The 111,801-nt window shown below is 66.4% G+C and carries 107 protein-coding genes and 2 tRNA genes (2 of these 109 running past the window's edge); 62 read left to right on the top strand and 47 right to left on the bottom strand.

Going from position 1 to position 111,801, the window contains the following annotated elements:
- Positions 1-380, top strand: partial view of a class I SAM-dependent DNA methyltransferase gene (locus J2S73_RS01045; protein ID WP_306883566.1) — the 3' portion only. It extends 250 nt beyond the left edge of the window; only the last 380 of its 630 coding nucleotides appear in the window; its start codon lies beyond the left edge, outside the window; it ends in the stop codon at positions 378-380.
- A 22-nt stretch (positions 381-402) separates the two neighbouring features.
- Here J2S73_RS01045 and J2S73_RS01040 read toward each other — a convergent pair whose 3' ends face one another.
- Positions 403-1,134, bottom strand: a complete 732-nt coding sequence (locus J2S73_RS01040; RefSeq protein ID WP_370874371.1) for an HAD family hydrolase — start codon at positions 1,132-1,134, stop codon at positions 403-405.
- Positions 1,135-1,421: 287 nt separating this feature from the next.
- Between J2S73_RS01040 and J2S73_RS01035 the strand changes: the two genes are divergently transcribed.
- From J2S73_RS01035 to J2S73_RS00950, 18 genes are all read left to right on the top strand, one after another.
- Positions 1,422-2,528 (top strand): linear amide C-N hydrolase, encoded by a 1,107-nt coding sequence (locus J2S73_RS01035; protein WP_306883565.1) that lies wholly within the window; start codon positions 1,422-1,424, stop codon positions 2,526-2,528.
- Between the two features lie 384 nt (positions 2,529-2,912).
- Entirely contained in the window at positions 2,913-3,686 is a 774-nt protein-coding gene (locus tag J2S73_RS01030; RefSeq protein ID WP_306883564.1) for a FadR/GntR family transcriptional regulator, read from the top strand.
- 138 nt (positions 3,687-3,824) lie between these two features.
- Complete coding sequence (gene chvE, locus J2S73_RS01025) at positions 3,825-4,898, top strand: multiple monosaccharide ABC transporter substrate-binding protein (protein ID WP_306883563.1); 1,074 nt, start codon at positions 3,825-3,827, stop codon at positions 4,896-4,898.
- Positions 4,899-5,009: 111 nt separating this feature from the next.
- Complete coding sequence (gene mmsA, locus J2S73_RS01020) at positions 5,010-6,542, top strand: multiple monosaccharide ABC transporter ATP-binding protein (RefSeq protein WP_306883562.1); 1,533 nt, start codon at positions 5,010-5,012, stop codon at positions 6,540-6,542.
- A 4-nt stretch (positions 6,543-6,546) separates the two neighbouring features.
- Positions 6,547-7,764, top strand: a complete 1,218-nt coding sequence (gene mmsB, locus J2S73_RS01015) for a multiple monosaccharide ABC transporter permease (protein ID WP_306883561.1) — start codon at positions 6,547-6,549, stop codon at positions 7,762-7,764.
- Positions 7,765-7,784: 20 nt separating this feature from the next.
- Positions 7,785-8,780 (top strand): AraD1 family protein, encoded by a 996-nt coding sequence (araD1, locus tag J2S73_RS01010; protein WP_306883560.1) that lies wholly within the window; start codon positions 7,785-7,787, stop codon positions 8,778-8,780.
- Positions 8,777-9,739, top strand: coding sequence for a Gfo/Idh/MocA family protein (locus J2S73_RS01005; protein ID WP_306883559.1), 963 nt, complete (start codon positions 8,777-8,779; stop codon positions 9,737-9,739). Before araD1 ends, J2S73_RS01005 begins: the two co-directional genes overlap by 4 nt.
- Entirely contained in the window at positions 9,736-10,839 is a 1,104-nt protein-coding gene (locus J2S73_RS01000; protein ID WP_306883558.1) for an aldose epimerase family protein, read from the top strand. Before J2S73_RS01005 ends, J2S73_RS01000 begins: the two co-directional genes overlap by 4 nt.
- Positions 10,839-12,644, top strand: coding sequence for an IlvD/Edd family dehydratase (locus tag J2S73_RS00995; protein ID WP_306884920.1), 1,806 nt, complete (start codon positions 10,839-10,841; stop codon positions 12,642-12,644). Before J2S73_RS01000 ends, J2S73_RS00995 begins: the two co-directional genes overlap by 1 nt.
- 161 nt (positions 12,645-12,805) lie before the next feature.
- Entirely contained in the window at positions 12,806-13,699 is an 894-nt protein-coding gene (locus J2S73_RS00990; RefSeq protein ID WP_306883557.1) for an SMP-30/gluconolactonase/LRE family protein, read from the top strand.
- Between the two features lie 157 nt (positions 13,700-13,856).
- Positions 13,857-14,819 carry a galactofuranose ABC transporter, galactofuranose-binding protein YtfQ gene (gene ytfQ / locus J2S73_RS00985; protein ID WP_306883556.1) on the top strand — a complete coding sequence of 321 codons (963 nt, stop codon included), beginning with the start codon at positions 13,857-13,859 and terminating at the stop codon, positions 14,817-14,819.
- A gap of 374 nt (positions 14,820-15,193) precedes the next feature.
- Positions 15,194-16,708: a galactofuranose ABC transporter, ATP-binding protein YtfR gene (gene ytfR, locus J2S73_RS00980; RefSeq protein WP_306883555.1), complete on the top strand. Its 1,515-nt coding sequence runs from the start codon at positions 15,194-15,196 to the stop codon at positions 16,706-16,708.
- Positions 16,705-17,739: an ABC transporter permease gene (locus tag J2S73_RS00975; protein ID WP_306883554.1), complete on the top strand. Its 1,035-nt coding sequence runs from the start codon at positions 16,705-16,707 to the stop codon at positions 17,737-17,739. The genes ytfR and J2S73_RS00975 overlap by 4 nt, the downstream gene beginning before the upstream one ends.
- Positions 17,736-18,722, top strand: coding sequence for a galactofuranose ABC transporter, permease protein YjfF (gene yjfF / locus J2S73_RS00970; RefSeq protein WP_306883553.1), 987 nt, complete (start codon positions 17,736-17,738; stop codon positions 18,720-18,722). The genes J2S73_RS00975 and yjfF overlap by 4 nt, the downstream gene beginning before the upstream one ends.
- Positions 18,719-19,492, top strand: coding sequence for a FadR/GntR family transcriptional regulator (locus J2S73_RS00965; protein WP_306883552.1), 774 nt, complete (start codon positions 18,719-18,721; stop codon positions 19,490-19,492). The genes yjfF and J2S73_RS00965 overlap by 4 nt, the downstream gene beginning before the upstream one ends.
- Positions 19,493-19,860: 368 nt before the next feature.
- On the top strand, positions 19,861-20,199 hold the full coding sequence (locus tag J2S73_RS00960; RefSeq protein WP_306883551.1) for an ArsR/SmtB family transcription factor: 339 nt from the start codon (positions 19,861-19,863) through the stop codon (positions 20,197-20,199).
- Complete coding sequence (locus J2S73_RS00955) at positions 20,196-20,642, top strand: SRPBCC family protein (RefSeq protein WP_306883550.1); 447 nt, start codon at positions 20,196-20,198, stop codon at positions 20,640-20,642. Before J2S73_RS00960 ends, J2S73_RS00955 begins: the two co-directional genes overlap by 4 nt.
- A gap of 32 nt (positions 20,643-20,674) precedes the next feature.
- Positions 20,675-21,091 carry a GFA family protein gene (locus J2S73_RS00950; protein WP_306883549.1) on the top strand — a complete coding sequence of 139 codons (417 nt, stop codon included), beginning with the start codon at positions 20,675-20,677 and terminating at the stop codon, positions 21,089-21,091.
- 227 nt (positions 21,092-21,318) lie between these two features.
- Here the strand turns inward: J2S73_RS00950 and J2S73_RS00945 are convergent, their stop codons facing one another.
- Entirely contained in the window at positions 21,319-22,005 is a 687-nt protein-coding gene (locus J2S73_RS00945; protein WP_306883548.1) for a GntR family transcriptional regulator, read from the bottom strand.
- 220 nt (positions 22,006-22,225) lie between these two features.
- On the opposite strand from J2S73_RS00945, the gene J2S73_RS00940 reads away from it, so the two are divergent.
- Genes J2S73_RS00940 through J2S73_RS00920 form a run of 5 tightly spaced genes read left to right on the top strand, consistent with a single transcriptional unit; the run spans position 22,226 to position 26,593 of the window.
- Positions 22,226-22,402, top strand: a complete 177-nt coding sequence (locus J2S73_RS00940; protein ID WP_306883547.1) for a hypothetical protein — start codon at positions 22,226-22,228, stop codon at positions 22,400-22,402.
- Positions 22,399-23,715 carry a phenylacetate--CoA ligase family protein gene (locus J2S73_RS00935; protein ID WP_306883546.1) on the top strand — a complete coding sequence of 439 codons (1,317 nt, stop codon included), beginning with the start codon at positions 22,399-22,401 and terminating at the stop codon, positions 23,713-23,715. Before J2S73_RS00940 ends, J2S73_RS00935 begins: the two co-directional genes overlap by 4 nt.
- 40 nt (positions 23,716-23,755) lie before the next feature.
- Positions 23,756-24,760 carry a TRAP transporter substrate-binding protein gene (locus J2S73_RS00930; RefSeq protein WP_306883545.1) on the top strand — a complete coding sequence of 335 codons (1,005 nt, stop codon included), beginning with the start codon at positions 23,756-23,758 and terminating at the stop codon, positions 24,758-24,760.
- Positions 24,761-24,819: 59 nt separating this feature from the next.
- The gene (locus J2S73_RS00925; protein WP_306883544.1) at positions 24,820-25,287 is read left to right on the top strand and encodes a TRAP transporter small permease; all 468 of its coding nucleotides are present in this window, start codon (positions 24,820-24,822) and stop codon (positions 25,285-25,287) included.
- Between the two features lie 4 nt (positions 25,288-25,291).
- Positions 25,292-26,593: a TRAP transporter large permease gene (locus J2S73_RS00920; RefSeq protein WP_306883543.1), complete on the top strand. Its 1,302-nt coding sequence runs from the start codon at positions 25,292-25,294 to the stop codon at positions 26,591-26,593.
- A 101-nt stretch (positions 26,594-26,694) separates the two neighbouring features.
- On the opposite strand, the gene J2S73_RS00915 is transcribed toward J2S73_RS00920, so the two are convergent.
- A complete protein-coding gene (locus tag J2S73_RS00915) occupies positions 26,695-27,444 on the bottom strand; it encodes a hypothetical protein (protein ID WP_306883542.1) in 750 nt (249 codons plus the stop codon).
- A 130-nt stretch (positions 27,445-27,574) separates the two neighbouring features.
- On the opposite strand from J2S73_RS00915, the gene J2S73_RS00910 reads away from it, so the two are divergent.
- On the top strand, positions 27,575-28,078 hold the full coding sequence (locus J2S73_RS00910; RefSeq protein ID WP_306883541.1) for a MarR family winged helix-turn-helix transcriptional regulator: 504 nt from the start codon (positions 27,575-27,577) through the stop codon (positions 28,076-28,078).
- A complete protein-coding gene (locus tag J2S73_RS00905) occupies positions 28,075-28,758 on the top strand; it encodes an MOSC domain-containing protein (protein WP_306883540.1) in 684 nt (227 codons plus the stop codon). Before J2S73_RS00910 ends, J2S73_RS00905 begins: the two co-directional genes overlap by 4 nt.
- A gap of 190 nt (positions 28,759-28,948) precedes the next feature.
- Here J2S73_RS00905 and J2S73_RS00900 read toward each other — a convergent pair.
- A tRNA-Met gene (locus J2S73_RS00900) sits at positions 28,949-29,025 on the bottom strand.
- Between the two features lie 150 nt (positions 29,026-29,175).
- Positions 29,176-29,262, bottom strand: a tRNA-Leu gene (locus tag J2S73_RS00895).
- 299 nt (positions 29,263-29,561) lie between these two features.
- On the opposite strand from J2S73_RS00895, the gene J2S73_RS00890 reads away from it, so the two are divergent.
- Positions 29,562-30,461, top strand: coding sequence for a hypothetical protein (locus J2S73_RS00890; protein ID WP_306883539.1), 900 nt, complete (start codon positions 29,562-29,564; stop codon positions 30,459-30,461).
- Positions 30,462-30,470: 9 nt separating this feature from the next.
- On the opposite strand, the gene J2S73_RS00885 is transcribed toward J2S73_RS00890, so the two are convergent.
- Complete coding sequence (locus tag J2S73_RS00885) at positions 30,471-31,151, bottom strand: YggS family pyridoxal phosphate-dependent enzyme (RefSeq protein WP_306883538.1); 681 nt, start codon at positions 31,149-31,151, stop codon at positions 30,471-30,473.
- Positions 31,152-31,367: 216 nt separating this feature from the next.
- On the opposite strand from J2S73_RS00885, the gene leuS reads away from it, so the two are divergent.
- The 3 genes from leuS to holA are packed head-to-tail and all read left to right on the top strand — an operon-like array spanning position 31,368 to position 35,565.
- Positions 31,368-33,968, top strand: a complete 2,601-nt coding sequence (gene leuS, locus J2S73_RS00880) for a leucine--tRNA ligase (protein WP_306883537.1) — start codon at positions 31,368-31,370, stop codon at positions 33,966-33,968.
- Complete coding sequence (locus J2S73_RS00875; RefSeq protein ID WP_306883536.1) at positions 33,955-34,524, top strand: hypothetical protein; 570 nt, start codon at positions 33,955-33,957, stop codon at positions 34,522-34,524. Before leuS ends, J2S73_RS00875 begins: the two co-directional genes overlap by 14 nt.
- Positions 34,525-34,536: 12 nt before the next feature.
- Positions 34,537-35,565 (top strand): DNA polymerase III subunit delta, encoded by a 1,029-nt coding sequence (holA, locus tag J2S73_RS00870; protein WP_306883535.1) that lies wholly within the window; start codon positions 34,537-34,539, stop codon positions 35,563-35,565.
- 148 nt (positions 35,566-35,713) lie between these two features.
- Here holA and J2S73_RS00865 read toward each other — a convergent pair whose 3' ends face one another.
- The 5 genes from J2S73_RS00865 to mnmE all read right to left on the bottom strand — a co-directional run bounded on the left by J2S73_RS00865 (position 35,714) and on the right by mnmE (position 41,423).
- The gene (locus tag J2S73_RS00865) at positions 35,714-36,592 is read right to left on the bottom strand and encodes a ParB/RepB/Spo0J family partition protein (RefSeq protein ID WP_306883534.1); all 879 of its coding nucleotides are present in this window, start codon (positions 36,590-36,592) and stop codon (positions 35,714-35,716) included.
- A gap of 32 nt (positions 36,593-36,624) precedes the next feature.
- Positions 36,625-37,461, bottom strand: a complete 837-nt coding sequence (locus J2S73_RS00860; protein ID WP_306883533.1) for a ParA family protein — start codon at positions 37,459-37,461, stop codon at positions 36,625-36,627.
- Entirely contained in the window at positions 37,458-38,120 is a 663-nt protein-coding gene (rsmG, locus tag J2S73_RS00855; protein ID WP_306883532.1) for a 16S rRNA (guanine(527)-N(7))-methyltransferase RsmG, read from the bottom strand. Before rsmG ends, J2S73_RS00860 begins: the two co-directional genes overlap by 4 nt.
- A complete protein-coding gene (gene mnmG, locus J2S73_RS00850; RefSeq protein ID WP_306883531.1) occupies positions 38,117-39,985 on the bottom strand; it encodes a tRNA uridine-5-carboxymethylaminomethyl(34) synthesis enzyme MnmG in 1,869 nt (622 codons plus the stop codon). The genes rsmG and mnmG overlap by 4 nt, the downstream gene beginning before the upstream one ends.
- Before the next feature lie 112 nt (positions 39,986-40,097).
- Positions 40,098-41,423, bottom strand: a complete 1,326-nt coding sequence (mnmE, locus tag J2S73_RS00845; protein WP_306883530.1) for a tRNA uridine-5-carboxymethylaminomethyl(34) synthesis GTPase MnmE — start codon at positions 41,421-41,423, stop codon at positions 40,098-40,100.
- A gap of 62 nt (positions 41,424-41,485) precedes the next feature.
- Between mnmE and J2S73_RS00840 the strand changes: the two genes are divergently transcribed.
- Complete coding sequence (locus tag J2S73_RS00840; protein WP_306883529.1) at positions 41,486-43,540, top strand: thioredoxin domain-containing protein; 2,055 nt, start codon at positions 41,486-41,488, stop codon at positions 43,538-43,540.
- Positions 43,541-43,670: 130 nt separating this feature from the next.
- Here J2S73_RS00840 and rho read toward each other — a convergent pair whose 3' ends face one another.
- From rho to hemE, 3 genes are all read right to left on the bottom strand, one after another.
- Positions 43,671-44,936 carry a transcription termination factor Rho gene (gene rho, locus J2S73_RS00835; protein ID WP_306883528.1) on the bottom strand — a complete coding sequence of 422 codons (1,266 nt, stop codon included), beginning with the start codon at positions 44,934-44,936 and terminating at the stop codon, positions 43,671-43,673.
- 201 nt (positions 44,937-45,137) lie between these two features.
- Positions 45,138-45,569 carry a protoporphyrinogen oxidase HemJ gene (gene hemJ, locus J2S73_RS00830; protein WP_306883527.1) on the bottom strand — a complete coding sequence of 144 codons (432 nt, stop codon included), beginning with the start codon at positions 45,567-45,569 and terminating at the stop codon, positions 45,138-45,140.
- A gap of 29 nt (positions 45,570-45,598) precedes the next feature.
- The gene (gene hemE, locus J2S73_RS00825; protein WP_306883526.1) at positions 45,599-46,645 is read right to left on the bottom strand and encodes a uroporphyrinogen decarboxylase; all 1,047 of its coding nucleotides are present in this window, start codon (positions 46,643-46,645) and stop codon (positions 45,599-45,601) included.
- A 422-nt stretch (positions 46,646-47,067) separates the two neighbouring features.
- On the opposite strand from hemE, the gene J2S73_RS00820 reads away from it, so the two are divergent.
- The 5 genes from J2S73_RS00820 to dnaQ are packed head-to-tail and all read left to right on the top strand — an operon-like array spanning position 47,068 to position 50,755.
- A complete protein-coding gene (locus tag J2S73_RS00820) occupies positions 47,068-47,925 on the top strand; it encodes a pyruvate, water dikinase regulatory protein (RefSeq protein WP_306883525.1) in 858 nt (285 codons plus the stop codon).
- A complete protein-coding gene (locus tag J2S73_RS00815) occupies positions 47,891-48,523 on the top strand; it encodes a Maf family protein (protein WP_306883524.1) in 633 nt (210 codons plus the stop codon). Before J2S73_RS00820 ends, J2S73_RS00815 begins: the two co-directional genes overlap by 35 nt.
- Positions 48,520-49,359, top strand: coding sequence for a shikimate dehydrogenase (locus J2S73_RS00810; RefSeq protein WP_306883523.1), 840 nt, complete (start codon positions 48,520-48,522; stop codon positions 49,357-49,359). Before J2S73_RS00815 ends, J2S73_RS00810 begins: the two co-directional genes overlap by 4 nt.
- A complete protein-coding gene (gene coaE, locus J2S73_RS00805) occupies positions 49,356-49,961 on the top strand; it encodes a dephospho-CoA kinase (protein WP_306883522.1) in 606 nt (201 codons plus the stop codon). Before J2S73_RS00810 ends, coaE begins: the two co-directional genes overlap by 4 nt.
- Positions 49,962-50,017: 56 nt before the next feature.
- Positions 50,018-50,755 (top strand): DNA polymerase III subunit epsilon, encoded by a 738-nt coding sequence (gene dnaQ, locus J2S73_RS00800; RefSeq protein WP_306883521.1) that lies wholly within the window; start codon positions 50,018-50,020, stop codon positions 50,753-50,755.
- 73 nt (positions 50,756-50,828) lie between these two features.
- Here the strand turns inward: dnaQ and secB are convergent, their stop codons facing one another.
- Positions 50,829-51,332, bottom strand: a complete 504-nt coding sequence (secB, locus tag J2S73_RS00795; RefSeq protein WP_306883520.1) for a protein-export chaperone SecB — start codon at positions 51,330-51,332, stop codon at positions 50,829-50,831.
- Positions 51,333-51,415: 83 nt separating this feature from the next.
- A complete protein-coding gene (locus J2S73_RS00790; protein ID WP_306883519.1) occupies positions 51,416-51,940 on the bottom strand; it encodes an FxsA family protein in 525 nt (174 codons plus the stop codon).
- 319 nt (positions 51,941-52,259) lie between these two features.
- Between J2S73_RS00790 and J2S73_RS00785 the strand changes: the two genes are divergently transcribed.
- The 3 genes from J2S73_RS00785 (at position 52,260) to J2S73_RS00775 (ending at position 54,707) form a co-directional block, all read left to right on the top strand.
- Positions 52,260-52,973, top strand: coding sequence for a Tim44/TimA family putative adaptor protein (locus J2S73_RS00785; protein ID WP_306883518.1), 714 nt, complete (start codon positions 52,260-52,262; stop codon positions 52,971-52,973).
- A gap of 74 nt (positions 52,974-53,047) precedes the next feature.
- A complete protein-coding gene (gene mltA, locus J2S73_RS00780) occupies positions 53,048-54,133 on the top strand; it encodes a murein transglycosylase A (RefSeq protein WP_306883517.1) in 1,086 nt (361 codons plus the stop codon).
- Complete coding sequence (locus tag J2S73_RS00775) at positions 54,123-54,707, top strand: Smr/MutS family protein (RefSeq protein ID WP_306883516.1); 585 nt, start codon at positions 54,123-54,125, stop codon at positions 54,705-54,707. The genes mltA and J2S73_RS00775 overlap by 11 nt, the downstream gene beginning before the upstream one ends.
- Positions 54,708-54,731: 24 nt before the next feature.
- Here the strand turns inward: J2S73_RS00775 and trpS are convergent, their stop codons facing one another.
- The 6 genes from trpS to rph all read right to left on the bottom strand — a co-directional run bounded on the left by trpS (position 54,732) and on the right by rph (position 63,094).
- Positions 54,732-55,802 (bottom strand): tryptophan--tRNA ligase, encoded by a 1,071-nt coding sequence (gene trpS, locus J2S73_RS00770; RefSeq protein WP_306883515.1) that lies wholly within the window; start codon positions 55,800-55,802, stop codon positions 54,732-54,734.
- A 113-nt stretch (positions 55,803-55,915) separates the two neighbouring features.
- Positions 55,916-57,496: a murein biosynthesis integral membrane protein MurJ gene (murJ, locus tag J2S73_RS00765; RefSeq protein WP_306883514.1), complete on the bottom strand. Its 1,581-nt coding sequence runs from the start codon at positions 57,494-57,496 to the stop codon at positions 55,916-55,918.
- Between the two features lie 171 nt (positions 57,497-57,667).
- On the bottom strand, positions 57,668-60,475 hold the full coding sequence (locus J2S73_RS00760) for a [protein-PII] uridylyltransferase (protein WP_306883513.1): 2,808 nt from the start codon (positions 60,473-60,475) through the stop codon (positions 57,668-57,670).
- Positions 60,469-61,737: a radical SAM family heme chaperone HemW gene (hemW, locus tag J2S73_RS00755; RefSeq protein ID WP_306883512.1), complete on the bottom strand. Its 1,269-nt coding sequence runs from the start codon at positions 61,735-61,737 to the stop codon at positions 60,469-60,471. The genes J2S73_RS00760 and hemW overlap by 7 nt, the downstream gene beginning before the upstream one ends.
- Positions 61,734-62,375, bottom strand: a complete 642-nt coding sequence (gene rdgB, locus J2S73_RS00750; protein WP_306883511.1) for an RdgB/HAM1 family non-canonical purine NTP pyrophosphatase — start codon at positions 62,373-62,375, stop codon at positions 61,734-61,736. The genes hemW and rdgB overlap by 4 nt, the downstream gene beginning before the upstream one ends.
- A 5-nt stretch (positions 62,376-62,380) precedes the next feature.
- Positions 62,381-63,094, bottom strand: a complete 714-nt coding sequence (gene rph, locus J2S73_RS00745) for a ribonuclease PH (protein WP_306883510.1) — start codon at positions 63,092-63,094, stop codon at positions 62,381-62,383.
- Between the two features lie 282 nt (positions 63,095-63,376).
- On the opposite strand from rph, the gene hrcA reads away from it, so the two are divergent.
- The 5 genes from hrcA to J2S73_RS00720 all read left to right on the top strand — a co-directional run bounded on the left by hrcA (position 63,377) and on the right by J2S73_RS00720 (position 70,779).
- Positions 63,377-64,459: a heat-inducible transcriptional repressor HrcA gene (hrcA, locus tag J2S73_RS00740; protein WP_306883509.1), complete on the top strand. Its 1,083-nt coding sequence runs from the start codon at positions 63,377-63,379 to the stop codon at positions 64,457-64,459.
- 171 nt (positions 64,460-64,630) lie between these two features.
- On the top strand, positions 64,631-64,942 hold the full coding sequence (locus J2S73_RS00735) for a hypothetical protein (protein ID WP_306883508.1): 312 nt from the start codon (positions 64,631-64,633) through the stop codon (positions 64,940-64,942).
- A 156-nt stretch (positions 64,943-65,098) separates the two neighbouring features.
- Positions 65,099-66,301 (top strand): pyridoxal phosphate-dependent aminotransferase, encoded by a 1,203-nt coding sequence (locus J2S73_RS00730; RefSeq protein WP_306883507.1) that lies wholly within the window; start codon positions 65,099-65,101, stop codon positions 66,299-66,301.
- 117 nt (positions 66,302-66,418) lie between these two features.
- Positions 66,419-66,895: a DUF992 domain-containing protein gene (locus tag J2S73_RS00725; RefSeq protein WP_306883506.1), complete on the top strand. Its 477-nt coding sequence runs from the start codon at positions 66,419-66,421 to the stop codon at positions 66,893-66,895.
- Positions 66,896-67,152: 257 nt separating this feature from the next.
- A complete protein-coding gene (locus J2S73_RS00720) occupies positions 67,153-70,779 on the top strand; it encodes a hydantoinase B/oxoprolinase family protein (protein ID WP_306883505.1) in 3,627 nt (1,208 codons plus the stop codon).
- A 26-nt stretch (positions 70,780-70,805) separates the two neighbouring features.
- Here J2S73_RS00720 and J2S73_RS00715 read toward each other — a convergent pair whose 3' ends face one another.
- Positions 70,806-71,150: a YrhK family protein gene (locus tag J2S73_RS00715; RefSeq protein ID WP_306883504.1), complete on the bottom strand. Its 345-nt coding sequence runs from the start codon at positions 71,148-71,150 to the stop codon at positions 70,806-70,808.
- A gap of 257 nt (positions 71,151-71,407) precedes the next feature.
- Between J2S73_RS00715 and J2S73_RS00710 the strand changes: the two genes are divergently transcribed.
- Positions 71,408-72,523 carry an AI-2E family transporter gene (locus J2S73_RS00710; protein ID WP_306883503.1) on the top strand — a complete coding sequence of 372 codons (1,116 nt, stop codon included), beginning with the start codon at positions 71,408-71,410 and terminating at the stop codon, positions 72,521-72,523.
- A 50-nt stretch (positions 72,524-72,573) separates the two neighbouring features.
- Here the strand turns inward: J2S73_RS00710 and J2S73_RS00705 are convergent, their stop codons facing one another.
- The 3 genes from J2S73_RS00705 to J2S73_RS00695 all read right to left on the bottom strand — a co-directional run bounded on the left by J2S73_RS00705 (position 72,574) and on the right by J2S73_RS00695 (position 74,140).
- Entirely contained in the window at positions 72,574-73,599 is a 1,026-nt protein-coding gene (locus J2S73_RS00705; protein WP_306883502.1) for a sodium:calcium antiporter, read from the bottom strand.
- A 138-nt stretch (positions 73,600-73,737) separates the two neighbouring features.
- Complete coding sequence (locus tag J2S73_RS00700; protein ID WP_306883501.1) at positions 73,738-73,932, bottom strand: PLDc N-terminal domain-containing protein; 195 nt, start codon at positions 73,930-73,932, stop codon at positions 73,738-73,740.
- A complete protein-coding gene (locus J2S73_RS00695) occupies positions 73,922-74,140 on the bottom strand; it encodes a hypothetical protein (protein WP_306883500.1) in 219 nt (72 codons plus the stop codon). Before J2S73_RS00695 ends, J2S73_RS00700 begins: the two co-directional genes overlap by 11 nt.
- Before the next feature lie 308 nt (positions 74,141-74,448).
- Between J2S73_RS00695 and J2S73_RS00690 the strand changes: the two genes are divergently transcribed.
- A complete protein-coding gene (locus tag J2S73_RS00690) occupies positions 74,449-74,937 on the top strand; it encodes an MgtC/SapB family protein (RefSeq protein WP_306883499.1) in 489 nt (162 codons plus the stop codon).
- 148 nt (positions 74,938-75,085) lie between these two features.
- Here J2S73_RS00690 and J2S73_RS00685 read toward each other — a convergent pair whose 3' ends face one another.
- Positions 75,086-76,192 (bottom strand): 5-methyltetrahydropteroyltriglutamate--homocysteine S-methyltransferase, encoded by a 1,107-nt coding sequence (locus tag J2S73_RS00685; RefSeq protein ID WP_306883498.1) that lies wholly within the window; start codon positions 76,190-76,192, stop codon positions 75,086-75,088.
- A gap of 180 nt (positions 76,193-76,372) precedes the next feature.
- On the opposite strand from J2S73_RS00685, the gene J2S73_RS00680 reads away from it, so the two are divergent.
- The 3 genes from J2S73_RS00680 to J2S73_RS00670 all read left to right on the top strand — a co-directional run bounded on the left by J2S73_RS00680 (position 76,373) and on the right by J2S73_RS00670 (position 79,215).
- Positions 76,373-77,419 carry an aromatic ring-hydroxylating dioxygenase subunit alpha gene (locus J2S73_RS00680; protein WP_306883497.1) on the top strand — a complete coding sequence of 349 codons (1,047 nt, stop codon included), beginning with the start codon at positions 76,373-76,375 and terminating at the stop codon, positions 77,417-77,419.
- Positions 77,420-77,422: 3 nt separating this feature from the next.
- Positions 77,423-78,166: a GntR family transcriptional regulator gene (locus J2S73_RS00675; RefSeq protein WP_306883496.1), complete on the top strand. Its 744-nt coding sequence runs from the start codon at positions 77,423-77,425 to the stop codon at positions 78,164-78,166.
- A gap of 80 nt (positions 78,167-78,246) precedes the next feature.
- Positions 78,247-79,215 carry a PDR/VanB family oxidoreductase gene (locus tag J2S73_RS00670; RefSeq protein WP_306883495.1) on the top strand — a complete coding sequence of 323 codons (969 nt, stop codon included), beginning with the start codon at positions 78,247-78,249 and terminating at the stop codon, positions 79,213-79,215.
- 21 nt (positions 79,216-79,236) lie between these two features.
- Here J2S73_RS00670 and J2S73_RS00665 read toward each other — a convergent pair whose 3' ends face one another.
- The 5 genes from J2S73_RS00665 to J2S73_RS00645 form a co-directional block, all read right to left on the bottom strand.
- A complete protein-coding gene (locus J2S73_RS00665; RefSeq protein WP_306883494.1) occupies positions 79,237-79,962 on the bottom strand; it encodes an ABC transporter ATP-binding protein in 726 nt (241 codons plus the stop codon).
- Positions 79,955-80,707, bottom strand: coding sequence for an ABC transporter ATP-binding protein (locus J2S73_RS00660; protein ID WP_306883493.1), 753 nt, complete (start codon positions 80,705-80,707; stop codon positions 79,955-79,957). Before J2S73_RS00660 ends, J2S73_RS00665 begins: the two co-directional genes overlap by 8 nt.
- A complete protein-coding gene (locus J2S73_RS00655) occupies positions 80,704-81,741 on the bottom strand; it encodes a branched-chain amino acid ABC transporter permease (RefSeq protein WP_370874370.1) in 1,038 nt (345 codons plus the stop codon). The genes J2S73_RS00660 and J2S73_RS00655 overlap by 4 nt, the downstream gene beginning before the upstream one ends.
- Positions 81,738-82,598 (bottom strand): branched-chain amino acid ABC transporter permease, encoded by an 861-nt coding sequence (locus J2S73_RS00650; RefSeq protein WP_306883492.1) that lies wholly within the window; start codon positions 82,596-82,598, stop codon positions 81,738-81,740. Before J2S73_RS00650 ends, J2S73_RS00655 begins: the two co-directional genes overlap by 4 nt.
- Before the next feature lie 133 nt (positions 82,599-82,731).
- Positions 82,732-83,904, bottom strand: coding sequence for an ABC transporter substrate-binding protein (locus J2S73_RS00645; RefSeq protein ID WP_306883491.1), 1,173 nt, complete (start codon positions 83,902-83,904; stop codon positions 82,732-82,734).
- Positions 83,905-84,408: 504 nt separating this feature from the next.
- Between J2S73_RS00645 and J2S73_RS00640 the strand changes: the two genes are divergently transcribed.
- The 5 genes from J2S73_RS00640 (at position 84,409) to J2S73_RS00620 (ending at position 90,282) form a co-directional block, all read left to right on the top strand.
- The gene (locus J2S73_RS00640; protein WP_306883490.1) at positions 84,409-84,909 is read left to right on the top strand and encodes a hypothetical protein; all 501 of its coding nucleotides are present in this window, start codon (positions 84,409-84,411) and stop codon (positions 84,907-84,909) included.
- A 39-nt stretch (positions 84,910-84,948) separates the two neighbouring features.
- Entirely contained in the window at positions 84,949-86,214 is a 1,266-nt protein-coding gene (locus J2S73_RS00635; RefSeq protein ID WP_306883489.1) for an imelysin family protein, read from the top strand.
- A 224-nt stretch (positions 86,215-86,438) separates the two neighbouring features.
- Positions 86,439-88,049, top strand: a complete 1,611-nt coding sequence (locus J2S73_RS00630; RefSeq protein ID WP_370874369.1) for a di-heme oxidoreductase family protein — start codon at positions 86,439-86,441, stop codon at positions 88,047-88,049.
- Positions 88,049-89,152, top strand: a complete 1,104-nt coding sequence (locus tag J2S73_RS00625) for an imelysin family protein (RefSeq protein ID WP_306883488.1) — start codon at positions 88,049-88,051, stop codon at positions 89,150-89,152. Before J2S73_RS00630 ends, J2S73_RS00625 begins: the two co-directional genes overlap by 1 nt.
- Before the next feature lie 41 nt (positions 89,153-89,193).
- A complete protein-coding gene (locus tag J2S73_RS00620) occupies positions 89,194-90,282 on the top strand; it encodes a DUF1513 domain-containing protein (protein WP_306883487.1) in 1,089 nt (362 codons plus the stop codon).
- On the opposite strand, the gene J2S73_RS00615 is transcribed toward J2S73_RS00620, so the two are convergent.
- From J2S73_RS00615 to J2S73_RS00600, 4 genes are all read right to left on the bottom strand, one after another.
- On the bottom strand, positions 90,279-91,130 hold the full coding sequence (locus tag J2S73_RS00615) for a metal ABC transporter permease (protein WP_306883486.1): 852 nt from the start codon (positions 91,128-91,130) through the stop codon (positions 90,279-90,281). The genes J2S73_RS00620 and J2S73_RS00615 overlap by 4 nt on opposite strands.
- The gene (locus J2S73_RS00610) at positions 91,127-92,029 is read right to left on the bottom strand and encodes a metal ABC transporter permease (RefSeq protein WP_306883485.1); all 903 of its coding nucleotides are present in this window, start codon (positions 92,027-92,029) and stop codon (positions 91,127-91,129) included. Before J2S73_RS00610 ends, J2S73_RS00615 begins: the two co-directional genes overlap by 4 nt.
- Positions 92,010-92,933, bottom strand: a complete 924-nt coding sequence (locus J2S73_RS00605; RefSeq protein ID WP_306883484.1) for a manganese/iron ABC transporter ATP-binding protein — start codon at positions 92,931-92,933, stop codon at positions 92,010-92,012. The genes J2S73_RS00610 and J2S73_RS00605 overlap by 20 nt, the downstream gene beginning before the upstream one ends.
- An 89-nt stretch (positions 92,934-93,022) precedes the next feature.
- Complete coding sequence (locus J2S73_RS00600) at positions 93,023-93,937, bottom strand: metal ABC transporter substrate-binding protein (RefSeq protein ID WP_370874368.1); 915 nt, start codon at positions 93,935-93,937, stop codon at positions 93,023-93,025.
- Between the two features lie 183 nt (positions 93,938-94,120).
- Here J2S73_RS00600 and modA point away from each other — a divergent pair, with 183 nt between their 5' ends.
- The 3 genes from modA to modC are packed head-to-tail and all read left to right on the top strand — an operon-like array spanning position 94,121 to position 96,672.
- A complete protein-coding gene (gene modA, locus J2S73_RS00595; RefSeq protein ID WP_306883483.1) occupies positions 94,121-94,882 on the top strand; it encodes a molybdate ABC transporter substrate-binding protein in 762 nt (253 codons plus the stop codon).
- Positions 94,883-94,909: 27 nt separating this feature from the next.
- Positions 94,910-95,590 carry a molybdate ABC transporter permease subunit gene (gene modB, locus J2S73_RS00590; protein ID WP_306883482.1) on the top strand — a complete coding sequence of 227 codons (681 nt, stop codon included), beginning with the start codon at positions 94,910-94,912 and terminating at the stop codon, positions 95,588-95,590.
- Positions 95,587-96,672, top strand: coding sequence for a molybdenum ABC transporter ATP-binding protein (gene modC, locus J2S73_RS00585; RefSeq protein WP_306883481.1), 1,086 nt, complete (start codon positions 95,587-95,589; stop codon positions 96,670-96,672). Before modB ends, modC begins: the two co-directional genes overlap by 4 nt.
- A gap of 27 nt (positions 96,673-96,699) precedes the next feature.
- Here modC and J2S73_RS00580 read toward each other — a convergent pair whose 3' ends face one another.
- The 5 genes from J2S73_RS00580 to J2S73_RS00560 all read right to left on the bottom strand — a co-directional run bounded on the left by J2S73_RS00580 (position 96,700) and on the right by J2S73_RS00560 (position 99,238).
- On the bottom strand, positions 96,700-97,122 hold the full coding sequence (locus J2S73_RS00580) for a metallopeptidase family protein (protein WP_306883480.1): 423 nt from the start codon (positions 97,120-97,122) through the stop codon (positions 96,700-96,702).
- 227 nt (positions 97,123-97,349) lie between these two features.
- Positions 97,350-97,478, bottom strand: a complete 129-nt coding sequence (locus J2S73_RS00575; protein ID WP_306883479.1) for a hypothetical protein — start codon at positions 97,476-97,478, stop codon at positions 97,350-97,352.
- Positions 97,479-97,484: 6 nt separating this feature from the next.
- The gene (locus J2S73_RS00570; RefSeq protein WP_306883478.1) at positions 97,485-97,994 is read right to left on the bottom strand and encodes a disulfide bond formation protein B; all 510 of its coding nucleotides are present in this window, start codon (positions 97,992-97,994) and stop codon (positions 97,485-97,487) included.
- 122 nt (positions 97,995-98,116) lie between these two features.
- Entirely contained in the window at positions 98,117-98,698 is a 582-nt protein-coding gene (locus J2S73_RS00565; RefSeq protein WP_306883477.1) for a YqaA family protein, read from the bottom strand.
- A 132-nt stretch (positions 98,699-98,830) separates the two neighbouring features.
- A complete protein-coding gene (locus J2S73_RS00560) occupies positions 98,831-99,238 on the bottom strand; it encodes a RidA family protein (RefSeq protein WP_306883476.1) in 408 nt (135 codons plus the stop codon).
- Between the two features lie 103 nt (positions 99,239-99,341).
- Between J2S73_RS00560 and J2S73_RS00555 the strand changes: the two genes are divergently transcribed.
- The 4 genes from J2S73_RS00555 to J2S73_RS00540 all read left to right on the top strand — a co-directional run bounded on the left by J2S73_RS00555 (position 99,342) and on the right by J2S73_RS00540 (position 104,308).
- Positions 99,342-100,400, top strand: coding sequence for a MaoC family dehydratase (locus J2S73_RS00555; RefSeq protein ID WP_306883475.1), 1,059 nt, complete (start codon positions 99,342-99,344; stop codon positions 100,398-100,400).
- A 91-nt stretch (positions 100,401-100,491) separates the two neighbouring features.
- Positions 100,492-101,250 carry a helix-turn-helix transcriptional regulator gene (locus J2S73_RS00550; protein ID WP_306883474.1) on the top strand — a complete coding sequence of 253 codons (759 nt, stop codon included), beginning with the start codon at positions 100,492-100,494 and terminating at the stop codon, positions 101,248-101,250.
- A 611-nt stretch (positions 101,251-101,861) separates the two neighbouring features.
- Complete coding sequence (iaaH, locus tag J2S73_RS00545) at positions 101,862-103,391, top strand: indoleacetamide hydrolase (RefSeq protein ID WP_306883473.1); 1,530 nt, start codon at positions 101,862-101,864, stop codon at positions 103,389-103,391.
- Between the two features lie 191 nt (positions 103,392-103,582).
- Positions 103,583-104,308: a LuxR family transcriptional regulator gene (locus J2S73_RS00540; RefSeq protein ID WP_306883472.1), complete on the top strand. Its 726-nt coding sequence runs from the start codon at positions 103,583-103,585 to the stop codon at positions 104,306-104,308.
- Positions 104,309-104,318: 10 nt separating this feature from the next.
- Here J2S73_RS00540 and J2S73_RS00535 read toward each other — a convergent pair whose 3' ends face one another.
- The 3 genes from J2S73_RS00535 to J2S73_RS00525 form a co-directional block, all read right to left on the bottom strand.
- Complete coding sequence (locus J2S73_RS00535; RefSeq protein ID WP_306883471.1) at positions 104,319-105,311, bottom strand: glutathione S-transferase family protein; 993 nt, start codon at positions 105,309-105,311, stop codon at positions 104,319-104,321.
- Between the two features lie 70 nt (positions 105,312-105,381).
- On the bottom strand, positions 105,382-105,927 hold the full coding sequence (locus tag J2S73_RS00530; protein ID WP_306883470.1) for an O-acetyl-ADP-ribose deacetylase: 546 nt from the start codon (positions 105,925-105,927) through the stop codon (positions 105,382-105,384).
- Positions 105,928-106,005: 78 nt separating this feature from the next.
- The gene (locus tag J2S73_RS00525) at positions 106,006-107,418 is read right to left on the bottom strand and encodes an adenylate/guanylate cyclase domain-containing protein (protein WP_306883469.1); all 1,413 of its coding nucleotides are present in this window, start codon (positions 107,416-107,418) and stop codon (positions 106,006-106,008) included.
- A 214-nt stretch (positions 107,419-107,632) separates the two neighbouring features.
- On the opposite strand from J2S73_RS00525, the gene J2S73_RS00520 reads away from it, so the two are divergent.
- Entirely contained in the window at positions 107,633-108,133 is a 501-nt protein-coding gene (locus tag J2S73_RS00520; protein WP_306883468.1) for a DUF2937 family protein, read from the top strand.
- 1,221 nt (positions 108,134-109,354) lie between these two features.
- On the opposite strand, the gene J2S73_RS00515 is transcribed toward J2S73_RS00520, so the two are convergent.
- The 3 genes from J2S73_RS00515 to J2S73_RS00505 all read right to left on the bottom strand — a co-directional run.
- Positions 109,355-110,791 (bottom strand): homospermidine synthase, encoded by a 1,437-nt coding sequence (locus J2S73_RS00515; RefSeq protein WP_306883467.1) that lies wholly within the window; start codon positions 110,789-110,791, stop codon positions 109,355-109,357.
- Positions 110,792-110,965: 174 nt separating this feature from the next.
- Entirely contained in the window at positions 110,966-111,520 is a 555-nt protein-coding gene (locus J2S73_RS00510) for a GNAT family N-acetyltransferase (RefSeq protein ID WP_306883466.1), read from the bottom strand.
- A 179-nt stretch (positions 111,521-111,699) separates the two neighbouring features.
- Positions 111,700-111,801, bottom strand: the end of a protein-coding gene (locus tag J2S73_RS00505; RefSeq protein WP_306883465.1) for a type III PLP-dependent enzyme. It continues 1,032 nt past the right edge of the window; the window shows 102 of its 1,134 coding nt (coding positions 1,033-1,134); its start codon lies beyond the right edge, outside the window; its stop codon occupies positions 111,700-111,702.

Here is a 111,801-nt window from a genome sequence, read left to right as displayed (position 1 = left end):
CCGAGGCGCTGGATATTTCCGAAGGCATGCTGGAAGTCGCGCGCGGCAAGAACGTCTATTCCGCGTTCCACGTGGCCGCCCTCGGCGAAACGCTGCCGATGGCCGACAACACCTACGCGGCGATCGTCGCGGCCGGCGTGTTCACGGTCGGCCATGTCGGCAAGGAAGGCTTCGACGAGCTGATCCGCATCACCCGACCCGGCGGCTTCCTGGTCGTGACGATCAAGGATTCGCTCTACAACGAGGGCCTCGGCGACCATCTGAAGGCGCTCGAAGCCAAGGGCGTGTGGACGATCGTGGAAGAGACGCCGTCCTACGTTTCCATGCCGGGCCGGCCCGACACGGTGCCGAGCCGTGCCGTGGTGCTGAAGGTCCTTTAGATCCGATCAGGGGGCCGGCGGCTCAGGCCGCCGCCCCTTCCGGCCAAGCATCCAGCCGGTCGAACAGCGCTTCCAGTTCATCGATGCCGCCGATCACGTGATCGGCTTCCGCCTCCAGTTCCTCGCGGCTGGCGGTTCCGGTCAGAACGCCAACACAGAGCGCGCAGCCGGCCGCACGACCCATCCGGATGTCGTGCAGATTGTCGCCGACCACGGCGACCTCTCCGGGCTCAAGCCCATTGTCCCGACAGAACGCCAGCACCATGCCCGGCTGCGGCTTGCCGCCGTGGCCGCTGTCGTAGCCGGCGACGAAGAATGTGTGCCCGTCCAGGCCGATCGATTTCAGTGTCGCCCGCGCTCCGGCCGCGCTGTCGCTCGTGGCCACCCCGACGGCGACCCCCCGCGCAAGCAGCCGTTCGAACAGCGCGGCGAGATCGGTGACCGCGACGGAGCCTTCGGCCCCCTCCGTGAAGATGGCGTCCAGCGCTTCCACCAAAGTCGCGTGATCGTGCGAGGCGCCCGCCCCAACCCATGCCTCGGCGATCTCGCCGGTATGGCCGGCGGCCAGAAGACTGCCGCCTGCGACGACGTGGGTCTGCGGATCGTGCCCACCGAGCGCGAGAAGCCGCGCCTTGAGATCCGGATCGCCACTTGCTGCGTGTTCGGCGGCACGGACGTTGATCGGCACCCATGTGCGGGCATAGTCGACGAGGGTTCCGTCCTTGTCGAACACGATGCCTTTGATTTTCGACATTGGAATTCCGCTTTCCGAGTGACGGGTTCGCCGGCCTTCGCGCAACCGCCCGAAGGCGCGCGCCGGAAGCCGGAGGGGAGGTTTCGGAGAGGCCATACACGAGCCGGCCAAGGCGGCAAAGGGCGCCCGGCCTGCAACCGGATCCCAAACTCCCGTTGCATTCGGCGAATTGGCCACGTTGCCACCGCCGGAACCGTCTGAGAAAGAGGATGCGGGTACCGTCGCACGTTTCCGCACCAGTCGCGGGACGGAAGGCCCGGTCGCCAGAAAAGAAAAAGGATCACGTCATGAAAACTGTCAGGAAATCCCTGGCCCGGCTCGCCGCCACAACGATCGCTGCGGCCATTGCCTTCGTTCCCGCCGCTCAGGCCTGTACGGGAATCACGCTGACGGCGCAGGACGGGACCGTCGTCCGCGCCCGGACGATGGAATTCAACGTCAACCTGAAGTCGGAGGTCATCCTGGTTCCGCGCGGCTACGAGCGCACCGGGACGACGCCGGACGGCAAGCCCGGCCTCAAGTGGAAAGCCAAGTACGCCAATGTCGGGACCAACCCCGAGGGCCTTCCCTATGTCGTCGACGGTTTGAACGAGAAGGGCCTGTCGATGGGGCTGTTCTATTTCGATCAGTCGGCCAAGTATCAGCCCTATTCGCCCGACGATGCCGCGAAGACGATGGCGTCCTGGCAGCTCGGGTCGTACATCCTCGACAACTTTGCGACCGTCGATGAAGTGAAGGCGGCGTTGCCGGACATCGTCGTCGCGCCGGTGGTCTTCGAGGCGTTCGGCATCATTCTGCCGGTGCACTTCATCGTCACCGATCCGACCGGCGCCTCGATCGTCATCGAGTATGTCGGCGGCGAATTGACCATCCACGACAACGGAATCGGGATCATCACCAACAACCCGCCGTTCGACTGGCACATGACCAATCTGCAGAATTACGTGAACCTGGGCGTGACCAACGTCCCGCCGCAGAAGCTCGGCGACGTCACCATCCAGGGTCTGGGTCAGGGAACGGGTCTGCTCGGCATGCCGGGCGACTTCACCTCCCCGTCCCGTTTCGTGCGGGCCGCGATCTTCGCGCACGGCATCGGTCCGGTCGACGACAGCGCCGACGCCGTCTTTCAGGCCTTCCACATCCTGAACAACTTCGACATCCCGAAGGGCGTCGCACGCGCGGACGAGAAGAGCTCGGACGGCAAGATCTCGGCCGACTACACCCAGTGGACCAGCGCCAACGATCTGGCCAGCAAGCGGTTCTATTTCCGCACTTACGAGAACAGCGACATCCGCTTCGTCGACCTGACCAAGCAGAAGCTGGACGGCGCCGACATCCAGACCTGGTCGATGGGCGGCTATGAGACCGCCCAAGAGGTGGGCGCACCGAACTAGGGCAGCCCGCCCTCCCGTCCGCACCGACGCATCCCGTCCGGACCGCACCGGTCCGGACGGCCCATTCCCGGGAACTTGACGCGCAGGCCTGCCGATGCCGTCGCACACGGTCGCCCCGTCGATCTGTGCTGGAGCCATTCCTTTTCGTTCAGATTCGGTCAATCTGACCGGGAAATGGCCTAAAGCCGCACGCCACCAATCAGCACCGCCACGGCGTCCCGAACGCCCGGCTACGTGAAGCCGAGACGCATTCCGGGACGGCTGGCCCGCGGGCCTCCTTTCCTATTCATCGTACAAGAATGCTGATTCTGCCCACTTCGAGGTTGATGGGCCGATTATTCACGCCTAATAGTATGACAAATAACAACGGGAGGTTAGTTCAGGGTGCTTGCGGCGCGTTCCGATACGTCCCTTGCCGGCAACGGATCCAGCCTGACGACGGCACTCGCTGCCGAGCTCGGCCGCCGGATCGCTTCCGGCCGTCTGGGAGCCGGCGACCTGCTGCCGACCGAATCCGAGATTCAGCTCGAATTCGGGGTATCGCGTACCGTCGTGCGCGAGGCCATCCGTCATCTCTCCAGCAAGGGTCTGGTCTCGGTGCGCCCCAAGGTGGGCACGAAGGTCCGCCCGGAGACCGACTGGAACATGCTCGACGGTGAGGTGATGCGCTGGCATCTGCTCGCCGAGACGCCGCGTCCCTTCATCGAGGCGCTTTACGAGATGCGCCTCATCAACGAGCCGGCGGCCGCCCGGATGGCAGCCACCCGCATCGGCGACGAGGACCGGCGCGCCCTCTCGGCGGCACTGGAGGGGATGGCCCGGCATCCGCGCGGCTCCCAGGAGCTGATCGACGCCGATCTCGCCTTCCACCGCATCGTCCTGCAGGCGACCGGCAACCCGATCCTGCGGTCGCTCGGCGCCATGATCGAAAGCTCGCTCTCGATTTCCTTCTCCCTGAGCTGGCGGCAGAACCCCCAGGAAGAGACCGTCCGGCAGCACGCCCTCGTTCACGACGCCATCGTCGCCGGCGACGACGTGCTGGCCGAGATCTACATGCGGCGCCTGATCGAGAGCGCCTTCAACGACGTCATCCTGGCGCTCTACGACGAAGGCGGCGCCGCGAGCCCGGAAGACGACCGGTCCACGCCGGCCGCCTGACCCGATAATCGGGCGACGGACGCTCCGCGTCCGCCGCTCCAAGACCGACGGCGCCGCGCATCGCGAACGCGGCCCGCACCCAAGACAGCCGACGCCCCTCCACCGGGCGCAAGCGGCTCAACGAAAGCGGAGGAAACGATGACATTTCTGAAGACCGTCACCGCTGCGGCGCTTGCCGCAGGCATGCTCACAGCCGGAATCGGCGCCGCCGTCGCACAGGCCGAGGGCACCGTCGGCATCGCCATGCCAACGAAATCGTCGTCGCGCTGGATCGCCGACGGCAACAACATGGTGAAACAGTTCGAGGAGCAGGGGTACCAGACGGACCTGCAGTACGCCGAGGACGACATCCCGAACCAGCTCTCCCAAGTGGAGAACATGGTGACCAAGGGCGTCGACGCCCTGGTGATCGCGTCGATCGACGGGACCACGCTGTCGAACGTCCTCGCCAATGCCTCCGCGATGGGCATCCCGGTGATCGCCTACGACCGGCTGATCCGCGACACGCCGGACGTCGACTACTACGCCACCTTCGACAACTTCCAGGTGGGCGTCCAGCAGGGTGAATCCCTGGTTGCCGGCCTGGAGCAGCGCTTCCCCGACGCGCAGACCTGGAACGTCGAGCTGTTCGGCGGCTCGCCGGACGACAACAACGCCTACTTCTTCTACGACGGCGCCATGAGCGTGCTGCAGCCGCTCATCGATGAGGGCAAGATCGAGATCGTCTCCGGCCAGACCGGGATGGACACCGTCGGCACGCTGCGCTGGGACGGCTCGGTCGCCCAGTCCCGGATGGATAACCTGCTCTCCGCCAACTACACCGACAAGCAGGTGCACGGCGTGCTGTCGCCCTATGACGGCCTGTCGATCGGCATCATCTCGTCGCTCAAGGGCGTCGGCTACGGCTCCGGCGACATGCCGATGCCGATCGTCACCGGCCAGGATGCCGAGATCCCCTCGGTCAAGGCGATTCTGCGCGGCGACCAGTACTCGACCATCTTCAAGGACACCCGCGAGCTGGCGAAGGTCACCGTGGCCATGGTCGACGACGTGCTCAACGACAAGGAGCCGGAGGTGAACGACACCAAGACCTACGACAACGGGGTCAAGGTGGTGCCGTCCTATCTGCTCAAGCCGGTGCTGGTGACGAAGGACAACATCCGCCAGGTGCTGGTCGACAGCGGCTACTACACCGAAGACCAGCTCTACTGAGCACCCGCGCGCGTCCCCGAGGGGACGCCTCGCGATCCCCTTCGGGGCGCGCCGCCCGGGCGCGCCCTCCCTCCCGGTGCGCCCGGGTCCCCTTTTCCAGAGCGCTGAACGATGACGCCGATCCTCGAAATGCACGGCATCACCAAGACGTTTCCCGGCGTGGTGGCGCTCAAGGACGTGCACCTGAGCGTGCGCCAAGGCGAGATCCATGCGCTGGTCGGCGAGAACGGCGCGGGCAAGTCCACCCTGATGAAGGTGCTGTCGGGGGTCTATCCGCACGGCAGCTATGACGGCCGCATCGTCTATCAGGGCGAGGAATGCCGCTTCTCCGGCATCACCGACAGCGAACGCCTTGGCATCATCATCATCCATCAGGAGCTGGCCCTGATCCCGCTGCTCTCGATCGCCGAGAACATCTTTCTCGGCAACGAGCGCGCCCGGGCCGGCGTGATCGACTGGGGCGAGACGTTCCGGCGCACGCGCGAGCTTCTGGCGCGCGTCGGCCTGAAGGAAGCCCCGAACACCCGGGTGACCGATCTCGGCCTCGGAAAGCAGCAGCTGGTCGAAATCGCCAAGGCGCTGTCGAAGGAGGTCAAGCTCCTCATCCTCGACGAGCCGACCTCGAGCCTCAACGAGACCGACAGCGAGGCGCTGCTGGACCTGCTCCTCGAGTTCAAGCGCCGCGGCATCTCCTCGATCCTGATCTCCCACAAGCTGAACGAGATCGCGCGCGTCGCCGATACCATCACCGTGCTCCGCGACGGCGCCAGCATCTCCACCATCGACTGTTCCGGCGGTCCGGCCAGCGAGGACGCGATCATCCGCGACATGGTCGGCCGCAACCTGGAGGACCGCTTCCCCAAGCGCGACCCGAAGGTCGGCGAGACGGTTCTCGAGGTCCGCAACTGGACCGTCCACCACCCCCTGCATCCGGACCGCAAGGTGGTCGACGACGTCAGCTTCCACGTCCGCCGTGGCGAGGTGGTCGGCATCGCCGGGCTGATGGGCGCCGGTCGCACCGAACTCGCCATGAGCCTGTTCGGCCGGTCCTACGGCACCCGCATCTCCGGCGAGGCCCTCGTCAACGGCCAGCCGGCCGATGTCTCCACCGTCTCCCGCGCGATCGACGCCGGCATCTGCTACGCCACCGAGGACCGCAAGACCTACGGCCTCGTCCTCGACGAGACGATCCGGCGCAACATCCCGCTCGCCAACCTTCAGGGCGTATCGAACGGCCTCGTCGTCGACGACGCGCGCGAGCTTGCCGTTGCCGGCGACTACCGCCAGCGGATGCGCATCAAGAGTTCGAGCGTCGCCCAGGAGGTGGTCAACCTGTCGGGCGGCAACCAGCAGAAGGTTGTTCTGTCGAAGTGGCTGTTCGCGGGGCCGGAGGTGCTGATCCTCGACGAGCCCACCCGCGGCATCGACGTCGGCGCCAAGACCGAGATCTACACCGTCATCGCCGAGCTCGCCGCCGCGGGCAAGGCGATCGTCATGATCTCCTCGGAGATGCCCGAACTCCTCGGCGTCTCCGACCGCATCTACGTCATGAACGAAGGCCGGTTCGTCGGCGAACTCGACGCGGAAAGCGCGTCGCAGGAAGCGATCATGTCGCTCATCATCCGCTCCGGCCAGGGCAGGTAAGGACATGTCTCAAGACGTCAGCGACTCCATCGATCTTCCGAAGGCCGGCTCCGGCGGGCAGGGCGGAGGCCATCTCGCCTTCCTGCGGCGCCACATGCGCGAATACGGCATCCTGATCGCGCTGATCGTGATCATGGCGTTCTTCCAGATCATGACCGACGGCATCCTGATGAAGCCGGTCAATCTGACCAACCTGATCCTGCAGAACAGCTACATCGTCATCATGGCGGTGGGCATGCTGCTGGTCATCGTTTCCGGCAACATCGACCTGTCTGTGGGGTCGGTGCTGGGCTTCATCGGCGCGCTCGCCGCCGTGATGATCGTCCAGTGGGAGATGAACTACGTCGTCGCCAGCATTCTCTGTCTCGCCGTCGGTGCCGGGATCGGCGCGATCCAGGGTTACTGGGTCGCCTACTGGAAGATCCCGTCCTTCATCGTGACGCTCGCCGGCATGCTGGTGTTCAAGGGGCTGACGCTGTGGCTGCTCGCCGGCCAGTCCGTGGGTCCGTTCCCGCGCGGCTTCCAGCTGCTCTCCTCCGGCTTCGTGCCGGACATCTTCGGCGTGGACGGCCTGAACCTGCTCTCGCTCCTGATCGGTGTCGCCGTCGCCGCCGCGATCCTCTACCTCGCGCTGCGCTCGCGCTTCGGCAACCGTTCCGGCGGCCACGACGACGAGCCGCTCGGCTTTTTTCTGGCCAAGACCTTCCTGTTCGTTGGCGCGATCCTCTACCTGGTCTGGGTCCTTGCCGGCTTCCGCGGCTTCCCGAACGTGCTCATCGTCATGGCGCTCCTGGTCAGCGTCTACTCCTTCGTCACCTCGCGCACGACGATCGGCCGGCGGATCTACGCCGTCGGCGGCAACGAGAAAGCGGCGCGCCTCTCCGGCATCAAGACGGAGCGGCTGACCTTCCTCACCTTCGCCAACATGGGGATGCTCGCCGCGCTGGCCGGCCTCGTCTTCGCCGCCCGCCTCAACACCGCGACCCCCAAGGCCGGCCTCGGCTTCGAGCTCGACGTGATCGCGGCGGTCTTCATCGGCGGCGCCTCCATGTCCGGCGGCGTGGGCACCGTTGTCGGCGCCGTGATCGGCGCCTTCATCATGGGCGTCATGAACAACGGCATGTCGATCCTGGGCATCGGCATCGACTACCAGCAGGTCATCAAGGGCATCGTCCTGCTGCTCGCCGTGATTTTCGACGTCTACAACAAGAACAAGGCCTGAGGGCCTTGCAGGAGATTGGAATGGGTTTGAGGCTGCTCCAGATCCGCGACGAACGCGGCACCCGCGGCGTCGTCGCCAGCGACGGCGGCACCACCGGCCGCCGCGTCGGCGAGGTGGAAACGGTCTACGATCTGGCCCGGCGCGCGATCAAGGCGGGTCGGTCGCTGGCCGACACCGTCGCCGCCCTCGGCGAAGGGGCGGAGGTCGATCTTGCCGAGGCGCAGGCAAACGGGAGGATCCTGGCGCCGATCGACCATCCCGACCCGGCGCACCTGCTCCTGACCGGGACCGGGCTCACCCACCTGGGCTCCGCCGAGGGCCGCGACAAGATGCACGCCAAGCAGGCGGCGGACGCCAACGAGACCGATTCCATGCGGATGTTCCGGATGGGGCTGGAAGGCGGCAAGCCGGCGAACGGCGGTCCCGGCGTGCAGCCGGAATGGTTCTACAAGGGCGACGGGTCGACGGTCGTCGGGCCCGGCGCCCCCCTCACCTCGCCGGCGTTCGCCCTCGACGGCTCCGAGGAACCGGAGATCGCGGCGATCTACGTCAACGGACCGGACGGCACGCCCTTCCGGCTCGGCTTCGCGCTCGCCAACGAGTTCTCCGACCACATCACCGAGCGCCACAACTATCTCTGGCTGGCCCATTCCAAGCTGCGGCCCGCCGCAATCGGACCGGAACTCCTCACCGGCGACCTGCCCGACGACGTGCGCGGCATCTCCCGCGTCCGCCGCGACGGCGCGGTCCTCTGGGAGGGGGAGTTCCTGACCGGCGAGGCGAACATGTCCCACGCGATCGCCAACCTGGAGCACCATCACTTCAAGTACGCGCTGTTCCGGCGTCCCGGCGACGTCCACGTCCACTTCTTCGGCACCGCCACCCTGTCCTTCTCGGCCGGCGTCGCCACGCAAGCGGGCGACGTGTTCGAGATCGAGGCAGCCCCGTTCGCACTGCCGCTGGTCAACCCGCTGGCCGAGGCCGAGGTGGCCCCCGTCACGGTGCGCCCGCTATGACGACGCGCGCGCCTGGAGATACTCTGCGCATCGGCATTGCCGGGTTCGGCAAGATCGCCCGCGACCAGCACGTCCCGGCGATCGCCGGATGCGAACGCACGACGCTCGCAGCCGTCGCCGATCCGGCCGGCGGCCTCGACGGCACGCCGAGCTTTGCGAGCCTCGACGACATGCTGCGCGAGGCTGACATCGACGCCGTGGCGGTCTGCACGCCTCCGCAGATCCGGCATGACGTCGCGCTCGCAGCCCTTGCAGCCGGCAAGCACGTGCTTCTCGAGAAGCCGCCCGGCGCCACCCTGGGCGAGGTGGACATCCTCTCCCGGACGGCCGAGCGCGCCGGCCTCACGCTGTTCGCCACCTGGCATTCGCGTCATGCGCCCGGCGTCGAGCCGGCACGCGCCTGGATCGCCGGCCGAAAGCTCCGGGCGGTGCGTGTAACCTGGAAGGAAGACGTTCGGCGCTGGCACCCGGGGCAGGCCTGGATCTTCGAGCCGGGCGGGCTCGGCGTCTTCGATCCGGGCATCAACGCCTTTTCCATTCTTACCCGGATCCTGCCGGCACCGCTGCGGGTCACCGAAGCGACGTTCCGCACGCCGGAAAACCGTACCGCGCCGATCGCGGCGGACGTGCGCTTCGCCGCCGCCGACGGAGTGGTCGTCGACGCCGCCCTCGACTTCCGCCAGGAGGGTCCACAGACCTGGGAGATCGACGTGGAGGCCGACGATGGCCGCCTCGTCCTGTCGGCGGGCGGCGCGGAACTCGCGATCGACGGCGGGGCGATCTCGCTTCCTCCGGAGGGGGAATACGCTGACATCTACACCCGGTTCGCCGACCTGGTCGCCACCGGTCAATCGGATGTCGATCCGACCCCGTTCGGCCTCGTCGCCGATGCCTTTCTGATGGCCCGCACCGAGACCGTCGACGCGTTTCACGATCCGGCCGAGGCGGGGAAGCGATGACCCTCGTTCCGCGCCCCTTCGGCCGTCTCGAAGACGGCACGCCGGTCGAGGCCGTGGACCTCACCGGCGAGGCGATCGCCGTCACCCTGACCACCCTGGGGGCGGGCATCGCCTCGCTGCGGACGCCGGACCGTAACGGGCACTTCGGAGAGACGGTGCTGCCGTTCACCTCCCTGGAAGAACGCGCGGCGTGCCCGCCCTATTGCGGTGCCTCCATCGGGCGCTTTGCCAACCGGATCGCCGGCGGCAGCTTCGAACTCGATGGCACCCGCCACCAGCTGCCCCGCAACCACGGCGCCAACTGCCTGCACGGCGGCCCCGACGGTTTCGACACCCGTGTCTGGACGATCGCCGATCTCGGGACCGATCCGATCCCGTTCGTCGTTTTCGCCCTCGACAGCCCGGACGGCGACGCCGGTTTCCCAGGACGGCTCAGGGTCGAGGCGCGCTACGCCCTCACCGGCCCGGGCGAGCTCACGGTCGAGTACTCCGCCACCACGGACCGGCCGACGGTCGTCAACCTGACCAATCACGCCTACTTCAACCTCTCCGCCGACGCAGGCGTCGGAATCGAAGCCCACCGGCTGCAGATCGAAGCCGACGCGATGCTTCCGGTCGATGACGGGCTAGTCCCGACCGGCGAGATCCGGCCGGTCGCCGGCACGGCGTTCGATTTCCGTGAGCCGAGAACGTTCACCGAGAACCTGCAGGACTGCGACGATCCCCAGGTCCTCGGGCAGCGGGGCTTCGATCATTGTTTCGTGCTGCGCGGCGGCACCACCGAAGCACCGCGGACCATCGTACGGGTCGAGGACGCCCGGTCGGGCCGACGTCTCGATCTCCTGACGACGGAGCCGGGACTGCAGCTTTACTCCGGTCACCTTCTCGCGGCTCCGGAACACGGGGCTCCGCCAGCTGTCGTCGGCGGTCCGACCGGCTTCTGCCTGGAGCCGCAACGCTTCCCGGACGCCCCCAACCAGCCGGACTTCCCGTCCGCCCGCCTCGATCCCGGCCGCACCTGCCGTCAGGTCGCGATCTACCGGTTTTCAAAGCTAGATTCCGCGCCCGACGGCGGCGCCGCAGAAAGCAGACAGTCATGATGAACCATTCCAACATCGACGGCGGCCGGAAGCTGCGTTCGCGGGCCTGGTTCGACAATCCGGGCAATCCGGACATGACGGCGCTCTATCTCGAACGCTACCTCAATTTCGGCCTGAGCCAGGAAGAGCTGCAGTCGGGAAAGCCGATCATCGGTATCGCCCAGACGGGTTCGGACCTCTCGCCCTGCAACCGCCACCATCTGGAGCTGGCCAAGCGGGTGCGCGACGGCATCCGGGAGGCCGGCGGCATTCCGATCGAGTTCCCAGTCCATCCGATCCAGGAGACCGGCAAGCGGCCGACCGCCGGCCTCGACCGCAACCTCGCCTATCTCGGCCTAGTGGAGCTTCTCTACGGCTATCCGATCGACGGCGTGGTGCTGACGATCGGCTGCGACAAGACCACGCCCGCCTGTCTGATGGCGGCGGCGACGGTGAACATCCCGGCCATCGCGCTGTCGGTCGGTCCGATGCTGAACGGCTGGTTCCGCGGCGAGCGCACCGGCTCCGGTACCATCGTCTGGAAAGCTCGCGAGCTGATGGCGCGCGGCGAGATCGACTATCCCGAGTTCGTCCGGCTGGTTGCGTCGTCCGCCCCGTCCACGGGCTTCTGCAACACGATGGGCACGGCCTCGACGATGAACGCGCTCGCCGAAGCCCTCGGCATGCAGCTTCCCGGGTCCGCCGCTATTCCCGCACCCTACAGGGACCGCCAGGAGATGGCCTGGCGCACCGGCCTGCGCATCGTCGACATGGTGCATGAGGATCTGAAGCCGACCGATATCATGACCCGCGAGGCGTTCATCAACGCCATCCGCGTCAACTCCGCTATCGGCGGATCGACCAACGCCCCGATCCATCTGAACGCCATCGCCCGCCATCTCGGCGTGGAGCTTTCGATCGACGATTGGCAGACCTACGGTGAAGAGATCCCGCTCCTGGTCAACCTGCAGCCGGCGGGCGAGTATCTCGGCGAGGACTTCTATCACGCCGGCGGCGTGCCGGCCGTGATCAATCAACTGATGCGTCACGACCTGATCGACGAGAGCCTGATCACCGCCAACGGCCAGCCGATCGGCGACAACTGCCGGGGCGCTGAGATCCTCGACGAGAACGTCATCCGTCCGATCGACGACCCGATGCTGCCCGCCGCCGGCTTCCGGGTGCTGAAGGGCAACCTGTTCGGCTCGGCCATCATGAAGCTCTCCGTCGTCTCCGACGATTTCCGGGCGCGCTATCTCTCCAATCCCGATGACCCGATGGCGTTCGAGGGACGGGCGATCGTCTTCGACGGGCCCGAGGACTACCACGCGCGCATCGACGACCCGGCGCTGGCGATCGACGAGACCTGCGTTCTGTTCATGCGCGGCGCGGGGCCGATCGGCTATCCCGGCGCGGCTGAAGTGGTGAACATGCGCGCGCCGGACTACCTCCTGAAGCGCGGCATCCAGTCGCTTCCCTGCATCGGCGACGGCCGTCAGTCCGGCACGTCCGGCTCGCCCTCGATCCTGAATGCCTCGCCGGAAGCGGCGGCAGGTGGCGGACTGGCGCTGCTGCGCGACGGCGACCGCGTGCGCATCGATCCGGGCCGCGGCCGCGCGGACATCCTCATTTCCGATGAGGAGCTCGCCGCCCGCCGGACCGAGCTTGCCGCGCGCGGCGGCTATCCGATTCCCGACGCGCAGACCCCCTGGCAGGAGCTCCAGCGTGCCGTGATCTCGCAGATGGAGGTCGGAATGGTGCTGGAACCGGCGGTCTCCTATCAGCGGATCGCACAGACCAAGGGCATCCCGCGTGACAATCACTGAGGCGACTCCAGGCGAGGTCGAGACGGCGAGGCACGTCTCATGACGAGCCAGCCGGTCGCATGTCTCGCCGGTCGCCGTCTCCGGGCGGCGATCCGGCACGGCAGCCGCTCGACGGAGACCGCACCGGTCGCGGCTTTCGACACCGCAGACGGGGTACCGTGATGAACCATCAATCCGACGCGACCGTCCGGATCCTGTTCGATACGCCGCTGGAGCTTGGCGAAGGGCCCCGCTACGACCCGGTGACCGACACGGCGTGGTGGTTCGACATTTTAGGCCGCGGCCTGTTCGAGCATTCGCTCCAGAGCGGCCGCACCATTCGCCACGACCTCCCCTTCATGGCGAGCGAGATCGCCCGGATCGACGACCGGCGCCAGCTCGTCGCCGCGGAGGACGGGCTCTACGTCCGCGACACGACGACCGGCGGCCTCGACCTGCTGCATCCGCTGGAAGCCGACAACCCCGGCACGCGGTCGAACGACGGCGCGGTGCATCGCTCCGGCGCGCTGTGGATCGGCACCATGGGCAAGGGCGCCGAACCCGGCGCGGGGACGATCTATCATTTCCTCAAAGGCGAACTCCGTCCGCTGTTCGATGCGATCACAATCCCGAACGCCATCGCCTTCACCGAAGACGGCACCACCGCCTATTTCTCCGATACGCCGACGGGCCGGCTGATGCGGGTTCCGGTCGCACCCGAGACCGGCTTGCCTACCGCCGCGCCGACCGTCGTGTACGACCACCGCGATGCGCCGGGCAGCCTCGACGGCGCCGTTATCGATCGCGCCGGCACCATCTGGATCGCGCTGTGGGGGGCCGGCCGCCTTCTGACCCTTTCGCCGGCGGGCGAGCCGATCTCGACCATCCCGGTCTCCGCCGCCCAGCCGAGCTGCCCGGCCACCTTCGGTCGAAACGCCGATCGGCTCCTGGTCACCAGCGCTTGGGAGGGGATGGCCCCAGACGCCCGAGCGGCCGATCCCCACGCCGGCAAGACCTTCGTGATCGAGGACGCGGGCTTCGAAGGCTTCTTTTCACCGGAGGCCCGTCAGGACTGAGCCTCGCCGGCGCCGGCGGCATGCCATTGCGCCCGCGGCCAGGTTTACGCGCCGGCAAGCGAAACCGGGACGAACCGCAGATTTCCCATCGACACAATAATCATATTATATTACTTTTCGGCATCCGGCGAAGACCGGCTAAACGAGGAGGAAACGAATGACTTTCACCCGCACCGCCGCCGGAGCGGCGATGATGCTCACCCTGCTGGCGGCGCCCGCCATGGCGGACGACATGACGGTCGGCTTCTCGCAGATCGGATCGGAATCCGGCTGGCGGGCTGCGGAGACCAGCGTGACCAAGCAGGAAGCGCAGGAGCGCGGCATCAACCTGAAGTTTGCCGACGCCCAGCAGAAACAGGAAAACCAGATCAAGGCGGTTCGCTCGTTCATCGCCCAGGGCGTCGACGCGATCCTGATCGCGCCGGTCGTGGCCACCGGCTGGGAGCAGGTACTGGAAGAGGCCCAGGACGCCGAGATCCCGGTCGTGCTGCTCGATCGCCAGATCGACGCATCCGACGAGCTCTACCTGACGGCGGTAACGTCCGATCAGGTCCACGAGGGCAACGTCGCCGGCAACTGGCTCGTGGAGACCGTCGGCGACGAGCCCTGCAACGTGGTCGAACTCCAGGGCACCACCGGCTCGTCCCCGGCGATCAATCGCAAGAAGGGGTTCGAGGAAGCGATCTCCGGCCACGACAACATCCAGATCGTCCGCTCCCAGACCGGCGACTTCACCCGCACCAAGGGTAAGGAAGTCATGGAGAGCTTCCTCAAGGCGGAAGACGGCGGCAAGGACATCTGCGCGCTCTACGCCCACAACGACGACATGGCTGTCGGCGCGATCCAGGCGATCAAGGAAGCGGGCCTGGCGCCCGGCAAGGACATCCTGGTCGTCTCCATCGACGCGGTTCCGGATATCTTCCAGGCGATGGCGGCCGGCGAGGCCAATGCCACCGTCGAGCTCACCCCGAACATGGCGGGGCCGGCGTTCGACGTCCTCGAGGCCTACCTCAAGGACGGCACCACGCCGCCCAAGTGGATCCAGACGGAATCGAAGCTCTACACCCAGAACGACGATCCAATGAAGGTCTACGAAGAGAAGAAGAACCTCGGCTACTAGAGCGTTTCCAGGCCAAGTGGGAACCGGTTCGCCGTCCGGAAACGCGACCAGACAAAGCTGCCGCAAATTCCGGGCGGGAAACCTCAATACCTCTTTTCGCGCAAGCGCTACCGTCCGGCTCCAGGGAGCCGGACGGATGCCCGAGGGTCGGCCGCAGCGCCAAGCCCGTCTCGTTCCAGGAGAGCCCGGCCCCGGGTCCGTGCGAGTGGCCGCCGACTTTCTGTCCAGCCCGCTTCAGAAGCAGAGCCTCAGGTCGTCTTCGAAACGGCCGCGTGTCCGAACGACGGACGACGGCTTCCCGACTCAGCTGTTCGAGCACGTCCCTTTCGGCCACGCTGACCGAGAACAAACGGAACAGGCTCCAGGGAGACTCCATGCCCCAGCCGCTGCTCAGCGCCAGCGCGATCACCAAGACCTTCTTCGGCATGACGGCGCTCGCCAACGTCGACTTCGAGCTTGAGGCAGGCGAGGTCCACGCCCTTCTCGGCGAGAACGGCGCAGGCAAGTCGACCCTGATCAAGGTGCTGACCGGCGCGCTCCGGCGCGACGCCGGGACCATTGAGATCGAGGGCCAGCCTATCGACCCGCGCGACGTCAAGGACGCGCAGGCGCACGGCATCGGCACCGTCTACCAGGAGGTCAACCTGCTGCCGAACCTGACGGTCGCCGAGAACCTCTTTCTCGGCCGCGAGCCGATGCGCTTCGGCTTCGTCGACAGCCGCGCCGCGGTCCGGCGCTCGCGCGAGATCCTCGCCGGCTACGGCCTCGACATCGACGTCTCCGCGCTGCTGGAGACCTATTCCGTCGCCGTTCAGCAGATCGTCGCCATCGCCCGAGCCGTCGACATCTCCGGCAAGGTGCTGATCCTCGATGAGCCGACGGCCAGCCTCGACGCAGCGGAGGTGGAACGCCTGTTCGCCATCCTCTCCGATCTCAAGCGGCGCGGCATGGGCATCATCTTCATCACCCACTTCCTGGAGCAGGTCTATGCCATCGCGGACCGGACCACGGTGCTGCGCAACGGCCAGTGCATCGGCACCAGATCCATCGCCGATCTGCCGCGCATCGACCTGGTTTCGATGATGCTCGGCCGCGAACTCGAGCAGGAAGAACGCAGCACCGGCGAAGAGCGCGAACCCGGCCCGCCGGTGGTCGCCTTCGAGGGCTATGGGAGGAAAGGGACCCTCGCTCCCTTCGATCTGAAAATCCATGCGGGGGAAGTGGTCGGCCTCGCCGGGCTGCTTGGGTCGGGCCGCACGGAAACGGCCGAGCTCATGTTCGGCATGCAGGAGCCCGACAGCGGGCGGGTCCGCATCGACGGGACCGACCGGCGGCTCACCTCTCCTCGCGCCGCGATCTCCGAGGGCTTCGGCTTCTGCCCGGAGGACCGCAAGCGCGACGGCATCGTCGGCGACCTGTCGATCCGCGAGAACATCATGCTCTCCCTTCAGGCCCGGCGCGGCTGGGCACGGCCGCTGTCGCGGCGCGAGCAGATCGAGCTTGCCGACCGCTACATCGACGCGCTCGACATCCGCACCACCGACCGTGAGAAACCGGTCAAGTTCCTGTCCGGCGGCAACCAGCAGAAGGTCATCCTGGCGCGCTGGCTGGCCACCAACCCGCGCGTGCTCATCCTCGACGAGCCGACCCGCGGCATCGATGTCGGCGCCCACGCCGAAATCATCCGGCTGATCGAGCGCCTGTGCGCCGACGGCATGGCCCTCGTCGTCGCCTCCTCGGAGCTGGAGGAGCTGGTCGCCTATTCGAGCCGGGTGCGCGTGCTGGCCGACCGGCGCCACGTCATCGATCTCACCGGCGACGCCCTGACCACCGACGCGATCATGACAGCGATCGCGGCGACCGACACCGGCCGGGAGAAGGCGGCATGAGCAGTTCCCTCCTGCGCCCGCTCGTCCGTCTGCTCCCCCAGATCATCGCGCTCGCGGTGATCCTCGCCCTCAACACGGCGATCGCCCCCGGATTCCTCGAGGTCTCGTTCGCCGACGGGCGGCTCTACGGCAGCCTGATCGACATCCTCAACCGGGGCGCGCCGACCGCGCTGCTGGCGATCGGCATGACCCTGGTGATCGCGACGCGCGGCATCGACCTGTCGGTCGGCGCGGTCATGGCCATTGCCGGAGCGGTCGCCGCCGCTTTGATCACGTCCGGCGTTCCGCTTGCCTCGACCCTCCTCATCGCCATCGGCGTCGGCACCCTCTGCGGCCTCTGGAACGGAATTCTGGTGGCCGGGCTCTCCATCCAGCCGATCATCGCCACGCTGATCCTGATGGTGGCCGGCCGCGGCATCGCCCAGCTGATCACCGAAGGCGTCATTTTGACCTTCAACGATCCCGGGCTCGTCTTCGTGGGCAGCGGGACCTTTCTTGCCTTGCCGGTTCCGGTCCTCCTGTGGGTCGTGCTGGCCGGCGCCGTCGTCGCGCTGACCCGCCTCACAGCACTCGGCCTGCTGATCGAGACGGTCGGCATCAATCGCAGAGCCGCGACCTATTCCGGCGTGCGCACCGGCATCCTGCTGCTTCTGGTTTATGCGATCTCCGGCCTGTGCGCCTCGGTCGCCGGCATTGTCGCCGCGGCTGACATCAAGGGGGCCGACGCCAACAACGCCGGTCTGTGGCTCGAGCTCGACGCGATCCTGGCGGTGGTCATCGGCGGCACGTCGCTCCTCGGCGGACGCTTCTCCATCGCCGGCTCGCTGCTCGGCGCACTGATCATCCAGTCGATCAACACCGGCATCCTGCTCGCCGGCTTCCCGCCGGAGTTCAACCTGGTGATCAAAGCGGCGATCATCGTCGTCATCCTCGTCGTGCAGTCGCCGGCCAGCCGGACGCTGTTCGCAATCGCCCGGATCCGACGCACCGCACCGACCGACGAGCGCGCCCCGCAGAAGGTGATGTCATGACCTCCTCGCGCTATTTCCCGCTGGCCACGACCGCCGCGATCTTCATCCTGGCCTATGCGCTGTGCGTCGCCCAGTTCCCCGCCATGCTGTCGACCCGCGTCGTCGCCAACCTCCTGACCGACAACGCCTTCCTCGGCATCACGGCCGTCGGCATGACCTTCGTCATCCTGTCCGGCGGCATCGATCTCTCGGTCGGATCGGTGATCGCCTTCAGCGGGGTCTTCCTCGCCGTGGGCATGACCGAATGGGGCATCCCGCCGGTCGCCGCGTTCGTGCTGCTCTTGCTCATAACCGCCTCGTTCGGCGCGATCATGGGGGCGATGATCCACTATCTGGAGATGCCGCCATTCATCGTCACATTGGCTGGCATGTTCTTCGCCCGCGGCATGGCGTTTCTCATCTCGACCGATTCCGTTCCGATCGACGTGCCGCTCTACGACGCGCTTCAGGACATCTATTTCCGCCTGCCCGGCGGCGGACGCCTGACCTTCGTCGGCATGACGATGCTGGCCGTCGTGATCGCGGGGATCATCATCGCTCACCGCACCCGTTTCGGCCGGAATGTCTACGCACTCGGGGGCAACCGGCAGTCGGCGGAGCTGATGGGCGTGCCGGTCGCCCGCACCACCATCGCCATCTACGCCCTTTCGAGCTTTCTGGCGGGGCTTTCGGGAATCGTGTTCTCGCTCTACACCTCGGCCGGCTATTCCCTGGCCGCCGTCGGCGTCGAGCTCGATGCGATCGCTGCGGTGGTGATCGGCGGAACGCTCCTCACGGGCGGCTTCGGCTTCGTCGCGGGAACGCTGATCGGGATTCTCATCATGGGCCTGATCCAGACCTATATTATCTTCGACGGTACCCTTTCGAGTTGGTGGACCAAGATCGTGATCGGCCTGCTTCTGTTCGCCTTCATCGTGCTGCAGCGCGGGCTGGTCTGGATATCCGAGCGCCGCATTGCGGCAGTGCGGGCCGCCGGCACATGAGCGGGGTGTTGCAGCGCGCCATCACCGATCTCCGGCCGCGCAACAGCCACGGCCAGGTGGTCGGTACGCTGGGCCGGGAGATCGTGGCGGGCGTCTATCCGCCGGGGTCAATCCTGCCCGGCGAAGGCGAGCTTGGCGGACGCTTCGGCGTCTCGCGCACGGTGCTGCGGGAGGCGATGAAGACTCTCGCGGCGAAGTCGCTGATCGAGGCGCGCACCCGGGTCGGCACCCGCGTTCTGGAGCGCCACCGCTGGAATCTGCTCGACCACGACGTCCTGAGCTGGCGGGTGGAGGCCGGGCTCGACGACGCCTTCGTCGCCCATCTGGCCACCATGCGGCTCGCCTTCGAGCCGGCCGCCGCCGCGCTTGCCGCCGAGCAGGCGACGGACGAGGACATCGCCCGGCTGCACGAAATCGTCGACCGGATGGGCGATGCGGGCCACGACCGGGCGAGCATCGCCCGCACCGATCTGGAGTTCCATCTCGCGATCGCAGAGATGTCGCGCAACCCGTTCATGCTGGCGATCGGCAGCCTGATCGAGGCGGCGCTGACGATCTCGCTGAAGCACTCGTCGCCGGCGAGCGACCGGGCGCTGATCGCGGAGGTCGCGGGCAATCACCGCGCCATCGTCGATGCCATCGCGCAGCGCGACGAGGCCGCGACCCGGGCGGCAATGGCCAGGGTCATCGAACTCGGCAGCGAGCGGACCCTGCGCTCCCTCGGCAAGACGGCCGGCGCAGCCACCGAGCGGTCCGGCGGACCACGTTAGAGCATCTACCGTTCAGATTGAAACAATCTGAACCAGAAGGAATTGCTCAACCTATTGAACCTGGAGCCATTTCCAATCGATCAGGTGGTTCCACCCGATCGGAAAAGGCTCTGGACCGCCTGGTACCCGACCAACCGTCGTTTTCGCATTCGGCGGAGCTTTCCGCGGGAAGGCAGCCTCAAGTATGCGCTTTTCGCAAGCGCCCTGCCGCGACAGACGTCCGCCGACCGGGATCAGCTCAGGCGTCATCTTCTCAAGCCACGTCGAACCACAGCCGCGTCGGGCCGGCCATAGCCGCTCGTGGGCCAGCCGTCATGCAGGCATATACCTGCACTTGACATGCAGGTATATGCCTGCATATTAGAGACATGATTGAAGGTGAGCCGACGGACGACGACCGCGTTTTCAAGGCGCTGGCCGATCCGACCCGCAGAAAGCTCCTCGACCGTCTCCATGAGCGGAACGGGCGGACTCTCGGGGAACTCTGCGAAGCGATGGAAATGACGCGTCAGTCAGTGACCCAGCATCTGGGCCTGCTGGAAGACGCCAATCTGATCAGCACGGTGAGGCGGGGCCGAGAGAAGCTCCACTTCATCAATCCGGTGCCGCTCCACGATGTCTACGAGCGATGGGTTCGCAAGTTCGAAATGGACCGCCTCGCGTTGCTTCACGATCTGAAAGGCCGTCTCGAAGGAAAAAAGTCATGACCGTAAAATCTGCGAGCTTCGTCTATGTCACCTATATCCGGACCACTCCTGAAGAACTCTTCAAGGCGATCACCGCCCCGGAAATCGCGCGGCGATACTGGGGACACGAAAATGTCTCCGACTGGACGCCGGGCTCCAAGTGGGAACACGTCCGCGCAAACGACGAACGTCCCGTCGAGATCGTCGGCACTGTTGTCGAGATCGACCCGCCCCGCCGCCTGGTCCTCACCTGGTCAGCCGCATCCAAAGCCGGAGATCCCGACGAGGAAAGCCGCGTCGTCTTCGAAATCGAAGGCCTGGATACGGGGATGGTCAAACTCGTCGTGACTCACGACCAGCTCCAGCCCGGCAGTGGCATGGAAAAGGGCATCAGCAAGGGATGGCCGCTGGTCCTGTCCAGCCTGAAATCCTTCATCGAAACCGGAACCGGGCTCGATTTCTGAGACCCGAACACGTCAGGCAATCGGAGGTCGACATGACCAACACCTACTCCGGCCAATGCGCCTGCAAAGCCGTCCGCATCACGGCGAAGGGCGACCCTGTCGCCGAACTTCACTGCCAATGCACGCACTGCCAGCTTCGGTCCGGTACGGGCCACAGCTCCTTCATCGTCTTTGCCGGTGAGGATGCGGTGACGACCAGCGGCGAGGTCCGGAGCTGGTCGGTCATCGCAGACAGCGGGAACGAGAAGCATCATACATTCTGTCCACGCTGCGGGACGCCGATCCACGTGACATCCCCGGCCAACCCCGGCATTACGGCGATCAGCGCGGTCCTGCTGGACAAGGCTGACCGGTTTGCGCCGACGTTCGTCGCCTACGCAAGCCGGGGCCTGCCCTGGGATACCCTCGATCCGACGCTGACCAGGTTTGACAAAGCGGCGGCCGGCTGACCCGCGAAACATCACCGGCCCTGCATGCCACCGACCCGAAAGACGGTGATGAAGGCCTCCGCGGTCCTGTTGACCGGATTCTGATGGCCGATCACGTTCCGAACCTGGCGCACCTGTATGCGCAAATGGGTCGGCTAGAAACACCCGAACGATGAGAGATGGCTTGAGACTGAATTGCTTGAGCAAGTCCTCTTCGTTCGGGCTGGGTCAGCCTGAACGGGACTGCTCTAGGTCCGGAATGTGGAAGGCGGCATTGTGTCGGCGATTTCGCGGGCCCGGCTGAGATGCCCGCGCAGCAGCCGCTCGGCCTTTTCGGCCTCTCCGGCCAGGATGGCCTTCGCAATCTCCCGGTGTTCGGCGACCGAATCCTCGTACATCGCCGGCGTCATCGCTCCGCTGAGCTGAAGCATGATGAGGGGCAGCTGTAGCTGGCTCGACAGCTCGGCGAGCTGCGCGTTGCCGCAGACCGCGAGGATCGCCTTGTGGAAGCGCCAGTTCTCGTCGTGATAGGCCGCCCCTGAAAGGCGGGGCGCTTCGCTCCAGATCGGCTGGATCATCGTCTCGAAGCGGCTCCTGTTGTCGCCCTTGTCGATGACCTGGGCGGCCAGCTTGACCGCAAGCCCCTCCAGAGCCTCGCGGATCTGAAAAAGCTCCAGCGTCTCCTGATAGGACAGCCGGCGGACCACCGCCCCCCTGTGCGGAACGAGCTCCAGGAGACCCTCGGCCGACAGCCGCCGGAACGCCTCGCGCAGCGGTCCCCGACTGACGCCGAAATCGCGGGTCAGATCCGCCTCGATCAGGCGCTGGCCGGGTGCGTATCGATTGTTGAGGATCCCGTCGCGCAGGCCGGCGACGAGCCGCTCGACCGTTCCCCCGCGCGCAACGCCTTCGTTCGGTGCCACGGTTGCAGACATCGTCCCCTCGCACTCCGCTCGCTGCCACCACTTAGCCCTGTCGGCCGGGATCAGGCAATATTGACAGGGCAGAATTGTCCTACAAGAATGAAAGGCAGACAAGACTGCCGGGTGTTCTGCCAGAGCGGAACGCGACCGGGCAGCACCGAGGAAACGTGCGGGCGGACCGAAGCGTCGCCGCAGTCGGACCTTCCGGTCCGCAAGCAAGGGGAGTTGCCTGGTGCTTATCGGCAAGCAGGGCAAAACCGCGCCCGCCATCTGCAGGGCGAACCTGGACGGCATCGCGGTCCGCGGTCGCGGCCTGTCCAGCGATCTGACGAACTGCATCAGCTTCACCGGGCTTTTCCGTGCGTTCGCCACCGGCCGCAGGATCGACAAAGCGGATGCGGCGCAATGAGCATGCTCGAACCGGACATCGAGACGCTCGACTGGCAGGAACAGCAGCGCCAGGACGACGTCCTCTACCGCCGGCAGATCGCCTTCCTGCTGGAGAATTCACGCTTCTATCGCCAGAAGCTCACCGATGCCGGGTTTCCGACAGCGGACGCGATCGGGGGCCTTGCGGACATCGCTCGCCTGCCGATGACGGAAAAGGATGACCTCCGGGCCACGCGCACCGAGGCCGATCCGATCGGGACGCACCTGGCCGTTCCGATGAGCGAGCTCGCCCGGATCTATTCGACCAGCGGCACGACGGGGACACCGAGCTACATTCCGCTCACGGCCGGCGATCTCGACAACTGGGTCAGGACGTCCGCCCGCTCCTATGCCGCCTCTGGGGTCGAGGCGGGGCAGGCCATCGTGTCGACCTACAATGCCGGGCCGTTCGTCGCCGGATCGGCGCTGGATGCCTTCAACCGGATCGGCCTCTGCCACATCCCGGTCGGCACCGGAAACACCGAGCGGCTGATGGCGGCGATCACGCGACTTCATCCCCAGGCGCTGGTCTGCACGCCGTCTTACGCGCTGCATCTCGCCGAATGGGCTCGCGAGCGCGGCATCGACCTGCCGTCCTGCAGCGTGCAGCGAATCCTCGTCGCCGGCGAACCGGGCGGCGGAGAGGCTGCCATGCGCGGCAAGCTGGAGGAAGCCTGGGGCGCGACGGTCACCGAGGCCATGGGTATCGGCGACATCGGCGCCTCGCTCTGGGGCGAGTGCGAAGAGCAGCAGGGCATGCATTTCTGCGCCCGCGGCTTCGTCCACATCGAGCTGATCGACCCGGAGACGGGCGAGGCCGTTCCCATGGAAGACGGCGCCACCGGGGAACTGGTCTACACGCACCTGGCACACCGCGCGGCTCCGCTGCTGCGCTTCCGCTCCCGCGATCACGTGATGATCCGGACCGAAACCTGCGCCTGCGGCCGCACCTCCCCCCGGGTGCGCTGCATCGGACGCACCGACGACATGCTCATCGTGCGCGGCGTCAACGTCTTTCCGTCCGCGATCCGCGAGGTCGTCAACGAGTTTGCCCCGGCCGTCACCGGCGTGATTTCGGTGCGACCGGGATCGAAGGGCGTGAAGCAGGCGCCGCCGCTCAAGGTTCTCGTGGAGCTCACGGACGGCGACGCGCCGGACGGCCTCGCCGACCGCATCCGACAGCGGGTGCGCGACACGCTGGTGGTGACCACCAGCATCGAACTGGTCGCCGCCGGCGCCCTGCCGCGCAGCGAATACAAGTCCAAGCTCATCGACTACTCCGAGGCGAGCTGAAGCGCCCCGGCCATCGAAGACTGAAAACAGGGAGGAAACCATGACCAGAATTGCAGCCATCCTCGGCGTTGCGGCGGGCGCCCTGCTCGCCGGCCAGGCCCATGCGGCCGAATACGAGCTGAAGGTGTCGTCAATGTTCCCGTCGACGCACTTCATCCAGACGCTCGCCATGGAGCCTTGGGCGGAAGAGATCGAGAAGCGGACCGACGGACGGGTCAACTTCACCTTCTTCCCGGCCGGCTCCTCGCTCGGCGACGCCACCCGTCAGTTCGACCAGGCGCGCAACGGCGTCGCCGACGTGTCCGTGGGCATCCCCGCCATCCCGCGCGGCCGCCATCCCCGCTCCGTGCTGGTCGAGCTGCCGTTCACCGTGCCGAACTCGGAAGTCGGCACCTGCGCCATGATGAAGATGAAGGACGAATTCGCCCCGGACTATCCGGGCACCAAGGTCCTCTATCTCACCGTGACGGAACCGAGTGCGGCGCACACCACCAAGGAGATCAAGACCCTCGACGATCTCGAGGGCATGCGCATCCGCACGCCGACCCCGGCGATCACCGCGATGCTGGAAGAGATCGGCGCGACCCCGGTCGGCATGCCTCCGAGCGAGATCTACGAGAGCGTGGAGCGCGGCGTGGTCGACGGCAACATCATGCCGTGGGGTCCGGTCGGTGCCTTCAAGCTCTACGAGGTGCTCGACTATCACCTCGACGCCGGCATCAACCCGGTCGCCATGTACATCGTCTTCAACCAGCGCAAGTACGACAGCCTGCCGGAGGACATCCAGCAGACGATCGACGAGGTCAGCGAGGAGGTCTTCTCCAACTGGGGCCGCTGGTGGCACGAGACCGACCAGGAGGCCATCGAAGCCGCCAAGGCCGCTGGCAACACCGTCATCCCGATGAGCGACGCCCAGCGGGAAGAGTGGCGCGAGCGCCTTCAGCCGGTGATCGAGAACTACCTCTCGAACAATTCCGACATGTCGGAATCGGATGCCAAGGCGCTCTACGCATCCATTCGCGAGGCCGTTAAAACCTGCGAATAGACGGTCGATGCCGGAGGGCGGCGCGCGTTGCCGCCCTCCCCACTCCACGGGGCTCCGACATGAAGCGGTTCACGCTCTATCTGGCGCTTGCCGGCACGGCGGCCTTTCTGGTCGCCGTTGTGCTGACGGTCATCGACATCCTGCTGCGCTCCGTCAGCACCCTGACCGTGCACGGCCTCACCGACATCGTCACGCTGTGCACCATGATCGGCGCCATGCTCGCCATTCCCTACGGCTTCGCGTCCGACCAGCAGGTCTCGATCGATGTCTTCACCAGCCGCATGTCGCCCCGGCTGCAGGCCGGTCTGCGCGTCTTCGCCGCCCTTCTCGGCCTGATCTTCCTTGCCGGCGTCACCTGGTTCGCGTCCGGTCAGATGCTGACCGAGTACGGATACGGCGACCGCAGCCAGTCGATCGGCATACCCATGGTCTGGTACTGGATCCCGCTTCTGACAGGGATCGGGCTTGCCGCCATCGTCAACGTCGCGCTCGCGGTCCGCGAGATCCGCTCCCTGATCCGAGGCTGAGCCCATGTCCGCTCCCATCGTCGGCGTCCTGGGCCTCGTCGCCCTTCTCGGCCTGATCGCCGTCCGCGTTCCCGTCGCCATCGCCATGGGCGTCGTCGGCATCGCCGGCGGCGTCTATCTGAACGGCTGGTACAGCCTCGGCTTCGTGCTGGGCTCCCAGCCCTTCGTGACGACCTCCAGCTATTCCCTGTCGGTGATCCCGCTGTTCGTGATGATGGGCGCGTTCGCCTCGCGGGCCGGCCTTTCCGCCTCGCTCTACCAGGCGCTGCATTCTCTGATCGGGCACTGGCGGGGCGGGCTGGCCTCCGCCACGATCGGGGCCTGCGCCCTGTTCGGTGCCGTGTGCGGATCGAGCCTTGCCACCGCCGCGACCATGGCGCGGGTCGCCGTCCCCGAGATGACCGCGATCGGATACGACAAGCGGCTCAGCTCCGGCGCACTCGCCGCCGGCGGGACGCTCGGCATCCTGATCCCGCCCTCCATCATCATGGTGATCTTCGCACTTCTCACCGAGCAGTCGATCGGACGGATGTTCCTCGCCGGTTTGATCCCCGGCTTCCTGGCGGCTGCGCTTTATATGTGCGCGGTCTACGCGACGGCCCGCTTGAGACCGGACTGGGCGCCGCGCACCCCGCGCCCGGAAGTGTTCCACCGCCTGCGCGCCGCGCGCCAGATGGCGCCGATCCTTGCGCTTTTCATCGTGGTGATGGGCGGCATCTATGTGGGCATCTTCTCGCCGACCGAAGCCGCCGCCGTGGGTGCGTTCGGCGCGATCGTGCTGGCCGCGATCCGCGGGGCGCTCACCTGGGAGGTCACCCGCGAGGCGCTGGTGGAAACGGCCGTGACCACCGGCCTCCTGTTCATGATCCTGATCGGCACGTCGGTCCTGCAGTTCTTCATCGAGACCTCGACCCTGCCGCGCGTCATCGTCGACTGGATCAACGCCCTCGGCCTGCCGCCGCTGGGCGTGGTGATCATGATCCTGCTGCTCTACGTGATCCTCGGCTGCTTCCTGGACAGCCTCTCGATGATGCTGATCACGCTGCCGATCGTGTTCCCGATCATCCTCGACCTCGGCTACGATCCGATCTGGTTCGGCATCCTGGTGGTCTCGGTCGTCGAGATCGGACTGATCACGCCGCCACTCGGGATGAATCTCTACGTCATAACCGGCGCCGTCGACGGCCTGCGGTTCGGAACGGTGGCCGCCGGCGTCATGCCCTTCCTGGCGGCGGATGCGGTCCGCATCGCCCTCCTCGTCGCGATCCCTGCCCTCTCTCTCGCCCTGCCCGACCTGCTGATGTGAGCCGGCCCAAGAGGTCCGGCCCCGCATCCCGATTGGGGCATTGACGTCGCGGGGTAGACCGCCCCCTTCGCGGTACCGCCGCGGGACGACGCGCATACCAATTACTTGACGAGCCCAGGCAAGCTGAGGTCGCTCGACGCGATGTCAAAGACATCAGTCACGCACAGAAGCGGCGCATGGATGTTGGCGTTAATGCGCAACGCGGCGGTGACGCCGTCATAGCGCGCGCCGGCTGCCGTCTTTGGATCGGCGAACGGCACGCGTACGGAGACTTCCGGTCCGTCGAACAGCGGCGTGTAACCCGGGCTGTCAATGAAGATCGGAAAGCCGGGCCATGTGGCCGGCATAGCCGGCTCCTCACCCTCTGGAATGTCCCGGACGCCGAGGGCCCCATCGCCGCATCCGTCAGTCGGGGCGAGAACCACCCAGTGGCTGTGCCATAGCGCACCATCATTCCCCGGATCGCCGTCGGCGTCTTCGTCGAAAAGCGGTGTGTCATCGAAATCAGGGTGGGTTGTCGCAGCAAGCGCGAGGATCCCGGTGTCGCCCTCAAATCCCACTGCCGAAGGATCGAGCGACGTGGGCCAGACATAGGAGAGGACCGGTGCACCAGCCAGCGATCCGGTTGGTTCCGGGATCTGCGATCCGGCGATCCCCCTGGTGGTCATGTGAAACACGACCTGCCGCCCGTCGTGATGAACGTGCGCGGCCAGGATATCGAACGCTGCGGCCTTAGAGCTGTCTGGCGATGAGCGGACGGCTTCGTCCTGGTCGATCGCGTGACTGCCGTCGGCGTAGGCCGATCCGGCGATGAGCACAGCTGCCGCCGCAAACAGGATTTCCTTGGTCATGACTTGGTTCTCCTTGGGGTGTCAAGAACCGCATCATTAGTAGCGAGTCGAAACTATTGCAATAGTGGTTTCGACTCGCTATTGTTTCTGCATGAGCCGAGCTGATCGAATCCAGAGCCTGATCAATCGGATGGCGCGTTTGGACGCCGCCGAAACGTGGACGGACGAGCTGAACCCAGCGCAGCTCGCCGCACTCGCCTACCTGTCGCGCGCAAACCGGTTTTCCCGCTCCCCCTCGCAGGTGGCCGAGTATCTGGGCGCGACGCGGGGGACGGTGTCGCAGACCCTGAAAGCCCTCGAGCGAAAGGGCTACGTGCATGAGACGCGCTCGCAGAGCGACAAGCGATCGATTTCCTACGAGCTGACCGCCGCGGGAGCGGATGCGGCGGCCCGACGAAGCCCGCTCTCAGTCGCCCTCGGCCGGCTTGAAGATTCCACGGCCGCCGAGCTGGAGGACACCTTGAGTGCGCTTCTTTCCTCCATCATTCGGGCCAATGGCGGACGCCCGTTCGGGGTCTGCCGGACATGCAGACATTTTCGCCGGAACGCGGAAGGCGCGTTCTGTGCCCTGCTTTCGGTCCCGCTTTCCGCCTCCGAGACCGAAAAAATTTGTCAGGAACAAGAGCCCGTATGACCCTGCGCGCTACGATCGAATTACTCTGTGTCGGCCAGGTGGAAGAGCGTTGGCCAGGGCGTCCGCCTTCTGCGATCGCAAAGCGTCCGACAGGTGACCGGGTCAAGGTCACGGCTTCCGGCTTGGCTCTCGACAGTCAGGCGGACCTTTCCGTACACGGAGGGCCGGAGAAAGCGATCCATCACTACGCAGCGGACCATTATCCGGCTTGGCGCTCCGAGCTGGTGCGAGACGACTTGCAGCCGGGAGGGTTCGGGGAGAACATCTCCACCAGCGGCCTGACCGAGGATATCCTCTGTATCGGTGACATTCTCACCTTTGGCACGGCGACTGTGCAGGTCAGTCAGGGCCGGCAGCCGTGCTGGAAACTCAATGCCCATACCAACGAGAAGCGAATGGCGGCACTCTTTCAGAAGACGGCGCGAACCGGCTGGTATTACCGTGTTCTGGAGCCCGGCACCGTCAAACAGGGTGACACAATTTCACTGGTCGAACGCCTCTGGCCTGAATGGACGGTGCAGCGAGTCACGCAGGCCCGGCTCACACGTCGAATCGGGTCGGAGGCCGCCGCGACCTTGTCCCGTCTCCCCGCATTAAGCGAAAGTTGGCGGACCGCCTTCGCCCGCATCTCCGAGAAAGACCTTTCGGAGGACACAACCGCGCGCCTAGGCGGAAAGTGACCCGAACAGCCGACAGCCTGCCGCGAGCGGCATCGCCGCGGCGTATCCGCTACGCCCAGGTCAAGGTCTGCACCGGAAATCGTTGAGCACTATGGACCTGCAGTGCCCCTGACTGTGCCAGGAACGCCAAAAAGCCCCGCTCTCTCCGAGCCGGGTCTTCGGCAAAACGCTACCTTTTCAGATAGTTAGTTGGTTGCGGGGGTAGGATTTGAACCTACGACCTTCAGGTTATGAGCCTGACGAGCTACCGGGCTGCTCCACCCCGCGTCAACTGCAGGCGCTCATGTAGCAAAGCGCCGCCGCCGGTGAAAGGGTCCAGCGACATTTTTTTGTCATACGAGCCATTCGTCCACTGCAGAGATCGAACGGCTCGATAGAGAACCATCAGCCGGAAGCCAACCGGCTCCGGCCGGCGTGTGGTGCGGGTGGTCGGGATCGAACCGACACTCTGTCACCAGAACTGGATTTTGAGTCCAGCGCGTCTACCAATTCCGCCACACCCGCGGGAACGCGGCGGTTGACGGGCCGCGCCCGGCACGCCGCCGAAGCCGTCCCTGTAGCGGCAAAACGCCCTGCCGCGCAAGCCTCCCGGACGGCTGGCAGCCTGTCGGGACGGTCGGCATATTTCCGCTACCCGCCATCTCGCCTAAGTTGTACTCTGGCCTTCTTTGCCAGGGCTTATCTCGGTTGAACCGATCCGGTTCGGCCGAGATACGCTTGATTTGATTATTGAATTCCGAGCTGCGTCCTTTCGCTCAGATGTTTCAATTGAGCGGCAAAGGCTCGGGTTGGCGGGGGCCGCCGTGGATACAGCTGCGACCGGGATCGACTGCTGGATACCGCCACGGCGGGTGCGGGACGGCGCATCCTCGCACCATCGCGGATTCTGCCGGCGGATCGCCGGTCGCGGAGTCGAGGTTCCCCGGGGACGATGGCCTTGCCGATGGGCCGCCTCTCTACTCGTCACGGCCGCGCTCGCCTGCGCGAGCGGACCGGCCGATGCCGGCGCCTGGCTGTTCGAACCCGGCGACGGCGTGGTGATCGTCACGTCCGCCTTCACCGGATCCGCCAATGCCTACGATGCCGACGGCCGCCTGCAACCGATCCCCGAGTACCGGAAATTCGAGCTTCGCGCCCATATCGAGTACGGCTTCACGCCCTGGCTGACGGGTATCGTGAAGAGCGAGGGACGCCTGGAGGTGCAGGATCTGGATGTCAGAACGGCCGGCGTCGACGGGATAGGGGCACGTGTTCGACTGAAGGAAACCGATCGCGCGGTCCTTGCCGCCCAGGTGATCGGCTACACGCCCGGTCTCGATCGCAACGGCGCCTGGATCGAAAGCGAACCGGCGGCCCTGGATGCCCGGGTGCTGTTCGGGCGCGGCTTCACGGCGTTTGGGCGCCATGCCTTCTTCGACGTTCAGGGGGCGTACCGTTTCAGCGCCGGCGGAACGGACGATGAGGTCCACGTCGACCTGACGCTCGGCTTCAGACCCGTCGAGCGATGGCTGCTGCTCGCCCAGTCCTTCTCGACGATCTCGGTGGGCGCGGAGGAGCCCTATCGCTATCACAAGATCCAGGCCAGCGCGGTGTGCCGCGTGTACAAGGGATTCAGCCTGCAGGTCGGCGCAACCGGGACGGTCGGCGGTGTCTCCGCGCTTCAGGAGCGCGGTGCCTTCGCCGCGATCTGGTACGAATTCTGACGACCCGACCTATTCCCCGATAGGCGGGCGCTCTCCGAACAGGGCCGAGCCGACCCGCACGTGGGTTGCGCCGAACTCGACAGCCGTCTCGAAATCGGACGACATGCCCATCGACAGCCCCCCGACGCCCGCTTCCTGAGCGAGTTTTCTGAGAAGCGCAAAATGGGGGCCCGGCGCTTCGTCCACCGGCGGAATGCACATAAGACCTTCGATCGCCAGCCCGTGTTCCGACCGGCATCGCTCCAAGAACGCGACGGCGTCGCGCGGCGGAATACCCGCCTTCTGCTCCTCCTCGCCGGTGTTGATCTGCACGAACAGCTTTAGGGCGCGACCTTGCCGTCCCATTTCGGTAGCAACCGCCTTGGCAATCTTGTCCCGATCGATGGTGTGGATCGCGTCGAACAGGGCGACCGCCTCCTTGGCCTTGTTCGATTGCAGGGGCCCGATCAGGTGCAGATCGACGTCCGGGTGGGCCTCCTGCAGAGCCGGCCACTTCGCCTTGGCTTCCTGGACCCGATTTTCTCCGAAAATGCGGTGACCGGCGTCGATGACCTCCGCAGCCGCCTCCGCGGGAAAGGTCTTGGAGACCGCGATCAGGCTGACCGATCCGGCCGGCCGCCCCGCGCGGCGTTCAGCCCGCGCGACCTTGCCCTTGATGGCCGTCAGTCGCTCGCTCACCGTTTCCGACATGCTTCATCCGTCCCGCGTCCGCCGTGTTCCAGGTGCCGCACCCGCGTTCAGCTCCATCACCGGCCGGCCCCCGTGAGGCTCCGGTCATCAAGCCCGGGAACACCAAGCTTCCTGCATAGCAACGGCCGGGCGGCGCTTCCAGTTGACCGGGGTGCGGTTTTTTGGTGACTGTCTCGCACCATTGGATCGATCCCCATTACACGAGTAGAGCCGTCGATGAGCACATCGGAGCGCTACCACGCCCGCGAAATCGAGGCGCGTTGGCAACAAGAGTGGGACGCGCGCGGCGTGTTTCGCACCCAGAATCACGATGCACGTCCAAAGTACTACGTGCTCGAGATGTTTCCCTATCCGTCCGGCCGCATTCACATGGGGCACGTGCGGAACTACGCCATGGGCGACGTGATCGCCCGCTACAAACGCGCCAAGGGCTTCAACGTCCTGCACCCGATGGGCTGGGACGCGTTCGGCATGCCGGCGGAAAACGCGGCCATGCAGAACAAGGTGCATCCGCGCGAATGGACTTACTCGAACATCGCGCACATGCGCGGCCAGTTGAAGCAGATGGGACTGTCGATCGACTGGGATCGGGAGATCGCCACCTGCGACGTCGAGTATTATCAGCAGCAGCAGCGCCTGTTCCTCGATTTCTACGAAGCCGGCCTGGTTGCCCGCAAAACGGCGAAAGTGAACTGGGACCCGGTCGATCACACCGTGCTCGCGAACGAGCAGGTAATCGAGGGTCGCGGCTGGCGCTCCGGGGCGGAAGTCGAGCAGCGCGAGCTGACCCAATGGTTCTTCCGCATCTCGGAGTTCAGCGAGGAGCTGCTGACGGCGCTTGATGGCCTCGAGCGCTGGCCGGAGAAGGTCCGGCTGATGCAGAAGAACTGGATCGGCCGCTCCGAGGGGCTGCGGCTGCGCTTCGAACTGACCGGAACCGGCCCGGACGGCTCTGCCGACCTCGAGGTGTTCACGACGCGGCCCGACACGATCTTCGGTGCGAGCTTCGTCGCCGTGGCGGCCGATCATCCCCTGGCCCTTGCAGCCGGTGAACGCGACCGGAAGCTTCAAACCTTCATTGAGGAATGCCGGAAGCTCGGTACCAGCGCGGTCGCGGTCGAAACGGCCGAGAAGAAGGGCTACGACACCGGCCTTCGCGTGCGGCATCCGTTCGACCCCGATCAGACGCTGCCGGTCTTTGTCGCGAACTTCATCCTGATGGACTACGGCACCGGCGCGATCTTCGGCTGCCCGGCCCACGATCCGCGCGACCTTGAGTTCGCCCGCGCCTATGGACTGCCGGTGAAGCCGGTGGTGCTGCCGCCTCACGCGGATGCCGCGACGTTCTCCATCGGCGACGAGGCCTATACCGGCCCGGGCACGATCATCCATTCCCAGTTCCTCGACGGCCTGTCGATCGAGGATGCCAAGGACGTGGTGGCGATCCGGCTTGAGAAGCGGACGCTCAACGGCGCGCCCCAGGCGGAGCGCCAGGTCAACTACCGCCTGCGCGATTGGGGCATTTCCCGGCAGCGCTACTGGGGCTGCCCGATCCCGATGATCCATTGCGCGTCCTGCGGCACGGTTCCCGTACCCGCGCGCGATCTTCCGGTGCGGCTGCCGGACGACATCACTTTCGACAAGCCCGGCAATCCGCTCGATCGGCATCCGACCTGGACGAAGGTCGCGTGTCCGGAGTGCGGTGCGGAGGCCAGGCGCGAGACCGACACCATGGACACGTTCGTCGATTCGTCCTGGTATTTCGCCCGCTTCACGGCTCCGCGTGCGGTTGCCCCGACGGAACTGGACGCCGTCGATCATTGGCTGCCGGTCGATCAGTATATCGGCGGCGTCGAGCACGCGATCCTGCACCTGCTCTATTCGCGCTTCTTCGTGCGCGCGATGAAGAAGACCGGCCATATCCGGCTGGACGAGCCGTTCGCCGGCCTCTTCACCCAGGGCATGGTCACCCACGAGACCTATAAGGACACGTCGGGCGCCTGGCTCTTTCCCGAGCAGGTCGTGGATCGCGACGGCCGATATGTCCACGCGGAGACGGGCGAACCGGTCACCGTCGGCCCGATCGAGTCGATGTCGAAGTCGAAGAAGAACGTCGTCGACCCGACAGCGATCATCGCCGAGTACGGCGCCGACACCGCGCGCTGGTTCATGCTGTCCGACACGCCGCCGGAGCGCGACATTCAGTGGACGGAAGCCGGCGTCGAAGGCGCCCATCGCTTCGTGCAGCGGATCTGGCGGATGGTCCAGGACTCGGCCGGTCCGCTGGCCGACGTCTCCGAGGGCCCCGGAAAGGGCGCCGACGCCGAAGCCTTGCGGAAGGCCATGCACCGGACCCTGAAGGCGGTGGAGCGCGATATCGAGGATCTCGGCTTCAACCGGGCCGTTGCGCGCGTCTACGAATACAGCAGCCTTCTGAGCCGCTATGTTTCCGGCGGTGCGATCTCGCCGGATCTGGCGCCCGCCCTCAAGAGCGGCTTCCGCTTTTTGATCGTCATGATCGCGCCGATGATGCCGCATCTGGCGGAGGAGGCCTGGTCGGTGCTCGGCTTCAAGGGACTGGTCGCGGAAACACGGTGGCCGGACGTCGATCCCGCGCTGCTGGTGGACAGCACGGTGACGCTGCCCGTCCAGGTCAACGGCAAGAAGCGCGGCGAGATCACGGTGGACCGGAATGCCCCTTCGGAAGAGGTCGAGGCGGCAGCGCTGGCGCTCGAAGAGGTCAAACGGTATCTCTCGGGTAACGCACCCAAGAAGGTGATCGTCGTGCCGCAAAGGATCGTCAATGTCGTCGCCTGAAGCCCAGCCTTTCAGCCGCGCCCGCACATGGACGCGCCTTGCCGCCGCGGCACTCGTCGTCGGCTTCGGCGCGGCCGCGCTTTCCGGGTGTCAGGTCCGACCGCTCTATGCGGACCTCTCCCCGGGGTCGGAATCGAGCGTTCAGGCACAGTTGAAGCAGGTGTCCGTCGCCGGCGGCGGCGGCCTGCAGATGCAGCAGTTCCGGAAGGAGCTGATCTTTCGGTTTTATGGCGGCGGCAGCGATCCGACCTCTCCCCTTTACCGCCTGACCTACACCACGTCCTCACAATCGGCGTCCCTCGCCGTTCCCGTCCAGGTCGACGAGCCGAGCGCTGTTTCCACCATCCTGAGCGTCGACTTCGCTCTGATTGAGATTTCCAGTGGACTGACGCTCCTGACCGGAACCAGTTTCGCGTCCGCATCCTACGACTACTCGAGCCAGCGCTTCGCCAACACACGCGCTGCCGAAGACGCGCAGCGGCGGGTGGCTGTCTCCGTTGCTCAGGATGTCGCCAATCGGATCGCCGCCTACTTCGCTGCCGCCGAGAGCCGCTGACAGGAAACCGCCATGGCGGTCGTAAAAGCTTCCGAGATCGACCGCCGCCTCGCGGAAACGAGCCGCCTGCCGCCGATCATCCTGGTTTTCGGTCCGGATCATGGCCTGGCAGCCGAGCGCGCGCGCACCCTCGTCGACAAGCTGGTCAGCGACGACGATCCGTTTTCGGTCATCCGCCTGGGCGGAGACGAAGTGGGCTCAGATCCCGGACGCCTCAGCGACGAGGCCCGAACCGTCGCCCTGTTCGGGGGACAGCGGGTGGTATGGGTTCGCGATGCCGGGACGCGGAACCTCGCACCCGCCCTGGAGCCGCTGCTCGAGACGCCGCCGGAGGCCGCCTTCGTGGTAATCGAGGCCGGCGACCTGAAGCCGACCTCGCCAATGCGCAAGCTGGTCGAGAAGAGCGATGCCGGCCTCGCGGTACCGTGTTACAGCGACGGCGCCCGGGACATCGATCGGCTGATTGCCGAAGAAGCCGGCCACTTCGGCCTGCAGACGTCCACGGAAGCCCGCGAAGCGCTCCACGCTCTGCTGGGCTCCGACCGCGCCAGCAGCCGGTCCGAAATCGCGAAACTCTGTCTATACGCCCGCGGCGACGATACGATCCGGCTTGACCACGTCGAAGCCGTCGTCGGCGACAGCTCGGCCCTTTCCCTTGACGAGATCGGGGACGCGGCCTTTCTCGGGGACGCCAAGGCCAGCGTGCAACGGCTCAAGCGCCTGGAAGCCGCGGGCACACATCCCTCAGTGGTTGCAGGATCGGCCCTACGGCTGGCCCAGCTGCTTCACCGCATGCGGGCACAGGTCGACCAGGGTGTCGGTCCCGAAACCGTCGTCGATTCCGCCCAACCCCGCATCTTCTTCCGCCGCAAGCCGGCGATCAAATCCATGCTGAAGAGCTGGTCCAACGCCCGACTGATCAAGGCGGAACGACTGCTTCACGAGACGGTCCTGGCCACCCGGCGCCATCCGGCCCTCGCTTTCGACCAGGTCGCCGACGCACTGCTGATTGTTGCGCAGATGGCGCGGGCCCGGCGCTGATCCCACTTCATGGCGGAAACGACGATCCGTCGGCCGCTGACACTTAGCCGGCTTATCGGAGATTCAGAGATCGCTCCGACTTTTCTGAGCCGGGAAACCAGCCTTATGATTCAAGCAATTATCGATCTGCTCGGATGGGGTGAGAGTGTCAATCCGCCTCTTCCAGCCGTCGAATGACCTCGTCGAGCTGCTCCAGCGTCCGGTACCGCACTTTCAGCTCGCCCGCACCCGTCGGCCGGTGGGCCACCGTGACCTTCAGCCCGAGCGCAGCGGACAGGCGCTTCTCAAGCGCACGTGTGTCTGCATCCTTGGCCGTGTCCCGTGCCATTTCGGAGACGGCCGATTTGACCTTCTCTCCGGCGAGCGTCTCCGCATCGCGCACCGAAAGCCCTTGCTTCACGATCCGGTCCGCCAACGCATCCGGATCCTCGGCTGTCAGAAGCGCCCGGGCGTGGCCCGCCGTCAGCTCCCCCCCGGCCACATAGGTGCGCGCCTTGTCGGACAGCTTCAGCAACCGGAGCGTGTTGGCCACATGACTGCGGCTCTTTCCGATCACCTTGCCGAGTTCGGCCTGGGTATAGGAAAAATCGGCCATCAGCCGTTCGTAGCCGTGCGCCTCCTCAATCGCGTTGAGATCGGCCCGCTGAACGTTCTCGATGATGGCCAGCTCGAGCGCCTGCCGGTCGTCCACGTCACGGATCACCACCGGCACGTCGTGCAGACCGGCCTTCTGGGCGGCGCGCCAGCGCCGTTCGCCGGCGATGATCTCGAACACGCTGTCGGATGCGGGCTGACGGCGGACCAGAATCGGCTGGACCACGCCGCGATCCTTGATCGAGGATGCCAGCTCCGACAGATCGGTCTCGTCGAAGGTCTTGCGCGGATTCCGGGGATTGGGGACCAGAAGGTCGATCGGAACCTTCCGCAGCCCGCGCGTGTCTTCCTCGCTCACCCGCTCGGGTTCGACATCGCCCAGCAGGGCTGCAAGCCCTCTTCCCAGCCGCTTACGGGACGCGTCCTCAGCCATCACTCAGACCCCCACGGGAGCGAAACGAACGATCATGCGGCGACACCCGCGCGCATCTGCCTCTCGCGCTGGATCACTTCGGACGCGAGCCGCAGATAGGCCTGGCTCCCGGGACACTTGAGATCGTAGAGCAGCGCCGGCTTGCCATAGGACGGCGCCTCGGAGAGACGGACGTTCCGCGGAATCACGGTGTCGTACACCACGTCGCCCATGGTCTCCCGGACGTCCTCGACGACCTGATTGGAGAGGTTGTTGCGGGCATCGAACATGGTGAGCACGACGCCATGGATGGCGAGCTCCGGATTGAGGCCGTGCTTGACCTGCTCCACCGTGCGAAGGAGCTGGCTGAGCCCTTCGAGCGCGAAGAACTCGCACTGGAGCGGGACAACGACGGCGTGGGATGCCGCGAGCGCATTGATCGTGAGCAGCGTCAGCGACGGCGGACAATCGGCCAGCACATAGCTGAAAGGTCCGGCGCGGTCGTCGCCGGCCGCGTAGGCGTCGGCCAGCCCGAATACGGCGGTGCGAAGCCGCTGGGCCCGGTCAGCCTCCGACCCGATCTCCAGATCGAGGCCAAGGAGATCCAGCGTGGACGGCGCGATCGAAAGACGCGGAACCGCTGTCGGAACAATGACTTCCGGCAAGCTCGCCTCGCCGACCAGAACGTCGTAGATCGACCGTTCCCGGGATTTGCGATCGATGTTGAGGCCGGTCGACGCATTGCCCTGCGGATCGAGATCGACGATCAGGACGTCCTCTCCGATGGCCGCCAGGGCGGTTCCGAGATTGATGGCCGTCGTGGTCTTTCCGACGCCGCCCTTCTGGTTGGCGACCGAGAGAAATCGCGGCGATTTGGGCAATGCGCTCATGATGGCGTCCCTTGGTCCCGCTCCGAGATCCGGCTGATCTCGAGAATACGTCCAGCCGGATCGGTCATGCTCTCATGTATTACCACGTCAAACGCGAATCGAGTCCGCGCATCCGCAATCTCGCGTTCGAATTCTGCGCCCTTGTGGAGAACTGCGACGGCGCCGGCGGCCGCCATGGGTCCGATATGGCCCAAAAGCGCGCTCAACGGGGCCAGAGCCCGCGCCGTTACGGTGTCCACCTCTCCGGCGAGGGAACCAGCGGTGTCCTCGATCCGCGTCGGGTGGACGGACACCGGCAGGGACAACTCCCGGGCCGCCGTCCTCAGAAACGCGGACTTGCGGACGTTGCTCTCCACCAGATGGACCTTTGCATCGCGTTCATTCGCGAGAAGGACCGCCAGGACGAGGCCGGGAAAGCCGGCGCCGCTGCCAAGATCGGCGATCCGGCGCATCTCGGGCCGGATGCGGATCAGCTGCGCGCTGTCGAGAACGTGGCGCATCCAGACATGGTCCAGACTGCTAGGCGAGACGAGGTTCTTGATCTTCTGCCACCGGCGCAACAGGTCGACCAGCCCCTCGAGCCGGTCGAGTGTTTCACGTGAAACCTCCGGCAACGCCTCCCGCAGGAGATCGGGGCCCTCTTCGCCGCGACCGGTCACGCGGCCCGGCGCCCGCGGTCGGCGCGCCGGCTGTAGGCCGCGAGCAGGGTCATCGCAGCCGGGGTCATACCGTCGATCCGTCCAGCCTGCGCCAGCGATGCCGGCCGGACAGCCTCCAGTTTCTCGCAGAGCTCAGCCGACAGGCCGGGCATGGCGCGATAATCGAGGTCGCCGGGAAGCGCGCGGTTCTCGCTCTTGCGCAAGGCGGCGATATCGGCCGCCTGGCGATCGACATAGGCGGCGTAGGTCGCATCGACGACCAGGGAGGCCAGGATATCCGGCGCGATCTCCCGGATTTCCGGCCAGGTTTCCGCCAGCTTCTCGACGCCGGTTCCCGGAAGCCTCAGCAGATCGAACGCCGTCCGACTCCGTCCGTCCTGGTTGACCTTGTATCCCGCGGCCGCCGCGGCAGAACTCGACAGCGCCAGACCCTCCAGAAGCGCACGACCGGCCGCAACTGCATCCCTGCGGGCGGTGAAGCGGGCGGCCCGTTCCGGTCCGACGATGCCCAATTCCAGACCGAGCGGCGTCAGCCGCATGTCGGCGTTGTCGGCCCTCAGGCTTAACCGGTACTCCGCGCGCGACGTGAACATCCGGTAGGGCTCGCTCACGCCCCGGGTCACCAGGTCGTCGATCATCACGCCGAGATAGGCCTGATCGCGGCCGATAATCACCGGGTCCCGGTCCGATGCCGAAAGCCCGGCGTTGAGCCCTGCCATCAAACCCTGGGCCCCGGCTTCCTCGTAGCCAGTGGTGCCGTTGATCTGCCCGGCGAGAAAAAGCCCGGATATCCGCTTGGTCTCGAGGCTCGGCCGGAGTTCCCTGGGATCCACGTGATCATACTCGATCGCGTATCCCGGCCTGAGGATCTCGACCGTTTCCAGCCCCGGCATCGTCCGCAGGAAAGCGAGCTGCACCTCCTCGGGAAGCGACGTGGAGATTCCGTTCGGGTAGACGGTCGGGTCGTCCAGGCCCTCCGGCTCCAGAAACACCTGATGCCCGTCCCGATCACCGAACCGGACGATCTTGTCCTCGATCGAAGGACAATAGCGCGGCCCGACAGACGAGATGGAGCCGGAATACATGGCCGAACGGGCCAGATTATCCCGGATCACGGCGTGTGTTTCCGGTGTGGTCCGGGTGATATGGCAGACGGTCTGCGGCGTCGTGACCCGGTCCGTCATGCGCGAGAACGGCTCGGGCGGGTCGTCGCCGGCCTGCTCTGCAAGCACCTCCCAGGAGATCGTCCGGCCGTCGAGCCGCGGCGGCGTCCCGGTCTTGAGCCGACCCATGCGAAAACCGGCCGTCGACAGCGTCCGCGCAAGTCCCGTCGACGGCGCCTCCCCCATCCGGCCCGCCGGAATCCGCTTTTCGCCGATATGGATCAACCCGTTCAGGAAAGTCCCGGTCGTGAGCACGACGGCGGATGCCCCCAGGATCGCACCATCGGCCAACCGCACGCCCCTAACGGCGCCGGCCTCGACGACAAGGTCCTCGGCCTCACCTTCCACGATGGTCAGACCCTCCACCGCATCAAGGGCTTCCGCCATGGCACGCCGATAAAGCGCCCGGTCCGCCTGGGCCCGCGGGCCCTGCACCGCCGGCCCTTTCCGGCGATTGAGCACGCGGAACTGGATGCCGGCGGCGTCGGCAACCCGGCCCATCAGACCGTCGAGAGCGTCGATTTCCCGGACGAGATGCCCCTTTCCAAGCCCGCCGATGGCGGGATTGCAGGACATCGCGCCGATCGTCTCCCGGGAAACGGTGACGAGCGCGGTGGACGCACCCGTGCGCGCGGCCGCCGAAGCCGCTTCGCATCCGGCATGGCCGCCGCCGATCACCACAACGTCAAAGGACTGATCCATGTCTGTCTCATCCGCCCTGTCGGGCGATCATCATCGTCTGTGTTCGTCATGACCTAGCGCCACTGCCGGCCATGGTCAAAGGCCTGCCGGTTTCACGTGAAACCGCTCGGCTTCATTTGCCGATGCAGAATGTCGAAAACACGGCTCCTAGGACTTCTTCCGGATCAATTCGGCCCGTAAGCCGGCCGAATGCAACCCCTGCCCTGCGCAGATGCTCCGCCCGCGCCTCCGCAGGCAACCCGTCCGACAACGCAGCCCAGAGCTCCCGCTCGGCTTCCATCAGCTCCGTGCGATGACGTTCCCGCGTCACGAGCGCATCCTCGCCACCCGAAAGCTGATCGGCGGCGAGCCACCCGAGCCGGGAAATCAGTGGGTCGAGACCACGCTCCGACACGGCCGACACCGTCAGGTCCGGCGCGTCCCTGCCGTAGTCGGGATCGAGATCGGCCTTGGTTCCCACCCGGACCACGTTGGGATGATCCGGAAAGGTTTCACGTGAAACCCCTTCGCCGACCGGGGGAACCAGAACGAGGACCACATCCGCCGAAGCCGCTCGATCCCGCGCCCGCCGGATCCCTTCCAGCTCGATCGGATCCTCGGTTCGCCGCAGTCCGGCCGTATCGAGCAACCGGATCGGATAGCCGGACAGGTCCAGATCGACCTCGAGAACATCCCGCGTCGTGCCCGGAGTGGCCGTCACGATGGCCACGTCCCTGCGCGCCAACGCATTCAGAAGGCTGGACTTTCCGGCATTCGGCGGCCCCACGATCGCGACCTCCAGACCACGCCTCAGCCGCTCTCCCCGCTCCCCGTCCACGAGAGCGGCGGCAAGCTCATCGGCGAGCGCCGCAATATCCCCCATTGCCGCCGCTTCGCCGTCGTCCGGCACATCGTCCTCGTCGGCGAAATCCAGCCCGCTCTCGACGATCGCAAGCGCCTGGATCAGCCGCGCCCGCCACGCTTCCACCTGGCCGCCGATAAAACCGCCCGCCTGCCGCACCGCCTGCCGACGCTGCCCTTCCGTCTCCGCAGAGATCAGGTCGGCCAGTCCCTCGACGGCAGCGAGATCCAGCCGCCCGTTCTCGAACCCGCGCCGGGTGAATTCGCCGGCTTCCGCAAGTCGCAGTCCCGGCGCCCGGGTCAACACCCGCAGCACCGCCCGAACGACCGCGGGTCCGCCATGACAATGGAACTCGACGAGATCTTCGCCGGTTACGGTGTCCGGGCCCGCGAAGCCTGCGACCAGCGCCTGATCCAGCGTCTCGCCGGTTTCCGGGTCGCATAGCGTCCGCAACCTCAGTTTCCGGTCGCCCGGTATCCCCCCGCAAACCTGCCGCGCCTGGTCGAACGCCGCGGGACCGCTCAGGCGAACGACAGCAATTCCAGCCGGAAGCGCTCCGGAGGAAAGGGCAACGATCGTCTCAGCGTAGGCCCTCATTTGGACGACCTTCCAATCCGCATTACCTAACCCGTACCGAGACACGACAGATCGAGGCGACGATGACCGACAATCAACTGCGCCACGAGACCAGCCCCTATCTCCTGCAGCATGCCGACAATCCCGTCGCCTGGCGGGCCTGGTCCCCCGAAGCCCTTGCGGAAGCGAAAGAATCCGGAAAGCCGATCCTGCTTTCGGTCGGCTACGCCGCCTGCCACTGGTGCCACGTCATGGCGCACGAGAGTTTCGAGGACGAAACGGTCGCAAGCGTCATGAACCGCCATTTCATCAATATCAAGGTCGATCGCGAGGAACGTCCGGATATCGACCAGATCTACATGTCGGCCCTGCATGCCACAGGGGAACAGGGCGGCTGGCCGCTGACCATGTTCCTCACGCCCGATGGCGACCCGTTCTGGGGCGGAACCTACTTCCCGAAGGAGCCGAAATACGGCCGGCCGGGCTTCGTTCAGGTCCTGGAGGCGATCGCCGACACGTTCCACAGCGAACCCAACACCATCGCGACAAACCGGGACGCGCTCCGCCAGCGTCTGAATTCCCGCCCGTCCAAGGGGCCCGAGCTCAACCCTGGTGTCCTCGACCAGGCTGTCCAGCAGCTCTTTTCCATTCTCGACCCGGTCAACGGCGGGACCCAGGGCGCGCCCAAGTTCCCCAATGCGATGCTGTTCGAGATGCTCTGGCGCGGCTACTGCCGGTCCGGAACCGGTCCGGCCCGGGACGTCGTGCTTCTGGCGCTGCGGCGGATCTCCCAGGGCGGCATCTACGATCATCTGGGCGGCGGTTTTGCCCGCTACGCCGTCGATCAGCGGTGGCTGGTCCCGCATTTCGAGAAAATGCTCTACGACAACGCCCTGCTCCTCGGCCTGCTGGTCCAGGCCTGGAAGGAGACCGGCGATCCGCTCTTCGCGGCCCGTATCGAGGAAACGATCGCCTTTCTGGATCGCGAGATGTCGACGGAGGACGGGGCCTTCGCTTCGAGCCTCGACGCGGATTCCGAAGGCGAGGAAGGCCGGTTCTATGTCTGGACGAAAGATCAGATCGAGCAGGTTCTCGGCACCGACGAGACCGCCTTCTTCGCCTCCGTCTACGATGTGACCGACGGGGGGAACTGGGAAGGCAAGACCATCCTCAACCGGCTCAACAGCCCGGACCTGCTCGATACGGACACCGAAGAACGCCTGGCTAGGGACCGAAAACGACTTCTGGAACAAAGGGATACGCGCGTTCGGCCCGGGCGCGACGACAAGGTGCTTGCCGACTGGAACGGGCTGACGATCGCCGCCCTTGCATCAGCTTCAACCGCATTCGACCGCGTCGACTGGCTCGAGCGCGCCCAAAGAGCCTATCGGGCCGTCATCGGTCTCATGCAGCGGGGCGACCGGTTCGGCCATTCCTACCGTGCGGGCAAGCTCGTCTTTCCCGGGGTCGCCACCGATCACGCCGCAATGGCCCGCGCCGCCCTCGCCCTGCACGACGCAACACAGGAGGCTGCCTATCTTGAGGATGCGAAGCGATGGATGGCCGCCCTCGACCAGCACCACTGGGATCGGGATGCCGGCGGCTATTTCTGGACGGCAGACGATGCCGAGGCCCTGATCCTGCGTCCCAAGAGCCCGGCCGATGAAGCGGTTCCCAACGCGAACGGGATCGCACTGCCGGTCCTGGTCGACTTGTGGATGCGAACCGGTGTGTCCGCCTACCGCGATACGGCCGATGCACTCGTCGATGCCTTCTCCGGCGCGATGGTCGAAAACCTCTTTGCCACCGCAAGCCTGTTCAATGGCCTCGATTTCCGGCTGCGCCCGACATTCGTCGTCATTGTTGCTCCAGAGGGCACGGACCCGTCCGATCTTGTGGCTGTCGTCCGCAGGAGCCCCGATCCCTCCGTCCTGCTGTCCATCGCCGCGACCACCGATCATCTGCCGCAAGACCACCCGGCATCCGGCAAGACGGCGCTTGAGGGGCGGCCCACCGCCTATGTCTGCACCGCGGACGGATGTTCGCTTCCCATGACCGAGGCGGCGGATCTTCGCGCCCGCCTGCATTTGGACACACAACAGGGCAGTCAGCAGCTGGGCACTGGCAGCGAAGGCTGATCCAGGTTCAAAGCAACTTATTGAATCGCATCATGAAAAAGGGCCCGGGATCGCTCGATCCCGGGCCCCTTGACCTGTGGGCTTGATCTCCGAACCCGGGCCGTTGAACGATCCGGGATCCGGCTTTCGATCAGGTGTTCATCGAATCGAAGAAATCGCTGTTGCTCTTGGTCTGACGAAGCTTGTCCAGCAGGAACTCGATCGCATCGACCGTTCCCATCGGATTGAGGATCCGGCGAAGGACGAACGTCTTTTTGAGCTTGTCGGCCGGAACCAGCAGCTCTTCCTTGCGGGTGCCGGAACGCTGGATGTCGAGGGCCGGGAACACCCGCTTGTCCGCGACCTTGCGATCCAGAATGATCTCGGAGTTGCCGGTGCCCTTGAACTCCTCGAAGATCACTTCGTCCATGCGGCTGCCGGTGTCGATCAGCGCCGTCGCGATGATCGTCAGCGAACCGCCCTCCTCGATGTTCCGGGCGGCACCGAAGAACCGCTTGGGGCGCTGCAGCGCGTTGGCGTCGACACCACCGGTCAGCACCTTGCCCGACGACGGCACCACCGTGTTGTAGGCGCGGCCGAGGCGGGTGATGGAATCCAGCAGAATGACCACGTCGCGCCCGTGCTCGACGAGCCGCTTTGCCTTCTCGATCACCATTTCGGCGACCTGGACGTGCCGGGCGGCCGGCTCGTCGAAGGTGGACGACACCACCTCGCCGTTCACCGAGCGCTGCATGTCGGTCACTTCTTCCGGCCGCTCGTCGATCAGGAGAACGATCAGATAGCATTCGGGATGGTTGGACGTGATCGAGTGGGCGATGTTCTGAAGCAGAACCGTCTTGCCGGTGCGCGGCGGCGCCACGATCAGCGCGCGCTGGCCCTTGCCGAGCGGGGCGACCAGATCCAGGATCCGCGACGACATGTCTTTCCCGGTCGGATTCTCGATCTCCATGTTGAAACGGTGATCGGGATAGAGCGGGGTGAGATTGTCGAAATGGATCTTGTGCCGCGCCTGTTCCGGCTCGGCGAAATTGATGGTGTTGACCTTCAGAAGGGCGAAATAGCGCTCGCCTTCCTTGGGACTGCGGATCTGGCCTTCGACCGTGTCACCGGTGCGAAGCGAAAAGCGACGGATCTGCGATGGGGAAACATAGATGTCGTCCGGTCCCGGCAGATAATTCGCGTCCGGCGAGCGCAGGAAACCGAAGCCGTCCTGCAGTACTTCGACAACACCTTCACCGATAATATCGACTTCACTGGCCGCCAATTGCTTAAGAATGGCGAACATGAGTTCTTGCTTGCGCAAAGTGCTGGCGTTTTCGACGTCCAGTTCTTCAGCAAATGCAATGAGATCAGGCGGAGATTTCGATTTAAGCTCTTGAAGCTTCATCTCCCGCATGGGGCATTCCTTGATACTCGGCGCGGGCGCGCCGACGGCACGTGTATTGGAGGGTGAGTGCAGATTGGAGAGCGGGGATTGCGAAGCGCGGGTACCGCTGGTTCAGCCGCGCTAGCGCTCGACTGTAACTCTGCATCTTCGGAGAGGCTTATTAGTAGTCGTTTCCTGCACGAGCTTCAAGGCCAGAACGTGACGGTTTTCTCAAAACGGCTTGAGAACCACCAGTCCGACGATGACAACCAGAAGAAGCGCCGGAACCTCGTTCATAATCCGGTAGTAGCGGCCGGAATGCAGATTGCGGTCCTCGGCGAACGCCCGGACCCATCGGGCGCACAATCCGTGGATCACTGTCATCGCGATCACCAGCGCGAGTTTCGCGTGCAGCCAGCCTGAAGACCAGAAGCCACCGACAGTTACGACGGCAAGTCCGAACACCCAGCTGGCGATCATGGACGGGGTCATGATCCCGCGAAGAAGCCGCCGCTCCATGACCTTGAAGGTCTCCGACTTGTCGGATCCGACCGCAGCATCCGCGTGATAGACCATCAGGCGCGGCAGGTAGAGCATGGCCGCCATCCAGGCGATGACGGCCAGGATGTGCGCGGTCTTCAGCCAGAGATACGCGCTTGCCATGGGGTGTCCTCAGCTCCTCATCGAGCGGTCTAACGGGAGCTCGCCCTGACCTGGGCAACCATCTCTTCGACGTGGGCAATCGGCGTCTCCGGCACGATCCCGTGGCCCAGATTGAAGACGAACGGGCCATCCGAATAGGTCTCGAGGATGGCGTCGATCCCGCGCCTGAGCGCTTCGCCGCCCGCGACGAGCCGCATCGGGTCGAGATTGCCCTGAACGCAAACCGATTTCTGAACCGCCCGGCCCATGTCTTGCGAGACGGACCAATCGAGGCCGACCGCGTCAGGGCGCACGGTCTCCACGAAGTCCCGCAGCCTGTCTCCGGCGTTCCTGGGAAAAACGATGATGGGCACGTTCGGATGCTTCCCGCGGACATGGCCGACGATCCGTACGATCGCGTCCGCCGACCAGCGCGGAAAGGACAACGTATCGAGCGTTCCCGCCCAGCTGTCGAAGATCTGGAGCGCATCGCATCCGGCGTCGACTTGGGCGCACAGATGCTCCGCGACGGAATCCGCAAGCAGGGTGATCAGGCGGTCGAACCGGTCCGGATCGGCAAAGGCCGCCCGCCTTGTCGGTGCCTGATCCGGCGTTGTGCGACCGGCGATCATGTAGGTCGCGAGTGTCCAGGGGGCGCCGGCGAACCCGATCAGGGACGTATCGCCCGGCAAAGCCCGGCGGGTTCGCGAAATCGCCTCGTAAACCGGCGCCAGGTGGGTGGACAGCCGACCGGGATCGAGATCGTCCAGAGCATCGAGCGCAAGCGGATCGAGACGTGGGCCGACCCCTTCCTCGAACCGGACCGGCTGTCCGAGAGCATCTGGGATCACCAGGATGTCAGAGAAGATGATTGCCGCATCGAACCCGAAACGCCGGATTGGTTGCAACGTCGCCTCGGAGGCGAGATCCGGCGAATAGCAGAAATCGAGGAAGCCCTTAGATTGGCTTCGAAGCTCCCGGTATTCGGGGAGATAGCGTCCCGCCTGACGCATCAGCCAGATCGGCGGTGGGCTGGATGCCTCCCCTCTCAGCACCTTCGCGAAAAGGGTCGGCTTGGTGTGGTCCTCTGCGTCCACCGTCTGGCTCCCCTATAAAAAGGAATCTGAATCTTAATTCCTATTATTTCTATTAGGCGGTCGAACTGCAGGGAATTAACACGCCCTTGCAGATGACCGTTTCCCCTAACCGATCGCAGGAGTGACGGGAAGAACTTCCCTCCCAAGCCGGGAAAAGACAGATATTGACTCGCTCTCGGCTGAGGAATCCCGGCCACCCTGGTGCACCATTTGGCGGACGATCCCGGCTGGGCAAGCGGTGGACGACGTGGGGACGAATAAGGACGGCGATCGATCATCCCCATTATTCATCCTTCACTCTTCGACCTGTCCACCCGGGGACAAAGCGGTGGACGAATTCCGGTCTATCCGCAACCATGACAGCCGTCTGCGGGCGGTTCGCCGAGTTGCCCACACTTGCCCACAGTTTGTGAGACCCGAGCTTGGAAAACGTCCCGACCTTCTTCCATCTCCATCTCGTTTCGGATTCCACCGGCGAAACGCTCATGACGGTCTCCCGGGCGGCGATCGCCCGATACGAGAACGTGGAGGCGATCGAACACGTCTACCCGCTGGTGCGCACCGATCATCAGCTGAACCGGGTCGTGTCCGCGGTCGAGGAAAACCCCGGCATCGTGATGTTCACCCTGGTGGATCAGACGATTTCCGAGCGGCTTCTGCGCGATTGCCGCGAACTGAGCGTTCCGTGCGTCGACGTACTCAATCCCCTCGTGCAGGTGCTTCAGTCCTATCTGAACGTCCCCACGATCTCCCGGATCGGGGCGCAGCATTCCCTGGATGCAGACTATTTCCGCCGGATCGAGGCGCTGAACTTCGTCATGGTCCATGATGATGGCGCGGTTCCCGACGATATCGAAGAAGCCGATGTGATCATCATCGGCGTGAGCCGCACCTCAAAAACGCCGACCAGCATCTACCTGGCCAATCGGGGCGTGAAGGCGACCAACATTCCGATCGTTCAGGATCTGCCGGTCCCGCAAACCCTGTTCACCGCCGAACGTCCCTTGGTCGTCGGCCTCGTGGCCACGCCCGAACGGATCGTCCAGCTGCGCGAAAATCGCCTGCTTTCGCTCAATGCGATCAAGCCGGCGCGCGGGGACTATGTTGACCGGCAGGCGGTGGCCCGCGAAATTGCGCACACGCGGCGCCTGTGCGCCGAAAACGGTTGGCCGATCATTGACGTCACCCGCCGCTCCATCGAAGAAACCGCCGCGTCGATCTTGGCGCTATTGAACGATCGCAGATATGCTTCGAGCCTCACAGAAGACGGAACGGGCTGACGAGACCTCCCTGGTTCTCGCCTCGCGGAGCGCTGCACGCTCCCGCATGATGGCTGCTGCCGGATTGAGCTTTTCCACCGCGGCCGCGGACATCGACGAGCGGAAGGAAGAGTTGAACGAAGGTCGCATGACCCGTGATCCGGGTCAGATCGCCGCTCATTTGGCGGGTGTGAAGGCCCTTGCCGTCAGCGCCCAGTTTCCCGATGCCCTGGTCGTCGGCGCCGATCAGACCCTCGACCTGGATGGCGAGCGGTTCGTGAAGCCGGATGATCTGGACCAGGCGCGCAATCAGCTCGTGCGGCTCCGTGGCAAGAGCCATGTGCTTCATTCGGCGGTCACCTGCGTTCGGGGTCAGGAAATTACCTGGCAGGCGGTGGAAACGGCCCGGCTGACCATGCGGGATTTTTCGGACCGATTTCTCGATGACTATATCGAGGTGGCCGGTTCGCGCGCGCTCGAGAGCGTCGGCGCCTACCATCTGGAGGGCGTCGGAGTTCAGCTGTTCGAAAAGGTGGAAGGCGACTTCTTCACGATCCTCGGGCTCCCTTTGCTGCCGCTGCTGGGTTATCTCCGCTCCATCGGGATTGCGGCATCGTGAGCCTGGATGGTCCGAAATCAGGCGTCATCGGCTGGCCGATCGCGCATTCGCGGTCACCGCTGATCCACCGGTTCTGGCTTCAGACCTACGGCCTGCCGGGGGCCTACGACGCAATTGCCGTGTCACCAGAGACTGCCGAAACGTTCTTCACGACGTTTCGCTCCAGCGGGCTTGTCGGTGCGAATGTCACGGTACCGCACAAGATCGCCGCGGCGTCGGCCTGCGACGACCTTTCCGGGACGGCCGAAGCGCTCGGGGCCGTGAACACGCTCTGGCTCGAAGGGGACCGCCTTCTCGGCGACAACACGGACGTCCACGGATTCCTGGCCAATCTCGACGAGAAGGCGCCCGGATGGGAGGACGCTGAAGGGGATGCGCTCGTCATCGGTGCCGGCGGGGCTGCACGGGCCGTGGTCTATGGGTTGATCTCGCGCGGACTGCAGGTGGTGATTGCGAACCGGACGAAGGAACGGGCCGATCAGCTCGCCGACGCCTATCCGGACGCCAGGAGCGCCGACTATTCGGCGCTTGCCGGGGACCTCGGCTCCTACGGATTGGTCGTGAATACGACCAGTCTTGGTATGGCCGGCAAGGGGCAGGTGCCGATCGATCTTGCCGGAGCCGCCGACGCAACAGTCGTCGCCGATATCGTTTACGTGCCGCTTGAGACCGGCCTCCTCCGCCAGGCGCGGCAGCGGGGGCTCAGAACGGTGGATGGCCTCGGAATGCTGCTTCACCAGGCCGCCCCGGGCTTCGAGCGCTGGTTCGGGCGGCGCCCGGAGATCACAGACCGTCTCCGCGCGGCGGTGCTTGCCGATCTCGCGGGTGCGTCATGATCGTCCTTGGTCTGACCGGATCAATCGGCATGGGAAAGTCCACGACGGCCCGGATGTTCGCCGACGAAGGTGTGCCCGTCTACGATGCCGATCGCGCCGTTCATGAGCTCTATCGCGGCAGGGCGGTTGCCGCGATGGAGGAGGCCTTTCCGGGTGTGGTGGTCGATGGCCAGGTCGATCGGCGCCTGCTTGGCGAGCGGGTCATCGGCAACGAGACCGAGATGCGGCGCCTTGAGGCGCTGATCCATCCTCTTGTCCGCGAAGAGGAACGGGCGTTCCTTCAGCGGGCACGGGACTCCCTGGCCCGATGCGGGGTTCTCGATATCCCGCTGTTGTTCGAGACCGGCCGCGAGACGGCGGTCGACGCGGTCGTCGTCGTGACGGCGGACGCCGAAATCCAGCGCAAGCGCGTCCTGGGCCGGGACGGGATGACGGTGGAGCGCTTCGAAGGCATCCTTTCCAAGCAGATGCCTGATTCGGCCAAGCGTCTGCGCGCCCACTATCTGGTGGATACGGGGCTTGGAATGGAGGCGGCCCGCGATCGCGTCCGTTCGATCCTGGCCGCAACCGCCTTCATGACGGGGAAAAGCCCCCACGCTTGATTGTGTGCCGGGGTGCGGCTGTGCCACAACATCTATGAACTTGAGTGGTGAGCTTGATGCGCGAAATCGTCCTCGACACGGAGACGACGGGTCTGAACCCGAAGACCGGTGACCGGCTGGTCGAGATCGGCGCGGTCGAACTCGTCAACCACATCCCGTCCGGCCAGCATTTCCACGTCTACATCAACCCCGAGCGCGACGTTCCCGACGAAGCGTTCCGCGTGCACGGGCTGTCGACGGACTTTCTCAGGGACAAGCCGGTCTTCGCAGCGGTGGTGGAAAGCTTCCTCGAGTTCATCGGTGACGATCCGCTTGTGATCCACAACGCCGATTTCGACATGGGCTTCATCAACTGGGAGCTCGGGCTCCTCAAGCGGATGGCGATCGGAAGCCATCGCGTGGTCGACACGCTGGCCCTGGCCCGCCGCAAGCATCCCGGCGGCGGCAACAGCCTCGACGCGCTCTGCAGCCGCTACGGGATCGATAATTCACGTCGGGAAAAGCACGGCGCATTGCTCGACTCCGAGCTTCTTGCCGAAGTCTATCTGGAGCTGATCGGCGGCCGCCAGGCGGCGCTGACGTTGGTGTCGACCGATACCCAGGAGGCCGGCCAGGGATCGGCCACATTCGGGGAAAGAAAGCCGGTGCGCGCCCGCCCGACGCCGCTGGCGCCTCGGATTTCCGAGGACGATCTGGCCGCCCATGCCGCGTTCGTGGAAAAGCTGGGCCCGGACAGCATCTGGCAGACCTATCAGCCGGGATCCGCCGGAGACGCCCGGGAGCGCCGTGCCTGAGGCGTCGGGCGAGCCGGGTCGAAGTCCCCGCGGAAGGATCGTCTGATCCCTCCGTCGAGGCCGATGTCGGACGTCAGTTGGTCGCGGCCGAGGAATTCTGGGCTTCGGCCAGGTTGCGGCGGTAGAGGGCCGCGAAATCCACCGGATCGATCATGAGCGGCGGGAAGCCGCCATTGCGCGTGGCCTCGGCGACGATCTGCCGCGCGAACGGGAACAGCATCCGCGGCGCCTCGATCAGAAGGAACGGATGGATGTGCTCCTTCGGCATGTTCTGGAGCCGGAAGATGCCGGCATAGTCGAGTTCCACGTGAAACAATGCGCTGTCGCCTTCGCCCGCCTGGGCCTGGAGCTTCAGCGTCACTTCGAAGTCGGTTTCCGAAAGCCCCCGCGCCGTGACGTTCACGTCGATGTTGATTTTCGGGGACTGGGACTGCTGCTGAAGCGACGCCGGGGCCTGGGGATTTTCGAAGGAGAGATCCTTCGCGTACTGGGCAAGCACCCGGATGGAGGGCTGGGCACCGGCGCTCTCGCCCGAGCCGGCCGGCTGCGCGCCCTGGGAAGAAGAAGTGTCGCTCATTGGGCAGATCCGTCGGTTGGCCGCGCTCCGGCGGCGAAAGGAATGAAGCAGGGCTCAGCGCCTACGCGAATTCCAAACGGTTCTCAAGGCTTCGGACGGTCGATCCGGTCCTGGGAACGGCTTGAGTCGGGGCTCTGCGACCAGGGGGACTCGGAGTTGGCGGGTCCGTACTCGCCTTCGTTGAGATCGACCACGGGACCATCCCTGCCCCCGGTCGGCCGTCGTCCGGCCTCGGGCTGGACCACCGTGACGGCGATCCGGGAGCGGATGAACCGCCAGATGCCTTCCCGGACCGGTGGCACGAACAGAAGGAAGCCGATCGTGTCGGTCACGAAGCCCGGGGTCAGCAGGAGAACGCCGGCCGCCAGGATCATGGCACCGTGACCGAGCTCCGAGCCGGGCACACGGCCGGCGTCCATCTCCGATCTGATCCGGGTCAGCAGCGACAGGCCCTGATGGCGCAGCAGGACGCTGCCGATCACCGCCGTCAGAAAGACGAGCGCGATCGTAGGCAGAACGCCGATCACGCCACCGACGAGAACGAAGACTGCGATCTCCGTGGCGGGGATCGCAAGCAGGGCAATGAAAATCAGAAGTCCGGCTGGCATGGAGGCGTCATCATCTTCCGTCGGAGATCTCAAGATGGGCACGTTCGCCGCTTGGGGCGCAAGTGATCCCGTCGCTCTGACCGGATATGGGCCCTCGGATCTTCGATGCGAGGGGCGATCTGAGATGGACCCGCATGTCCCGGTTCGATAGGGTATCGGCGGTGTCATTTGGCCCGACGCCTTTATCAGCACGGTTCGGGCATTACATTAGGCCCATGGGGATCGACCCGATGTTCGAACCCGGGACGCACCCAAAGTGATCAGTGAGGAACGCTCCGCGACGGATGCGGGCCGTGTAAGAGCCGAACGGTAGCAGGGAATGAGCGAGTTCTTCGACATCTACAATGTCATCTTCCTTGCGTTGGCGGTGGCGATATTTCTGCGCCTGCGCAGTGTGCTCGGTCGACGCACGGGCAACGAACGGCGTCCGTTCGATCCCTATTCCGCCCGCGAGCGGAGCGAACCGGCAGGCGAGTCCGGTCACGACAACGTGGTCACGCTCCCGCGCCCGAGCACCGAGCCCTCCGGGACGGCCGCGGCAAGCCCGGCCGAGCGCATTCAGACGGCCGCGAAACCCGGAACGCCGCTCTATGATGGCCTTTCGGCAATTGCCGAGGCGGATGCGAGCTTCGAACCGAAGTCCTTCCTGGAAGGGGCCCGCGCGGCTTACGAGATGATCGTCACGGCGTTCGCCGACGGGGATCGGAAGGCCCTGACGCCGCTTCTGTCGAAGGACGTGCTCGACGGTTTCGTCGGCGCCATCGACGAGCGCGAGAAGCGTCAGGAGCGGGTGTCGTCGACCCTGATCGGCATCGAGAAGGCCGAGATCAGCGACGCCGCGCTCAAGGACTCCACGGCCCAGGTCACCGTCCGCTTCGAGAGCCAGATGATTTCCGCGACCTACGATGCCGAGGGCGCCGTGATCGACGGGGATCCGAACAAGGTCGTGGAAGTGACCGATATCTGGACCTTCGCACGCGATGTCCGCGATCCGGATCCGAACTGGAAGCTCGTCGCGACCGAATCGGCTTGATGGGTGCATGGCGTGGCCGCGTCGGCCGGCTGGTGCTGGCCGGCTGCGTGAGCGCTGCATGCGGAGCGGCTTCGATGGCGTTCGCAACTACATGCGATGCAGGCTTCGAGATGCTGGCCGGCTGGACCGATGCGCCGTTGGCCGCCTCCCTGGCCACATTCCGACGGCATTGCCCCGAGATCGGCGAGCGCCATCCGGAATATGCCCCGGTCTGCAATGCCCAGCGCGCCCTGCCCGCTGACGTAGATGACCACGTCGCGCGGACCTTTTTTGAGATCTGGTTCCGCCCCGAAATCGTCGCGGGGCCCGGGAAGGGCTTTGTAACGGGATATTTCGAGCCCGAGATGGAGGCCGCGAGGGAGCCGAGCGCGGAGTTCTCCGTTCCGCTCCACCGGCGGCCCGATGATCTTGTCGGTGTCAACGACGGCAACCGTCCCGCCGGATTTCCGGACAATCTCGAATTCGCCCGATCGACCGAAACCGGACTCGAACCCTACCCGGACCGCGCGGTCATCCGCGACGGCGCACTTTCGGACCGCGGGCTCGAACTCGCCTGGCTTGCGGATCCGGTGGATGCGTTCTTTCTCCATGTGCAGGGCTCAGGCCGCCTGCGTTTCGCCGACGGCTCGACCATGCGGGTCAGCTACGCCGGAAAGACCGGGCATCCCTATGTGCCGATCGGGCGGATCGTCGTGGAACGCGGCCACATCGCCCGCGAGGACCTCGACTATCCGCGTCTGAGGGACTGGCTGAAGGCGCATCCGGACGAGGCGCGCGAGATCATGGGCATGAACCCGTCCTACATCTTCTTCGCGCCCGTCGAGGGACTGGCGGAAACTGACGGACCGGTCGGCGCGGCCGGCAAGAGCCTCGTTCCCGAAGTCAGCCTCGCCGTCGATCTCGCCCATCACGGTTTCGGCGAGCCGCTCTGGATTGATGCGCGCCTGCCTGCCGATCCGGGAACCGGCGGGCAGCCGTTCCGTCGCCTCATGATCGCCGAGGACCGGGGGTCCGCGATCGTCGGCGAGGCGCGTGGGGACATCTTTTTCGGCTCTGGGGCCGCGGCGGGCGAGCGCGCCGGCCGGATCAAGCATTCCGCGACGGTGTACCGGCTCGTTCCCAGACGCTGCGATGGCGGCGAGCAGACGGATGGCGGTTAGGCGACGACGCGGTCCCCGCCGCCTCAGCGACGAGGAGCGCGCCCTCTGGTCGAAGGTGGCCGAGAGCGTGATGCCGTTGCGTCCGGAAAAGTCGCTGGATCCGCAGGAGCCTGCGCCGCCGGCGGACGATCTTTCCGGGCCGGACCCACGGACGGCGCCGAAAGCGCCTGTGCGGAAGGTCGCTGCAGTGCCCCAGGCCCCGCCTGCACCCCGGCACCGCAGTTCCCGGCCGGCGCCGATCGAGCGGCGGACCTTACAGAAGATCGCGCGCGGTGCCCTGCCGATCGATGGCCGGCTGGACATGCACGGCATGCGTCAGCAGGCCGCGCACGGAGCGCTGCGGGCGTTTCTGATATCGGCTCAGGCGCGGGGCGGCCGGATCGTGCTGATCATCACCGGCAAGGGCAGGAGCGGTGACGAAGAAGCGGGTGTGCTCCGCCGCCAGCTTCCGCACTGGCTGGAAGCCTCCGATCTGAGGCCGCTGATCGTCGGGATGGCCGTCGCCCATCGCGGCCACGGCGGCGATGGTGCTTTCTACGTCCAGCTGAGGCGTCGCCCCGGCCCGGACCGCTGAGCCGGATTTGACCTGGCGAATGCCCTAGGCGGCGGAGCGCCCGTTGGTCCGGCCCCGCCGGCTCGACACGAAGCCCACAATGTCCTTCGCGCCGTCGATCACGGGTGCGGCGATCTCAGCCGCCCGGTCGGCGCCGTCCGCGAGGATTTCGTCCAGCTGGCCCGGATCGGCCAGAAGCCGCCGCATCTCCGCGTTTACCGGCGCGAGCACCTCGACCGCAAGGTCTGCGAGCGCGGGCTTGAACTTGGCGAACGGCGCGCCGCGGAAATCCGATAGCACCGCCTCACGGGTCGAGTTGGCGAGCGCAGCGTAGATGCCGACGAGATTGTCGGCCTCCGGACGGCTCTCCAGCCCCTTCACCTCTTCCGGCAGGGGCTCCGGGTCGGTCTTCGCCTTGCGGATCTTCTGGGCGATCTGGTCGCGATCGTCGGTCAGGTTGATCCGCGAGTAATCCGAGGGGTCGGACTTGGACATCTTCTTGGAGCCGTCGCGCAGGCTCATCACCCGCGTCGCAGGTCCCTGAATCACCGGCTCGGTGATGGGGAAGAACTCCTCCCCATAGCCCAGCTCGGCGATACGGTCGGCGAAATCGTAGTTGAACTTCTGGGCGATGTTGCGCGTCAGTTCCAGGTGCTGCTTCTGGTCCTCGCCCACCGGCACGTGGGTCGCCCGGTAGGCCAGAATGTCGGCGGCCATCAGGTTCGGATAGGCGAACAGACCGACCGACGCGTTCTCGCGGTCCTTGCCGGCCTTCTCCTTGAACTGCGTCATGCGGTTCAGCCAGCCCATCCGGGCCACGCAGTTGAAGATCCAGGCCAGTTCGGCGTGCTCGTGGACCTGGCTCTGGTTGAAGATGATGTTCTTCTTCGGATCGATGCCGGCGGCGATGAAGGCCGCCGCGACGGACCGGATCGCGTTGGTCAGCTCGATCGGCTCCTGCCAGACCGTGATCGCGTGCATGTCCACGACGCAATAGACGCACGGATACTCGTCCTGGAGCGACACGAAGCGGGTGATCGCGCCAAGATAGTTTCCGAGGTGCAGGTTTCCGGTCGGCTGTACGCCGGAAAATACGCGAGGTTCGAACGCCGTCATCCGGTTGGTCCATCACTGTCCGGGGAGCGAGAAACCCGGGTTATGGCGAAGCCGGGCCTCCGGCGCAACCCGCACGTGACCGCCCGCATCGCTTCGGAAGCTCGAGACCGCGGTCAGGCGCCGTCTGCCGGTGTGCGCCGTCCCCGCAGCTGACCGATGGACCGCTTCAGGTCGATGGCCCCGGTCACCTGGCAAAGGGCGAAGAACGCAATCATTCCCGTTCCGACAAGGGCGGCGAGGGCCGCCGCGCGGACCAGCAGCCCGGAGTGTCCGAACGCCGGCTGCAGTGCGATGGCGAGCCCGAAGACGATGGCGCCCATCAGCACGCTCGAGGCGGCGATGCGCGGCAGCCGCCGCCGGACCAAGGCATCGGTCCGATAGTCCCCCCGCCTCAGAAGCGTGGCCCACAGCAGGCCGACATTGGTCCAGGCTCCGAGCGAGGTGGCCAGCGCGATGCCGACATGGGCGAGGAGCGGAAACATGGCAATCGCGCCAATCACGCTCACCGCCATGTTCGCGCCGGCGAACCACATCGGCGTGGCGGTGTCCTCCCGGGCGAAGAAGGCGGGCGACAGCACCTTGATGAGCACGAAGGCCGGCAGGCCGATGCCGTAGGCGGCCAGCGCTGCGGCGGTCGCCTGGGTGTCGGCCGCGTCGAAGGCGCCGCGCTGGAACAGGACTGAGATGATTTCGGCAGGCACCAGAACGAGGGCGATCGCCGCCGGCAGGGTCAGCACAAGCGCGAACTCCAGCGCGCGGTTTTGGGTATGGAAGGCGCCCTCCCCGTCCCCGGCCCGCAGACGCCGCGACAATTCCGGCAACAGGGCCACGCCGATGGCGATGCCGACCACCCCGAGGGGGAGCTGGTAGATGCGGTCGGCGTAGTAGAGATACGACACCGCCCCGGGCGCAAACGAGGCGATGATGGTGCCGACCATGATGTTGATCTGGGTGATGCCGCCGGCGATCACGCCGGGCACGCCGAGCTTCAGCAGGCGTTTCACCGAGGCGGTCCAGCGCGGACGCGGCAGCCGAAGCTTCAGTCCATTGCGCCGGACCGTGACCCACAGCATCGCCGCTTGAATAATGCCGGCCGCGAACACGCCCCAGGACAGGACCCACCCGGCTTGCTCGGACCCGGCGAGCCCCGAAAGCCCGATGCCGGTCAGGACGCCGATCAGCACGATATTCAGCATCACCGGTGCGAACGCGGCCGCCGCGAACCGGTCGAACGTGTTGAGGATGCCCGACAGGAACGCCACCAGCGACATCGCCATCAGGTACGGGAAGCAGATGCGCGTCAGCGTCACCGTGGTCGCGAACTTGTCGGCGTCCTCGCCGGCAAAGCCGGGGGCCATCAGGAACACCAGCACCGGCGTGAAGATTTCCGCCAGGACCGTCGTGACCGACAGCGCCAGCAGCAGCGCCGACAGGATCTCCTCGGCGAACTTCCGGGCGCGCTCCTGGCCGCCTTCCTCCAGCGCCCGCGCGAACAGCGGGACGAAGGCTGAATTGAAGGCGCCTTCCGCGAACAGCCGTCGGAACAGATTGGGCAGCTTGAAGGCGACGAAGAAGGCATCGGCGATCCCGCCGGTGCCGAGAAATGCCGCGATGAGGATGTCGCGGGCGAAGCCGAGCAGGCGGCTCAGCATGGTGAAGGAGCCAACGGTGGCGAAGTTGCGGAGGAGATTCACCAGAAGTCCCCGGATCGGGCGACGCATTCCACAGCGTTCGGACCGGGACGGTCCGAACGGGACGTGCTCACGGCAAGGAGCTAGTCAGAGAATCGGCTCGCTGACAAGAAATCTCCCGGTGCGTGGCGCTTCGGTGGATTACCCGTTCCCGGGCGCGGTCAGCCGAGGCGGTCAGGCGGCGGCCTGGCCGCGTCGCGCATCGCCGTTGAAGACGGAAACGAGCCGCCGCTTGATGCGGTTCTGACGCTGCCCGTTGGAGATCTTGTGGCCGACCAGATCGGTTACGTAGAACACGTCGACCACCCGCTCGCCGAACGTCGCCACATGGGCGGAGGTGATGTTGAGATTGAGGTCGGAGATTTCGCGCGTCAGGTCGTAGAGCAGGCCCGGCCGATCGAGGCCGGACACCTCCAGCACCGTGTGATTGTCGGACCAGCCGTTGTGCAGCAGCACCTCGGTCTCGATCCGGAACGGCTTGGGGCCGCCCTTCTTGCGGATGCGCTGCTCCACCTTGTCCGGCAGCTTTTCCTGTCCTCCGAGGGACCGGTCGATCATGGCCAGGATCCGGTCGGCCCTGCGCTTCTCGTCTTCGTCGTCGGCAAACTGGCGGGTGACCGCGATCGTGTCGAGGGCGAAGCCGTCGCTGGTGGTGAAGATCTGGGCGTCGACGATGTTCGCGCCGGCAACGGAGCAGGAGCCGAAGATCGCCGAAAGGAGCCGCGGGTGGTCCGGGGCGAATACGGTCAGCCGGGTCACGCCGCTGTCGCCGTCCGTCACGACATCGCTGGCAAAGCGCCGATCGTTGTCGTCGGCGTCCTTGATCAGGCCGGCGTGGGCGATCTTGTCGGCGAGGTCGACCCGCAGCCAGTACGGCGCGTAGTGACGCACCACGTAGGCGTCCATCGCATCGTCCGGCCAGTCGGGTAGAGCTGCCCGCAGCGCGCTCTGGGCCGCGGCGACGCGCTGCTCCCGGGACATCCGGGAATGGCCGCCGGCCAGGCGCGGCTCGGTCTCGTCGTAGAGGACCCGCAGGAGCTGCGCCTTCCAGCCGTTCCATACGCCGGGACCGACGGCGGCGATGTCGGCCTCCGTCAGGATGGCGAGCAGCTTCAGCCGCTCGGGGCTCTGCACGATCTCCGCAAAATCGGAAATGGTCTTCGGATCCCCGAGATCCCGGGACTGGGCCGTCGAGCTCATGAACAGGTGGACTTCGATCAGCCAGGCGACCGTCTCGGTCTCGGACGGCGACAGGCCGAACCGGGGACAGAGCTTGCGCGCGATCTTCGCGCCGAGGATCGAATGATCCTCCGGACGGCCCTTCGCGATGTCGTGCAGGAAGACCGCCACATAGAGGAGGCGACGGTTCTGAATGGTCGGGATCAGGCTGGTGGCGAGCGGGTGGTCCGCCTCCAGGCGGCCGGCCTCGATGTCGGCGAGGATGCCGATGGTGCGGATCAGGTGCTCGTCCACGGTGTAGTGATGATACATGTTGAACTGCATCATCGCGACGATCCGGCCGAACTCGGTCACGAACCTGCCGAGCACCCCGGCCTCGTTCATGCGGCGCAGGATCGTTTCCGGATCGTTCTTGGAGCTGAGCAGCTCCAGAAACAGCCGGTTGGCTTCCTCGTCCTCGCGGAGCGCGGCGTTGATCAGCTTGAGCGAGCGCCGGATCAACGTCATCGCGTCGGGATGAAACGCCAGGTCGTGCTTGTCGGCCAGATAGAAGACGCGGATCAGGTTGACCGGATCGCGCGAAAAGACCTCCGGGTCGGCGACGTTGATCCGGTTGTGATCGATCACGAAGTCCTTGGTGCCGCGGATCGCGCGGGACTTGCCGTGACGCATGGTGCGCAGGAAGCGGTTGAGTCTGGGCGCCTGCTTCACCTGGTCTTCTTCCAGCGCCGAACAGAAGATGCGGGTCAGGTCGCCGACGTCCTTCGCCACCAGAAAATAATGCTTCATGAAGCGTTCCACGTCGCGCAGGCCGGGATGCGACGTGTAGCCCAGGCGCACGGCGATCTCGCGCTGGAGGTCGAACGACAGCCGCTCCTCGTGCCGTCCGGTCAGGAAGTGGAGATGGCAGCGGACTGCCCAGAGGAAGTCCTCGCACTTGCGGAACAGCCGGTAGTCCGCCCGGGTCAGGACGCCGAGGCTCACCAGCTCTTCGCCGGTCCGCACCCGGAAGAAATATTTCGCGATCCAGAACAGGGTGTTGAGATCGCGCAGCCCGCCCTTGCCCTCCTTGACGTTGGGTTCGACGAGATAGCGGGACCGGCCCTGGCGGCGATGGCGTTCGTCGCGCTCGGCAAGCTTGGCGGAGATGAATTCCGCCGCCGAGCCGCGGACGACCGAGCTGTCGAACTTCTGGACCAGCTCCTCGGCCAGCTCCTCGTCGCCCCACAGGAAGCGGGATTCCAGTACCGCCGTGCGCACGGTCATGTCGGACCGTGCCATGCGGATGCAGTCCTCGACCGACCGGGTGGCGTGGCCGACGGTCAGGCCGAGATCCCACAGCAGGTACAGAACGGCCTCGATGACGCTCTCCACCCAGCCGGTCTGCTTGTAGGGAAACAGGAACAGGAGGTCGATGTCGGAGCCGGGTGCGAGCGTTCCACGTCCGTAGCCGCCGACGGCCACGATCGCGATGCGCTCCGCCGAGGACGGGTTGTCGGCCGGATAGGCGTAGGAAACGATCACCTGGGAAACGGCGGCGATAAGGTCGTCGTGGAGCTTGGCGATCCGCTGGGCGCACAGAAGGCCGCCGCCGTCTTCCGCCAGAAGCGCCTCGATCCGGGACATGGCCGCGTCCCGCTCTTCGCGCACGATGGCGAGAACGTCGGACCGGGCCGTCTCCCATTTGCCCTTGTCCTCGCGGATGCGCTCGACCAGCCGCTCGGTGAGCGCCTCACGATCCAGCACCGCCTGCGGCCCCTGGCGGATCCGCTTCGTCGTCGGCGTGTCGGCGAGCGTTACCAAGTTCGCTCCAATGCGGGTTGGCTGGCGGGCCCGGAAGGGGCGACCGATCCAGCATATCCGGAAGGCGCCTCCGTCGCGAGCCGGGTGCGGCTCCCGAGTTCGGCGATCAGCGAATTGAGGACCAGCATGCCGGCTCCGGTCGCAGCGATGCGGTCGCCTGCCGGTCGCCGGATCAGGCCCTCGTGCTCCAGCAGATCAAGCGTCTTCGGATCGAATTCGTATCCGTAGCGGCGGCGAAAACGTGCAAGATCGAGACCTTCGCCGAGCCGGAGGCCCATCACCAGAAACTCCTCGGCCCGCTCCTCGTCGGAGAGCGGCGTCGTCTCGACCCGGCCGTGTCCGCTCTCCTCGACCGCGCCCAGCCAGTCTTCCGGCCGCAGTGCCGTGGCGGTGGCATGGCGGATCCCGTCGACCGTGATCCGGCCATGGGCGCCCGGCCCGACGCCGACATAGTCGCCACCGCGCCAGTAGGTCAGGTTGTGCCGGCATTCGGCACCGGGGCGCGCATGGTTGGACACCTCGTAGGCCGGCAGTCCCGCCGCGGCGCAGCGGATCTGGGTCGTCTCGAACAGGTCGGCTGCCCGGTCGTCGTCGGGAATGACGAATTTTCCGGCCGCGTGAAGCCGGTGGAAGGGAGTCTCCGGCTCGATGGTAAGCTGATAGAGCGAGAGATGGTCCGGGCTGAAGGCCAGCATCTCATCCAGCTCGCTTTCCCACGCCGCGACGGTCTGTCCGGGCCGGGCGTAGATCAGGTCGCAGGACATGCGATCGAACGTGGACCGGGCGATGTCGATCGCGCGCCGCGCTGCCGCCACGTCGTGCAGGCGGCCGAGAAAGCGGAGATCGGTGTCCCGGAGCGACTGAACGCCGAGCGACACGCGGTTGACGCCCGCGTCGCGATAGCCTGCAAACCGGTCCGCCTCGACGCTGGACGGATTGGCTTCGAGCGAAATCTCGCAGTCGTCCGTCGCCGGCCAGAGCCGTGCGATCGCCTCCAGCACCCGTTCAACGGTGGCCGGCTCCATCAGCGAGGGCGTGCCGCCGCCGAAGAAGACGCTCGTCACCGTCTGCGCGCCGGTTTGCACGCGCGCGGTCTCCAGCTCGCGCACCAGCGCGGCGGCATAGCGCGCCTGGTCGACGCCGCCATGGCGCACATGGCTGTTGAAGTCGCAATAGGGGCACTTGGCTGCGCAGAACGGCCAATGCACGTAGATCGCCAGCGTCCCGTCGTCACCGGCGTTTTGAGCGGAAGGCTCGGTCATCGTGTCAGGCACGTCTCCGCAAGCAGCTTGAATGCGCGCGCACGGTGGGACAGGGCCGTTGCGTCGCCCGGACGCCATCCGTGCTTCTCGTCGGCGGCCATCTCGCCGAAGGTTCTCTCAAACCCGTCGGGGAGGAATATAGGGTCGTAGCCGAAGCCTTTCTCCCCCCGTGGCGGCCACACGAGCAGGCCTTCCACCTCGCCGCGGAAGGTTTCGACATGGCCATCGGGCCAGGCAAGCGCGAGCACGGCCACGAACCGCGCCGTTCTCTGCTCCGGTGAGGTCGCGCCGGCAGCCTGGAGCTTCTCCTCGACGTTGCGCATCGCCTGGGCGAAATCCTTGTCCGGACCGGCCCAGCGCGCCGAATAGATACCGGGATCCCCGCCGAGCGCATCGACGGCAAGGCCGGAATCGTCCGCGAGAGCGGCTTTCCCGGACGCAGCAACCGCGGCCTTCGCCTTCAGGATGGCGTTGTCCTCGAAGGTGGTGCCGGTCTCTTCCGGCTCCGGCAGACCGAGATCGCCGGCCGACAGGATCTCGACCGGGAAGCTCGCGAGAAGCTCCCGGATCTCGCGGACCTTGCCGGTGTTGTGGCTGGCAACCACCAGGGCGGCGTCGGTGAACGGGCGGACGGACATCGTACTCAGCTGACCGCCAGCTTCTGCAGCTCGACGAGCTGGCCGATCCCGGCTTCGGCGAGATCCACCAGCGCGGTGAACTCGTCGCGGGAGAACGGGGTGCGCTCGGCCGTGCCCTGAACCTCAATGATCCCGCGGGTTCCGGTCATCACGAAATTGGCGTCGGTTTCGGCTTCGGAATCCTCCGCGTAATCGAGATCGAGAATCGGCGCGCCGCGGAAGATGCCGCAGGAAACCGCGGCCACGTGATCGCGCAGCACGCCGTCGCGGACCATATTGCGCGCCTTCATCCAGGCGATGCAGTCAGACAGCGCCACCCAGGCGCCGGTGATCGCCGCGGTGCGGGTTCCCCCGTCCGCCTGGATCACGTCGCAGTCCACGGTGATCTGGCGCTCGCCCAGCGCCTTGCGGTCGACGACGGCCCTCAGCGACCGTCCGATCAGGCGCTGGATTTCCTGGGTCCGGCCCGAGGGCCGTCCGGAGGAGACTTCGCGCTGGGTGCGCGTGCCGGTGGCGCGGGGAAGCATGCCGTACTCGGCCGTCACCCAGCCCTCGCCGCTGCCGCGAAGCCAGCCGGGCACGCGCTCCTCCAGGCTCGCCGTGCACAGCACATGGGTCGACCCGAAGCGGACGGCGCACGACCCCTCGGCATACTTCGAGGCTCCGCGTTCCAGGGACACGGACCTGAGCTCGTCGGGGGCTCGGTGCGATGGACGCATGCGGCGGGTCTCCTTGTGATCTTCCGGGCTGATGAAGCGGACGCCGCCATCGCTCGGCACAAGGCCGGATCGACGGGGTTCGGACGGCGCGCCCGGTGTGCCGCTCCGCGATGCCCGACAGCGGGCACGACCCTAGTAACCGTCAACAGCGCCGTGCGTAAAGCCGACAGCAGTGCGCGAGGGGTGTCGCCCCCGCCCGTGCAATCATTATATTGGGTGTTGGCCTAATCGCAGGTGTTTGTCCCGACAGGGCCGCTGGCCCCGGATGCAGAGTAGGACGCTGTGTCAACAGACCGCTTTTTCGATCCTCCGCGTTCGCACCTCGTCGATCTCGACGCGCGCTCCCGAGACATCTTCAAGCAGATCGTCGAATCCTATCTGGAGACCGGAGAGCCGATCGGGTCGCGCAACATCTCCAAGCGGCTCGCCACGGCGCTGTCGCCGGCGTCCGTGCGCAACGTCATGGCCGATCTGGAATCCCTCGGGCTCATTTACGCGCCGCACACGAGCGCCGGCCGCCTGCCGACCGAGATCGGCCTTCGCTTTTTCGTGGACGCGCTGCTGGAGGTCGGCGACCTGTCAGATCAGGAGCGCGCCGGGATCGATGCCCACGTGCGCAGCGGGGATCACGATCGAGGCGTCGAAGGCCTCCTGCACGACGCCAGCCAGCTCCTGTCGGGTCTGTCGCGCGGCGCCGGCGTCGTGGCCGTCGGCAAGGCGGATCTCCGGGTGAAGCACGTGGAGTTCGTCCGGCTCGACGCCCAGGCCGCGCTTGTCGTCCTGGTCGGCGACAACGGCTCCGTGGAGAACCGGATCGTCGATCTTCCGGCCGGCCTGCCCCCGTCCGCGCTGACGGAGGCGTCGAACTATCTGAACGCCCATATCCGCGGCAAGACGCTGACCGAGGCGATCGGGTCGCTGAAGGTCCTCAAGGATCAGCAGCAGGCGGAACTGGACGAGTTGACCCAGCGGCTGGTCCAGACCGGCATCGCGAGCTGGGCCGGATCCGACGAGACCGCCGGCGGCACGCTGATCGTCCACGGCCGGGCCAACCTTCTGGAGGACGTCACCGCCCAGGAGGATCTGGAGCGGATCCGCCGCCTGTTCGAGGACCTGGAAAGCAAGAACGAGCTGCTGCAGCTCCTCAGCCTTGCCGACGAGGGCGAAGGCGTCCGCATCTTCATCGGCTCGGAGAACAAGCTGTTCTCGCTGTCCGGATCGTCTCTCGTCGTGTCGCCCTACCGGGACGAATCCAACCGGATCGTCGGTGCGCTCGGGGTGATCGGCCCGACCCGGCTGAACTACGGCCGGGTCATCCCGATGGTGGACTACACCGCTCGACTGGTCGGCAAGCTGGTCCGCTGATTTCGGGCGGAATTGCGGCTTCCGAGCGACACCCTCGGCAAATTTGCTGAAACGATGGCGGGCGGTGGTGCGTTCGACCCCTGTCCCGGTCTATAAGGTTGTCGAAAGTGTAGCGTGAAGACCCCGTGACCCTCTGGGTTGCCGGGGGCCCGGTCCAGAGGGAGACACGATATGACGAGGAGCATGGCTGCCGCCGCGCTGGTCCTGATGACGGTCGCTCCGATCGCGCCAGGGCTCGCCCAGTCGACGCCGGAGATCACCGTGACTCCCGATGGCGGCTACGGCTATCCCGGTCCGTACGGTCGCAATCTCCCGGGCGTCTACATGACGACGAATTCCGGCCTTCCGATCAGCCCGGACATCAACAGCGGGAAGCTGAAGACGCCGAACCTCGATGAGCCGGTGAACGGCTACACCTACGATCAGCCGCACGGCCCGGTCGACGGGTGGAACGGCGCGATCGGACCGGGTATCCCGTTCTGAGCGATTCGGTGCGCCGGTAAGGGTCACCGCCTCGACGGGTAATGCTTCGGGAGCCGTGGGAGGCTTGTTCCGCGCGCGGCTTCCGGAATGAAAGACACTGGTTTGGCCGGCCCGGCTGTGCCGGCTTTTCTCAATTCGTGAGCTTGAGGTGACGAAATGGCCCTCCTCGCCGACTCTCTCGGTCGCGTGAAGCCGTCTGCAACCATCGCCGTGACCAACAAGGCCGCCGAACTGAAGCGCGCCGGTCGCGACGTGATCGGTCTGGGCGCGGGTGAGCCCGACTTCGACACGCCGGAGAACATCAAGGAAGCGGCGATCGCCGCGATCCGGGACGGGCGGACGAAGTATACGGCGGTCGACGGCATTCCGGAGCTCAAGGAAGCCATCGTCCAGAAGTTCAAGCGCGAGAACGAGCTGGAATATGCCACCAGCCAGATCTCGGTGGGGACCGGCGGCAAGCAGGTGCTCTACAACGCGCTGATGGCGACGCTCAATCCGGGCGACGAGGTCATCGTTCCGGCGCCCTACTGGGTGAGCTATCCCGACATGGTGCTGCTTGCCGGCGGCGAGCCGGTCGCCGTGGAGACCTCGCAGGACACCGCCTACAAGATGACAGCGGAGGCGCTCGAGGCCGCGATCACGCCGAAGTCGAAGTGGCTGATCCTGAATTCGCCGTCCAACCCGTCCGGCGCGGCCTACACGCGCAACGAACTGGCCGCGATCGGCGAAGTCCTCAAGCGTCATCCGCACGTGTGGGTGATGACCGACGACATGTACGAGCATCTCGTCTATGACGACTTCGCCTTCACCACGATCGCGCAGGTCTGTCCGGAGCTTTATGACCGCACGCTGACCGTGAACGGCGTGTCCAAGGCCTATGCGATGACCGGCTGGCGGATCGGCTATGCCGGCGGCCCCGAGGCCCTGATCAAGGCGATGGCCAAGATCCAGTCCCAGTCCACCTCGAATCCCTGCTCGATTTCCCAGTGGGCTGCCGTGGAGGCGCTCAACGGTCCGCAGGGCTTTATTGCCGAGAACAACATCGTCTTCAAGGAGCGACGGGACCTGGTGGTCTCCATGCTCAACCAGGCGAGCGGCATCTCCTGCCCGACGCCGGAGGGCGCGTTCTACGTGTTCCCGTCCTGCGCCGGCCTGATCGGCAAGACCGCGCCATCCGGCAAGACGCTGGAGACCGACGAGGACGTGGTGACGGAACTCCTGGAGCAGGAAGGCGTTGCCGTGGTCCAGGGTACAGCGTTCGGAACCGGACCCAACTTCCGCATCTCTTACGCGACCGCGACGGAAGCGCTGGAGCGGGCCTGCGAGCGGATCCAGCGGTTCTGCGGCAGCCTCAGCTAGGCCGGATCCCGCTCCTCGCGCCAGGCGGACCTCCGACGCGCTGTCCCCAGACGGCCGGGCGTTCCCGATGGTCGGGACGGCCGGCGTCGCTTTGGTGGACCGAAGAGGAGACAGCCGATGTTGAAGTCCGTTCTGACCGCAGTTGCCGCCGTGACGATGATCGCGGCCGCCGCGCCTGCCTCGGCACAGGACCGTGTCCGCGTGGGTGTGCTCGAATGCGACGTTGCCGGCGGTTCCGGCTTCGTGTTCGGCTCGACCAAGAACCTCACATGCATCTACACGCCGGCCGGTGAAGGCGCCAAGGAGACGTATACCGGGACCATCAACAAGTACGGGATCGACATCGGCGCGACCGATGAATCCCGGCTCGTGTGGGGCGTGCTTGCCGCCGCGCAGCAGTTCGATCCGGACGCGCTGGAGGGCAACTATTACGGCGCCAGCGCCGAAGCGACGGCTGGCGTCGGCCTCGGCGCCAATGCCCTGGTCGGCGGCTTCGAGCGCTCGGTGGCGCTGAACCCGATCTCGCTGCAGACCCAGACCGGCATCAACATTGCCGCCGGTGTTGCCGAACTCACGCTGGCCGGAACCAACTAGTCCGGCTTCGCAAGATACAGGATCCGATCGCCGCAAGGCGGTCGGCTGGTTCGGGCGTCCGGCTTCGTGGCCGGGCGCCTTTTTTTGTGCGGTGAACCGGACGCCTCGCGGTCGCGACGCCGCGAACTGCAAGCAGCGCGTGGACGCGTTGTCCGGAGCCATGGACAAGGCGGGTCAGGTTGGCTCAGATGCGGCCTCGCAGCAAAATCGCGGGGGCGACGCCTTGCGCGGGACCGGAACGGCGAAGGAGCGACTTGATGGACGCGGGGAAGTGGAGCTTCTGGATCGACCGCGGGGGCACGTTCACGGATCTCGTGGCGCGCACGCCGGAGGGCCGGTTCGAGGCGCGCAAGGTGCTGTCGGAGAATCCGGAAGCCTACGAGGACGCAGCCCTCCACGGCATCCGCTCGCTGATGGGCCTTGAGGCCGATGCCACGATCCCTTCCGATCAGATCTCCGGCGTCAAGATGGGCACGACGGTCGCCACCAACGCGCTGCTCGAGCGGAAGGGCGACCGGACGCTTCTTCTCGTCACCCGAGGCTTTCGCGATGCGCTGAACATCGGCCATCAGGCCCGGGCCGACATCTTCGCCAAGGCCATCGTCAAGCCCGAGATGCTCTACGAGCGCGTGGCGGAAGTGGGCGAGCGCGTGCTCGCCGACGGGACCGTCGAGCTCGAACCCGATCTCGGCGAGGTCCGCGAGATCCTGACCAGGGCGAAGGCCGACGGCATCGGATCGGTCGCGATCGCGTTCATGCACGCCTACGCCTATCCGGCGCACGAGAAGCTGGTCGAGGCGCTGGCCCGATCGCTCGGCTTCGCCCAGGTCTCTGCGAGCCATTCCGTCTCGCCGCTGATGAAGCTGGTTCCCCGCGGCGACACCACGGTGGTGGATGCCTATCTCTCGCCGATCCTGCGCCGCTACATCGATCGCGTGGCCGGGGCGTTCACCGAAAAGGGCGCCGACGACGGGCCGGCCGCGACCCGCGGCATCGGTCTGATGTTCATGATGTCCTCCGGGGGGCTGACGGCGGCCAACCTGTTCCGCGGCAAGGACGCGATCCTCTCCGGTCCGGCAGGCGGCGTCGTCGGCGCGGTGGAGACCGCGAAGCTCGCCGGCTTCGATCGGGTGATCGGCTTCGACATGGGCGGCACGTCCACCGACGTCTCCCACTATGCCGGCACCCTGGAGCGGACCCTGGAGACCGAGGTCGCCGGCGTTCGGATCCGGGCGCCGATGATGCAGATCCACACGGTCGCCGCCGGCGGCGGATCGATCCTGCACTATGACGCGGGCCGCTTCCGCGTCGGACCGGATTCGGCCGGCGCCGATCCGGGTCCCGCCTGCTACCGGCGCGGCGGACCGCTCGCCGTCACCGACGCCAACGTGATGGTCGGCAAGCTCCTGCCCGACGAGTTTCCGAAGATCTTCGGACCCGGGCAGGACCAGCCCATCGACGTGGACGTGGTCCGTGAGCGTTTCGAGGAGCTTGCGCGCGAGATCGGCGACGGACGCGAGCCGGCCGAGGTCGCCGACGGCTTCCTCACCATCGCGGTGGAGAACATGGCCAACGCGATCAAGAAGATCTCCGTTCAGCGCGGCCACGACGTGACCCACTATGCGCTGGCCTGTTTCGGCGGGGCCGGCGGCCAGCACGCCTGCAAGGTGGCCGACGCGCTGGGCATGACCACGGTCATGATGCATCCCTATTCCGGCGTGCTCTCGGCCTATGGAATGGGACTTGCCGACGTGCGCGCCAACCGGACGCGGTCCGTGGCCAAGGCGCTTTCCCAGGCGACGATCCGCGAGGTCGACGCCCTCTCTAAAGCGCTCTCGCGCGAGGTGAAGCGCGAGCTCGATCGCCAGGGCGTACCGGACGGCGACATCGAGATCAGCGTCCGCTGTCACCTTCGCTATGACGGAACCGACACTGCGCTACCCGTCGCCTTCGCCGGCCATGAGGACATGGCGGCCGCCTTCGAGGAGGCGCACCGGCAGCAGTTCGGGTTCGTGTTCGAGGACCGCTCGGTGGTCGTCGAAGCGATCGAGATCGAGGGCGTCGGCGGCGGCGCCGATCTGGTCGAGGAAGACCTCCCGGTCCACGATCACCAGCCTGAGCGCTCGGCGACGACCCGGATCTTCTCGGCCGGAGAGTGGCACGACGCCGGCGTCTATTCGCGCAGCGGGACGGGGCCGGGCGGTCGGATCGAGGGCCCTGCCCTTCTGATCGAGGACAATCAGACCATCGTCATCGAGCCAGGCTGGGCGGCGCGGATCACCGCAAAGAACCATGTCTTGCTTGACCGGGTCGTGCCGCTGCCGCCGCGCTCCGCGCTCGGCACGGAAGCCGATCCGGTGATGCTGGAGGTGTTCAACAACCTCTTCATGTCGATCGCCGAGCAGATGGGCGTGGCGCTGCAGAACACGGCCTCGTCGGTCAACATCAAGGAGCGGCTCGACTTCTCCTGCGCGGTGTTCGACCGGACCGGCGCGCTGGCGGCGAACGCCCCGCACATGCCGGTCCATCTGGGATCGATGGACCGCTCGGTGGAGAGCATCATCGAGCAGAACAAGGGGGCGATCCGGCCCGGCGACGTGTTCGCGCTCAACGCCCCCTACAACGGCGGCACCCACCTGCCCGACATCACGGTGGTGACGCCCGTCTTCGACAAGGCCGGCAAGGATCTCCTGTTCTATGTCGCCAGCCGCGGCCACCATGCCGATGTCGGCGGGACGGCACCGGGATCGATGACCCCGCGTGCGACCACGGTCGATGAGGAAGGCGTGCTGATCGACAACTTCAAGCTCGTCGACCAGGGCCGGTTCCGGGAGACGGAAACCCTGGAGCTCCTGACCGATCACGCCTATCCCTGCCGCAACCCCTGGCAGAACATCGCCGACCTGGAGGCCCAGATCGCCGCAAACGAGCGCGGCCTGCGCGAACTGCACAAGATGGTGGACGAGTTCGGCCTGGACGTCGTCGAGGCCTATATGGGCCACGTCCAGGACAACGCGGCGGAAAGCGTGCGGCAGGTGATCGATGCGCTGTCGGACTCCTCGTTCGAGGTGACGACGGACCAGGGCGCGACCATCAGGGTGGCGATCACCGTCGACCGGGAAAAGCGCGAAGCCACGGTCGATTTCACCGGCACGTCGGACGAGCAGTATTCCAACTTCAACGCGCCGGAGCCGGTGACGCGGGCGGCGGTGCTCTACTGCTTCCGCGTGATGGTGGACGGGGAGATCCCGATGAACGCCGGCTGCCTGCGGCCGATCAACATCGTCATTCCGGAAGGGTCGATGCTCTCGCCGAACTATCCGGCACCGGTCGTCGCCGGCAACGTGGAGACCAGCCAGCAGGTGACCAACTGCCTGTTCGGCGCGCTGGGGGCCCTCTCCTCGGCCCAGGGCACCATGAACAACCTGACCTTCGGCAACGAGCGCTACCAGTACTACGAGACGATCTGTTCGGGTGCGCCGGCCGGGCCGGGCTTCAACGGTGCCGATGCCGTCCACGTCCACATGACGAACTCGCGCCTGACCGATCCGGAAATCCTGGAGTTCCGCTATCCGGTCGTGGTCGAGGACTTCCACATCCGGGAAGGCTCGGGCGGTCGCGGCAAGTGGTCCTCGGGCGCCGGCACCCAGCGCACCATCCGGTTCCTTGAGCAAATGGACTGCGCCATCCTGTCGTCCCATCGGCACGTGCGGCCGCACGGCCTTCAGGGCGGCGAGCCCGGCCAGGTGGGGTCAACGAAGGTCAGGCGGTCGGACGGCTCGGTCGAAGAGCTTGAGGGAACCGATCAGACGGTGATCGAACCCGGCGAAGCGGTCATCCTGACCACCCCGACCGGGGGCGGCTACGGACGTCCGGACAGCTGAGCCGCTCCGTCGTCCCGGGTCCGGCGTCAGCCGGATCCCGCGGCGGAGGCTCCGGAACGGGCCGATCCGGTGTCTTCCGCACCCGGCTGTTTGGCCGGATCGTCTTCGGGCACCGGCAGGCGCGCCAGCTCAAGCTCGCGGCTGACGCGGGCGAGCGGGCGGAGAAAGAAGAACAGGCTCGCCATCGTGAACAGCCAGATCGCGGCCGTTTCCGTGGCTTTCCAGAAGAACAGGATGGAACCGACCAGAAAGCCGAGACCTGCGATCAGGTCGAGCGACGTGTAGGCGATTTCGTAACGCCGATAGATCGCCCGGTGCTTCGGCGAGGCATTGAACTTGTCGGCGTTGAAGGCGGTTTCGAAGCTGGCCATGCGGTGCCCTCCGTGTCGCGCTTGAGATGGGTGCGGTCGGATTGGGTGAGGCCCGGCGGGATCGGCTCTCCGGGCCTTGCTGTCGAGGCCGATGGCGCGCGGCCCCTTGTCGCCATTGGAACGGTCGAGCCCGCGGCTGGTTCCCCAACGGGAGCCCGATGGGCATGACCGAGGCTTCCAGAAACGGCGGACCGGTGCGCCGGCGCGTCTTCGTCAGAGACCCATGACAAGCCAGTGCCTGGCGGGAAGGACCGTAAATGAGCGAGGGAGAGCACGGCGAGGCGGACACCGACCAGGGACCGTCCGGCCTCGATCCCGAGGAAGTACCCAAGACCAAGGCGCTCTACGACTGGCGCGGCCTGGTCAATGCGACCCTGATCATCGCGGGCGTGATACTGGGCGCCCTCGCGATCTGGAAGCTGTCCTCGATCCTGCTCCTGGTGCTCTGTGCCGCCATGCTCGCCATCGTGCTCGACGCGTCGGCTCGGGCGATGACGGAACCGATCGGTGCGCCCAGATGGATCGGATTGGCGGTCAGCGTGCTGCTCACGGCGGGTGCCGCGGTGGCGGCTGCCGTTTTCGCCGGGCCGACGCTGACGGAGCAGCTGGCAGGCGTGGTCAACCAGGCCGACGAGGGCCTGCAGGAAGTCGGGCGCTATCTCGGTTCGTTCGACGAGCTTCCCTCCGAACTCCCCGCCGAAGAAGGGACGGCCTTCAGCCTGCCGGACATGCTGCCCGCGCCCGGCGGCATCCTCTCCAGCGCAACCGCCGCGATCTCGAGCGTGTTCGGTCTCTTGGGCAGCGTGCTGGTCGTGTCCGTGGTGGGAATCTATTTCGCCGTATCGCCGGAGGCCTATGTCGAAGGCTTCGTCCGGTTCGCGCCGCGCGGCCAGCGTCGCAAGCTTCGCCGCCTCGTTTCGCGGACAGGGTCGGTGCTGCGCCGGTGGCTGATCGGCAAGGGCATCTCGATGCTGATCGTCGGCGTGATGAGTTATGCCGGACTCATCATTCTCGGCGTTCCGCTCGCCCTGTTTCTGGCGGTCTTTGCGGGCCTGGCTGCGTTCGTGCCCTTCCTCGGGCCGGTGGTCGGCGGGCTGGCCATGGGCCTGGTCGCCCTGTCGGAGAGCTGGCAGCTCGCCCTCTGGGTGCTCGGTCTCTATCTCATCATCCAGACCGTGGAGAGCTATCTGCTCACGCCGCTGGTTCAGGAGCGCACCGTCTACCTGCTTCCCGCAGTGGTGCTGGTGGCGCAGCTGGTGATGGGAACGCTGTTCGGCATTCTCGGCGTGGCGCTCGCGACGCCCCTGACCGCGATCGCCATGACGGTCCTCGAAGAAACCTATTTCAACAAGGGGCCGGCCGGGAGCGGGTAAAGCCTGCGGGCGCTCCCCGCCTCGGCTGCCATCGTTCGGCAAGGCGGCGTTCAGCCGAGCGCCACCTGGATCGCCACGCCCACGCCGAAGACGGCCAGCAACGCGGCACTTTCGAACCCGATGCCGGCGACACCGTGCTTCTCCCGTCGGATCAGGCCGAGCAGCAGGATGCCGGTCATCAGGATCGACCAGACGAGCAGGAAGACCTCGCGCTCGCCGACGGCATGGAAGATCGAACCGTCGCGATAGGCGACGTCGGCCCCTACCAGGAAGAGGACGTCGAAGGTGTTGCCGCCGATGATCCCGCCGACAGCGAGCTGCAGCGCGCCCCGCCGCACGGCGGCGATCGTCGTGACCAGTTCCGGCAGCGACGTGGTGATGGCGGTGAACAGGGTGCCGACCAGGGTCTGGGAGAGCCCGGCCCACTCCGATATGGTCACGGCCGAGTTCGCCAGGATCCAGCCGGAGAAGCCGACGGCTGCGAGCAGGCCCGCGAACTCTGCGACGAGCCGTTTGGTTGACGGATCGTCGTCGTCGGGCTCCTCGGGAACGTCGTCCCGTGTTTCGCGCGTCTTGCGGGGGCTCCACATCGGCGCCATCTGGGCCGCATGGGTCAGCCTGAGGCCGTAGATGTAGGCCGCCAGCAGGATGGGTGTGACCGGGTGGATCGCGAAGATCGCAAACTCCGGCGTGACCATGGCCAGCGCCGGGATCGCCAGGAGCACGACCAGCAACGCGCCCTGGATCAGGTTGGTCTCCGAAGCCGCCGCATGTTCCAGGTTGCTGCGCCGATAGATCAGGTCGGCGATCGCCAGGAAGACGGTCTGGGCGGCGATGCCGCCGATCGCGTTCGAAACCGCAAGCGATGCATAGCCGCCATAGGCCGCGGTCACCGAGGTGACCGTTCCCGAAAGCGACGTGCTGGCCCCCAGAAGAATACCGCCGATCAGAGCCTCGCCGAGGCCGGTCCGGTCGGCGAGCTCGTCGGCCGTGCCTGACATGCGGATGCCGGCGAGCGTGATGACCACTGCGGCCGCAACAAAAGCGCCCAGGGCAACGATCGGCTGTTCGAACATGTGAAAGGTCCGTCGAAATAGAACGTCACGGCGCAGGGTGTGCGCCGTGACGCGATTGAGAAGCTGGACTATGCGGCAGAGTACGAATGCGCCCGCCCGTCTGGCGGGCGGGCGCCGATCAACGCTCGGCGCGCGCGCTCACGTATGAATGGCCGGCTTGGACGGACCGAACAGAAGCCACAGAATGAGCCCGATCAGCGGCAGGAAGAGAATGACGAGAATCCAGATGACCTTCGCCCCGGTCGACGCGCCCGAGCCGATGATCTTGACGATGGCATAGATATCCAGTGCCAGAATGATCAGGCCGAGCAGGCCCCCGAATTCAAGCCCCATGGGATGCGTCCTTCTGCTTGCCGAGTTCGTTCGGCGCGGGTGTGCTGTCCAAGTGGGCCTGATCGCCGGCACCGGACTTGTCTACGGCGCGGCGCAGTGCGGCGGCCTGTTCGTCGACCTCCTTGGCGTTCTTCGCCAGGGCCGCTTCGGCCTCGGGTGAAAACTGGCCGTTCAGTTCGGGAGTGGTGTCGTTCTTGTCAGCACTCATCGGATGCCTCCTTTCCCGGTCGCGATCGCGCGCCGGTGGGCGACGCCGACGGCGCGCTGGCGGCTTGCGATCATGTCAATGCGATAAGTCCAACGGCTTTGCCGGCTGTCGGTTCCTGACGGCGATCAATCCCCGTCCCGGGCGCGGAGGGCGACAGTCGCAAACCGGGCTTCCGGATGGGTGGACTTGCGGCGGGCGCGCGAACGGGGGCAGGCTTCATCGGCGACGGAAATCCCGGAGCCCGCGCAACCGAAGCCCGTCCCGAGAAGTTGCCCAGGGACAGCAGGTTTCGGAAGGATCGGACGCAGATGGAGACCTCGTTCACCAGTGTGGTCCACCCGACCGAGATGCCGGTCCTGGTGATCCTCGCCCGGCTCGGTATCGCGGCTCTGCTCGGCGGCGTCGTCGGGTTTGACCACGAAGTGCGCCAGCGCTCGGCCGGATTGCGGACCCACATGCTCGTCGCTCTCGCGGCGGCGGTCTTCGCCATCCTGATGCAGGAAGTCATGGCCATGACGCTGCCCGACCATGCCCGGGTGGATCCGATCCGGGTGCTGGAAGCGGTCACGGCCGGCGTCGCGTTTCTGGCGGCCGGATCGATCATCAAGGCGGGTCCGGTTGTCCGCGGGATCACGACGGGGGCGGGATTGTGGCTCGCCGGCGCGATCGGCGCGGCGACCGGCCTCGGCTATGTCTGGATTGCGGTGATCGCGGCCGCGTTCGCCGTCTTCATCATCGTCATCCTGCGCGGCGTCGACCACCTCATCGGGCGGGCGGCCGATCGCAAGGACCGGTAGGCCTTGGAGCGGTCCCGATCGGACTGGCCCAGGCACGAACGACAGCCCGACAAGAAAAGGGCCGGCCCCGAAGGACCGGCCCAAACTGGTCGTTGTGGCCGGGAAGCGGGCCGGTATCAGCCCGCTGCCGGACAGGTCTGCGGCGCGATCAGATCTCGCCCCAGACCTCCTTGGCGACGTCCACCACGAAGCCGAGCTTCGCCCACTGCTGCTCCTCGGTGAGGATGTTGCCTTCCTCGGTCGAGGCGAAGCCGCACTGGGGCGACAGGCAGAACTGCTCCTTCGGCGCGAACTTGGAGGCTTCCTCGATCCGCTTGAGCACGTCCTCTCGGCTCTCCAGATCGCCGGACTTGGAGGTGATCAGGCCGAGCACGACCCGCTTGTCGCCCTTCGGCAGGAAGCGGAGCGGCTCGAAGCCGCCGGCGCGGTCGCTGTCGTATTCCAGGAAATAGCCGTCATAGTTGATCTTCGACAGCAGCGTCTCGGCCACCGGCTCGTAGCCGCCCTCGGAGATCCACGAGGAGCGGAAGTTGCCGCGACAGACGTGGGTCGTGATCGTCATGTCCGCCGGCTTGGCCTTCAGCGCATGGTTGATCATGTCGGCATAGATCTGCTGCAGGCCGTCGGTCTCCTCGCCGCGGTCCCGGGCCGCCTGCATCTCCTTCTCCGAGCACAGATAGGCCCAGACCGTGTCGTCGAACTGCAGATAGCGGCAGCCGGCATCGTAGAAGGCCTTGATCGCCTGGGCGTAGGCCTCGGCGGTGTCGGCGAAGAAGGCGTCCAGATCCGGATAGATGTCCTTGGAGATCGAACGGCGGCCGCCGCGGAAATGCAGCACGGTCGGGGACGGAATGGTCATCTTCGGCTCGACCGAGGTCACCTCCTTCAGGAAGCGGAAGTGGTCGATCATGTAGTGGTTGCCGAAGGCGACCTTGTCCTTGACCGCCAGCGTCTGCGACTTGGTCTGCACACCGCTGAACTGGATGCCCTGGTCGTGCTCCACGACCTCGACGCCTTCCAGGCCGCCCATGAAGTCGAAATGCCACCAGGACCGGCGGAACTCGCCGTCGGTGACGGCCTTCAGGCCGACTTCTTCCTGACGCTTGACGATCTCGCGGATGCACTCGTCCTCGACCGCCTTCAGGCCGGCCGCGTCGAGCGTGCCCGCCTCGCGGGCGGCGCGGGCCTCTTTCAGCCGCTGGGGGCGCAGCAGGCTGCCGACCTCGTCGGCGCGGAACGGAGCTTTCGTCGTCATGAAAAAGGCCTCCCTTGAGGATTGAATTCCTGAGGAACTGACCTGCGCACGAACAGGAAGACGTTCGGCGCAGGGTGCGGCCACTCGGCCGTCATGAACGCAAGGGTTATCGACCTTGCGGTTTGTGAGGTCAACCTGTATACAATAAGGATACGATAAACGCTCGTCTGGGAGGAACCGATGACAGGGCGTAGTTTTCCTTTGAATGCCTGGTACGCGGCCGCCTGGGACGTCGAGGTGAAGCGCGCGCTTCTGCCTCGAACGATCTGCGGACAGCCGGTGGTGCTCTACCGCAAGCAGGGCGGCGAGATCGCCGCCCTGGCGGACGCCTGCTGGCACCGGCTGCTTCCCCTGTCGATGGGCCGCCTCGAGGGCGACACCGTCGTGTGCGGCTATCACGGCCTCGAATTCGACGATACCGGGCGATGTGTATACATGCCGTCGCAGGAGACGATCAATCCGTCCGCCTGTGTGCGCCGCTACCCCGTCGTCGAGCGGCACCGCTTCGCCTGGATCTGGCCCGGCGATCCGGCGCTGGCCGATCCGGCCCTGATCCCCGATCTGCACTGGAACAACGATCCCGCCTGGGCGGCCGACGGCAAGCTCATCAGGGTCGCCTGCAACTACCGGCTGGTGCTGGACAATCTGATGGATCTCACCCACGAGACCTATGTCCACGGATCCTCGATCGGCAACAAGGCGGTCGCGGAGTCCCCCTTCCAGACCACCCACACCGACCGGACCGCGACGGTCACCCGCTGGATGACCGACATCGATCCGCCGCCGTTCTGGCGCGCCCAGCTCGGCAAGCCCGGCAACGTCGATCGCTGGCAGATCATCAATTTCGAGGCGCCCGCCACCATCGCGATCGACGTCGGCGTCGCCCCGACAGGAACCGGCGCGCCCGAAGGCGATCGGTCCCAGGGTGTGAACGGGTTCGTGCTCAACACCATCACGCCTGAAACGGAATCGACCTGCCTCTATTTCTGGGCGTTCGCGCGCAACTACGACCTCACGAACCAGGCGCGCACCCACGAACTCCGCGAAGGCGTGGCGACGATCTTCCGGGAAGACGAGCTGATCCTCGAGGCCCAGCAGAAGGCGATCGAGGACAATCCCGACCACGTCTTTTACAATCTCAACATCGATGCCGGATCGATGTGGGCCCGCAGGTTGATCGACCGGATGATCGCACAGGAGACCGAATTGGCGGTCGCAGCGGAGTAGGCCATGACCCCGAAGTCACTTCCCGAGCGCAACGTCACCCAGTCGGTGAAGGCGGTGCTCGGCATCCGCGAACTGGTGTTCTCGGGAGAGGTGATGCCCGGGGAACGGCTCTCGGAAATCACGATCTCCGAGCGTCTCGGCCTCTCGCGCACACCGGTGCGGGCGGCCCTTGCGCGTCTGGAGCAGGAGGGCATTCTCGAAATGATCCCCTCCGGCGGCTATGCGGTCCGCTCGTTCTCGGAAGCCGATATCGGAGATGCCATCGAGCTGCGCGGCGTGCTGGAAGGAACCGCCGCGCGGCTAGCCGCGGAACGCGGCGTGGTGCCGTCGCGCCTGGCCTCCCTCAACGGGCTCATGGACGAGCTTGACCGAATCGTCGGCAAGCCCGCCGCGGAGATCGATTTTCCCGCCTACATCGCCCGCAATCAGGAATTCCACGAGGCGCTCAAGTCGTTGTGCGGCAGCGACATGATCCGCCGCGAGATCGATCGGGTCACCAGCCTGCCGTTTTCCGACCCGAGCGCGTTCCTCGAGGTCCAGGCCGAAATTCCCCAGTGTCAGGTCTCGCTCATTATCGCCCAGTCCCAGCACCGGGCGATCCTGAATGCGATCGAGATGCGCCAGGGCGGCCGTGCCGAAGCGCTCGCCCGGGAGCATGCGCGGCTGGCCCGGCAGAATCTCGACTACGTCATCGAAAACAAGAAGCTGATCCGCAAGGTGCCGGGCCTTTTCCTGGTCACCGGGTAGGGACAGCGGACCAACAGCGCGAGCCCGTCCGTGCGGTCGATCCGGATCGGGCGGACCGGGCTCCACCGGAGGACATGACCATGAAGGGTCGTCTGGACTGGCGCGACGCGAAGGTCGTCCGTGCCGAAACCATCGCGGCGGATATCCGCCAGATCGAGTTCGACGTGGCCGGTGGCGTGCCGGCCTTCCAGCCGGGCTCCCACGTGACGGTCTCCGTCGCCCTCGACCACGGGCGGGCCGAGCGCAGCTACAGCTGTCTCCCGGCGCCGGCCGGTCGGATCCGGATCGCGGTCAAGCGCCACGAAGCCAGCCGCGGCGGCTCCCGCTACATGTGGCGCCTCGCCGAGGGCGACGAGGTCCGCCTGAGCCTGCCGGAGAACCGGTTCGAACTGTCATGGCAGACCCGGGATTATCTTCTCGTCGCCGGGGGTATCGGCATCACGCCGATCCTGGGCATGGCGGAAGCGCTCGCCGAGCGCGATGCCAGGGTCCGGCTTCTCTACGGCGTCCATCGCCGCGATCAGCTGGCTTTCGACCGCGATGTGAAGGCGTCCCTGGGAGCGCGGGCCGAGATCTTCGTGGCCGAGGACGGCGGGCGGATCGATCTCGCGTCGGCCATCGACGAGCTCGCTGCGGACGGCGAACTCTATATCTGCGGGCCGTTGCCGATGCTGCAGGAAGCGAAGGCGCTGTGGGCCGATCGCGGCCGACCGTCGAGCCGGCTGCGCTACGAGGTGTTCGGCGATTCAGGGGCCGAGCCGGAGCGCCCGTTCCAGGTCCGGATCCTGAACATGGACATCACCGTCGGCGTGCGCCCGGACCAGTCGCTGCTCGATGCGCTCGACGCCGCCGGCGTGGAGATGATCTCCGATTGCCGGCGCGGCGAGTGCGGCCTGTGCTCGGTGGGGATCGTCGACCTCAACGGTCGGATCGACCATCGCGACGTGTTTTTCTCCGAGGAGGAGAAGCAGGCGAACACCGCCATGTGCGCCTGCGTCTCTCGGCTGGCCGAGGGCGAAGCCGTCATCGACATCGGCTACCGGGGCTAATAGCTGCGGCAGCCGACACGATCACGCGCCAGGCCGCGCCGCTCCCTGGGCAACGCCGAGATGCGAGGAAAGCATCGCATCGTCGGCGAGCAGGTCGCGGCTGGCGCTCTCGTGAATGACCGATCCGCGATCCAGAATGATGGCCTTGTCGGTCTCGTTCAGGATCTTGCGCGCCTTCTGTTCCACGATGATGGCCGACAGCCCCTCTTCGCTGACCACCCGGTGGAGCACGCCCATCAGCTCGTCGACGATGATCGGGGCGAGACCTTCCAGCGGCTCGTCGAGCAGAAGCAGGCGGGGATTGAGCATCAGGGCGCGCGCGACGGCGAGCATCTGCTGCTCGCCGCCCGACAGCTGGTTGCCCATGTTGGTCTTGCGCTCGGCGAGCCGCGGAAACAGCTCGTAGACGCGCTCGAGCGTCCAGGTGCCGGGCCGCGCGGTGGCGGTCAGGTTCTCTTCCACCGAAAGCGAGCGGAAGATGTTGCGCTCCTGGGGAACCCAGCCGAGGCCGAGCGCGGCACGGGACTCCACCGGCGTGCGGGCGATGTCCTTGCCGTCGAAGACGATCCGGCCCGACTTGTAGGTGGTCACGCCGACGAGGCTGTTGATCAGGGTCGTCTTGCCGGTGCCGTTGCGGCCGAGAAGGGCAAGCGATTCCCCCTCCTCCAGCTTGAACGACACCCCGGTGAGCACAACCGCGGGCCCGTAGCCGGCGACCAGCTCTTCGACGCGAAGAAGCTCACTCATCGGCATCCTCCCCGAGATAGGCGGTGCGGACCGCCGGGTCGTTGGCGACCTCTTCGGTCGTGCCCTCGACCAGGAGAGCCCCCTGGACCAGCACGGAAATCCGCTCGGCGAACGAGAACACCAGATCCATGTCGTGCTCGATCAGAAGGACGGCCACGCTCTTCGGCAGGCCGTTGACCATGTCGAGGATCTCGTGGCGCTCCTCCTCCGGCACGCCGGCGGCCGGCTCGTCAAGAAGCAGCACCTTCGGCTTGGCCGCGATCGCCACGGCAATCTCCAGGAGGCGCTGCTTGCCGTAGGGCAGGTCGGACGTCTTCCAGTCCATCACGTCGCCGAGCCGGAACCGCTCCAGAATAGAGGCGGCCTCGTCGATCTCGGCGCGGTGGCCGGCAACGGACCGGAACGGATCGATCCCGTGGTTCTGGCGTTCCAGCACCGCAAAGGTGACCGTCTCCAGCGGCGTCAGGTCGGCAAAAAGCTGATTGATCTGGAACGTCCGGGACATGCCCCGCGCGGCCCGCTTGTGCGCGGGCTCGCGGGTCACGTCCACGCCCTCCAGCCGGATGGTCCCCGAGGTGGGCTTCAGGGCGCCGGTGAGAAGGTTGATGAAGGTGGTCTTGCCCGCGCCGTTGGGCCCGATCAGGGCGTGGCGGGCGCCTTCGTTCAGCTTCAGCGAGACGTCGTTGGTGGCCACCAGCCCGCCGAAGCGGCAGACCAGCGAGTCCGTTTCCAGGATCGGTGTCATCGCTCGCCCCTCCCCGTCAGCGCCTTGAGGTGCGCACCGATCCAGGCCACCACGAACTGCGGACCGGCGAAGATCCGGTCCCGCCCCACCATGACGATCACGACCAGCACGAGACCGAGCCAGAACAGCCAGTATTGCGGGGTCAGCGCAGCGATCGTGTCGTGCATCAGCTTGAAGATGATCGCGCCGATCAGTCCGCCATAGAGGTAGCCCGTGCCGCCGATCACCAGCACCAGCAGCCCGTCCGCCGAGCGCTGGAACGCCAGCACGTCGAGGGAGACGAACTGGGACGTCTGGGCGAGCAGTCCGCCGGCGATCCCGGCATAGACGGCGGCGATGGTGTAGATCGCCACGAGGCGCCGGTTGCCGGCCACGCCGACGGTGGTGGCGCGGGTCCAGTTGCCCTTCACGGCCTTGAGCGAGAGCCCGAACGGCGCATTGACCAGGCGCCGGGCGATCACGAACAGGATGAACAGGGTGGTCAGCGAATAGATGTAGGCCGTCTTGCCCCACAGGTCGAATGCGAACATCCCCAGGATCGGGTCCATGACCATGCCGCTCAGACCGTCCGCGCCGCCGGTGAGAGAGCGCCACTGGTTGGCCGCCTCCAGCAGCATCAGGGCGACGCCGAGGGTGATCATCAGCCGGGTGAGATCGCTGCCGCGCAGCACCAGGAAGCTCGACAGGAAGCCGAGGATGCCGGCGGCGACGCCGGCGACCAGCAGGCCCGTGACCGGTTCCGCCGATACGTGGATGGAGAACAGCCCGGCGGCATAGGCGCCGAGCCCGAAAAAGGCGGCGTGGCCGAGCGACAGGATGCCGGCATAGCCGAGCAGCAGGTCGAGCGAGAGCGCGAACAGCGCCAGGATGGCGATGTCGTTGAGCAGGAGATAGCTCTTCGGGAGGAAGAAGACCGAGGCCAGCGCGGCCAGCCAGAAAATGATCTCCATCGGCCCCCACGCGGTCTTGCGTGCGATCAGGCGAACCGGATCGGAGGGCGCCGGCGGGGCGGTCTTGTCGGTCGGCTCACTCATCGCGCGCCCTCCTTGGAGACAAGACCGTAGGGCCGCCACAGAAGCAGCCCGATGGTCACCGCGTAAATCACGAACGAGCCGAGCGCGGGGAAGTAGTATTTCCCGGCCACGTCCGCGATCCCGAGGATCAGCGAGGCGACGAACGGACCGGTGATGGACGACGTGCCACCGACGGTGACGACGATCAGGAAGTAGATCATGAAGCGCAGCGGAAAGGTCGGATCGAGGCCCAGGATGTCGGCGCCGAGCGCCCCGCCCAGTCCGGCCAGGCCGGAGCCGACGGCGAAGGTGACGGCGAAGACGATGCTGACATTGATGCCCAGCCCCCGTGCCACGCGGCCGTCATCGACCGCGGCGCGCAGCCGGCTTCCGAACCGCGTATAGGCCAGCGCGTACTGCAGCCCGACCATGATCAGGGCGCACATGAAGATGATGAACAGCCGGTAGACCCCGACGGGCACGCCGAAGATCTCGATCCGTCCGCGCAGGATGTCCGGCAGCGTGACGATCTGCTGGCGGGCGCCCATGAAGAAGTCGACCGCCGAGATCGCCATGAAGATGAGACCGACGGAGAACAGCACCTGGTCCAGGTGGCTGCGGTCGTAGAGGTGGCGATAGAGCGTCCGTTCGAGGACCACCCCGATCAGGGCGGAAAACAGGAAGGCGAACGGCAGGCAGAGGAAGAACGACACGCCGTAGCTGTTCATCAGGACGACGGTCAGGTAGCCGCCGGCCATGGCGAACGCGCCGTGGGCGAGGTTCACGAAGTTCATGAGGCCCAGGGTGACGGCCAGCCCGCAGGCGAGCACGAACAGGAGCATGCCGTAGGCAATGCCGTCGAAGAGAATGGTCAGCATCGAGACATCTTGATCCGGCTGGAACCGATGGTGCCGAACGGCCCGGCGAACGGGCGTTCCGTGGGCCGCGGGTCACGCGACGCGGATCCGCCGCCCGGCCGGAGCCGGACGGCAGATCCCTTTTCGGGGCGGGTTACTGGCCGGCCTTGACCGGGTCCTTCACGGCCTCTTCCTTGCCGAACTCGACGTTGTAGAGCTCGCCGTCGACGTCCTTGACCTCGCGATAGTAGATGTCCTGGATGATGTCGCGGGTCTCCGGGTCGATGGAGATCGGGCCGCGGGGGCTCTCCCAGGCCAGGCCCTTCATCGCCTCGATGAGGGCATCGCCGTCGGTGTCGCCGCCGGTCTTCTCCAGCGCCTGATAGATCAGCGCCATGCCGTCCCAGCCGCCGACGGCCATGAAGTTCGGCCGCTCGCCGCCGGCCGCGCGGAACGCTTCCTTGAAGGTGTCGTTCAGCTCCGACTCGTGGGCGGCGGAGTAGATGTGCGTGGTGATCACGCCCTTGGCCACGTCGCCCATGTCGTTGAGGATGTCGTCGTCGGTGACGTCACCGGTACCGATCAGCTGGATGCCGGCTTCGTCGAGCCCGCGATCGCGGAACTGCTTCATGAAGGCAGAGCCCACGCCCGACGGCACGAACACGAACACCGCGTCCGGCTCCAGGTCGCGCACCCGCTGCAGGAACGGGGCGAAGTCCGGATTGGCGACCGGCACGCGGATCTTCTCGACGATCTCGCCGCCGTGGCTCTCGAACTCCTTGGAGAACGAGTTCTCGCTGTCGATGCCCGGTGCGTAGTCGGCGACGACGGTGACGACCGACTTGATGTCGTTCTCCGCAGCCCATTTCGCGAGCGGAACCGTGGACTGGGCCAGCGTGAACGAGGTGCGGGCGATGTACGGGGACTTCTCCGTGATCGACGACGTACCCGCCGACATCACCACCATCGGCACCTTGGCCTGGCTGGCGATCGGGGCCGTCGCGAAGGCCAGCGGCGTCAGGCCGAACCCGGCCAGGATGTCGACGTCCTCGTTGACCACCAGTTCCTGGGCGATGCGCTTGGTCTGGTCCGGAACGCCGCCGTCGTCCTCGATGATGAGTTCGATTTCCTTGCCGGCGACCTCGCTGCCGTGAACGTCCATGTACGCTTCCGCGGCGGTGGAGACCTGTCGGCCGGTCGATGCGAACGGTCCGGTCATCGGCAGGATCAGCCCGACCTTCACCGTGTCCTGCGCGAAAGCGGCGCCCGAAATCACAAGGGTGGCCGCGACCACGCCGGCTTTTGTCAGAAACCGTTTCGAAATCATTCGTTCCCTCCTTTTCGCTGGCGGCGTTTCGTCGCCATCGGTGATGCCGTTATAGCCCCGCTGGCCGCATCGCGATACCGGGCCATCTGATTTCCGCCTGAGTGGCCTGGCCCCGATCCGATGCCGTCTGGTCCGAATTCGGGGGCACGGATTGGCCCCGTCCCCGCCGGCCTGTCAAGGCAAGCCCCGCCCTGTCCCACCGACCGTGATCGGCCGAGCGACCGCGTCTATAAGAAGTACTTCAGCATTTATATTGGAATTATTCAACTTCGCGTCTGAAGTTTTTCAAAAAGATAAGGGTTGAGGCCCAATTCGATTCCAATTATCCATCAAACGCTGAGAATTTGAAGATTAGAATCGTTTTTATCTTCGATCGGCAGGCAGTCCGACCCGGTCGTAGCGATGCGCTTCCGGGGCGGGCCGGACCTGATTGCCCTGAGATCGGCCGGATGGCCGAGGGGCAGACGAGAACGACCGGCAGGCGTTCGCAGAGGCGGGTTGAGTATGGGCCGACAGGCGTCCCACGTGTCGGATGGCAGCTTCATGGATCGGCGGCCGGAGCGGCTGGTGATCGAAGGCTACCGCAACTGGATGGCCGGATACCAGACCGGCTCCATCGAGCCGTGGGAGCACACCTGGTCCTTCTACACGAGCGAGCTTGGGATGGTCGACGGCCGCCGGGCCGTCGCCGATCTGTCCGCGTTCGTGCGCACCCTGCGCGGGTGTGCCGACTGTCCCCTGCGCATCTTTCCGACCGGTGCCGACCGGCTGTGCCGGGAGGAGTGTCTTGCCGTCGGACTGATCGCCGCAGCCCAGCACGGCGACGTCGATCTGTGCGGATGCTGTATCGAGGCGCTGTCCGGCTGTGCGCGGCGTGTCGAGATCGGCGCGGCCGCCGACCGCTACGCCGACACGCTGATGGAACTCGGCCAGGCCCTGCACCCGGTCGCGCCCGGCGCCATCCAGGAAATTCTCGCGCGCGGCGATATCCCGCGCATTCACTAGACCTTTCGATCTCCCCAGAAATTTCCGAAGGAGGAAACCATGTTCCGAAAGCTCGCATTCGCGGCCGCAGCCACGACGCTGGCGTTCAGCGGCTCCGCGATGGCGCAGTCGCCGGCGGAGGTGCTGACCACCTATGCCGACATCGCGCACGCCGGCTATGAGGACTCGCTGAAGACCGCCCAGGCGCTGGATGCCGCGATCGACAACCTTATCGCCAATCCGGGCGAGGACACGCTGCTGGCCGCCAAGGCCGCCTGGATCGCCGCGCGCGCTCCCTACCAGCAGACCGAGGCCTATCGGTTCGGCAACCCGGTCGTCGACGACTGGGAGGGCAAGGTGAACGCCTGGCCGCTGGACGAGGGTCTGATCGACTATGTCGACGCCTCCTACGGCACCGAGTCGGACGCCAACGAACTCTACACGGTCAACGTGATCGCCAATCCCAAGCTAACGGTGAACGGCGAAGAGGTCGACGCGACCGAGATTACCGCGGATCTGCTGCAGAACACCCTGCACGAGGCCGAGGAGGTCGAGGCCAACGTCGCCACCGGCTACCACGCCATCGAGTTCCTGCTCTGGGGTCAGGACCTGAACGGCACGGAAGCGGGCGCGGGAAGCCGTCCGGCGACCGACTATGCCACCGGTGACGACTGCACCCACGGCAACTGCGACCGGCGCGGCGAGTACCTGAAGGCCGCCTCCGAGCTGCTCATCTCCGACCTCAAGGACATCGTGGCGGCCTGGGGCGAGGACGGCGAGGCCCGCCAGAACCTGATGGACGACGAGCAGGCCGGCCTGGCCGCGATCCTGACCGGCATGGGGTCCCTTTCCTACGGCGAACTCGCCGGCGAGCGGATGAAGCTCGGCCTCCTGCTCCACGATCCGGAGGAGGAGCATGACTGCTTCGCCGACAACACCCACAACTCGCACTATTTCGACCAGATCGGCATTCAGAACGTCTACACCGGCCGCTATCGCCGCATCGACGGCACCGTGGTCGAAGGGCCGTCGATCAGCGATCTGGTCGAGGCGAAGGCCCCTGAGGTGAACCAGGAGCTTCTGGAGAAGATCCACGCTACCGTGGCCGCCATGGCGATCATGCGCGCCCGGGCGGAATCGGTCGAGGCCTATGACCAGATGATCGGCGAAGGCAACGATATCGGCAACGCGGTGGTCCAGGCCGCGATCGACGGCCTCATCGATCAGACCCGGTCGATCGAGCGCGCCGTGGCCGCGCTGGAGCTCAACGCGATCGAGTTCGAAGGCTCCGACAGCCTGGACAACCCGAATGCGGTCTTCCAGTAATCGGACCATCACTTTCTGATCGAACGATTGAGCGCAGGGCGGGCCATCGGTCCGCCCTGCGGCATTTTCGGGGCTTGGAGCCTTTTCCGATCAGGTGGATACACCTCATCGATTGGAAATGGCTCCAGGTTCAATAGGTTGAGCAATTCCTTGTCGTTCAGATTGAGCCAATCCGAACGGGAAATGCTCTAGCACGGGTGGCGCTTTTGAGGCCGCTTGAGACCATGACAAGGCGTTTTTGCAGAGTGTTCGGGGCCGCCCGGCAGCGTCGCGACCGGCGTGGCTTTGGTGTGGTCGCCGCGGGCGGTTTCGCCTGCCTGGCGGTGCTCGTGATCGGAGCAACGGCCGGCGCACAGACGGCGCCTGATCGCTCCGGGCAGGTGGATCTGCCCACCGAGCGGACGGATTTGACGCCGGAGGATCGCGCGCGGGTCGAGGCGGTGACCGCCCCCACCGACGATTTCTCCAAGGCGGAGAATTTCGAACGCATGTCGGCCGGCGCGGCGACGTCGCTGGCGACCGTCAACACCAATGCGTTCTCCCATCCCTCGGCCAATCTCAGCTTCGAGGGGGAGCAGGATTTCAAGGTCGGAAACGGCCTGTTCAAGAAGATCTGGGTCCCGGCCCCCTCCTCCACCCAGGCGTCCGACGGGCTCGGACCGCTCTACAATGCGCGCTCCTGCCAGCGCTGCCATCTGAAGGACGGGCGCGGCCATCCGCCGGAAGGACCGGACGATCTCGCCACCTCCATGTTCCTGAGGCTTTCGGTTCCGCCCAAGACCGAGGCGGACCTCGAGGCGCTGGCCAGCAAGACGCTGCTGTTCGTGCCCGAACCGACCTATGGCGGCCAGCTTCAGGATTTTGCCGTCCCGGGCCTTCCGGGCGAAGGCAAGATGCGGATCACCTACGAGGACGTGCCGGTGGAGCTCGCCGGCGGCGAGGTCGTGACGCTGCGCAAGCCGTCCTACTCGGTGGAGGACCTGGGCTACGGGCCACTCGATCCCGAAGCGATGCTGTCGCCGCGGGTCGCCCAGCCGATGATCGGGCTCGGCCTGCTGGAGGCCATCCACCCCGCCGACATTCTCGCCAACGCCGATCCCGACGACCGGGATGGCGACGGCATATCCGGCAAGCCGCAATTCGTGCTCGACCCGGAAACCGCGCGCCTGACCCTCGGCCGCTTCGGCTGGAAGGCTTCCATGCCGAACGTCCGGCTGCAGTCGGCGAACGCCTTTTCCGGCGATATCGGGATCTCCACGCCGGACGTGCCGGACGCCGACGGCGACTGCACCGATCGGCAGGTCCGCTGCCAGGAGATGCCGAACGGGGTTCAGGAGCGGCTGGGGGCGACCGAAGCGCCGGATCCGATCATGGAGCTGGTCACCTTCTATTCCGAGAACCTCGCCGTTCCCGCCCGGCGCGACATCGAGGACCCGCAGGTCCTGCGCGGCAAGGAGATGTTCTATGCCAGCGGCTGCGCCTCCTGCCACGTGCCGAAATTCGTCACCAGCCGGGACGCGGGGCGGCCGGAACACCGCTTTCAGCTGATCTGGCCCTATTCCGACATGCTGCTGCACGACATGGGCGAGGGACTGGCCGATCACCGTCCTGTGGGCGACGCCGACGGGACCGAGTGGCGCACGGCCCCGCTGTGGGGCATCGGGCTGACCGAGGAGGTCAGCGGCCACACCTATTTCCTGCACGACGGTCGCGCCCGGACCCTCACCGAGGCCATTCTCTGGCATGGTGGCGAGGCACAGGCGGCGCGCGATGCGTTTGCCGCGATGCCGTCCGACGATCGGGCGGCGATGATCCGCTTCCTGGAGTCGCTCTGATGACCGTATTCTGGATCCGAACCGCCGCCGCTGCCGCCCTTGTCGGGGCCTTTGGGACAGCCGCACTCGCACAGCCGGCCGAGCCCATACCGTTCCGGCCGACGGTCAGCGGCATCATCGGCCATGTGGTGGTGCCCGCCTATGACGATCTCGTCCGGGCGGCCGACGCCGAACACGAGGCCGTCGCGGCGCTGTGCGAGGCGCCGAACGAGGAGGCGCTCGCCACCGCCCGGGACCGGTTTGCCGATCTGGTGCGCGCCTTCTCCTCGGTCGAGCCCTACCGGTTCGGTCCGGCCCGCGAGGAGAACCGGTTCGAGCGGCTGTTCTTCTGGCCCGACCGGCGCGGCATCGGCCTGCGCCAGGTCCAGGGTCTGCTGGCCGAGGAGGATCCGAGCGCGCTGGAGGTCGAAAGCCTGCAGGACAAGAGCGTCGCTGTGCAGGGGCTCATCGCCCTCGACTACGTGCTGTCCGACGACGATGCCGTCGTGCTCGCCGAGACGCCCGCCGGGTACCGCTGCCGCTATGCGGAGGCGATCGCCGGCGCGATCCTGGCAACGGCGACCGACATCCGCGACGGCTGGACCGGCGAAGGCGGTTATGGCGAGTTGATGCTGTCGGCCGGACCGGACAATCCGATCTACCGCTCCCATGGCGAGGCGCTGCAGGAGTTCCTCGAAGCGGCTCGGGAACAGCTTCAGATCGTCAGCGACATGAAGATCCGGGCGATCGTCGGCGAGGAGCCCGACGATGCGCGGCCGAAGCTGTCGCCGTTCTGGCGGTCCGGGCTGGTGCTGTCCTCCATGGACGCCAATCTCGCCGCGATCCTGACGCTCCAGAACGACAGCGGATTGGCCGAGCTTCTGCCCGACGACGCAGCCTTCAACGCCGGATCGCTGGCCTTCCAGATCGGCGAGGCGCGACGGGTCCTCTCGGAGCTCGCGGCTGACGGCACGCCCTGGATCGAGCTGGCCGAGGAGCCGGAGGCGCACGGCCAGCTTCTCTATGCGACCATCCCGATCGACGGAGCGCTCGAGATCCTGGCCGAACGCTACCCGGCCGCCCTGGGCCTGATCCTCGGCTTCAATTCCCTGGATGGCGACTAGGTCCGGCTGCCGGACTGTCGCCGGTCACGCGGAGACTGCTCATGACCGTTAACCGCCGCGCCGTGCTCGCCGGTATGGCGAGCCTCGGTTTCCTGCCGCTCTGCCGGTTCGCCCAGGCCGCGGAGCAACCCGCTTTTCTCGCCTGCCGGCAGGAGGCCGACGGCAGCAACATCGCCGCCGTGTTCGACCTCGACGGCCGGATCCTGTTCTCCGTCCCGCTCGAGCGCCGCGGCCACGACGCCGCCCTCACCCCGGACCGGCGGACCGCCGTGGTCTTCGCGCGCCGGCCGGACCGGTTCGCGATGGTCATCGACGTGGCCGGTCGCAAGCGCAGGCTGGTGTTCACCCCGCCGGAGGACCGGCATTTCTACGGCCACGGTTTCTTCTCGCCCGACGGCCGTCTGCTTTATGCCACCGAGAACGATTTCGACGGGGAGCGCGGTGTGCTCGGCGTCTATGACGCGGGCGCGGATTTCGCCCGTATCGGCGAGATCGACGCCGGCGGCATCGGTCCGCACCAGGCGCTGATGATGTCGGACGGCCGGACCATCGCCATTGCCAACGGCGGACTGGCGACGCACCCGGACTTTCCGCGCATGAAGCTCAATCTCGCGACGATGGAGCCGTGCCTCGCCTATGTCGACGCCGAGACCGGCGATCTGGTCGACCGGGTCGTGCTTCCGTCCGCCTACCGGCAGATGTCGATCCGGCACCTGACCGAGGCCGGCGACGGGTCGGTCTGGTTCGGCGGCCAGTACGAGGGGCCGAAGACCGACGAGGTGGAGCTGGTCGGCAGCCACCGGCGCGGCGGCGAGGCCCGGGTGGTATCGGCGGCGCCCGCGATCTACCGCAACATGAACCACTATATCGGCGCGATGGCGACGAGCCCCGACGGCAGGCGGGTGGCCAGCACCAGCCCGCGGGGCGGCACCATGGTCGTGTTCGACGTGGAGAGCCGGGCCGTGCTCGCCGAGCGCGCCGTGCCCGACACCTGCGGCCTGACGGGGTTCGGCTCCGGCTTCGTCTATTCCGACGGGCGCGGGCACCTTTGGCGCGATGGAGCCCTCGTCAGCGAGGATCCGCGGGTCGCCTGGGACAACCACATCCAGGCGTTTGCGCTGCCGGTCTAACCGGTCACCGTTGCCGCCTCCCGGCGCGAGGCCTGCCGTGTCAGGTGGATGCGGCGGACGAACGCGACCACGAACAGCGCGCTGAGCAGAAGCACGATCGTCGCGGCCGGCGAGGAATCCAGGAAGAAGCTCGCATAGGTGCCGCCCAGCATGCCGGCCAGCGCGACGAGCACCGACACCGCGAGCATCCAGCCGAAGCTGCGCACCACCAGGAACGCGATCGCTCCCGGCGCGATCAGGAGCCCCACGGCCAGGATCAGCCCGGTGGACGACAGCGTCGCCACGATGGTGAGCGACAGCACCGCCAGCAGCCCGTAGTGTAGCAGGTTGACCGGAAGTCCGCTCGCCCGGGCCTGGGCCGGATCGAAGGCGTGCAGCAGAAAGTCCTTCCATTTCAGAAGGAACACCGCGGTCACGCCGAGCGAGATCAGGCCGGCGGTCCACAGATCCTGCGCGCCCACGCCAAGCAGGTTCCCGAACAGGATGTGATCCAGGTGCTGGTTGGTGTGGATCGAGGTGTAGAGAATGATCCCGACGCCGAACATGCCGGAAAACACCACCCCCATGACCGTGTCCTGCTTCACCCGGCTGTTGTGGCTGAGATAGCCGGTCAGAAGCGCGCAGGTCATGCCGGCGGCGAACGCGCCCAGGAGCAGCGGCAGCCCGGTGATCCAGGCCAGCACGATGCCGGGCAGGATGGCGTGGCTCACCGCGTCGCCCATCAGGGCCCAGCCCTTGAGGACCAGAAAGCAGGAGAGCAGCGCCGTCGGGACCGCCACGATCGCCGCGATCAGAAACGCCTTCTGCATGAACGGGAACTGGAACGGCAGAAGCAGGGTATCGATCATCGCTCGGCTCCCTCGCCGAACGCCGGGCCCGGCGTCGCGCCGGCCGGTGTCCTCAGTGCCTCGGCCGCCTTGCGCCGCGCGGCGAGCAGGCCGTGCTTGGGCGCGAACACGAAGGCGATCAGGAACAGCACCGTCTGCAGGCTGACGATGACGCCGCCGGTGGCCCCGTCCAGAAAATAGCTGGCATAGGCCCCGACGAAGCCGGTCACCGCGCCGATGGCGACTGACAGCAGGATCAGGCGCGGAAACCGGTCGCAGATCAGGTAGGCGGTGGCGCCGGGCGTGACCACCATGGCGATCACCAGGAACGCGCCGACGGTCTGCATGGCGGCGACCACGGACGCCGACAGGAGCACGAAGAAGACCGCCTTCAGGAGCCCCGGCCGCAGCCCGATGGAGCGGGCGTGGTTCTCGTCGAAGAAGGTGACCATCAGGTCCTTCCACTTGAGCAGCAGCACGGCCAGCGAAACGATCCCGATCAGCGCGAGCTGCAGCGTGTCGCTTGGCGTGATGGCGAGAATGTTGCCCATGACGATGGTCTGGATGCTGACCGCCATCGGGTTGACCGACACCATGAACAGGCCGAGCCCGAAGAAGGCGGTGAAGATCAGGCCGATGATCACGTCGATCTTCAGGCCCGAGCGCTCGCTCAGAAACAGCATGGCCCCGGCCGCCAGACCGCCGGCCACGAACGCGCCGAGGGCGAACGGCAGGCCGAGGATGTAGGCGCCGGCCACACCCGGCACGACCGAGTGGGACAGCGCGTCGCCGATCAGGCTCCAGCCCTTCAGCATCAGATAGGCGGACAGGAACGCGCACACGCCGCCGACCAGCGCCGACACCCACATGGCGTTGGTCATGTAGCCGTAGGTGAACGGCTCAAGCAGCACCGGGCTCATCCGGACCTCCCTGCTGGGTCCAGGTGCGGTCGCCGTACTGGACCAGCGGTCGTTCGTCGTCGGTGAGGATGCTGACCTGGCGCGAATCCTCCGCATGGTCCTCGTGCAGGTCCGAGCCGCCGAGGGTGAAGTGGCGCAGCACGCCGCCGAAGGCGCGCTCCAGGTTCTTGCGGGTGAAGGTCTCCGCCGTCGGGCCGTAGGCGATCACCGTGCCCTTGACCAGTACGGTGCGGTCGCAGAATTCCGGAACCGAGCCCAGATTGTGGGTGGAGACCAGCATGACCCGGCCTTCGTCCCTCAGATCGCGCAGGAGCGCCACGATCTGGTCTTCCGTTTTCACGTCGACACCGGTGAACGGCTCGTCGAGCAGGATCACCTGGCCGTCCTGGGCGAGCGCGCGGGCCAGAAACACCCGCTTGCGCTGACCGCCGGACAACTCGCCGATCTGGCGGTGGCGGAAGTCGGTCATGTTGACCCGGGCAAGCGCGCGGTCGACGGCGGCGTGATCGGCGCGGGACGGCCGCCTTAGGAAGCCCATGTGGCCGTAGCGCCCCATCATGACCACGTCCTCGACCAGCACCGGAAAGGCCCAGTCAACCTCCTCGGACTGGGGCACGTAGGCGACCAGGTTCTCCTTCAGCGCCTGGCGCACCGTCCGGCCGAGCAGCCGGATCTCGCCGCGCGCGGCCGGCACGAAGCCCATGATCGCCTTGAACAGGGTCGACTTGCCCGCACCGTTGACGCCCACCAGCGCGGTGATGGTTCCGCGCGGGATCTCGAAGCTGGCGTCGTGCAGCGCGGTGTGGCCGTTGCGATAGGTGACCGTCACGTTGCGGGCGAGGATGCCGCCGGAGGGATCCTGCTCCGCCGCCTTCCCGTCGGTTACCTGTGTCTGGTCGAGCACGGCTCTTGATCTCCCGGCCGGCGCGCCCCTGTACGCCGACCTGTGTTTCTACGTGTCCGCTCCCGGAGAAATACGCAGTCCTCCGGGGTTCAGTTCGCGTTTCCGGTCAGGCCGTTCACCACGGTTTCCGACGTCACCCGCAACAGATCCAGATAGGTGGGAACCGGCCCGCCGGCGTCCGACAGGGAATCCACATAGAGTTCGCCGCCATAGCGCGCGCCGGTTTCCCGGGCGACCTGCTCCGCGGGGCGCGTGCTGACCGTGCTCTCGCAGAACACCACCGGAATGTCGTTGTTGCGCACCCCGTCGATCACCTTGCGCACCTGCTGCGGGGTGCCGACCTGGTCGGTGTTCATCGGCCAGAGATAGAGTTCGTTGAGACCGAAGTCGCGGGCGAGATAGGAGAACGCCCCCTCGCAGGTCACCAGCCAGCGCTTGTCCTCCGGGAGCTTAGCGATCGCATCGCGCAGCGGCTGGATGGTGGCGCGGATCTCGTCTTTGTAGGCCGCGCCGTTGGCTTCGTAGGTGGCCGCGTTGTCCGGGTCGTGCTCGGAGAAGGCGGCGACGAGGTTGTCGACATAGACCATCGCGTTGTCGAGGCCCATCCAGGCGTGGGGATTGGCCTTTCCCTCGTAGGCGCCTTCGGCGATCGGGATCGGATCAATGCCGTCGGTCAGCGTCGCCGACGGAACATCTCCCAGATTGCTGAGGAACTGTTCGAACCAGAGCTCCAGGTTGAGCCCGTTCCAGAGGATCAGGTCCGCATCCTGGGCGCGGACGATGTCCTGGGGCGTCGGCTCGTAGCCGTGGATCTCGGCGCCGGGCTTGGTGATGGACTCCACCACGGCCGCGTCACCGGCAACGTTCTGCGCCATGTCGGCCAGCACGGTGAAGGTCGTGACCGCCTTGAAGGGGGCGTCCGCCCGGGTCGGACCGGCCGAAGCCGTGAGGATCGTCGCTGCGGCCATGCCGGACACGGCGAGCGCTCGGAGCTTTCCTGCCATCCTCAATCCTTATTGAAAGTAACTTGCATGTGCAACTGACACATAGTCCGTCACGGTCGTTCCTGCAAGTGCGAACGATTTGCAAGAAGACACCGGGACCCGCCTTGATGTCGGACCGGAAGCAGGCTAGCGTCTGCCGCTATATTCCGGTGAATATAGCGAGCCCGGGGGCAGGTGATGCAGATGACATCAGACGGGTGGTTCGTGCGCCTGGCACTCGCCCTGGTCGCATGCGCCGCGATCGGTGCCCCGGCGCGGGCCGCTGGCGAAGTCCGCGTGGCGGTGGCGGCGAATTTCACGGCGCCGGCGAAGGAGATCGCCGAGGCTTTCGAGCGCGAGAGCGGCGGGCCGGTCATTCTCTCGTTCGGCTCCACCGGCCAACTGTTCACCCAGATCGCCCATGGCGCGCCTTACGACGTATTTCTCGCCGCCGACAGCGTCCGGCCCGAAAAGGCCGTGGCGGACGGCCTCGCCGTTGCCGGCAGCCGGTTTACCTACGCCACGGGAACGCTCGTTCTCTACAGCACCGACCCGGGTCTGGTGACGGGGCCGGAGACGTTAAGCGCCGGTACCTTCCAGAAGCTGGCCATCGCGAACCCCGAGACCGCCCCCTATGGCGCGGCGGCGGTCCAGGTGCTCGAGGCGCTCGGCGTGTACGGCGAGATCGCGCCGCGTCTGGTCCGCGGCGGCAGCATTGCCCAGACCTACCAGTTCGTCGCGACATCCGCCGCCGAGCTCGGCTTCGTGGCGCTCTCCCAGGTGATTGACGTCACGGACGGATCGCGCTGGCAGGTGCCGGCGTCCCTGCACGATCCGATCGCCCAGGATGCCGTTCTTCTGAGCGAAGGCGAGGCCAGTCCGGCAGCGGCCGCCTTTCTGACGTTCCTGAAGGGGCCGCAGGCCCGCGCGGTGATCGAGCGGTACGGCTATGGCCTCGTCGACTGATCCGGCCGGCATGGAGAGGGCGCGCTGATGGACGGGTCGCTCTGGAGCCCGATTCTGCTCACCCTGAGGCTCGCATTGATCACGACGGCGGCCCTTCTGGTCGTCGGCACGCCGATCGCCTGGTGGCTCGCCCGGTCGAAGGCCCGCTGGAAGGAAGCCGTCGCTGCGGTGGTCGCGCTGCCGCTCGTGCTGCCGCCGACGGTCCTAGGCTTCTATCTCCTCATCGTGCTCGGGCCGGACGGCCCCGGCGGAACGGTCGGCGGCTGGTTCGGGCTGCGCTCCCTCGCCTTCACCTTCGAAGGGCTTGTCATCGGTTCCGTCGTCTATTCGCTGCCCTTCGTGGTGCAGCCCATCCGCAACGCGTTCGAGGCGGCCGGCGACCGCCTGCTGGAAGTCGCCGCAACACTCAGGGCCGGTCCCTGGGACGCGTTCTGGACCGTGGCGCTTCCGCTCGCCCGCCCCGGCATTCTCACCGGTGCGGTGCTGGGCTTTGCCCACACGGTCGGCGAGTTCGGCGTGGTCCTCATGATCGGCGGCAACATCCCCGGCGAGACCCGTGTGCTCTCGGTGGCGATCTTCGATTTCGTCGAGACGCTGCAGTGGGGCAAGGCGCACCTTCTGTCGGCCGGTCTGGTCGTGTTCTCCTTCGTGGTGATCCTCAGCATGATGCTGGTCGAAAAGCGTCTCGGCCGGCGGTCTGCCCGATGAGCGAGCCTGAGGATCTCGAGGTCGCGCTCGCCGGCCGTGTCGGCGAGTTCCGCCTCGACGTGGCGTTCCGCGCGCCGATGCGTGGCGTGACCGCCCTGTTCGGCGCGTCCGGATCCGGCAAGACGACGGTTCTCAGGGCCATTGCGGGACTCGCCCGGCTCGGCGGCCGGGTTCGGGTCGGCGACGCCGTCTGGCAGGACGATGCGGCCGGCGTGTTCCGCAGGACCCACCGCCGGGCGCTCGGCTACGTCTTTCAGGAACCGAGCCTGTTTCCGCATCTGAGCGTCCGCGGCAATCTCGCCTACGGACTGAAGCGCTCCGGGTCCCAGCCGTCCGATCTCGACGCCACCGCCGAGCTTCTGGGATTGGGCTCGATGCTGGAGCGCTCGCCGGCCAACCTGTCGGGCGGCGAGCGCCAGCGGGTCGCCATCGGCCGTGCGCTCCTGTCCCGGCCGAGCCTGCTTCTGATGGACGAGCCGCTCGCCGCCCTGGACCGGGCCAGCAAGGCGGAGATCCTGCCCTATCTCGAACGGCTTCACCGGGAACGGGCCATCCCGGTCCTTTATGTCAGCCACGACGTTTCGGAGGTGGCGCGTCTGGCCAACGATGTGGTCGTGCTCTCGGCGGGGAAGGTCGCGGCGCGCGGCGGCGTGGAGGTGTTCGAGCAGGTCTCGCCGTCCGGAGACCGCGCGGAGGCCGGAGCAGTGGTCACCGCACGGGTCGTCGGTGAGGACCGGGACTTCCGCATGACGCGGCTCGATCTGGCCGGCCAGGTGCTCTCCATCCCCTTCGCGGGACTGACGCCGGGCCAGGAGATCCGGCTCCGGATCCGGGCCCGCGACGTGTCGGTGGCGACCCGGCGGCCGGAAGCGATCAGCGTCCGCAACGTGCTGGAGGCCGTGATCGTGTCGATCGAGGAGGAGCCGGACACGCCCTTTGCCGATCTTCACCTTGAGGCGGGCTCGGCCCGGCTCAGGGCGCAGGTCACGCGGGAAGCGGTCGCCGCCCTGGCGCTCCGCCCCGGCCAGCCGGTCTACGCGCTGCTGAAGTCGGTGTCGTTCGCCAGCGACACGTTCGGCTGATCATGTCCACCGGCCCGCGGGCGGCCGTCAGTCCGACGCGGCTTCGATCGCTTCCATGTCGGCATCGGAGAGGCCGAAATGGTGGCCGATTTCGTGGATCAGCACATGGGTGACGATGTCACCCAGGGTCTCGCCGCTCTCCGCCCAGTGGTCGAGGATGGGCCGGCGATACAGCCAGATATGATTCGGCATCTGTCCGGTCACGGCCAGGCCGCCGGTCGCGGCGAGCCCGACGCCCTCGAACAGGCCCAGAAGCTCGAACGGAGACGACAGCTCCAGGGAGTCCAGCGCGTCCTGGTCGGCGAACTCGGCCACCCGGATCACGAGATCGCCGGTCAGGGCACGGAACGACTCCGGCAGCCGCTCGTAGGAAGAGCGCGCGAGGACCTCGAATGCGTCCAGGTCGGGCGCGGTAAGAGTCGGCCATCGATCAGGAAGGGTCGTCTTCATCGTTTCCGGTATCGAGGAATTGCAGCAAGCCGGGCGGTGGAAATCGAAACGTCAAAACTATCAAATCGCTGGCCGCCCGCCGGAGAAACGGTCCAACGTACCGATCCCGCCTGCGGCCGGAGGTGCAGCCGACTGGACGGATCGAACGATGACTATAATCCAGCCGCTTCGTTTCCGCATTTGAAAATGACATGTCTGAGGCAGCGGAACGGCGGCATGGGCTCCGCTCAGAGATAGGTCACTACCAGATAGACGATCAGTCCGACGGCGACGACATAACCGAGGCCGCGCCCGATGCGGCGGCCCCAGATTTCCGTCCAGTCGTCGCGTTCCGGAGGAGGCCTCTTTCCTGTCATCGCGGCTCAGGTCCGGTTGCTCCGCCCAAGCGCTGCGACGAGGCCCAACAGCGTCAGGACAAGGGTCACCACCGCATTCCATCCGGCGAACGACAGGCCGAGGATGCGCAGGGCCGGATCGGTGCAGCTCGCGATGCGCGTGGTCTGAAGCGTCTGCAGGAAATTCGCCGCATCGCGGACCGAGGTGTCGCCGGGTGCGCAATCCGTGGGGCCCTGCCAGAAGCCCCACTCGGCGCCGGCCTGATAGACCCCGAGATAGAGCCCGTAGGCCATGGTCGCGGCAAACAGCGCCATCACGATCCGCGCACCGGTGATCCGTGCGGTATAGGCGAGCCAGAGCGCGACGACGGTGAGCGGAACCCCGATATAGTATGGAACGCGCTGCTGCAGGCAAAGCGGGCACGGCACGTAGCCGCCGATCAACTCGAAGCCCCACGCCGTGAGGATCGTCGCGGCGGAGATGAGCAGGGCAAGCCCGGCGAGGGTCGTCAGACGCTGGCGGGATTGGGGGGTCACGATGACGAATTCCGATGCGACTGGAGCATGTCCGGGCCAGATGGAAACCGGTTGGCCGTCCGGACATGCATCAAAACAAAGGGTTAGAACCGGTCGGCGTTTCCAGGAAACGCCGAGGGGCACTAGAGAAGGAACTTGGCGGCGACGAAGCCGCCCACGAGCAGCACCACTCCGACCACGAACACCAGGCCGAGGCGCTTTTCGATGAACGCGCGGATCGGCGGGCCGAACAGATAGAGCAATCCGGCCACGACGAAGAAGCGGATGCCGCGCGACAGCACGCTGGCGACCATGAACACGGCGAAGTCGAGCCCGGTGGCGCCCGAAGCGATCGTGATCACCTTGTAGGGAAACGGGGTGAGGCCGGCAATGAAGACGATCCAGGCGCCGTAGTCGTTGTAGCGCGCGGCGAAGTCCTCGAACTTGTGGGCGTAGCCGTAGAAGGCGAGGATCGGTTCGGCCACGGTTTCGAAGGCGACGGCGCCGATCAGGTAGCCGAACGCGCCGCCGAGGACGGAGGCGACCGTGCAGATGAGCGCGAACCACCAGGCCCGCTCGCGCTTGGCGATCACCATCGGGATCAGGAGCGCGTCCGGCGGGATCGGGAAAATCGAGCTCTCGGCGAAGGAGACCCCGGCAAGGGCTTTCGGGGCATGGCGGCCGGCGGCAAGGGCCAGGGTCTTGTCGTAGAGGCGGCGGAGCATGGGCGTCCTTGCGAGATCTCGGGTCGTCGGGTCGCGTCGCCGGCGACGCGGAGCGCAGCCAATAGACGAAATCGACGGGGAAGGCGAGCGGGTCCGGTCGCCGCACGCCGGGCAGTCCGTCCGGTTGCGGGGTCAGCCGCTGCGGTCGCCGGGCCGCGCGTCCTTCCGCCGGGCCGTCACCTCGATCTCCACCTTCATGTCCGGGCTCAGAAGCTCGCAGATGACCAGCGTCGCGGCCGGCCGGATCTCCCCGAAGGCGGCGCCCAGCACTTCGAACACGGCGTCGGCGTGGGCGCGGTCGGTGATGTAATAGCGGGCCCGCACCACGTCGGCGAGGCTGGAGCCGGCGTCGGCGAGCGCGTTCTCGATGGTCGTGATCGCGTTGCGCGCCTGGTCGGCCACGTCCGTCGGCATCGTCATGCTGGCGTAGTCGTAGCCCGTGGTTCCGGCCACGAACACCCAGTGGCCGTCCACCACCGCGCGGGAGTACCCGGCCTTCTTCTCGAACGGCGAACCGGTGGAAATCAGTCGTCGCGTCATGGCCTCCCCCTTTCGTGCCTATCGTCCGCGCCGCCTTCGCCTTGACACGGCATCGCTTGCGCGCTGCAACTGCAGCACGGGATCATTACAGGGGCGCGTGTCCGTGGCGAAGACCTTCTACGGTAACTTCTTCGAAGATTTCAGCGTCGGCATGGTGATCCGCCATGCCACGCCGCGCACCGTCACGAGCGGCGACGTGGCGCTTTATACCGGGCTCTACGGGTCGCGCTTCGCGGTCCAGTCGTCCGACGCGTTCGCCCACGGGCTGGGCTATCCCCACGCCCCGGTCGACGACCTCCTCGTCTTCCACATCGTCTTCGGCAAGACGGTGCCCGACATTTCGCTCAACGCGGTGGCCAATCTCGGCTATGCGGGCTGCCGCTTCCTGGCGCCGGTCTATCCCGGCGACAGCCTCTACGCCGTCTCCGAGGTGATCGGCGTGAAGGAGAACTCCAACGGCAAGACCGGCGTCGTCTATGTCCGCTCCACCGGCTACAAGGCCGACGGCACGGAGGTGCTCGACTATGTGCGCTGGGTGATGGTGCGCAAGCGCGATCCGGACACGCCGCCGCCCGAGCCCCACGTGCCCGAGCTTCCCGCCGCCCTCGACGCCGATGCGCTCGGCAACGCCGTTCCGCTGCTCGACCTCGACGGCTGGGAGCCGGCGCTGGCCGGCTCGCCGTTCCGCTACGAGCACTACGAGCCCGGCGAGCGGATCGACCACGTCGACGGCATGACCATCGAGGAAGCCGAGCACCAGATCGCCACCCGGCTCTATCAGAACACGGCCAAGGTCCACTTCAACCAGCACACCGAGGCCGAGGGCCGGTTCGGCCGCCGGCTCATCTATGGCGGCCACATCATCTCGCTGGCCCGCGCGCTCAGCTTCAACGGGCTCGCCCCGGCCTTCCATGTGGCGGCGATCAACGGCGGGCGCCACGTCTCGCCCACCTTCGCCGGCGACACCATCTACGCCTGGTCGGAGGTGATCGACCGCGGCGAGATCCCCGGCCGCCGCGACGTCGGCGCGCTCCGGCTCAGGACGATCGCGACCAAGGACCGGCCCTGCGCCGACTTCCCGGACCTGGACGCGGAAGGGCGCTACGACCCGTCGATCGTGCTCGACCTCGACTACTGGGCGCTGCTGCCGCTCGACGGCTAGCGAAGCGGCGGGGCTGCCCGACACTTCAGCTTGAAGCCGCGCCGGGCTCGGCTACACTTGCCGCTTCTGCCATCACAGGTGGGATCGGACGATGTTGACCACCCTGGACGCGCGTGACGTTCGCCTGGTCGGCGAGCTCATGACGACGCTGGCCGACTGCGAGGACGGCGAGCGTCTGCGCCTGAGGGCGGGCGAGATCCTGCTCGACCTGTTCCGGGCGGATCACTTCGCCTCTTATGTCTGGGATCCGGCGGCCGGGGTGTTCGATTCCCGAGTCTTCATCAACATGGACCCGGCCAATCTCGATACCTACGCCGCCTACTTCCAGTTCCGCGATCCGATCACCCTGGCGCTGAAGCGGCACGGACGGGCGGCCCACGTCAACGAGGTGATGGACCAGCAGTCCCTGGAGGCGACGGAATTCTTCAACGACTTCCTCGCCCGCGACGGCCTCCGCTTCGGCATGAACTATCACGGCCACGTCGATCTGGAGCATGTCGGCGACCTGAGGATCTGGCGGCGACGCGGACGGCCGAACTTCGAGCGCACCGACGTCGCGCTTCTCGATCTGATCGGTCCGGCCTTCGCCAGGGCGATGCGGTCCGCGCGGCTTCTGGCGAACCATCGCCGGGAGGCCGATCGTGCGGCCCGCATCGGGGCGGCGGCGGACCGTCACGGCCTGACCCCGCGCGAGCGCGACGTCGCCTTCGCGCTGGTCGCCGGCGGGACCGATACGCAGATCGCGCGCACCTGCGGCATCGGCGTGCCGACCCTGCGCACGCACCTCTCCCACATGTTCGCCAAGACCGGGACCGGCTCCCGCGCGGCCCTGATCGCGGCGTTGCTCTGAAGCAAAGCCAGCGAAAGTGGGAACCGGTTTCGCGTCCGGCATTGCGTTGAAAGAGAGCAACGCCAGGAAAAGTGGGCACCGGTTTTCCGTCCGGCGTTGCGAGGAAGGAAAGCAACGCCAGGAAAAGTGCGCAGCGGTTTTCCTGGCGTTGCGGAGAAAAGAGTCTTTTCGCTCACGCGAGTTCGCTTCGCTCACCGCTGCACGGGCGCGGCCATTTCTTTATTCCCGGTCGCTTCGCTCCGCGCCTCTTGACTGGTCGATGCGCGGTCGCGCGCTGACAAGCAATGCCAGCGAAAGTGGGCACCGGTTTCGCGTCCGGCTTTGCGAGGAAGGAAAGCAACGCCAGGAAAAGTGGGTACCGGTTTTCCGCCCGGGGTTTGCTTTGAAGGCGTCTCTCCGGTTGCTGGCTTCCACCATCAGCGGACGACTGTCCGCCGGCCGGAGGCCGCCCGCCCGGAGCCGGTGAGCGCAAGCGAGCTCGGCGTGAGGGGACAGGAGACAGCCCACACAGGATCATCAGTTTCGAGGATGGCAAGCCGTCCCGGATGACGCACGCTGGCGGATCACCGGCGGAAAGCCGGGACCGAATAAACCAGAGGAGAACCATTCCCATGAAACGAACCACATCGAGGCGGCACGAGACCCTGAGCCTTCGGGGCGCGGCCGCCGTCGGGGTTGCGATCGGCGTGCTGGCCGCCACTCCGGCGCTTGCCCAGGACGATCTCCGGCAAATGACGGTGCGCGAGGCCGCCTCCGCCCTGCAGGCCGGGGACATCACCAGCAGCGAACTCGTCGAGGCCCTGACCGAAGCGGCGGATGCCAACGCGAACCTCAACGCCTTCATCACGCTGGACGCCGCCGAGGCTCGGGCGGCCGCGGCGGAGGCCGACGAGCTTCGCGCCCGGGGCGACGGCGAGGACATGCCGCTTCTGGGCGTCCCTCTCGTCATCAAGGACAACATCATCGTCGCCGGGCAGCCGACCACCGGCGGAACGCCGGCACTCGAAGGCTTCGTCAGCGAGCGGGACGCGCCGGTGATCGCCCGGCTGCGCGATGCCGGTGCCATCATTCTCGGCAAGACGAACATGCACGAGCTGGCCTTCGGCATCACGTCCGACAACGCCCGGTTCGGCGCCGTCGGCAACGCCTACGATCCCGAGCGGTCCGCCGGCGGATCGTCGGGCGGCACGGGTGCGGCGGTTGCGGCCCGGCTCGCTCCGGGCGGTCTCGGCACCGACACCGGCGGGTCGGTGCGCATCCCCGCCGCCCTCAACGGGATCGCCGGCCTCAGGCCGACCATGGGTCGCTATTCCGCCGCCGGCATCGTGCCGATCTCCCACACCCGCGACACGCCCGGCCCGCTGGCGCGCACCGTCGACGATCTGGTCCTGCTCGACGGGGTGATCACCGGCACCGCGACCGAGCTGGATCCGGTCGATCCGAGCGAGATCCGCCTCGGCATTGCCGACAGCCTCGTGTCCGGCCTGTCGCCGGAGGTCGCCGCCGTCTGGAACGAGGCGACGGCGAAGCTGGAAGGCGCCGGCGTCACCCTCGTCAGCGTGGCGCTGCCGGATCTCATGGAGCTGAACGGCAAGATCGGCTTTCCCGTCGCGCTCTACGAGGTCGCGCGGGATCTGCCCGCCTTCCTGGAGCAATGGGATGCGGGCATCAGCCTCGCAGACGTGGCCGACCAGGTCGCCAGCCCCGACGTCCAGGGCGTGTTCGGCACCTTCGTGATGGGCGACAAGAAGATGCCGGAGGAAGTCTACCGCGCGGCGATCGAGACCTTCCGGCCGGAGCTTCAGGCGCTGTACGCGGAAACGTTCACCGCCAACCGGCTGGATGCGCTGGTCTTCCCGACCACCATTCTGGCGGCCCCTCCCATCGAGGGCTCCGGCGAGACGGTCGAGCTCAACGGCGAGCAGGTGCCAACCTTTCCCACCTACATCCGCAACACCGATCCGGGCTCCAACGCAGGCCTGCCCGGTCTGACGCTGCCGATCGGCTTGACCGCGGACGGTCTGCCCGTCGGCCTCGAGCTGGACGGCCCGGCCTTCACCGACCGGCGCCTGCTGGCGATCGGGCTGGGACTGGAAGATCTCTTCGGCTCGCTGCCCGCGCCCGATATCGCAACGAAATAGCGACCTCTTTCCGGGCGGGGCGCGGTCTGCGTCCCGCCCGGCCACGCCTTTTGCGGGCTCTGCCGGTACCCCTGAAAATTGACGCATTTCGCAAAGTCGCAGTCGGTTGAACACCCTAACCTGAGCCCATTGATGCCGACCTGGAGGTTGGGGAAATGGGGACGATGGGTTTTCATCGAACAGCGCTTTTCATGGAGTCACTGGAACAGGTGCTGGAAATCCTGGAGCGGTTGCGCCGCGCCAGGTCCGTGCGGGACGTTGCGGCGTGTGTCGAGGACACGCTGCCACGGGTGGGTGTCGCCGGATATGCGATCGCCTCGCTCGGTGCGGACAACACGGAGCAGGGCCGCGCCATTCTTCTGGAGCGGTGGGATCGCGCCTGGATGCGCACCTATCGCGAGCGGGCCTATCTCGATGTCGATCCGCTTTTGAGCTGCGCGGAGCGGCGGGTCACCCCGTTCTCCTGGTCGGAGGTCAAGGCCACGCCGACCCTCTCCCGGGAAGGCCGCGCCATGTTCGCAGAGGCCCAGGATCACGGTCTGGCCGGCGGCATGGTGTTTCCGATCCGCAGTCTGGCGGCGCCTCCGGCGGCGGTCTGGTTCGGGGGGCCGCGCGAGGAGGTCGGCTCGCAGGCGACGGCGCTGCTGCAGGTGCTTGCGGTCAACGCCCACGCCCGGCTGTGCGGGATGGTGGTTCACGCCGTGCCGGCTGTCCCCGAAAAGGGCGGCCTGACCGGGCGCGAGCGGGAATGCCTGCAGTGGTGCGCGGAAGGCAAGACCAGCTGGGAGATCAGCCAGATCCTCTCCATCTCCCAGCATACGGCGGACTGGTATCTCGCCTCCGCGACCCGCAAGCTCGCGGCCGCCAACCGGCTCCATGCCACCGCGGAGGCGATCCGCCGCGGCCTGATCAGCTAGAGCATCGACCTCAGGCCGCCTCGGCAAACCGGTCGCGATCGTGCGCCGCCTCGTAGTCGAGGGCGGGCCCCATGGGCACGATGCCGGTCGGGTTCACCGAGACATGGCTCTGATAATAGTGGTTCTTGATGTGCTGGAAATTGACCGTGTCGCTGACGCCCGGCCGCTGGAACAGATCGCGGGTGTAGTTCCACAGGTTCGGATAGTCGACCACGCGGCGCACGTTGCATTTGAAGTGGCCGTGATAAACGGGATCGAAGCGGACCAGCGTCGTGAACAGGCGGATATCCGCCTCCGTCAGGGTGTCGCCGACCAGGAAGCGCTGCTTCGACAGAATGTCCTCGATCCAGTCAAGGCTCTTGAAGAGCTCCGACACGGCTTCCTCGTAGGCGTCCTGGCTGGTCGCGAAGCCCGACTTGTAGACCCCGTTGTTCACCGTGTCGTAGATGCGGTCGTTGACGCTGTCGATCTCGCCCCGAAGCCGTTCGGGATAGTAGTCGCCCGCTTTCGCGCCGACGCGATCGAAGGCGGAGTTGAACATACGGATGATCTCGGCGGATTCGTTGGAGACGATGGTCCCGTTCTTCTTGTCCCATAGCACCGGCACCGTGACCTTGCCGGTGTAGTTCGAGTCGGCGGCGACATAGACCTCGCGCAGGAAGTCGGCGTTCTGGATCGGATCGGGAATGACGCCCGGGCCGGACTTGAAGGTCCAGCCGTCCTGCCGCATCAGCCAGTGCACGACCGAGACGTCGATCATGCTCTCGAGCCTCTTGAAGCGGCGCATGATCAGCGCGCGGTGGGCCCAGGGACAGGCGAGCGACACATAGAGATGATAGCGGTCCGGTTCGGCCGCGAAGCCGCCCTCGCCGCTCGGGCCGGGCGATCCGTCGGCCGTGACCCAGTTGCGGAAGGCGGAGGCCCGGCGGACGAACGCGCCCTTGTCGTCGTTGGTGCGCGGGTCGTCGTCGGAAATCCACTCTCCGTTGTCGAGATAGCCCATCGGTTCAGGTCCCTCTTGCGGCTTGCATGAAATCTGTCGGCCCCCGCTCAGGGGCGCGCCTCGGATCAGATCAATTACGCTTTCCGGCCAGCGCGGCCTGATGGTGCCGGGCGCTTTCTTCGGAAAAACAGCAGAAGATGACGGTTTGCGGCTGGCTGCGGTCGCTCAGCCACGCGCGCACGGTGTCCACGGCGATGCCGGCGGCGCGGTCGGCGGGAAAGCCGTAGACGCCGGTGGAAATCGCCGAGAACGCCAGGCTCCTGAGATCGTTCGCCGCCGCGAGCGCGAGCGATTCCCGGTAGGCGGAGGCCAGGAGCGCGTCCTCGCCCGCGCTGCCGCCCGACCATACGGGTCCGACCGCATGAATGACGTGACGGGCCGGAAGCGCGAAGCCGGCGGTCAGCCGGGCCTCGCCGGTGGGGCATCCGCCGATCTTGCGGCAGGCGCTGGCGAGTTCCGGTCCCGCCGCGCGGTGGATCGCCCCGTCGACCCCGCCGCCGCCGGCCAGCCGGCTGTTTGCGGCGTTCACGATGGCGTCCACCTCCAGCGTCGTGATGTCGGCCACGACGATCCGGGCGGTACCCTGTCCGACGGCGATTTCATCGATGATGGTCATGTCCGGACCTCGAATTCTGCAGTCCCGGGAAACGCGGGTGCCGGCGCGAAGTTCGCTCACGTCTCCGAGCGGTGTGCGTCAGGCGTCGAAGGCGATCAAGTCCGTCCGGCCGATCGTGCCCTCGATCGCGCGGTCGGTGAGTGACCGCACGGCCCGTTTCGGCTCATGGCCCTGGGCCCGGGCCAGTGCGTAGCTGTCGGCGTCGACGAGGCCGAGGCTGCCTTCCGCCTTGTTGTGCTTCTCCAGCTTGGCCGCCAGGTTCGCGGGCTCGCCGATGACGGTGTATTCGAGCCGTTCGTCGTTGCCGAGGGTTGCGAACACGATGCGGCCGGCCGAGACGGCGCCGTTGACCTTGAGCGCCTCCTCGATCCCGTGCTCGGCCAGCATTGCGTGCCAGCGCCCGATGCTCTCGAGGATCTCCTCCAGGGCCGACACCGCGTCGGCCGCCGCCGTGTCTGACGGGGCGACGGCGCCGAAGGTGGCCATCACGCCGTCGCCCAGGAACTTGTCGATGACCCCGCCGCGCCGCTCGATGATCGGCACGACGAGGCCGTGATAAAGGGTCAGGGCCTCCACCACCTTGTGCGGCGAGACCGAGGTGGCGAACGGGGTGAAGCCGCGGATGTCCAGCATCAGGATCGCCGCGTCGCGCTCGGTGGCGTGGCCGGCGGTCAGCTCCGCCTCCGCCGAGGTGATCACGTCGGCGACGCCTTCGGAGAGAAAGCGGCGCATGTCGCGGGTGGCGCTGCTCTCCCGGATGGCGGTGATCAGCGTCGCCCGGGCGCGGGCCAGCGCCAGCGCTAGGATCGCCGTCACCGTCAGGATCACGAAGATCTTGTCGAACTCCGCGCCGATCAGGATGGCGTTTTCGCTCAGATAGGTGGTGAAGGAGCGGGTCACCGTGCCCGGCGCCGAGGTTTCCAGTGCGTAGACCACCAGCGCCAGCCAGCCCAGTGCCGCGATCACGCCCTGGGTGACGACGAAGCGCGGATCGAACCTGAGCGCCCTCAGTGCGATGAAGACGAAGATGTAGGCGAAGGTCGGGATCTTCAGATAAAAGGCCGGCGGCTGGCCGTACTGGAGATGGAACGACCAGATCAGGCCGAACAGCATCGCGGTGTCGACCACCATCGACAGGAACAGGAACCAGCCGGGAAGCTGGATCCGCCAGGCCAGCGCGATCCGGAGCAGGGTGAAGGCGAGATAGATCGACAGCGCGATCGGCACCGGCTCCAGCACCGCCATGCCGGCATCGGCCGGGCGCGGCGCGACCACGTAGAGGCTGGCGAAGGTGACGACCACCGCCAGCTGGACCCAGCCGATCAGCCGTTCCGAGCGGACCTCCTCGGCCACCACCAGCTTGCGGACCCGGGCGGGCAGGGGCGCCGTGCTGACCGACGGCGTGCCCAGGCGGCGGAACAGGGCGGCGAACGGACGCGCGAGAAGCGACCGCCGGGCGGGCTTGTCCGTCAGGGTCCGGCTGTCGCTCATCTCGGCCTCCCCCGGCCCATCGTCGACGCTGATGGAGGTGGATGATAGACCTTGCGGCGCGGAAGGCGAGCCGTCGCGCGCCGTTGTGAGCCGATCGTGAACGGAGCGGCTCCCGGCCTTGCGCGGGTTAGGGATCCTTTTGCCTCTGGTTGCGCTAAATGGGAGTGCGCGCACGCTGCGCGCAGACGGGGCTCGGGCGGCGCGGAGAACACGAATGGTCGGACGCAGCATCACGGTGGCGGCGGCTCTGGTGTGCGGCATCGCCGCCTCCCAGGTGCCCGAATATGCCCAGCAATACCGCCAGCGCCTGGGCGGTGCGGTGGACGAGCTGAGGACCGTCGTCCAGTCCTTCGACGCCGATGCTGAGCGCGTCGGCTACGACCGCGTGCAGGCGCTCGCGGCGCTGTCGCGCGCCGAAGACCCGTTTCCGCGTGAGCGCGCGAAATCCATGCGCGACACCATTGCGCGCTACGAGCGGCTGGTGCGCCAGCAGCAGGCCTTCCGCACCAGCGGCGATTTCGGCCGCGTGGTGGTGCTGGTCCAGGATCTCGACCCGACGCTTGCCGAAAACACCTGGGCGGAATTCGAGCCCGGCGTGCCGACCACCATGGAGGGCGGGGTCGCCGCCGGCATCGGCGCGGTCTTCGGCGTGGTGCTGGTCAACCTGCTCGGCCTGATGGGCGGCCGGCGGAGGCGGAAGCGCGCGGAGGCGTGAGGGGCCAAGACGCCGTGTTCTGCGGGCCAATCGTCATGGCCCCGAGCCTCACCATTCACTCCGCTCATTCCCGTGAAAGCGGGAATCCATGGGGCGTATCCGATAGATGACGGCCTTTGCGGAAACCCGCCTGCGCAACCGTTCGTCAAAAGATCACGGCCGCGTTTTCTTCAGGCTCAGACTGGATTCCCGCTTTCGCGGGAATGAGCGGAGCAAGGGGACTGGCCAAAGAAAAAGGTGCGCCCGGAGATTGGACGCGCCTTGGTCATGAGCCGATTTGAGCCAGGTGGCCGGATTATCGCGAAGCCAGCGCGCGACTGCGCGCCGGCCGGTCAAGAAGCGTGGAGCGAAGCGACCGGGACGAAAGAACCGGCCGCCCACCCGGAGCCGGTGAGCGGGGCGAACTCAGCGTGAGAGAATAGAGCTCTTTTTTCTCGCAGCGTCAGATATCGAAGCGGTTTCCACTTCGCCACGCTTCGCCAATGCCCGGCGCTCCAAGGTCAGCCGGATGTGTCCTGGATACTAGCAGTCCTCGAATACAGAATGAACGAATAGAGAACGCACTGAAGCTTGCGACCTGCGAAAGAATCGAACAGAGTCTCGCACGCGGTGCTTGTGCTGTGCCGCAAAAGGAAACGGGCCGAACAGGTGGTAGGACACCGATCCGGCCCGCAGAAAGCAACCCCCCGCGAAGGGGCTGGAATTTTTGCTAGCAGCTTTTTCGTGCCTGTATTCGGCCCCGCTGTCAAGCAAGGCGTTTCCAGCTCTGCCGCCATGCTCAAAAGGAGCTATTATGGGCACGATAGTCACGTGGCCGGGAGCGTCCGGCACATCATACCGAACTGAACTGTTTCCTATTGGAACTCAGTTCAATGCCGTCTCAGGTGTCTACATCCTGTGCGCGTCCACTTCTCCGGATCGCTGGACAGCACTCTATGTCGGCGAGACGCAGTCCCTCTATGATCGCCTCAATGCCAATCCTGGGGCCCATGACGGGATTGTATGCGCATCCGGATGCGGGGCCACCCACATAGCCGTAATGCGCGCCGATGGCGACGCCCTGCGGCTCTTGGTCGAGACTGATCTTCGGCACTCTCTGAACCCTCCCTGTAACAAGCAGTCGGTGCCGGCAAAAACGATCGCCGACATCTTAGGATAATTAACGCGGCGGGCGGCGTTCAAGTTGCCCGCCGCCACGCTACACGGGCTGGGTTTATGCCCTCACCGCACCAGCACATTCCGGAACTGCCAGGGGTCGCTCTCGTCGATGTCCTCAGGGAAGAGGCCCGGGCGGTCGGTGAGCGGGGTCCAGTCGGTGTAGTGGCCCTCGACCGGGCCGAGATAGGGAAGCTGGACCTCCAGGCAGCGGCGATAGTCCATCTCGTCGGTCTCGACGATGCCGGCCTCCGGGTTCTCCAGCGCCCAGACCATGCCGGCCAGCACGGCCGACGTCACCTGAAGGCCGGTGGCGTTCTGGTAGGGCGCGAGCTCACGGGTCTCCTCGATGGAGAGGCGCGAGCCGAACCAGTAGGCGTTCTTCTCGTGGCCGTAGAGGAGCACGCCCAGCTCGTCGATGCCGTCGACGATCTCGTTCTCGTCGAGGATGTGCAGCGTGTCCTGGGGCTTGCCGGCCTGACCGAACATCTCGAACAGGGACAGCACCGCGTCGTTCGCCGGGTGGTAGGAGTAGTGCACCGTCGGCCGGTACTCCGGCTCCAGGCCGGCGCCGATGGTGAAGTAGTCGGAGATCGAGACGCTCTCGTTGTGGGTCACCAGGAAGCCGTACTGGGCGCCCGGCGTCGGGCACCAGGTGCGGACCCGGGTGTTGGCGCCCGGCTGCAGCAGGAAGCGCGACGACTGGCAGCCGCCCGGCTGAGTGCGCATGTTGTCGGGCTGCCAGGTCTCGTGGGTGCCCCAGCCGAGCTCGGCCGGCTGCAGGCCCTCGGAAATGAAGCCTTCCACGGACCAGGTGTTCCAGAACACGTTGAGCGGCTTCGGCGTCTTGGCGCGCTGGGTGTCGCGCTCGGCGATGTGGACGCCCTTCACGCCGAGATCGCGCATCAGCCTGGCCCAGCCGTCGCGGTCGTCCTGGGACGGCTCCTGATAGGAGAAGCCGGTGGCGTCGGCGATGTCGATCAGCGCCTGCTTGACGAACCAGTTGACCATGCCGGGATTGGCGCCGCAGCAGGAGACCGCGGTGGTGCCACCCGGGTTGGCGGCCTTCTCGTCGCGCACGGTCTGGCGCAGCGCGTGGTTGGTGCGGCCGGCCTGGTCCTTGTCCCGGTCGAAATAGAAGCCGGCCCAAGGCTCCACGACGGTGTCGATATAGAGCGCGCCGATTTCGCGGCAGAGCTTCATGATGTCCAGGGACGAGGTATCGACGGAGAGGTTCACGCAGAAGCCCTGGCCGCCGCCTTCGGTCAGCAGCGGGGTGAGGACCTCGCGGTAGTTCTCCCGGGTGATCTCCAGCTTCTCGAAGCGGATGCCGCGCTCGTCGAGGAGCTTGCGGTCGGTGTCGACGGGATCGATCACGACCATGCGCGCCTTGTCGTAATCGAAGTGGCGTTCGATCAGGGGCAGGGTGCCGCGCCCGATGGAGCCGAAGCCGATCATGACGATCGGGCCTGTGATGGTGCCGTAAACGGGATAATCGGCCATGGACGGTCTCCTTCGAAATCCGGGTCGGTCGGTCGGGGCCAGAGGCGGCCGAGAAGGTCGGGACGATCGGTCAGCGGAACCGTGACCGGATGGCGGGACTAGCTATAGGCGGCGCCGGCCAAGACAATATGACCGTCGCCGCTCAGGCTTGGATACGCGGACGGGCAGGGTGCCTCAAGCCGCGGCGGGAAGAAAGGCCGGCTCCGGGGAGACGAGGCTGGGCGCCTCGACGGCCAGCGCGCCGGTGCCGACGATCAGGCCGGCGGCGGAGCGCAGGTGACCCTCGATCAGCTCGAGCGCCTGAAAGCGGGGCCGCTCCACGGGACCGGGCATGAGGAGGCGCGCGGTGAGCGCGGCGGAGAAGCCGAAGCGGGCATAGTAGGCCGGATCGCCGACCAGCAGCACGGCGCCGTGGCCGAGTGCGCCCGCGCGGTTGAGCGCGCGCCGCATCAGTGCGGAGCCGACACCGAGGCCCTGGGTGATCGGATCGACGGCCAGCGGGCCGAGCAAGAGCGCCGGCACGCCACCCGCATCGACATGCCACAGGCGCACGGATCCGACGAAGCGGCCGTCGGCGTCTTCCGCGGTCAGGGCCAGGCCTTCGGCCGGCAGCCGGCCGCAGCGCACGGCCTCGCTCGACTTCAGGACGCGCTCGGCGCCGAACACGGTGTCGAGCAGGGATTCCCGGGCGGTCCAGTCGGCCGCAACCTCATCGCGCAGGTGGATCATGGCACATCCTCCCCTCCGGCGCGCTCCATCCGCCACCGGCCAGAAGACGAAGAAAAAGGGTGAATTGGTCGGCAGCTCGCGCGCTCTGGCGCAAACGCATTCCCTCCGGCCGACAAGACCGGATGCACGCGCCCGCGCGGCGAGCTGCCGTCTCCCGCCGCCGGAGCGGCGGGCTGTCGTCAGATGACGTAGGACTGAAGCGGCGGGAAGCCGTTGAAGCCCATCGACGAATAGGTCGTCGTGTAGGCGCCGGTTCCCTCGATCAGGATCTCGTCCCCGAT

It is taken from the genome of Amorphus orientalis (assembly GCF_030814015.1).
In the GTDB taxonomy this organism is placed as follows: Bacteria; Pseudomonadota; Alphaproteobacteria; order Rhizobiales; family Amorphaceae; genus Amorphus; species Amorphus orientalis.
This window is presented reverse-complemented; position numbering and strand designations above follow the sequence as displayed.

Excerpts from the sequence above, each read along its gene's own strand:
- J2S73_RS01040 (WP_370874371.1), bottom strand. The coding sequence starts at position 1,134 with ATGTCGAAAATCAAAGGCATCGTGTTCGACAAGGACGGAACCCTCGTC.
- J2S73_RS01035 (WP_306883565.1), top strand. The coding sequence starts at position 1,422 with ATGAAAACTGTCAGGAAATCCCTGGCCCGGCTCGCCGCCACAACGATC.
- chvE (WP_306883563.1), top strand. The coding sequence starts at position 3,825 with ATGACATTTCTGAAGACCGTCACCGCTGCGGCGCTTGCCGCAGGCATG.
- mmsA (WP_306883562.1), top strand. The coding sequence starts at position 5,010 with ATGACGCCGATCCTCGAAATGCACGGCATCACCAAGACGTTTCCCGGC.
- mmsB (WP_306883561.1), top strand. The coding sequence starts at position 6,547 with ATGTCTCAAGACGTCAGCGACTCCATCGATCTTCCGAAGGCCGGCTCC.
- araD1 (WP_306883560.1), top strand. The coding sequence starts at position 7,785 with ATGGGTTTGAGGCTGCTCCAGATCCGCGACGAACGCGGCACCCGCGGC.
- J2S73_RS01005 (WP_306883559.1), top strand. The coding sequence starts at position 8,777 with ATGACGACGCGCGCGCCTGGAGATACTCTGCGCATCGGCATTGCCGGG.
- J2S73_RS01000 (WP_306883558.1), top strand. The coding sequence starts at position 9,736 with ATGACCCTCGTTCCGCGCCCCTTCGGCCGTCTCGAAGACGGCACGCCG.
- J2S73_RS00995 (WP_306884920.1), top strand. The coding sequence starts at position 10,839 with ATGAACCATTCCAACATCGACGGCGGCCGGAAGCTGCGTTCGCGGGCC.
- J2S73_RS00990 (WP_306883557.1), top strand. The coding sequence starts at position 12,806 with ATGAACCATCAATCCGACGCGACCGTCCGGATCCTGTTCGATACGCCG.
- ytfQ (WP_306883556.1), top strand. The coding sequence starts at position 13,857 with ATGACTTTCACCCGCACCGCCGCCGGAGCGGCGATGATGCTCACCCTG.
- ytfR (WP_306883555.1), top strand. The coding sequence starts at position 15,194 with ATGCCCCAGCCGCTGCTCAGCGCCAGCGCGATCACCAAGACCTTCTTC.
- J2S73_RS00975 (WP_306883554.1), top strand. The coding sequence starts at position 16,705 with ATGAGCAGTTCCCTCCTGCGCCCGCTCGTCCGTCTGCTCCCCCAGATC.
- yjfF (WP_306883553.1), top strand. The coding sequence starts at position 17,736 with ATGACCTCCTCGCGCTATTTCCCGCTGGCCACGACCGCCGCGATCTTC.
- J2S73_RS00965 (WP_306883552.1), top strand. The coding sequence starts at position 18,719 with ATGAGCGGGGTGTTGCAGCGCGCCATCACCGATCTCCGGCCGCGCAAC.
- J2S73_RS00960 (WP_306883551.1), top strand. The coding sequence starts at position 19,861 with ATGATTGAAGGTGAGCCGACGGACGACGACCGCGTTTTCAAGGCGCTG.
- J2S73_RS00955 (WP_306883550.1), top strand. The coding sequence starts at position 20,196 with ATGACCGTAAAATCTGCGAGCTTCGTCTATGTCACCTATATCCGGACC.
- J2S73_RS00950 (WP_306883549.1), top strand. The coding sequence starts at position 20,675 with ATGACCAACACCTACTCCGGCCAATGCGCCTGCAAAGCCGTCCGCATC.
- J2S73_RS00945 (WP_306883548.1), bottom strand. The coding sequence starts at position 22,005 with ATGTCTGCAACCGTGGCACCGAACGAAGGCGTTGCGCGCGGGGGAACG.
- J2S73_RS00935 (WP_306883546.1), top strand. The coding sequence starts at position 22,399 with ATGAGCATGCTCGAACCGGACATCGAGACGCTCGACTGGCAGGAACAG.
- J2S73_RS00930 (WP_306883545.1), top strand. The coding sequence starts at position 23,756 with ATGACCAGAATTGCAGCCATCCTCGGCGTTGCGGCGGGCGCCCTGCTC.
- J2S73_RS00925 (WP_306883544.1), top strand. The coding sequence starts at position 24,820 with ATGAAGCGGTTCACGCTCTATCTGGCGCTTGCCGGCACGGCGGCCTTT.
- J2S73_RS00920 (WP_306883543.1), top strand. The coding sequence starts at position 25,292 with ATGTCCGCTCCCATCGTCGGCGTCCTGGGCCTCGTCGCCCTTCTCGGC.
- J2S73_RS00915 (WP_306883542.1), bottom strand. The coding sequence starts at position 27,444 with ATGACCAAGGAAATCCTGTTTGCGGCGGCAGCTGTGCTCATCGCCGGA.
- J2S73_RS00910 (WP_306883541.1), top strand. The coding sequence starts at position 27,575 with ATGGCGCGTTTGGACGCCGCCGAAACGTGGACGGACGAGCTGAACCCA.
- J2S73_RS00905 (WP_306883540.1), top strand. The coding sequence starts at position 28,075 with ATGACCCTGCGCGCTACGATCGAATTACTCTGTGTCGGCCAGGTGGAA.
- J2S73_RS00885 (WP_306883538.1), bottom strand. The coding sequence starts at position 31,151 with ATGTCGGAAACGGTGAGCGAGCGACTGACGGCCATCAAGGGCAAGGTC.
- leuS (WP_306883537.1), top strand. The coding sequence starts at position 31,368 with ATGAGCACATCGGAGCGCTACCACGCCCGCGAAATCGAGGCGCGTTGG.
- J2S73_RS00875 (WP_306883536.1), top strand. The coding sequence starts at position 33,955 with ATGTCGTCGCCTGAAGCCCAGCCTTTCAGCCGCGCCCGCACATGGACG.
- holA (WP_306883535.1), top strand. The coding sequence starts at position 34,537 with ATGGCGGTCGTAAAAGCTTCCGAGATCGACCGCCGCCTCGCGGAAACG.
- J2S73_RS00865 (WP_306883534.1), bottom strand. The coding sequence starts at position 36,592 with ATGGCTGAGGACGCGTCCCGTAAGCGGCTGGGAAGAGGGCTTGCAGCC.
- J2S73_RS00860 (WP_306883533.1), bottom strand. The coding sequence starts at position 37,461 with ATGAGCGCATTGCCCAAATCGCCGCGATTTCTCTCGGTCGCCAACCAG.
- mnmG (WP_306883531.1), bottom strand. The coding sequence starts at position 39,985 with ATGGATCAGTCCTTTGACGTTGTGGTGATCGGCGGCGGCCATGCCGGA.
- mnmE (WP_306883530.1), bottom strand. The coding sequence starts at position 41,423 with ATGAGGGCCTACGCTGAGACGATCGTTGCCCTTTCCTCCGGAGCGCTT.
- J2S73_RS00840 (WP_306883529.1), top strand. The coding sequence starts at position 41,486 with ATGACCGACAATCAACTGCGCCACGAGACCAGCCCCTATCTCCTGCAG.
- rho (WP_306883528.1), bottom strand. The coding sequence starts at position 44,936 with ATGCGGGAGATGAAGCTTCAAGAGCTTAAATCGAAATCTCCGCCTGAT.
- hemJ (WP_306883527.1), bottom strand. The coding sequence starts at position 45,569 with ATGGCAAGCGCGTATCTCTGGCTGAAGACCGCGCACATCCTGGCCGTC.
- J2S73_RS00815 (WP_306883524.1), top strand. The coding sequence starts at position 47,891 with ATGCTTCGAGCCTCACAGAAGACGGAACGGGCTGACGAGACCTCCCTG.
- coaE (WP_306883522.1), top strand. The coding sequence starts at position 49,356 with ATGATCGTCCTTGGTCTGACCGGATCAATCGGCATGGGAAAGTCCACG.
- dnaQ (WP_306883521.1), top strand. The coding sequence starts at position 50,018 with ATGCGCGAAATCGTCCTCGACACGGAGACGACGGGTCTGAACCCGAAG.
- secB (WP_306883520.1), bottom strand. The coding sequence starts at position 51,332 with ATGAGCGACACTTCTTCTTCCCAGGGCGCGCAGCCGGCCGGCTCGGGC.
- J2S73_RS00790 (WP_306883519.1), bottom strand. The coding sequence starts at position 51,940 with ATGCCAGCCGGACTTCTGATTTTCATTGCCCTGCTTGCGATCCCCGCC.
- J2S73_RS00785 (WP_306883518.1), top strand. The coding sequence starts at position 52,260 with ATGAGCGAGTTCTTCGACATCTACAATGTCATCTTCCTTGCGTTGGCG.
- mltA (WP_306883517.1), top strand. The coding sequence starts at position 53,048 with ATGGCGTTCGCAACTACATGCGATGCAGGCTTCGAGATGCTGGCCGGC.
- J2S73_RS00775 (WP_306883516.1), top strand. The coding sequence starts at position 54,123 with ATGGCGGTTAGGCGACGACGCGGTCCCCGCCGCCTCAGCGACGAGGAG.
- trpS (WP_306883515.1), bottom strand. The coding sequence starts at position 55,802 with ATGACGGCGTTCGAACCTCGCGTATTTTCCGGCGTACAGCCGACCGGA.
- hemW (WP_306883512.1), bottom strand. The coding sequence starts at position 61,737 with ATGACCGAGCCTTCCGCTCAAAACGCCGGTGACGACGGGACGCTGGCG.
- rdgB (WP_306883511.1), bottom strand. The coding sequence starts at position 62,375 with ATGTCCGTCCGCCCGTTCACCGACGCCGCCCTGGTGGTTGCCAGCCAC.
- rph (WP_306883510.1), bottom strand. The coding sequence starts at position 63,094 with ATGCGTCCATCGCACCGAGCCCCCGACGAGCTCAGGTCCGTGTCCCTG.
- J2S73_RS00735 (WP_306883508.1), top strand. The coding sequence starts at position 64,631 with ATGACGAGGAGCATGGCTGCCGCCGCGCTGGTCCTGATGACGGTCGCT.
- J2S73_RS00730 (WP_306883507.1), top strand. The coding sequence starts at position 65,099 with ATGGCCCTCCTCGCCGACTCTCTCGGTCGCGTGAAGCCGTCTGCAACC.
- J2S73_RS00725 (WP_306883506.1), top strand. The coding sequence starts at position 66,419 with ATGTTGAAGTCCGTTCTGACCGCAGTTGCCGCCGTGACGATGATCGCG.
- J2S73_RS00720 (WP_306883505.1), top strand. The coding sequence starts at position 67,153 with ATGGACGCGGGGAAGTGGAGCTTCTGGATCGACCGCGGGGGCACGTTC.
- J2S73_RS00715 (WP_306883504.1), bottom strand. The coding sequence starts at position 71,150 with ATGGCCAGCTTCGAAACCGCCTTCAACGCCGACAAGTTCAATGCCTCG.
- J2S73_RS00710 (WP_306883503.1), top strand. The coding sequence starts at position 71,408 with ATGAGCGAGGGAGAGCACGGCGAGGCGGACACCGACCAGGGACCGTCC.
- J2S73_RS00705 (WP_306883502.1), bottom strand. The coding sequence starts at position 73,599 with ATGTTCGAACAGCCGATCGTTGCCCTGGGCGCTTTTGTTGCGGCCGCA.
- J2S73_RS00700 (WP_306883501.1), bottom strand. The coding sequence starts at position 73,932 with ATGGGGCTTGAATTCGGGGGCCTGCTCGGCCTGATCATTCTGGCACTG.
- J2S73_RS00695 (WP_306883500.1), bottom strand. The coding sequence starts at position 74,140 with ATGAGTGCTGACAAGAACGACACCACTCCCGAACTGAACGGCCAGTTT.
- J2S73_RS00690 (WP_306883499.1), top strand. The coding sequence starts at position 74,449 with ATGGAGACCTCGTTCACCAGTGTGGTCCACCCGACCGAGATGCCGGTC.
- J2S73_RS00685 (WP_306883498.1), bottom strand. The coding sequence starts at position 76,192 with ATGACGACGAAAGCTCCGTTCCGCGCCGACGAGGTCGGCAGCCTGCTG.
- J2S73_RS00680 (WP_306883497.1), top strand. The coding sequence starts at position 76,373 with ATGACAGGGCGTAGTTTTCCTTTGAATGCCTGGTACGCGGCCGCCTGG.
- J2S73_RS00675 (WP_306883496.1), top strand. The coding sequence starts at position 77,423 with ATGACCCCGAAGTCACTTCCCGAGCGCAACGTCACCCAGTCGGTGAAG.
- J2S73_RS00670 (WP_306883495.1), top strand. The coding sequence starts at position 78,247 with ATGAAGGGTCGTCTGGACTGGCGCGACGCGAAGGTCGTCCGTGCCGAA.
- J2S73_RS00665 (WP_306883494.1), bottom strand. The coding sequence starts at position 79,962 with ATGAGTGAGCTTCTTCGCGTCGAAGAGCTGGTCGCCGGCTACGGGCCC.
- J2S73_RS00660 (WP_306883493.1), bottom strand. The coding sequence starts at position 80,707 with ATGACACCGATCCTGGAAACGGACTCGCTGGTCTGCCGCTTCGGCGGG.
- J2S73_RS00655 (WP_370874370.1), bottom strand. The coding sequence starts at position 81,741 with ATGAGTGAGCCGACCGACAAGACCGCCCCGCCGGCGCCCTCCGATCCG.
- J2S73_RS00650 (WP_306883492.1), bottom strand. The coding sequence starts at position 82,598 with ATGCTGACCATTCTCTTCGACGGCATTGCCTACGGCATGCTCCTGTTC.
- J2S73_RS00645 (WP_306883491.1), bottom strand. The coding sequence starts at position 83,904 with ATGATTTCGAAACGGTTTCTGACAAAAGCCGGCGTGGTCGCGGCCACC.
- J2S73_RS00640 (WP_306883490.1), top strand. The coding sequence starts at position 84,409 with ATGGGCCGACAGGCGTCCCACGTGTCGGATGGCAGCTTCATGGATCGG.
- J2S73_RS00635 (WP_306883489.1), top strand. The coding sequence starts at position 84,949 with ATGTTCCGAAAGCTCGCATTCGCGGCCGCAGCCACGACGCTGGCGTTC.
- J2S73_RS00630 (WP_370874369.1), top strand. The coding sequence starts at position 86,439 with ATGACAAGGCGTTTTTGCAGAGTGTTCGGGGCCGCCCGGCAGCGTCGC.
- J2S73_RS00625 (WP_306883488.1), top strand. The coding sequence starts at position 88,049 with ATGACCGTATTCTGGATCCGAACCGCCGCCGCTGCCGCCCTTGTCGGG.
- J2S73_RS00620 (WP_306883487.1), top strand. The coding sequence starts at position 89,194 with ATGACCGTTAACCGCCGCGCCGTGCTCGCCGGTATGGCGAGCCTCGGT.
- J2S73_RS00615 (WP_306883486.1), bottom strand. The coding sequence starts at position 91,130 with ATGATCGATACCCTGCTTCTGCCGTTCCAGTTCCCGTTCATGCAGAAG.
- J2S73_RS00610 (WP_306883485.1), bottom strand. The coding sequence starts at position 92,029 with ATGAGCCCGGTGCTGCTTGAGCCGTTCACCTACGGCTACATGACCAAC.
- J2S73_RS00600 (WP_370874368.1), bottom strand. The coding sequence starts at position 93,937 with ATGGCAGGAAAGCTCCGAGCGCTCGCCGTGTCCGGCATGGCCGCAGCG.
- modA (WP_306883483.1), top strand. The coding sequence starts at position 94,121 with ATGACATCAGACGGGTGGTTCGTGCGCCTGGCACTCGCCCTGGTCGCA.
- modB (WP_306883482.1), top strand. The coding sequence starts at position 94,910 with ATGGACGGGTCGCTCTGGAGCCCGATTCTGCTCACCCTGAGGCTCGCA.
- modC (WP_306883481.1), top strand. The coding sequence starts at position 95,587 with ATGAGCGAGCCTGAGGATCTCGAGGTCGCGCTCGCCGGCCGTGTCGGC.
- J2S73_RS00580 (WP_306883480.1), bottom strand. The coding sequence starts at position 97,122 with ATGAAGACGACCCTTCCTGATCGATGGCCGACTCTTACCGCGCCCGAC.
- J2S73_RS00575 (WP_306883479.1), bottom strand. The coding sequence starts at position 97,478 with ATGACAGGAAAGAGGCCTCCTCCGGAACGCGACGACTGGACGGAAATC.
- J2S73_RS00565 (WP_306883477.1), bottom strand. The coding sequence starts at position 98,698 with ATGCTCCGCCGCCTCTACGACAAGACCCTGGCCCTTGCCGCCGGCCGC.
- J2S73_RS00560 (WP_306883476.1), bottom strand. The coding sequence starts at position 99,238 with ATGACGCGACGACTGATTTCCACCGGTTCGCCGTTCGAGAAGAAGGCC.
- J2S73_RS00550 (WP_306883474.1), top strand. The coding sequence starts at position 100,492 with ATGTTGACCACCCTGGACGCGCGTGACGTTCGCCTGGTCGGCGAGCTC.
- iaaH (WP_306883473.1), top strand. The coding sequence starts at position 101,862 with ATGAAACGAACCACATCGAGGCGGCACGAGACCCTGAGCCTTCGGGGC.
- J2S73_RS00540 (WP_306883472.1), top strand. The coding sequence starts at position 103,583 with ATGGAGTCACTGGAACAGGTGCTGGAAATCCTGGAGCGGTTGCGCCGC.
- J2S73_RS00535 (WP_306883471.1), bottom strand. The coding sequence starts at position 105,311 with ATGGGCTATCTCGACAACGGAGAGTGGATTTCCGACGACGACCCGCGC.
- J2S73_RS00530 (WP_306883470.1), bottom strand. The coding sequence starts at position 105,927 with ATGACCATCATCGATGAAATCGCCGTCGGACAGGGTACCGCCCGGATC.
- J2S73_RS00525 (WP_306883469.1), bottom strand. The coding sequence starts at position 107,418 with ATGAGCGACAGCCGGACCCTGACGGACAAGCCCGCCCGGCGGTCGCTT.
- J2S73_RS00520 (WP_306883468.1), top strand. The coding sequence starts at position 107,633 with ATGGTCGGACGCAGCATCACGGTGGCGGCGGCTCTGGTGTGCGGCATC.
- J2S73_RS00515 (WP_306883467.1), bottom strand. The coding sequence starts at position 110,791 with ATGGCCGATTATCCCGTTTACGGCACCATCACAGGCCCGATCGTCATG.
- J2S73_RS00510 (WP_306883466.1), bottom strand. The coding sequence starts at position 111,520 with ATGATCCACCTGCGCGATGAGGTTGCGGCCGACTGGACCGCCCGGGAA.